Annotated in this window: 63 protein-coding genes and 1 riboswitch; of the genes, 13 read left to right on the top strand and 50 right to left on the bottom strand. The window is 46.0% G+C overall.

From position 1 onward, the window contains the following. Positions 1-118: 118 nt before the first annotated feature. From ABUA31_RS13500 to hisA, 8 genes are all read right to left on the bottom strand, one after another. A complete protein-coding gene (locus tag ABUA31_RS13500; RefSeq protein ID WP_349818696.1) occupies positions 119-1,375 on the bottom strand; it encodes a TadA family conjugal transfer-associated ATPase in 1,257 nt (418 codons plus the stop codon). After that, positions 1,372-2,271: a P-loop NTPase family protein gene (locus tag ABUA31_RS13495; RefSeq protein ID WP_055280326.1), complete on the bottom strand. Its 900-nt coding sequence runs from the start codon at positions 2,269-2,271 to the stop codon at positions 1,372-1,374. Before ABUA31_RS13495 ends, ABUA31_RS13500 begins: the two co-directional genes overlap by 4 nt. Before the next feature lie 49 nt (positions 2,272-2,320). Beyond that, positions 2,321-2,836 carry an A24 family peptidase gene (locus ABUA31_RS13490; protein ID WP_022217516.1) on the bottom strand — a complete coding sequence of 172 codons (516 nt, stop codon included), beginning with the start codon at positions 2,834-2,836 and terminating at the stop codon, positions 2,321-2,323. Between the two features lie 164 nt (positions 2,837-3,000). After that, positions 3,001-3,384 carry a hypothetical protein gene (locus tag ABUA31_RS13485; protein WP_022217515.1) on the bottom strand — a complete coding sequence of 128 codons (384 nt, stop codon included), beginning with the start codon at positions 3,382-3,384 and terminating at the stop codon, positions 3,001-3,003. Positions 3,385-3,541: 157 nt separating this feature from the next. Continuing rightward, positions 3,542-5,287 (bottom strand): ATP-binding protein, encoded by a 1,746-nt coding sequence (locus ABUA31_RS13480; protein WP_015534296.1) that lies wholly within the window; start codon positions 5,285-5,287, stop codon positions 3,542-3,544. A gap of 232 nt (positions 5,288-5,519) precedes the next feature. Next, positions 5,520-8,567, bottom strand: a complete 3,048-nt coding sequence (locus ABUA31_RS13475; RefSeq protein WP_015534297.1) for a YfhO family protein — start codon at positions 8,565-8,567, stop codon at positions 5,520-5,522. Positions 8,568-8,652: 85 nt separating this feature from the next. Further along, positions 8,653-10,926, bottom strand: a complete 2,274-nt coding sequence (locus ABUA31_RS13470; protein ID WP_349818695.1) for a glycoside hydrolase family 9 protein — start codon at positions 10,924-10,926, stop codon at positions 8,653-8,655. Position 10,927: 1 nt separating this feature from the next. Continuing rightward, positions 10,928-11,704, bottom strand: a complete 777-nt coding sequence (hisA, locus tag ABUA31_RS13465) for a phosphoribosylformimino-5-aminoimidazole carboxamide ribotide isomerase (RefSeq protein ID WP_015534299.1) — start codon at positions 11,702-11,704, stop codon at positions 10,928-10,930. Positions 11,705-11,895: 191 nt separating this feature from the next. Here hisA and ABUA31_RS13460 point away from each other — a divergent pair, with 191 nt between their 5' ends. Both ABUA31_RS13460 and ABUA31_RS13455 read left to right on the top strand, forming a co-directional pair. Next, positions 11,896-13,308: an AAA family ATPase gene (locus ABUA31_RS13460; RefSeq protein WP_015534300.1), complete on the top strand. Its 1,413-nt coding sequence runs from the start codon at positions 11,896-11,898 to the stop codon at positions 13,306-13,308. A gap of 42 nt (positions 13,309-13,350) precedes the next feature. Then, on the top strand, positions 13,351-14,010 hold the full coding sequence (locus tag ABUA31_RS13455; RefSeq protein ID WP_022217511.1) for a YesL family protein: 660 nt from the start codon (positions 13,351-13,353) through the stop codon (positions 14,008-14,010). On the opposite strand, the gene ABUA31_RS13450 is transcribed toward ABUA31_RS13455, so the two are convergent. The 5 genes from ABUA31_RS13450 to ABUA31_RS13430 form a co-directional block, all read right to left on the bottom strand. Then, the gene (locus tag ABUA31_RS13450) at positions 14,007-14,738 is read right to left on the bottom strand and encodes a ComF family protein (RefSeq protein ID WP_022217510.1); all 732 of its coding nucleotides are present in this window, start codon (positions 14,736-14,738) and stop codon (positions 14,007-14,009) included. The two genes, ABUA31_RS13455 and ABUA31_RS13450, sit on opposite strands and share 4 nt — an antisense overlap. After that, entirely contained in the window at positions 14,735-17,077 is a 2,343-nt protein-coding gene (gene recD2, locus ABUA31_RS13445; protein ID WP_173795517.1) for an SF1B family DNA helicase RecD2, read from the bottom strand. The genes ABUA31_RS13450 and recD2 overlap by 4 nt, the downstream gene beginning before the upstream one ends. 39 nt (positions 17,078-17,116) lie before the next feature. Continuing rightward, entirely contained in the window at positions 17,117-18,109 is a 993-nt protein-coding gene (locus ABUA31_RS13440) for a rod shape-determining protein (RefSeq protein ID WP_015534302.1), read from the bottom strand. A 14-nt stretch (positions 18,110-18,123) separates the two neighbouring features. Beyond that, positions 18,124-20,631, bottom strand: coding sequence for a PAS domain-containing protein (locus ABUA31_RS13435; RefSeq protein WP_055222445.1), 2,508 nt, complete (start codon positions 20,629-20,631; stop codon positions 18,124-18,126). 145 nt (positions 20,632-20,776) lie between these two features. Continuing rightward, positions 20,777-21,670, bottom strand: coding sequence for a coiled-coil domain-containing protein (locus ABUA31_RS13430; protein ID WP_015534304.1), 894 nt, complete (start codon positions 21,668-21,670; stop codon positions 20,777-20,779). Between the two features lie 161 nt (positions 21,671-21,831). On the opposite strand from ABUA31_RS13430, the gene ABUA31_RS13425 reads away from it, so the two are divergent. Continuing rightward, the gene (locus ABUA31_RS13425) at positions 21,832-22,596 is read left to right on the top strand and encodes a hypothetical protein (protein WP_173795518.1); all 765 of its coding nucleotides are present in this window, start codon (positions 21,832-21,834) and stop codon (positions 22,594-22,596) included. A 111-nt stretch (positions 22,597-22,707) separates the two neighbouring features. Here the strand turns inward: ABUA31_RS13425 and ABUA31_RS13420 are convergent, their stop codons facing one another. The 8 genes from ABUA31_RS13420 to ABUA31_RS13385 all read right to left on the bottom strand — a co-directional run bounded on the left by ABUA31_RS13420 (position 22,708) and on the right by ABUA31_RS13385 (position 34,226). Further along, positions 22,708-26,688: a hypothetical protein gene (locus ABUA31_RS13420; RefSeq protein ID WP_349818694.1), complete on the bottom strand. Its 3,981-nt coding sequence runs from the start codon at positions 26,686-26,688 to the stop codon at positions 22,708-22,710. A gap of 151 nt (positions 26,689-26,839) precedes the next feature. Further along, entirely contained in the window at positions 26,840-27,898 is a 1,059-nt protein-coding gene (locus ABUA31_RS13415) for a DUF6382 and FHA domain-containing protein (protein ID WP_015534306.1), read from the bottom strand. A 52-nt stretch (positions 27,899-27,950) separates the two neighbouring features. Then, positions 27,951-29,774 (bottom strand): glutamine--fructose-6-phosphate transaminase (isomerizing), encoded by a 1,824-nt coding sequence (gene glmS, locus ABUA31_RS13410; protein WP_022217506.1) that lies wholly within the window; start codon positions 29,772-29,774, stop codon positions 27,951-27,953. 64 nt (positions 29,775-29,838) lie between these two features. Beyond that, a complete protein-coding gene (locus tag ABUA31_RS13405) occupies positions 29,839-30,045 on the bottom strand; it encodes a hypothetical protein (RefSeq protein WP_349818693.1) in 207 nt (68 codons plus the stop codon). 200 nt (positions 30,046-30,245) lie between these two features. Then, the gene (gene metG, locus ABUA31_RS13400; protein WP_055222442.1) at positions 30,246-32,282 is read right to left on the bottom strand and encodes a methionine--tRNA ligase; all 2,037 of its coding nucleotides are present in this window, start codon (positions 32,280-32,282) and stop codon (positions 30,246-30,248) included. Between the two features lie 190 nt (positions 32,283-32,472). Beyond that, entirely contained in the window at positions 32,473-32,862 is a 390-nt protein-coding gene (locus tag ABUA31_RS13395; protein ID WP_015534309.1) for a DUF2752 domain-containing protein, read from the bottom strand. A 26-nt stretch (positions 32,863-32,888) separates the two neighbouring features. Then, positions 32,889-33,659: a DUF4234 domain-containing protein gene (locus ABUA31_RS13390; protein WP_117875068.1), complete on the bottom strand. Its 771-nt coding sequence runs from the start codon at positions 33,657-33,659 to the stop codon at positions 32,889-32,891. 225 nt (positions 33,660-33,884) lie between these two features. After that, positions 33,885-34,226 (bottom strand): DUF4234 domain-containing protein, encoded by a 342-nt coding sequence (locus tag ABUA31_RS13385; protein ID WP_004852487.1) that lies wholly within the window; start codon positions 34,224-34,226, stop codon positions 33,885-33,887. 341 nt (positions 34,227-34,567) lie between these two features. Here ABUA31_RS13385 and ABUA31_RS13380 point away from each other — a divergent pair, with 341 nt between their 5' ends. From ABUA31_RS13380 to ABUA31_RS13355, 6 genes are all read left to right on the top strand, one after another. Further along, positions 34,568-35,500 (top strand): ornithine carbamoyltransferase, encoded by a 933-nt coding sequence (locus tag ABUA31_RS13380; protein WP_022217503.1) that lies wholly within the window; start codon positions 34,568-34,570, stop codon positions 35,498-35,500. 37 nt (positions 35,501-35,537) lie between these two features. Further along, complete coding sequence (pyrB, locus tag ABUA31_RS13375) at positions 35,538-36,467, top strand: aspartate carbamoyltransferase (RefSeq protein ID WP_022217502.1); 930 nt, start codon at positions 35,538-35,540, stop codon at positions 36,465-36,467. An 11-nt stretch (positions 36,468-36,478) separates the two neighbouring features. Next, the gene (locus ABUA31_RS13370; RefSeq protein WP_015534312.1) at positions 36,479-36,892 is read left to right on the top strand and encodes an aspartate carbamoyltransferase regulatory subunit; all 414 of its coding nucleotides are present in this window, start codon (positions 36,479-36,481) and stop codon (positions 36,890-36,892) included. A 74-nt stretch (positions 36,893-36,966) separates the two neighbouring features. After that, positions 36,967-38,268: a UDP-N-acetylglucosamine 1-carboxyvinyltransferase gene (gene murA, locus ABUA31_RS13365; RefSeq protein ID WP_015534313.1), complete on the top strand. Its 1,302-nt coding sequence runs from the start codon at positions 36,967-36,969 to the stop codon at positions 38,266-38,268. A 208-nt stretch (positions 38,269-38,476) separates the two neighbouring features. After that, entirely contained in the window at positions 38,477-40,597 is a 2,121-nt protein-coding gene (locus ABUA31_RS13360) for a cadherin-like beta sandwich domain-containing protein (protein WP_349818692.1), read from the top strand. Between the two features lie 24 nt (positions 40,598-40,621). Next, positions 40,622-42,049 carry a cohesin domain-containing protein gene (locus ABUA31_RS13355; RefSeq protein ID WP_349818691.1) on the top strand — a complete coding sequence of 476 codons (1,428 nt, stop codon included), beginning with the start codon at positions 40,622-40,624 and terminating at the stop codon, positions 42,047-42,049. Positions 42,050-42,142: 93 nt separating this feature from the next. Here the strand turns inward: ABUA31_RS13355 and metK are convergent, their stop codons facing one another. From metK to ABUA31_RS13335, 4 genes are all read right to left on the bottom strand, one after another. Further along, a complete protein-coding gene (metK, locus tag ABUA31_RS13350) occupies positions 42,143-43,330 on the bottom strand; it encodes a methionine adenosyltransferase (RefSeq protein ID WP_055146176.1) in 1,188 nt (395 codons plus the stop codon). 70 nt (positions 43,331-43,400) lie between these two features. After that, positions 43,401-43,527: riboswitch (SAM riboswitch) on the bottom strand. Between the two features lie 83 nt (positions 43,528-43,610). Then, positions 43,611-44,342: a TraX family protein gene (locus tag ABUA31_RS13345; protein ID WP_117875339.1), complete on the bottom strand. Its 732-nt coding sequence runs from the start codon at positions 44,340-44,342 to the stop codon at positions 43,611-43,613. Positions 44,343-44,466: 124 nt separating this feature from the next. After that, positions 44,467-44,883 carry an HIT family protein gene (locus ABUA31_RS13340; protein WP_015534318.1) on the bottom strand — a complete coding sequence of 139 codons (417 nt, stop codon included), beginning with the start codon at positions 44,881-44,883 and terminating at the stop codon, positions 44,467-44,469. A 101-nt stretch (positions 44,884-44,984) separates the two neighbouring features. Next, complete coding sequence (locus tag ABUA31_RS13335) at positions 44,985-45,809, bottom strand: nitrilase-related carbon-nitrogen hydrolase (RefSeq protein ID WP_349818690.1); 825 nt, start codon at positions 45,807-45,809, stop codon at positions 44,985-44,987. Between the two features lie 264 nt (positions 45,810-46,073). Here ABUA31_RS13335 and ABUA31_RS13330 point away from each other — a divergent pair, with 264 nt between their 5' ends. Next, positions 46,074-46,649 (top strand): biotin transporter BioY, encoded by a 576-nt coding sequence (locus tag ABUA31_RS13330; RefSeq protein ID WP_015534320.1) that lies wholly within the window; start codon positions 46,074-46,076, stop codon positions 46,647-46,649. 151 nt (positions 46,650-46,800) lie between these two features. Beyond that, positions 46,801-47,118, top strand: coding sequence for a helix-turn-helix domain-containing protein (locus tag ABUA31_RS13325; RefSeq protein ID WP_117875344.1), 318 nt, complete (start codon positions 46,801-46,803; stop codon positions 47,116-47,118). Here ABUA31_RS13325 and ABUA31_RS13320 read toward each other — a convergent pair. The 9 genes from ABUA31_RS13320 to recJ all read right to left on the bottom strand — a co-directional run bounded on the left by ABUA31_RS13320 (position 47,115) and on the right by recJ (position 58,983). Beyond that, complete coding sequence (locus ABUA31_RS13320) at positions 47,115-48,680, bottom strand: DUF3794 and LysM peptidoglycan-binding domain-containing protein (RefSeq protein ID WP_349818689.1); 1,566 nt, start codon at positions 48,678-48,680, stop codon at positions 47,115-47,117. The genes ABUA31_RS13325 and ABUA31_RS13320 overlap by 4 nt on opposite strands. A 34-nt stretch (positions 48,681-48,714) precedes the next feature. Further along, the gene (locus tag ABUA31_RS13315; protein WP_238051193.1) at positions 48,715-49,164 is read right to left on the bottom strand and encodes a protease complex subunit PrcB family protein; all 450 of its coding nucleotides are present in this window, start codon (positions 49,162-49,164) and stop codon (positions 48,715-48,717) included. Between the two features lie 189 nt (positions 49,165-49,353). Then, the gene (gene aspS / locus ABUA31_RS13310; protein WP_055146156.1) at positions 49,354-51,186 is read right to left on the bottom strand and encodes an aspartate--tRNA ligase; all 1,833 of its coding nucleotides are present in this window, start codon (positions 51,184-51,186) and stop codon (positions 49,354-49,356) included. Positions 51,187-51,240: 54 nt separating this feature from the next. After that, a complete protein-coding gene (locus ABUA31_RS13305) occupies positions 51,241-51,855 on the bottom strand; it encodes an HD-GYP domain-containing protein (protein ID WP_055146154.1) in 615 nt (204 codons plus the stop codon). Beyond that, on the bottom strand, positions 51,846-53,351 hold the full coding sequence (gene hemZ / locus ABUA31_RS13300) for a coproporphyrinogen dehydrogenase HemZ (RefSeq protein ID WP_055146151.1): 1,506 nt from the start codon (positions 53,349-53,351) through the stop codon (positions 51,846-51,848). Before hemZ ends, ABUA31_RS13305 begins: the two co-directional genes overlap by 10 nt. Before the next feature lie 21 nt (positions 53,352-53,372). Then, positions 53,373-54,014 carry an MBL fold metallo-hydrolase gene (locus tag ABUA31_RS13295; protein WP_055146399.1) on the bottom strand — a complete coding sequence of 214 codons (642 nt, stop codon included), beginning with the start codon at positions 54,012-54,014 and terminating at the stop codon, positions 53,373-53,375. Between the two features lie 17 nt (positions 54,015-54,031). Further along, positions 54,032-56,476 (bottom strand): RelA/SpoT family protein, encoded by a 2,445-nt coding sequence (locus ABUA31_RS13290; protein WP_015534327.1) that lies wholly within the window; start codon positions 56,474-56,476, stop codon positions 54,032-54,034. A 35-nt stretch (positions 56,477-56,511) separates the two neighbouring features. Beyond that, a complete protein-coding gene (locus ABUA31_RS13285; RefSeq protein ID WP_015534328.1) occupies positions 56,512-57,036 on the bottom strand; it encodes an adenine phosphoribosyltransferase in 525 nt (174 codons plus the stop codon). Between the two features lie 63 nt (positions 57,037-57,099). Further along, positions 57,100-58,983 carry a single-stranded-DNA-specific exonuclease RecJ gene (gene recJ / locus ABUA31_RS13280; RefSeq protein ID WP_055146148.1) on the bottom strand — a complete coding sequence of 628 codons (1,884 nt, stop codon included), beginning with the start codon at positions 58,981-58,983 and terminating at the stop codon, positions 57,100-57,102. A gap of 269 nt (positions 58,984-59,252) precedes the next feature. Here recJ and fucO point away from each other — a divergent pair, with 269 nt between their 5' ends. Further along, positions 59,253-60,401, top strand: a complete 1,149-nt coding sequence (gene fucO, locus ABUA31_RS13275; protein ID WP_015534330.1) for a lactaldehyde reductase — start codon at positions 59,253-59,255, stop codon at positions 60,399-60,401. Between the two features lie 168 nt (positions 60,402-60,569). Here the strand turns inward: fucO and ABUA31_RS13270 are convergent, their stop codons facing one another. The 13 genes from ABUA31_RS13270 to mltG form a co-directional block, all read right to left on the bottom strand. After that, positions 60,570-61,262, bottom strand: coding sequence for an HAD family hydrolase (locus ABUA31_RS13270; protein WP_071849498.1), 693 nt, complete (start codon positions 61,260-61,262; stop codon positions 60,570-60,572). Between the two features lie 102 nt (positions 61,263-61,364). Further along, positions 61,365-63,557 (bottom strand): protein translocase subunit SecDF, encoded by a 2,193-nt coding sequence (locus tag ABUA31_RS13265; protein WP_055146145.1) that lies wholly within the window; start codon positions 63,555-63,557, stop codon positions 61,365-61,367. 21 nt (positions 63,558-63,578) lie between these two features. Then, entirely contained in the window at positions 63,579-64,943 is a 1,365-nt protein-coding gene (gene scfB / locus ABUA31_RS13260) for a thioether cross-link-forming SCIFF peptide maturase (RefSeq protein ID WP_055146142.1), read from the bottom strand. A gap of 146 nt (positions 64,944-65,089) precedes the next feature. Then, complete coding sequence (scfA, locus tag ABUA31_RS13255) at positions 65,090-65,239, bottom strand: six-cysteine ranthipeptide SCIFF (RefSeq protein WP_015534334.1); 150 nt, start codon at positions 65,237-65,239, stop codon at positions 65,090-65,092. Positions 65,240-65,311: 72 nt separating this feature from the next. Then, complete coding sequence (locus ABUA31_RS13250; protein ID WP_015534335.1) at positions 65,312-65,674, bottom strand: TIGR04086 family membrane protein; 363 nt, start codon at positions 65,672-65,674, stop codon at positions 65,312-65,314. A gap of 74 nt (positions 65,675-65,748) precedes the next feature. Beyond that, on the bottom strand, positions 65,749-66,399 hold the full coding sequence (locus ABUA31_RS13245; RefSeq protein WP_055146139.1) for an HAD family hydrolase: 651 nt from the start codon (positions 66,397-66,399) through the stop codon (positions 65,749-65,751). Positions 66,400-66,415: 16 nt separating this feature from the next. Beyond that, positions 66,416-71,596, bottom strand: coding sequence for an Ig-like domain-containing protein (locus ABUA31_RS13240; RefSeq protein ID WP_055146136.1), 5,181 nt, complete (start codon positions 71,594-71,596; stop codon positions 66,416-66,418). A gap of 12 nt (positions 71,597-71,608) precedes the next feature. After that, complete coding sequence (locus ABUA31_RS13235; RefSeq protein ID WP_015534338.1) at positions 71,609-72,370, bottom strand: hypothetical protein; 762 nt, start codon at positions 72,368-72,370, stop codon at positions 71,609-71,611. 17 nt (positions 72,371-72,387) lie between these two features. Continuing rightward, on the bottom strand, positions 72,388-74,523 hold the full coding sequence (locus tag ABUA31_RS13230) for a serine/threonine protein kinase (RefSeq protein WP_015534339.1): 2,136 nt from the start codon (positions 74,521-74,523) through the stop codon (positions 72,388-72,390). Positions 74,524-74,536: 13 nt separating this feature from the next. Then, positions 74,537-75,307, bottom strand: a complete 771-nt coding sequence (locus ABUA31_RS13225) for a PP2C family protein-serine/threonine phosphatase (RefSeq protein WP_055146133.1) — start codon at positions 75,305-75,307, stop codon at positions 74,537-74,539. A 46-nt stretch (positions 75,308-75,353) separates the two neighbouring features. After that, on the bottom strand, positions 75,354-77,261 hold the full coding sequence (locus ABUA31_RS13220) for an FHA domain-containing protein (protein ID WP_349818688.1): 1,908 nt from the start codon (positions 77,259-77,261) through the stop codon (positions 75,354-75,356). Positions 77,262-77,377: 116 nt separating this feature from the next. Next, positions 77,378-79,018, bottom strand: coding sequence for a DUF6382 and FHA domain-containing protein (locus ABUA31_RS13215; protein ID WP_015534341.1), 1,641 nt, complete (start codon positions 79,016-79,018; stop codon positions 77,378-77,380). Positions 79,019-79,175: 157 nt separating this feature from the next. Then, a complete protein-coding gene (gene mltG, locus ABUA31_RS13210; protein WP_055146128.1) occupies positions 79,176-80,309 on the bottom strand; it encodes an endolytic transglycosylase MltG in 1,134 nt (377 codons plus the stop codon). Between the two features lie 94 nt (positions 80,310-80,403). Here mltG and ABUA31_RS13205 point away from each other — a divergent pair, with 94 nt between their 5' ends. Next, positions 80,404-80,922, top strand: coding sequence for a peptidylprolyl isomerase (locus ABUA31_RS13205; protein ID WP_015534342.1), 519 nt, complete (start codon positions 80,404-80,406; stop codon positions 80,920-80,922). A 126-nt stretch (positions 80,923-81,048) separates the two neighbouring features. Here the strand turns inward: ABUA31_RS13205 and ABUA31_RS13200 are convergent, their stop codons facing one another. The 3 genes from ABUA31_RS13200 to ABUA31_RS13190 all read right to left on the bottom strand — a co-directional run. Further along, complete coding sequence (locus ABUA31_RS13200; RefSeq protein ID WP_055146125.1) at positions 81,049-81,681, bottom strand: ABC transporter ATP-binding protein; 633 nt, start codon at positions 81,679-81,681, stop codon at positions 81,049-81,051. Between the two features lie 18 nt (positions 81,682-81,699). Continuing rightward, on the bottom strand, positions 81,700-82,512 hold the full coding sequence (locus tag ABUA31_RS13195; protein WP_156332999.1) for a hypothetical protein: 813 nt from the start codon (positions 82,510-82,512) through the stop codon (positions 81,700-81,702). Between the two features lie 50 nt (positions 82,513-82,562). After that, a partial coding sequence (locus ABUA31_RS13190) for a hypothetical protein (RefSeq protein ID WP_349824060.1) occupies positions 82,563-82,871 on the bottom strand: 309 nt, incomplete at its 5' end.

Genomic DNA, 82,871 nt, shown 5'->3' with positions numbered 1-82,871 from the left:
GGTATAAGACTGTCAAAGAAGAGCACCGACACCATCACCGCTATGACTGAATACACAGCGATACCGGTTACGTTTTCCCTGACACTTAGTTTATAAGAATCATAATCTATACCCTGTCTCAGCACACATCCCTCCTTGAATCACTGCTCTCATTAACGCTTATAAGTCCAGCCGCCACGAGCTTTGATGTGTTGTGAAGATCATTTATCTTTCTAAGCATTCCTTCCACTCGCCCCCTGTCCTTTCCCATATTGCTCTCATGAAATTCATACAATTTATTCATGACAAATTCACCTCCTTCCAGCCCTGTGACCTCGCTTATCTCTATACATCTTCGGGATCTGTCCCTCAGTCTTCCAAGCTGGACAACTATGTCCACCGCCGACGCTATCTGCTGCCTTATCGCCAGAACAGGCATATCCGCACCCATCAGAACCATGGTCTCAAGCCTCGTCAGCATGTCCCGGGCAGAGTTTGCATGTCCTGTTGACAGGCTTCCATCGTGTCCTGTGTTCATGGCAGTAAGCATATCTATCGCCGCCGCATCCCTGACCTCACCCACTATTATCCGTGAAGGTCTCATTCTGAGGCTCGTCTTGATAAGATCCCTTATGCTCACCGCATTTTCGCCCTCGACATTTGCACTTCTCGCCTCAAGGCTCACCAGATTGTCGATGCCCGCAAGCTGAAGCTCCGCCGAATCCTCTATCGTGACAATTCTCTCATCCGCCGGTATATACCCTGACAGGGCATTCAGAAATGTCGTCTTGCCCGCGCCGGTTCCTCCCGAGATGATTATGTTGTAGCCCGCCACGACCAGATTCTTCAGGAAATCGGCAACCTCCATGGTGACTGATCCGATCTCCACCAGCTTGTCCATGGTCATCTTGTCCTTCGGAAACTTTCTTATGGTCATCACGCTGCCGCTCAGGCTCACCGGCGGCAGCACCACATTCACTCTCGAACCATCCTTAAGCCTTGCATCCACTATCGGCGACGCCTCATTTACTATCCTGTTGCACTCCGCTACGATGCTCTGGATTATGGTTTTGAGCCGTTCCTCGCTCTCAAATGCCTTGTCATACCTGTACATCCTTCCTGCCCGCTCGACAAATATATTGCTGTAGCCATTTATCATTATCTCAGTCACCGCTTCATCGTCGAGAAGCTCTGACAATATATCAAGCCTCCTCAGACTGTTGAACAGTTCCTTCTTCAGCGCAAGCTTATCCCTCACGCTCAGCACATTCCCGGACTCAGATTCGAGAATACACCTGTCGATCATATCGCTGACCTGCTCATCTCCTATGTCACCCGACATATCTATACTCTGCATGACCTTGCTTCGTATCAACTGTCTGTCATCCTGTTTCATCTTCTGCTTCCTATTTCACTTTCTATAAATCTCAGCATCTCCGCACTTCCCGGAACCGCCAGCGGCACGTTCAACCTGTGCAGCCTCCGAGCAATCTTGCCGAGCTCCCTTCTCTCCAGAACCCTCTCGAACATCCCAAGCTTGTCCTGGGACAATTCATCCTTAAGCTCCGGAACCATTATCTCGTCAAATGCCCCAAGTATCGCCAGATCCTTGAGAACCGCCTGTCCCATATCAAACACAACCGTTGTATATCTGCCCCATCTGCGGAACTCGTCTATGAGCCACACCATATCCTCCGTGTCCAGCTCCAGTGCATCTATGTACGATCCCAGATATCCAAGCACGCTGTATTCCTCAAGCTCCACGATTTTTTGCTCCATATATCCGGTCAGATCCGGTGACCTCTGTTTCACCAGATATATCACATTCGCCAGAACGTCCTCATGGTCGTGAAATGCACTGTACTCCTCCATGCCCACATACAGGCCGCCCCGCACCTCATCATTCATGCACAGGCTTACCGCAAGGTTTGTCTTACCACACCTCCCTATGGGTGATATAACTGCATACGACCTGAACAGCTTTCTTCTGCGGTCCGTATCGTCTATATTCATATATCTGAGGATCTCTGAAGAAATGTTTCGTACCCTGGAATATTTGAATATCCTGTTATGGCTGATCTCTTCTGATCCATCGACTCTATCCCTCGTCATAAATATCATCCGGCAGGCCACCGGCACTTTGCTCTCATCCAGAGGAATATTCTCATCCATCAGCAGAACATCCAGAGTCTTAGTCTCAAGATACCCATACAGTTCTCCCTCCGATGAAAATGCAAGCGCAAACAGCGGATTGTCCCTGTCCGAATTGATATGGTTCATAAGACTTATCATGTAAGCCCTGTCACCATCCAGTATTCCAATCTTGTACTGCTGAATTTTGTCACCTCCACTCTGTAGTGCACACGTAATACATGACTCCGCCCATTATGGCAGCAGAGAAATGTACCCTGGACTTCATCAGATTCCTATAAAATTGTTTTGTTGAAATTTCTTTACGATTCGTAACTGACATTAAAACTTCTTTTAAAAGAAAAAATAAAGATATAACTCCTCCGGCCAAAAAGGAGTAAACAATCACCCGGATCACATCGGTTCCTACAAATGTGCCAGCCGTCGCCAGCAGCTTGATATCACCTGCCCCCAAGGCTTTTTTATGAAATAATACAAACAAGATCACCACAGGAATAACACAGCCTGCCACACTGCTCAGAAGTCCATCACACGGTCCTCTGACAACTGCCGACATCAGGAATCCCTGTATCATGCCAACTGCGATAAGCCTGTTCGGAATCCTCCAGTCTCTGAAGTCCGATACCACCGCCATGCTCACAGTTGCGATCAATGGTATTACATAATATATGATCTCTGTCCTCCCTTCTCTCTGAGTTGTAAGCACACCTTACACCCTCTCTCAGCCTTTGTAAAGGGGGGATTTCATAAAGAAAATTTTATAAATTGCGGCAATATACAGGCTGTATATTGCCCAATTTCAATATACAAAAAGCCCGTCCTGTTACGAACGGGCTTCTGATTTTACAGCATGTATATATAATTTTTTTACTAAAATTGTCCATTTCCCATGTTCTGATTGTTATTTGGGTTCTGGTTATAGTTCTGGTTAGGACTCTGATTAGGATTCATATCAGTCTGCTTCCTTGCCGCCATGGCATTATCAATGTTCTGTATCTCGCTCCTGCTTATGGCTATACTGTCCTGAAGAACCTTTACATTGTTGAAATACTGGAGCAGCTCCTGAGGTGGATTCTTCTTGTTCTGCTCGTAGAAATACTTGCCGATCTCGACCATGTTCCTGTCGATCATCTGCACCTCATTTGATATCTTGTTGTTGAGCTTTGCCTTCTGCGCTGCGTCCTTCGTCTCATCCACCGCATTATTTGCAAACTTCTTGGTCTTGTTGAACACATCCTGGAAAAAATCTGACATATCATATACCTCCATGTAATATAGATCTTTCTTTATCTGCCTTAATATATCCATGTAAAACTAAAAAAACCGGGAATATGGGTGTTGATTCCATAATCCCCGATTTTTTATTTGACTTTGTTTCTCACTATGTCATGTATACTTATGACCTTTCACATCAGTCGTCTATGTACTTATTCAGTGTATCAACCACATCATTGAGATTATAAGGCTTTGCGATATAATCATCAAGCTGGTTCTCAAGAATCCTCTCCTTGTCACCGAACATGGCTCTCGCCGTAACCGCAATGATCGGAAGTCTCTTTCTCTTCTCCTTGCGCTCTATCTCCCTGATCTCCTGTGTAGCTGCTATACCGTCCATAACTGGCATCTGTACGTCAAACAGTGCCGCATCATATATCTTGGTCTTGAACAGTTCAACAGCCTTCTGGCCATTCTCAGCTATATCGTATGAGAATCCTGCCATACCGAGAAGCTTACCGATAACCTGCTGGTTGACCGGCTCATCCTCTGCAACAAGTATCCTTGCCTTGCTGTGTGCATTGATGGAGAATACTGCAGGCTCCTCCTTCTCTTTGAGGAACTCATCTGCTGCATCTGCCGCTTTGATAACCTTGAGTGGTATCTCGACGATGAATGTTGAACCTATATCTTCCTTACTCTGAACTGTTATGTTACCACCCATCAGCTCAACGATCTGCTTGGTGATGACAAGTCCCAGACCTGAACCACCGTACTTTCTTGTATCTGATGCATCTACCTGGCTGAATCTTATGAACAGCTTGCTCATATTAGCCTCTGAGATACCTATACCAGTATCTGCAACTGCCATTCTGATCTTAATCTTGTTGTCCCCATCATCCATGGATGCTATCTTGACTCTTACGCTTCCCTCGGATGTAAACTTGATAGCATTTGAAAGCAGGCAGTTGAGAACCTGCTGGATTCTCTGTCCATCACCGCGGACAAGCTTTGGAATATTGCTTCCAAATGAACAGTCGAGCTGCAGTCCCTTGTTGGTTGCGATCGGAACCTGTGCAGCAACTGTGTCCTCAATGGCAGTCCTGATGTCAAATGTCTCTTCCTTGATCTTGTACTTACCAGCCTCAAGCTTGCTTATATCAAGAATATCATTGATAAGTCTGAGCAGTGTGTCTGCACAGTTCTTAGCTGTGATAAGGTTATCTCTGTAATCAGCCTGAAGATCCTCAGCCATAAGTGTGAGCTGGAGCATACCGAGAATACCGTTTATAGGTGTTCTTATCTCGTGGCTCATGTTTGCAAGGAACTCGGCCTGTGTCTTGTATGCTGCATTCGCATCCACGATGGCCTTGCTGAGCTTCTCCTCAGTCTCCTTCTGCTTGGTCACATCTATGACTACCATGTTGATGTAATCAGCCTCAGACTTATACATAACCGTGTTGAACACCTTCTGAAGTGACTCCATGGTGATCTCAACATCCATCAGATCTCCCTCTTTGGTGCCGGAGTTGTTATAAGCTGTGAACCATGCATTGATATCCTGAAGTACCTCTATCTTGCTCTCCTTCAGTATCTTGTCCTTGTAGTCAGACACATCGAGCTTGAAATACTCCCCAAATATCTCATTGGCGTCTACTATCTCGTAGTTTGTTCCGTTGACAGGATCATTAACGATCCTCGCCTGTGCAAATCCTATAGGAAGGTTCATGAAAAGCTTCTTATACTTATCAGACTTTCCTGCTGATCCCATGTTGCCATCTCCGAATACCAGTAATACCAGAACAGCAACGACCGCTGCCAGGACGCCACATATAATAGCTCCCACACCTATACCGGCGACTCCCAGCACTCCCGCCAGCAAAGCCAGAACAGCCATGGCCAGTGCAAGCGGCTTAATCCCAATTTCCTTAATTTTGTCCATTAATGCACCTCTGTTTCTATAAATATTGCGTTTGCCACATAGACACTCCTATGCATATCCACATGGATACATTATATTATAAATAATTATTAAGGTCAACGCTCATATAGTTTTTTATGCTGAATAATGTACAAATTTTCTCTGTTATTTTGTACATATTGGACTACTTTTTATGGTCTCCCAGCCATTCTACCTCGTTATTATGCATATTTTATCTATCAACAGATCTGCATTACTCTATCGCTGCTTCATCATCTGTCCGATCCTCATCCTCTGGCTTCCCCTTTTTGCTGCCGCGCTTCTCCTTGATGGTCTTCGCATTCATAAGCAGTGCAAACACAAGCCATCCGGCAAATGTGAATATCAGGCCGCTCTTGAGTCCTCTAGGGAAATACTTGAACTCTATCACATGGTCTCCCTTCTCGAGATCCAGTGCGATAAATGCTCCCGCAACAGTCTGTATATCGGTCTTTCTGCCATCAACATAGGCAGTCCAGCCCGAATCATATGGTATGGATGTGAACATCAGGCCAGCCTCATCGACTGATATATGTCCCTTCACATATCCATCCTCAAATTTGTTGATATTTAACTGATTGTCAGCCCAGCTCTCATACGCCTGGTCAAATGCAGCACCGTTGAGAGTGGCTATAGTAAGTCTTGCAGATGTATTGTCAGGTACACCCGCAGAGAAATAATACTCGACCTCCACGTTGGTTCCCTTTGTCAGATGTCCCACATGGTATGTCTGGTACTGAAGTCTCTCGTAATTCTGCTCCTCACCGTTCACATATATCCTTATCTTGGTGATTCCATTGCAGTTCGCTATGATGTACAGATCATTCTGTTCCTCTGTTATGTCAAAGCTGAGTCCAAAGCTCACGATACCCGGTGTGATATTGGAAAGTCCAAAGTATTCACTGTACGGATTGTCATGTGTTATCGTGATGTCATTTGAAGAGCCAGTTACCTCCGGATATATCTGGCTGAACGTACCAGCCACCCCAGTCGACTTTTCCACGAAATTATTTATACTGTCAAACATATTCGATGCATCAGAAGTCCAGTCTTTCAGCTCGTTATTCACCATGAAGCCCAGCTTGAGCGCCCGGCTGTTCTGGTATACATCAACGCCATCCACTGTATCCACATAGTCCATATCGTAGGACATATGCTCATCCTGTCTCCTGAACAAATATCTTATGCCCAGAACCGAACTTGACACCGGATTTGCTCCGTCAAACAGAAACTCATTGGCACCTGTGTAGAAACCAAGTCCGTGCATGGCATTCACAAGGTCATTTGAAACCGTCGAACCAAACAGGCTGACTCCCTGCATATTGTAATAGGTAGATTCATCCACCACCTTGGTGTTGTTGAGCTCCGTTCTATATGGAAAATGGCCTGTCTTAACAGAATCTATAGCGGCCTGCACACTAGCAGCATCGCCATAGTAATCCGGTATGTTCACCGTTCCGTTGCTCTCGTATCCCTTTGCCGCGCTGAACACGATCTCAGTCAGACACAACACTGAAAGTATAGCTGCCACTGCGAATCTGCCTTTGCCGCGGACAAGTCCCAGCACCAGGATTCCCACCGAGTACACAACAAACAGCACCCATGTGAGAATAATTACCGTCCTGTCCATATCAATATTCTTGTCTGCATAAACCAGTAAACCGAACGCCACGATGATTCCCAGGGCTATTCCCGGTATCTGCTTCTTGTCTGTATTTGCAATGGCCTCGTATCCCATGCTCAGCAGAATGAAGATGAACAGGAATGAAAATCTGTTCGGGATTCCGTACTGATCATGGAAGCCGTGCCATATATAGTTGAGCAGCGTATTGTTGAAGCTCATCATGAGAAATACGATCAGTATCACATTCTTAAGCTTCTCGTACCATTTGATCTTTGTATTGAAAATATATATTCCTATCAGCAGTATGGCAAATGTACCGCAGTACAGGTTCACACCGCCGTCAAACTGCTGGCTCTTTATCGGCTCAGTCAAGACAAACATCTGCTTTATCATATCCCATATGCTTCCGTACCACTCCCATTTAGGGAAATGTCTGGTGGCAGACGCCGTGGTGTTAATCCCGATATAAGCCGGGATCAGCAGAAACGCAGACATAGCCGCAGCCATGACAGATGTTCCCGCAAATCTCAAAGTGTCCTCTGCGCCCTTGTATATGTTCTTGTGATTGGTGAGTATAAACTGGAGAACCAGGAACACACATATCATGAAACATATATAGTAGTTACACAGAAGTCCGTAGAACAGACTGAGTGTGTACAGTCTGTAGTTGCTGCCGTCCTCCATCATCTGCTCGAAGCCCTGCATGATAAGCGGAAGTATCAGTATACAGTCCATCCACATGAGATTCCATGAATATCCTATGACATAGTTGCTGAGTGCATATGCCACAGCAAATGGAATGATGAGCAGGTTGTTCTTGTTCCTGCACTTGTATCCAAGATAGCTCGCCATGGTCATACCGGACAGAGCTATCTTGATACTTATGAGCACGCACATCGCTATGTACAGATGCTCCCTACTGAACAGCACGATTATAAAGTTCAGAGGACAAGCCATATAGTAGGCGATTATGTCAAGCAGATTGCTTCCCATGCCTATGTCCCACGTATAGAACAGGCTTCCCTCGTTCACCAGTTTGTCATGATAATCAGAGAAGAATGGCAGATACTGGTGAAGACTGTCCACCATGGTAAGGCTGTGTCCGCCAAATGGTCCTATCTCCGCCACCACCCACAGCACGAACATAAATATCGCCGGGATGATAAAAGCGATTATCATGATATAGTTGTCAGCAAATATATCCTTTACAGGCTTTTTATCCTTCTTAAATACGAAGCATTTGCTGAATATATAGTTTATTACAAGTACAACTACCTGAATTATTATCTTTGATATAAACTCATTGTATCTGAAGGAGTCGCACAGCAGGTTGGTTCCAACGACCTCCACCACCATGGCAAACAGACGCATGCCCACAAATGATATGAACTCCCTTATGATCCGGCCTACGCTCTTCCTCTGCTCCGACCTGAACACGTAAAATCCATTTGCAAAGTAAGCAAATAATATGGCAAGCATTATCGCTATGATATTCGCCGCACTTCGCGACAGATCCGTCACAAGTCTCAACACAAAGAATGATACAAGATTCACAGCCGTGGTCATTCCTCCGGCTATAACATATCTGACCATCTCTTTCTCCATAAGCTTTTTTATTTTGTCTACATATTCATTCATATTTCCATACCGATTCCTTACATGATATTCAATAGTTATATCAAATATGATGTACTAATTATAGTTACATATTCTTAAATATTTGCTACTTGAAGTTCGCAAGAAGATATACAAGAGGTGAATTCCAGTAGATCGTTACCTCATTACATGAATAACTCTGTGCGTTGTCGACATAGCATCTCTCCTTTGGAATCTTTGCAAGAACAGCCTTCGCATATGGATCCTCAAGGTTTCCATCGGCACCGCCCACAAGCATTCCAGGCATTGCCTTGCCCAGTGCCTCTGAAGGTCTGTGGTGTGGATTCTCAGGAGTCTGTGAACCATATCCTGTCACATAACAGTAGCTGACTGCATTTCTTCCAAGTATATAGTTGAGCTGGTCTGCCGCATAGTCCACATATGAATCGTCGCCCAGAACCTTTGATGCCATGAGCAGAAGGATTCCGTTATCCGCAACGACCATGTTGCTTCCCCATACATAAGAGCCGCCTGTTGTTGAACCGAAGCCGCTGCCGGCATAGTTATCTACAAGCTTGTCAGCACCCTTCTTAAGTATCTCCTTCTCTGCTGCGCAGTCCTTTACATTTACACAGTAGTCATATATTCCATAATATCCGACATCCGCCCATCCAAGGCCGTACTTAACGCTTCCCTCGATGGCTGTCTTCACATAATCATTGTAGCTCTCATCACCTGTTGCGATATACAGCTCCGCTGCTGCCCACAGGTACTCATCGCTGTCATTGCTGTCAGGATACTCACCTGTAACTATGCTTCCAACGTTCTTAAAGCCTGCATCTCCCTGATGCTGCTCAAGATACTTCCATGCCTTCTGAGCTGCAGCAAGACATGAATCTGCAAATGCTGCATCGTACTTTCTGTATACAACTGAAACCTTTGCCATAACAGCCGCAAAATCGCCTGTTGCTGTGTTGGATATAGGTGAGAGTATCATCTGTGCAGTCTCCTCAACAGCAGCCACCATCTCAGGGAACACCTCTCCGGTAACCTTGTGATAAACTCCGCCGCTGGTCTCATCCTGCATCTTGAGCATCCAGTCAAGCTCGTATCTGACCTCATCCAGAACGTCAGGAACACCGTTGCCGCTCTCAGGTATTCCGATAGCGTCGTCCTTTGCCGCATACTCTGAATCCTCATATGTAAGGAGCAGATCCTGTACCGCCTTTGCGCCCGGAACAACATATCTTCCGTAGTCTCCGGCATCATGCCATCCGCCGGTCACATCCTTTGCAACATCTGAGCCGTACACTATGGCAGTTCCCGTGTGACATGCAGCGTGTGCAAAATCACCGGCTATGGCTGAATCAAGCTCTGTTCCACATCTCTGGTCATAGAACATGAGCACTGACGCCTTGTATATATCGTCATACACGCCATCCCCAACAGGGAACTCGTATGATTCTGCTCCGGTGTCGAGAACTATCTTGTATGTACCCTGATCCTTGACATCAGAGAAATCTATAACCGCACATTTGTCGCCCACAGCAGGATCGTAATCCCAGCCAGATACGTCACCCTTGCTGACTACCTTGTCATCAGCGACGCTCTTTACCTCGTAGCTCTTGGCGTCTCTGTCAGTCACTGTGGCAAGCTTCTTCGCATCCTTGCCGTAACCCATCTGGTTGATGCCAACCAGCTTTGGATCAGGAATACCCTCAACGCTCTGTGCGCTTGAGGCGTCAACTACAGTGAGCTTGATATTGTCAAAGTATACCTTGTGAGGCACGCTGTCATCACCAACGCCCTCGAAATGTCCCAGATTCATACACATTCTAGGTGCCGGATCCGATGCCTCGCTCATGGTGAACTGGTTGGATATGTGCTGTGTCTCAGTGCCTATCGTTATGTCATCCATCACATAAGCGTGGTAATCACCGCCATTTATCTGAAGTCTGTACTGAATTCCTCTCTCAATGGTGCTGTGCACGTCAAATGACAGCTCATACACACAGTCCTGGTTGAGCTCAAATCCGTCATAGTATATCTGGTTCGCATAATCTAGGCTTCCTGTTCCGGTTATATCCAGACACAGTTCTCCGTTCTCTGCTCCGAGTACGGCCTGTCCGCCATTTGAATATGTATGGCACTCGTCCGTGTCATTGTCATCAAAGTTCAGGTCTATCAGGACATCCCCTGCCTTGACCTCTGTCTTCTCCTGTTCAGCCTCCTCCGAAGCAGCCTCCTCTGTCTTCTCCTCCGAGGTCGCAGCCTCGCTGGTCTCCGCCTGGCTTGTCGCCTCTGTCACATCGTCCTTGCCCTGACCTCCGCAGCCAGCCAGCATGGACATACCCATAGCCGCAGCCATCGCAATGGCCAGTACCTTCTTCATCTTTGCCATGTTAACCCTCCATAAACCTTATAATCTTCTGAAACGCCATATGTCCCCCAAAGATATCCAGTGCACTCCCTATGGTCACGTCTATCCTGTTCCTTCCGAGACTTCTGAGCTGTTCCAGATCGTCAAATGATGCCACACCTCCGGCATATGTCATCGGCAGCTTTCCCCATCTTCCAAGCATGTCCGCAACATGGGTCTCTATGCCTGACGCCTTGCCCTCCACATCCACCGCATGAACGAGATACTCGTCGCAGTATTCTGAGAGCCGGTCAAGCGTTGCCTCCTCCACCTTTACATTTGTAAATTTCTGCCATCTGTCAGTGACAATATAATACTCTCCGTCCCTCTTCCGGCAGGACAGATCCAACACTAGATGCTCTCTGCCCACAGCCTTCTCAAGTGCCTTCAGGTTGTCGTAGTTGATCTCTCCATCCCTGAACACAAATGATGTGGCTATGACATGTGACGCACCCATATCTATGAACCGCTGTGCATTGTCAGCATTTATTCCCCCGCCTATCTGCAGTCCTCCCGGATATGCAGCCAGAGCGAGCTGTGCCTGTCTTACATCGGCGTCATAGTATTCGCTGGACGCAGGATTGAGAAGTATGATATGACCACCCTTAAGTCCATAGCTTTTGTACAGTTCAGCAAAGAAGTCTCCGTCCTTCTGTGATACAAAGTTTTCATCTGCTCTGTCACCCTCATCACAGAGACTGCCTCCAACTATCTGCTTTACCTGTCCATTGTGTATGTCTATGCATGGTCTGAATCTCATATCGTCTGTCTCCTGTCGCTTTTGTCACCTTTTGGTGTAAATTTTGCTCATATAACTGCTATTTTATCATACAAAATACAAATATGACACAATAAATGGATTAACCAGGCAAAACTTTATTTGATTACATGGGCCAAAGGCTTTACAATAGATACAATTATGTGCTTTATGGAAAGGATGGGGAACAACTTATGAATTACTCACTAAAAGCCGAACTGGACAACTGCTATTCCTATGCCGATTCGCTGGACAACGACGGCTACGGTGCGCGCCAGAAGACAGGACTCAAGACAAGAGAGATGCTTCAGTTTGACCTGCTTCAGTTTCTTGCATATCTGTCCAGCTCCGACCAGGCAGAACTTACCCTGGAGATAAAATTTGTCCGCGAATACCTGAACCAGCACTTTACAACAGACAAATTCCGCACATTCAAATATGAGAGAACAACCGGGGATTTTGCCGTGACACCACCTAGATCCCTTACATATTTTGTACAGGGCGATCTGGCCCGGGCAAAGGTAAATCCCAGATCAGTATACCGTTCCAGAGATTACGTCAGAATGTTCAAGCTCATGGGTCAGGAATTCATCGCCTGCAACAACATGACTGACGACAACGAGATAGCAAGGCTCACAGGCTACTGCCTCATGCTCGACAAATATCTCAAGTCCATGAACCTGTACGCCATAGATCCAAGCCCACTGCTCGACAAGTACAACGCACTCCCAAAGAGTGCTTCCCCAGTCTCACAGACTCCGGCTAAGTCGACAGCTTCCGAAAGGGCTGAACCCGTCAAGGATGTGGACACTCTTCTCGAGGAACTGAATTCCATGACCGGACTCGAGAGCGTGAAGAAGGACATCACCAACCTCGTAAACCTTCTGAAGATCAAGAAGCTCCGCGAGGAAAACGGCATGAAACAACCGTCCGTATCTCTCCACCTTGTATTCTCCGGCAATCCGGGAACAGGAAAGACCACGGTGGCAAGACTTCTTGCAAATATCTATAAGGGTCTGGGCATACTGTCAAGAGGACAGCTTGTCGAGGTCGACAGAGGCGGACTTGTTGTGGGATATATTGGTCAGACAGCCGTCAAGACAACCGAGGTCATAGAATCAGCCCTCGGCGGGATCTTATTTATAGATGAGGCTTATACTCTCACCGCAGGCAAAGGTGAGAATGATTTCGGCCAGGAGGCAGTGGACACGCTGCTCAAAGCTATGGAGGATCACAGAGATGATCTCATAGTCATAGTTGCCGGCTACCCGGATCTCATGGAACGGTTCCTGAGCTCCAACCCGGGACTTCGTTCCAGATTCAACAAATTCATCACATTTGAGGATTACACCGGGGACGAGCTTATGTCCATCTTCGAGAGCATGTGTTCCAAGCAGGAATACAAGCTGGACGATGATGCCCGCGCATACGCCTCAGAATACTGGCACGACAAAGCCGCACATCACGACGATACATTTGCCAACGCCCGTGAAGTCCGTAACTTTATGGAATCCGCCATATCCAGGCAGGCCACCAGAATAGTTTCCATGGACAACATTGACGTAGCCACACTTGAGACCCTTACAAAGGAAGATCTGATGGCTTAGGCTTGTAATATTTTTTGGATAAAGAAAGAGAGGTATTTTATTTTGAACAGATCATTATCGACAGATAATCCTATCATGAATTTTCTAACCATAGTGTGCGATATAGTAATATTGCATTTTCTGTGGCTGCTGACTTCCTTGCCAATCCTCACGATAGGTGCATCGACCACAGCACTCTACTACACCACCATGAAATGCATCAGAAACGGTCAGGGCGGCGTGGTCAAGCTGTTCTTCAAGAGCTTCAGGGAGAATTTCAAACAGGCTACAGGGATAGGAGTTCTGGCTCTGCTTGCCGGTGTCCTGTGTGCATTTGACATGTGGTTCGCCGTGAGCAGGAACATCAAGAGTATGCTGGTCATATTCACCATCATGTCACTTATCTACCTGTTCACTGTCCTGTATGTATTCCCACTTCAGGCGCAGTTTGAGAACACAGTCAAAGCGACCATCAAGAACGCATTCCTCATGTCCATCAAGAATCTTCCATGGACACTTCTCATGGTTGCGATAACGGCAGCGATCGCAGCGGGATGCTATTTCAGCTCCACCGTGCTCGGTCTTATGCTCATATGTGTCGCAGGACTTCACGCTTATCTGTGCTCACTGGTATTTGTACACATCTTCAACGAGTACATGCCGGAGGAGGAAGAGAAGAGCGACGAGGACTTCCATATAGTTGACGATACAGACGAGGACTAACACCCCTTGCCAACACATACAGATGAATAATATACATGGCGTGCGCCGGCTTTCTTCAGAAGGCCGGCGCACACGTCTATGGTGACACCGGTTGTATATATGTCATCCACAAGCAGGATATTTCTGTACTCTGGGTACACTCTGCCTATGTCCATGGATGTCTTTATGTTGTTTGCCCTCTCCAGGTTGTCCAATTTCTTCTGCGGTGTGGTGTACTTTCTTCTCACCAGCATATCCTCACAGAATGGAAGCCCCAGTTCATCAGCGACAACCTTCGCCAGTACAGCCGCCTGATTGTAGCCGCGCTGTCTCTGCTTTCTCCTGTGCAAAGGTACACAGGTGACCGCATCTATTCCATACCTTCTGACATACGGGCGCACCTTCTCCGCCATCTGAGCTCCGTAAAAATCACAATATTCTTTTTTGTTATGGTATTTTATCGCCAGAACACTGGCTTTGACGGGTTCCACGTAATTAAATACGGGGAAACCTCTTTCGAAATTTCTTGAATGTTTTTCACAGTCCAGACAGAGCTCCCGCTCTTCACTGTCGACCTCCTTGCCGCACACCATACATGACGGAGCCTTCACATAGGGAAGGCTGTTATGCCCTCTGCATATCAGCCCTTCTCCCATCGGAAGCACCTCGTCACATATCGCACACCGGCGGGGATACAGGAGATCCGTGAGCAGTCGTCCGAACCCGAACTTATCTGCGCATCGTTTCATCTTCTCTCCATCTCCCTGAGTCTCAGTGCAAATGAGGTGTATCTCTTCTGTTCATCCTCATTGTCTATCATCGTATTTACCAGTCCTATATTGCCCACTATGACCACGCTTCTTCTGGCTCTCGTCACCGCCGTATACAGCAGGTTTCTGTTCAAAAGCTTAGGTGGGCATCTGAGAAGCGGGATCACAACCACGGGATACTCACTTCCCTGCGACTTATGTATGGTTATCGCAAATGCATGCTCTAGCTCCTCAAGCTGGTTGTATGGATACTCAGTCTGTCTTCCATCGTCAAATTCCACCACAATCCTCTGCTCGTAGTCGTCAACAGCCTTTACAAATCCAATATCGCCGTTGAACACTCCGACTCCTTCCTCCTTGGCAAATCTGCCCGACGGATCCAATATCTTCCACTCCTGCTTGTAATTGTTCTTGACCTGCATGACCTTATCGCCCTGTCTGAACACCACATCGCCCCGGTCATGCTCAGGCTTTCCGTGTCCCTCCGGATTGAGGACATCCTGAAGCTGCTTGTTGAGGTTCTCAACACCCATATCATACTTACGCATAGGTGTCAGCACCTGTATATCCGATTTATCCACACCAAAATATGATGGAAGCTGCTTTGTCAGAAGCACCTTGAGCTCTGCCACGATCTCATTGTAGCCATTCCTTGGAACAAAGAAGAAATCCCTGCTCTTGTTCTTGATCTCCACATGCTCTCCATCCTTTATCCTGTGGGCATTGCCTATGATATCGCTGTCCTCGCCCTGTCTGTATATCCTGTCCAGCACCGACACGCTGAACACACCGGACGCTATGATATCCTTGAGCACATTTCCCGGGCCAACTGACGGAAGCTGATCCGAATCACCCACAAGCACAAGTCTTGTGCCCGGAGCCACAGCCTTGAGCAGACTGTAGAAAATGCTGCTGTCAACCATGGACATCTCATCTATTATGATAACATCGGCCTCAAGTGGATTGCTCTCATTCCGCATAAATGTATACGCAGAAGTCTCTTCTCCTTCCACTCCGCCCGTAAGCTCGAGCATTCTGTGTATGGTCTGTGCTCCGTATCCTGTGGCCTCTGTTATCCTCTTGGCTGCACGTCCTGTAGGCGCAGCGAGAACTATCTTCATCCTGAAGCTCTCGTATATCTTGATAAGTACATTTATGATCGTTGTCTTTCCGGTTCCGGGGCCTCCGGTTATGACCGCAATGCCGTGATCCACGGTATTTCTTATGGCAAGTCTCTGGGCATCAGCCAGCTTCATATTCTCTGACTTTTCTACCGTCTCAACAACCTTGTCTATCTTGAGCTTTGCCTTTGAGAAATCTATGTTGAGCTCACACAGAAGTCTTGCCGAATTGAGCTCCATATAATAATTAGGTGCTGCATACACGGCATTTGTCACGTTTGACTCTGACTCCGTATCCAGCAAATCCATGTCTATGTCAGCCACCGGATCATCAAGGCTCACATCTGGGAGCTCCCCTGAATCTGGATCGTCCTTCAACTCCTTTATGATTATCTTGCCGGCAACGCTGAGCTCAAGTATCTGATTGCATATAGACATCTCAAGCTCCGGATCATATGGCATGTACTCATTCATCAGCAATGAATATGTCTTGTCTACCAGCATCTTCTGGGGAATATACATATGGCCAAGTCCATTTGCACCGGATAGGGCATACATAATAGCGGCTCTTACCCTGAAATCCGAATCTCTTCCGATACCAAGTCTGTCCGCAATCTCGTCCGCTGTCCTGAATCCAACGCCCGTTATATCCTCTGCTATCTTATAGGGATTTGTCCTCACTATGTCGTACACTTCGTCACCGTATTCATTGTAGATCTTTACAGCGAGGTTCACCGGGATATTGAGACCGGTCAGGAACATGAGCGCATCCTGCATCTCTTTCTTCTCGTTGTATGACACGGCAATGTCTCTGGCCTTCCTCTCTGATATTCCACGTATCTCCGCAAGGCGCTCCGGCTCTTCCTCGATTATCCTGAGTGAGTCCATGCGGAACTTCTTCACTATACGTTTTGCCAGAGCCTCTCCGACACCCTTTATGATGCCCGAACCGAGGTACTTCTCAATACTGAGCACATCATCCGGCATCTTGATCTCACATGAGGTGAATTTGAACTGCAAATCATAAGTTGGATGCTCTACATAATCCCCCTCCGCCGATACATAGATCCCCTCTGCAACGCCGTGAAGATTCCCCACAAAAATATCTTCGCCGTCCTCGCCCTCAACGGCGAAGACGGCGTACCCATTGTCTTCATTCTTATATATAACTTTCTCTACGTAACCTTCTCTTACCAAGTTTTCTCTCCTCTGAAGACTGAGTCCTCAGCTCCTGTCTTAATTGTTCTTCTCGCTGAGAAGCTCGATGTACTTTCCTGTACCAATGGCCACCGCTCTGAGTGGATCCTCCGCTGTCATGGTGGTTATTCCTGTCTTCTCCTCAAGCAGCTCCTCAAGTCCGTGGAGCAGCGCACCACCACCGGTCAGAACTATCCCACGATCTGCAATATCAGCAGCAAGCTCAGGAGGAGTTCTCTCCAGAACTGAATGAACAGCTTCACATATCTGGGACGCAGGCTCACGAAGTGCCTCCTCCGTCTCATCCGATGTGACCGTAACAGTCTTCGGAAGACCGGTTACAAGGTTTCTGCCTCGTATATCCAACGTTATATTCTCAGGTCTTCTGTAACATGTACCTATCTTGATCTTGATCTCCTCGGCGGTTCTCTCTCCTATGAGAAGGTTATGCTTCTTTCTCATGAATCTGACAACTGCCTCATCAAAATCATCTCCGGCCACCTTAATGGATGCACTGACAACAGGACCTCCGAGAGAGATGACTGCTATATCGGCAGTTCCACCACCTATATCAACTATCATGTTACCACATGGTCTGTATATATCTATTCCTGCGCCAATGGCTGCTGCCACAGGCTCCTCAATTATGGACACATCCCTGGCACCGGCCGCATAAGTTGCATCCTCAACTGCCTTCTTCTCAACCTCTGTAACCTGAGAAGGTACACATACGCTGATCCTAGGTCGTCTTCCAAAATAACTCCTTCCGACAGCCTTCTGTATGAAATACTTGAGCATCTTCTCTGTTATCGTATAATCAGAGATTACGCCCTGCCTGAGAGGTCTGATGGCCACTATATTACCCGGAGTTCTTCCAAGCATAAGTCTCGCCTCTTCACCAATAGCCACTATCTTATTAGTATCCCTGTCGTATGCAACTACTGAAGGCTCCTTGAGTACGACTCCTTTGCCTTTCACATACACCAGTATACTGGCTGTACCTAAATCTATACCAATATCTGCGCTTGCCATCACAAGTCTCCCTTCTATTCGTTCACGTCCCTTAATATTACAAGAGATGCATTGCTGCCGTCAAGCCATTTCATGCTAACTTCAGTCAAATCCATGATCTTGTCGAGACTTCTTATATAGCTTCTCCAGTTGACCTCCTTGCTGTCCGTAGCCAGATGCTGATCCGGACCTCCCATGAGCTTGTACTTATCTCTGAGATTCTCTATAAGGAGCTTACTGTCCTTGTCTGTAAAATCATATCCAAGCATATCGTTCAGAGTCCTGTTCGAGAACAGCACTCTTCCAGTATCAACTTCTCTAATAAATATACCCTCATCAATATAGTTATATGTATCGAGGAGAACACTGTTTATGCGTTTAACACTGTCATCGCTCTCTATCTTCTCAAGGGCACTTCTGAGTACATCACCTGTCTGCTTTACAAATTCAATCTCCTCTGTGGTCCACAATTTGTTGATAGAGGTATTCGCCAGCACAAATACCGCTCCATAATTGCCATTGACATACACAGGAACTGCGGTAAAGCTCTTAACAGGACCCCCTGACATGATCTTCTTAGCTGCTTCATCCATATGCTTTGCATCTATCACAAGGTATCCCTTGTCCACCAGCTTGCCCGAGCCCTGACCATTCTGCCATGATCTGAACTTCATGTTGGCGCGCTGCCACTCTGTCACATACTCCTCTGCAGACATGCTCTGATTCTTGGACCAGATATACTGGCAATCCAGATCTCCCTGCTTGTCCTTCACATACAGGGCTGCCACGTCAGCATTTAAGACCTCGCCCACCTGTGCTATTACGTCATTGATAACCTGCTGGGAGCTCTTATCTGAAGTGTTCAGGGCATCAAGCAGAATCTTCTGCCACTGCAGCTTGTTCTCCATTATGACCTCCTCTGACTTGGCACGGATCGCCTCCTTTGCCAGGATCTGAGAGCTGAATGCGTATTCGGAGAAAATGCGTCCAAGCTGCCACTGCACCTTGTATACACTCTCCATTTTCTTCGCATCCTCGTCATCATATGAGCAGCATATCCATGTTGCCACATGCTTGCCATCTATCATGATCGGTGCACCACATATCATACTTCCCGTGATGTCATCGTCCATCTCCATCATAACCGGAACATTGTTCCTGAGAACTACCTCATTGAGCTTCATATATATCTGCTTATACTGAGGCTTCTCAAACATATCATAGAAATAACCCATATGCTTCTGAGGGCCGGCCGGCTCAACCATCTTCTTGCCCACAGGATCTATGATAGTTGTATAAAGTCCTGTGAGTGCAGAGAACGCCTTCGTTATCAGAGTCCACTTCTCGGTATCTATCTGATTCCTTTCCTCATCCGACTGGGTATTTGTCTTCATAATGTATGAGAGCTTGTCATCGAACTCCTTCTTAGCGCGCTCAACACTGTTCTCAAGAGCCTTCTTGTCCGTAATATCAGATATAAAATACTCAACCGTGTATGTGTTATCAGCCGCCTGTGTCACAGAGCTCTGGGACTTCACCCAGATAACCTCGCCTCTGTCGTTGACTATCCTGAACTCTTCCTCGTAGTCCTTGTCCTCGCGCTTCGTGGCGTTTCTGACATTCGCCATAACCCTGCTTCTGTCCTTCGGATGGATATAATCCTCTATGAGTCTGTCACCAAGCTTGATGGCATCCACATTTATTCCCATCTGCTTGGCGTTCGGGGTTATATACTTGAAGATCGGTCTGCCATTCTCGTACTGCTGTACCATGACAAAGCTCTTGATCTTAGACATGGCAGATAATATATACGCCGCCTGATCCTCATTGTATCCTGTCTCCTTGTCCTTTATGAACAGGAGCTCTATTCCATCCATGTCGCCATCTGTGGTTCTCACGATGTGACACTTAAGTCTCATCTTATTTATATCTCTGTGAGCTGATACGATCCTAGTCTCCATCTCAAAATCATCCACTCCGGTATTCTGAACCTTGTAGAGCTGTCCGATCAGAAGGTCATAATCACTCTTAGGGAGCAGGTCGCTGAGTCCCACCAGCCCACTGTAGAAATTGCCATCTGTATATCCATACTCAGATATGTTCTTAGATACGTATCTCGTTCTCCATACACCCTCCGGCTTATACAGATACAGAGCTATAACGCCTATATGGTTTATGATCCTCTCAAGACTCACGCTTCCTATCGTAACGTCTGATCGAAGCTCAAACAATACCATATACGCCTTCTTGTCACCATATTCAAACTGGTTGACAAATCCACTGACTACATATCTGTCCTTGTCGTTAACTATAAGTCCAAGTCTGTGCCATATGATAGCCTTCTTGTCGTCAAGTGTCGGCCAGAACTCATCGCTGACCATAAACTTATCCGGCTCCATGGCAATGGATTCAACATCCGAACCCACGATCTTAACTGCGGCATTGTTTATGCTGAGGACTTCACCATCCTCGCAGAACACAACCGCAGGATATTCAACTATTCCCAGAAAATCTGAATAACCACTAAGTCTGTTTATCTCCATAAATATCTCTCCATATATCCACTGCACAAGTGCAGTTTTATCCCATTATTATACACCCCGTATATTATTTACCCCTTAATGCACATAAAACTTTCCTATGTCCCATCACATAGAAAAGTTTCATGTTACCATATATCATATATTACTACTGTGCATCCTCAGCATCACTAACCATAGCAGTTGCCTCGCTCTTCAGTCCGGTAAATGCCTTGTCGGCAACATCCTTTGTTGAAGCACATGCAGAAATAACATTGTCCAGTGATGACAGAAGATCTGACATATATCTGCTTACGCTCTCGCACTCCTTCTTCACATTGTTGCGAAGTCTGGTTGCATCATCTGTGGCTGCATTTCTTGTATTGGCAGCATCCTTCTGAGCTTCCTCTCTCATAACCTTGCACTCGTAATCTGTCTTTGCCGACAGAGCCTCTGCATCTGCGTGAGATTTATTTCTTGTCTTCTCTGCCTCTGAGTATGCCTCATCCTTCATGCTGTTGCACTTTGCCTCGGTCTGATCATACATCTGCTGGCACTGTATCTCTGTATCTGTCTGGAGCTTTGTGCATCTCTCCTTGACATCTGTCTCGTATGCCTCGAGCTCTGCAGTTATAGTATTCTTCTTGTCTGTGCACTCCTTCTCAGTCTGTGCGATCAGTGCGTCTGCGCTCTCACGGGCCTCAAGAAGTGTTCTTGATATTGACTCGTATCTTCCTGCATTCTCAAGCTCTCTCTGCTTGTATGCATTGATCTGCTCCTTGAGTGACTCTATCTCGCTCTCCTGCTCTGAATTGGTCTTCTTGAGAGTCTCTATGGTCTTGGAAGACTCTGTCATATTGACCTCTCTCATGGTCTTGAGACTCAGAACAGCCTCGCTGAGCTTGTTGACGTTCGCCTTAAGCTCCTCTACTTCTTTATTGTGCTTTTCCTTAAGTTCATCAATATAGTAATCAACGGATGCCTTATCATATCCACCAAACTTCACTGTCTTCAGTGATTCTACTCTATCGTCAGTTACAACATCTTCTACCTGTTTTGCCATGACCTTACCTCCGAAAAACTAATCCTATTGTAGATACTCCGTAATTATAGCACACATAATTCTGTAAGCAAAGTATTTTTACCTTTTATGATTACAAACCACTTTTTTTATGCTATATTGTAACTGCTCATTGAATTTAAATTTTACGGAGGATCATATAGATGAAACACCATTCAAAACTTGTCATATTAGGTCTCGCGGCAACCCTCGTGATGACATCACTCACAGGCTGTCTTCACCGCAAGAAGACCACCTATCAGACATACATGCAGAACATTCTCGACGTCAACTACAAAGGAAGCTTTGACGGATACGTGAAGGACAACGACGGCTCCGAGGAGGACGCCTCAGCCATGTACAGCGACAGCATAGATTATCTGGCCGGCCAGCTCATCAATCATTACTCACTGAACAACGCAGAGACAGACGAGGTGGATGCTATATTTGACGAGACCGCAAAGGTCATCTACTCCAAGGCCAAATACGAGGTGTCAAGAGCCTATAAGAGCGGAAGCGACTACTATGTGGACGTGACCGTGTATCCTATGGACATTCTCAATCAGGCATTTGACGATGTGTTCGCATATATCGACGACTATAACAAGAAGATCAGCGCCGGCGATTTCAACAACACCACAAAGGAAGATTACGAGAAAGAATTTGCCCAGGGCGTGTCGGATATCCTTCAGAATAAAGCCGCAGACATGGATTACCGCAGTCCTGTTGTGGTCTCTGTGAAGATAACCGATGACGGCGACTATTACTGTGCTGACCCGGCGGGGCTGTCCCAGGTTGATGCATCCATGCTTGCAATAGAGGGTTCCCAGCAGAGCTCAGGCTCTGACAGCTCTGACAGCTCTGACAGCTCAAGCGAGGACAGTTCAGACGAAGGCGATATCTCCTCGGGTGGCGAGACCGCCGAGTAACTATATACATTAAGAATGTGTCTTAAGAATATACATTAAGAAAAGCTCAGCCTGTGTGATTTCTACTGAATCCATCACACAGGCTGAGCTTTATATATATGTTATCTCCGGCTACTTTCTCACCCTGACTGACTTTGTCTTGCTCCATGCTGAGTAGCATCTTGTGCCAAACTTGTTTGAAAAGCTTCTAACCCTTACATAATATGTTTTTCCGCCTTTAATCCGCTGCTTTGCTCCAAGACTCGCAGTCGTCTTGCTTCCACCGCTTAACACCGTGAATGCATATGTACCCTTTTTAAAGTTTGATGTTGTTGAATACTGGATCTGATAGCCATCTGCGCAGCTTATCTTTCCCCACTTTAATCTTACAGACTTAGCCGATGGGCTCTTTATCTGGCTTATACCTGGTATCTTCGGGCTGACAGTAACAGGTATTATCTTCTTCACCTTCACATGATTCGAATCTCCAGCATATACGGTGATGTTTGCCTTGCCTATATACCGGGCTGCGATCGTTATTGTTCCAGCAGAGTCTACCTTTACAGCTTTGTTATCCGAGCTGTAGCTGAGCTTTCCGGCACGTGCGCTCACGCTCTGTGAAATAGATATTCTCTTCGAGCTGGTTGACATCTCTATTCTGTAGCTGCGCTTTTTCAGCGTTATGCTGTTTGGCGCCTTTTTGATCGTAAAATTGATCGTCTTCTGTCCCTGATATGTGCCAGCGCCTATAATTACAGCCTCTGCTGTTCCGGCTGCTTTGTTATTATTGTATGAAACCGTATAATCTGTATCCTTCTCCAGCGTTTTGTCGCCAAGCTTTACTGTTACAGCCGGCTTCTTCGAATTACCATCATATGTATATTCTGTCTTGTTAAGTGTAACCTTTGCTGACGATATGCTCTTACGCGTGAGCTTTGAGCCATACGCATAGCTAGTCTCACCCTTTTCTCCACAGTATACACATGCATAGTAATACTCTGCCGGAGAATCATAATCTGCTGCCTTCTTCAGATATCGTGCAGTTGTTTTCTTTGCTGTGTAGCTGTGATCGACTGGGTCTGTTGCTGTACCGGTTTCAAAAATCTCACCACACATGTTGCAGACAACATCTCCTGTATATCCGCCGCCCATACAGGTAGCTTTCTTCTCTCCTACAAGCGTTCTATCATGGTCTGTCTTTGGAAGAATCTCAGTAGTCCTGCTGAGTTCTGCCTTGCACATGGTGCAGTATATAACCTTGTCTCGGCTGCCTTCAGCCTGACATGTAGCCAGATTTACATTCTCATACACAGCCTTTCCCTGGGTATGTCCGAGTGGCTCTGTCTTCTCATCCTTTGTCTTTTGGCATCGCTCACATGTGTATCTGATCAGACCTTCTGCTGCACACAAAGCTTTTTTCTTAACCACGCCTGAATCCCATCTATGTCCCAATGCACCAATGGCTATCTTCTTGGTACTCTGATAACTCTTGCCATTCAGCGTGCATTTTGCTGTACACACCTTTGCACCATCGTTCTCGCAGGATGCCTGCGTTATCTTGCTTGTTACAGTCATCGGTTCACTGATCACATGACTCGAATCTCTGGTACAGGTGAGAACCAGCTTGCAAGTGTTGCCATTTGCTGACCACTCATACTTTGGGGCGTAATCATGTCCCAGGCTATCCCCGTGTGTAAATGTCTTTTTGCGATTCACTCTTCCACAGTTATCACAGGAATAATAATATTTCGCAGCAGTTGTACAGGTCGCAGCCTGTGCAAGAGTTTCATCATTTACTATTTCCGCAGTGTATGAATGTCCGCCTATCTCTGTTATATCAAGTTCATACTCAGCCTTCACCCACGGATTATATTTACTGGCAACCGTAATCGTTACAACGCCGTTGCCGATTGCCGAAAGTGATGCCGCAGTCCTAGACACTTCATTCACCTTTACAACAGTCTCATCCGACGATGTAACCGCATACTCATGTATGTCCGCTCTCGTTGGCCAATCCATTATATTTATACTCAGTTCCGCTCCAATTTCATACTCACTTGGTGAAGTAGTCCTGTTATCGCTGTCCTTCTCCTGCCAATACACATATCTGATACTGGTAGGAAGTGACACGATCTTCTCATATCCGCACTTTGAACACGTCTCTACTGTCTGGCTTTCACCCTCATCTGCCTCTGATATGACATACTCATGTCCCCCCTGATCTGCCACATTGAACGTGTATTCCTGACAAATTGAGCTGTCATATTTATGAACTATTCTTATGGTTACATCACCTGTTCCGACCGCCGTAAGCTTAGCATCATATCTTCTATAAGAAGATTCCGGATCACTCACTTTTACAATACCTTCATCCGATGATGTAACTATAAACTCAGAGTTGTCGACCTTCGTTGGTGCATAATCTACTTCCAGATTGATCTCATCACCTACTTCCACATCAGCAGGCTTGTAATATCCATTACTATCACTCCACCATACAGTACGTGTTATTGCCGTCGGGATTGTCACCGTTTTTGTCGTCCCGCACTTTGAACAAATTTTTTCTGTCTCTCCAGATCCCGGTTCTGCCTGACTTATTACATAGTCATGACCACCCACATCTGTTACCGACACAGTGATTACCCTCTTCATATCCGGATTCACGACCGGATATACAGTAACCGTCGTCTCACCTATCTTATTCATATGGAATGTTCCAGCATAGTTAGACGAAGGGGTATACGAAATAATAGACGGGTCTGCTATATCAAACACGAATTTGTCATCGGATTTGCTATCTGATGCCGTCGAGAAAGATATGTATGTCTCTATATCCTTTCCTACTTCGAACTCCTGATCATATGTGGCTGATGAAGCAGTTTCCGATAATCTCCAGTACACGTACATCGTCTTTGGTCCTGTTACTTTACATCTCGTACATACGCCATCTGTAAAGCTATGCCCAAGAGCCGGAACCTCATCCTCTATCTTTTTGTAGCCACATTTAGCGCATGTGTATACTGTTCCACCTGTCTCTGTACATGTGGCCTCTTTTTTCACACCTTCACCATACACATGCTCCGTGCATGCATCATACCGCTGTCCAAGCAGCTTATCCAGCTTGGCCTGCGCTGCATCCACCTTTTTCTGCCACTTCTCCGGATCTACAGTCTCATAATATTCATCAAACAGCTTCTCAAATTCAGCTATTGTGTACACCTCATATTTGCTAGTATAGTTTGAAAGCTTGCTTGCATTGAAGCATGAAGTATTGCCATACCTGCCATAGAGTGTGAATCCGACTCCCATCACCTGATCTGCTGCCCAGAACATATTGGTATAATGTCCAACCGTGACTCCCTCCGAATCCGCCTTTTGTTCAACAGCTGTAAGCTGACTCTGCGAAGTTATGGATGAATATCCCAGCTCATCCCTTATCTTGTTAAAAGATGCCTTCTCACTGTTCCATCCTGCCGCCGGATCAGTATATCCAAACGCCAGATTCTCACATGACACCTGAAGAAGTGAATGATTTGTGAGTCCTGCACCTCTGTCCGCGCCTGACTGTGCCACCGCCATGAAATAGAAATTAGTCTTAGCCGCATTCCTCTTCATTGCCCCGACATAGTTTTCGTCTGTGTCCCTTAACGAATTAATTTTATTCAATACCGCAAATGTCGCCTTTGTGTTTTCAAGCGATATGGCGTCTTTCTTATCTCCGGTAACAACAACCTTGTTATTTCTCGATTCCGGAAGGCCTGTATTATTTCCACCAGCCCACTTGGAGAAATCTTCCTCACATGCATTCTGCAGGACATTCTTAGCCCAATCCAGATCATTTTTCTGTTTTGTTGTCAAGTCGTTCTTCGCAAGCATCCAGTCTACAAAGCCTATAGAGCCCTGATCATATACAGCCTGCACTTCACTCTGATCTTTCTTCACCTGTTCCAGCTCACTCTGAGCCTCTTCTATCTGCTGGTCAAGGGTACTGGCCTTAACAGTCTGAATACCTGTCGTCTGAATACCTGCCGTCAGCATCAGCACTGCACACATTACCACTGTTGCTGCTTTTTTACACAGTGTCCTTCCCGATAAGCTTCCTTTTCTTTTCATAATCTTTGATACTCCCCCTTTTTTCACATTCTATTTATATTACCCCTTTACCCACATGTACTCCGGCGCGCCCATGCAGGGGATTTATTATAAAATAAGGAGACTCATTATAATAATAAACAAGTCTCCTTATCCAGTATAATATACTATTTTATTTCTCCTTGAAGGTGAACTCTTCATTCGCAAGCTTGAATCTGATACCATCTATAAGCATCATATCCGTTCCGCTGCTTATGATCTTGCCACCAAGGTAAGTGTGGTTGGTCGACTTGTTATCTCTCAGATAGTACACGCCGTTGACATTGATAATGTAAGCATGGCGGCGGCTGACTGAATTGTTGTCAGTTACCTGATAGTCAACTCCCTGTGTAGACTTACCGATACAGAATATCGGCTTGTCGATCCTTATCCTCTCACCTGTTCTGGTTCTTATGATGACCGGGCCGCTCTTGCCACGGTTGTTGGCCGTGAGAACTGTTGTCGAACCGTCATCGTTGTCATCAAATCCAATATCATTTGATGAGAAATCCTTAACTTCCTTTGCAAGCTTGAATGAAGAAGTTGTAACATGAGGAGTCTCAGGAACCTCTACCTTAGCCACATTGACCGGGCTGACTCCCGCTGACTTCATAAGCTCCTGCTCATCCTCAGGATGTGCTATATTGTCATTCTTCAGGTCTGTTATAAACTTATAAAATTCTGACAGATAAAATGTAGGATTGTGATCAAAGTATTTGATAAGCTCATATCCGGCATCGGATGCCTTCTTATTCGCAAACTTCATATTGCCCATAAGATCCCTTATAAACTTCTCCATATTACATCTGTCCATAGGCTTATCTATAGGCAGGAATATGAGCTGAACAGCCATATTCTGGAAGTCTATATACATATATCCCTTATTCAGTATAACCTTTCCAATGGACAGATCATTCGCCTTGAGATACATGAGCTGATCTGCAATACTGAATATCAGATCAACCAGCTCATCCTTGTGTATCTTCTTCTCAAGGAACTGATTCATGGTAGTCATGGCTGGAATAGAATATGTCAGAGCTCTCTGACCATCTATATATTCCTCATGGCAGAACGCATTATTGCCCACAAACTGAGCATTGTACAGCTCTACCTCATTGTGAAGAACCTCTACATCGTCTTCAATCTTAAAGTACAATTTGTACTCATCACACAAATACATCTTATCACTCATATAAAACCCTCCGATATTTATCGCACGATATCCATGTAAGTCCCGGAGTCAATTATTCTACTGTAACTGACTTTGCCAGATTACGTGGCTTATCTACGTCCAACCCCTTTGCATCGGACGTGTAATACGCTATAAGCTGCAGGATGACAGCAGCCGAAAATACCGTGAACAATCCATCCTGCTTTGGTATGGATATGTGTTTGTCACATACATCTTTATCATTGTACTCTTCATCCATGCTGACAAGAATGACGTATGCGCCTCTTGCCTTAACCTCGCGTATATTGGAAATCATCTTTCCGTATACAGATTCCTGTGTAGCCAAAGCTATGACCGGAACGTTCTCAGTTATGAGTGCTATCGTTCCATGTTTTAACTCCCCTGCCGCATAAGCCTCAGCGTGAACATAAGAAATCTCTTTCAGCTTCAGTGCACCTTCCAGTGACAGTGTATAATCCAGTCCTCTTCCTATGAAGAATGCATCCGGAGCCATCTTTATATAGTTTGCAACTGTCTTTACTTCATCTGCCTGCTTGAGTGTCTCCTCTATCACCGGGATAACGCCCTGAAGCTGTCTGATGAATGCCTTTGCCCTGTCCTCAGAGTATATACCCTTGACATAGCCAAGTCTGCATCCAATGAGATACATTGCAGCCATCTGTACCGAATATGCCTTGGTACTTGCAACTGCGATCTCAGGACCGGCATGTGTATAAAGGACGTAATCGCTCTCTCTGGCGATGGTCGATCCCTTTACATTGACTATGGACAGAACCTTTGATCCACATCTCTTGGCAAGTCTGAGTGCCTCGAGTGTGTCAATAGTCTCTCCTGACTGTGATGTAACTATTACGAGAGTCTTTTCATTTATGAGTGGTTCCTTGTATCTGAATTCTGATGCTATCTCAACATTAACAGGAATCTTTAACTCCTTCTCAATCATGGCCTTGCCGACTATTCCGGCGTGCATAGCTGTTCCGCATGCAACCACTGTGATGTTCTCAAGATTCTTAAACACCTCATCATCGATGCCGTCCTCAGTGAAATCAGGAAGCTCATTCACTATACGAGGAGTTATCGTGTTTCTCAGTGCCTCTGGCTGCTCATAGATCTCCTTCAGCATAAAGTGCGGATATCCACCCTTCTGAGCTGCCGTTATGTCCCATGTTATCTTGAGCATCTCCGGCTCTACCATGTTCCCCTTCATGTCTTCTACTTTGATGCCTGTGCTTGAGAGTGTCAGTATATGATACTCCGGCACAACAAAGTATTCCTTTGAAAATGATATTATCGCTGTGAGGTCTGATGCAATGATCGATCCCTCATCTGTGTATGAAGCGATCATCGGACTTACATTTCTCACTGCGTATATCTTGCCCGGTCTGTCTGCAAACATAATGCAGAGTGCAAATGAACCGGCTATAGCCTTAACAGCCTTTCTGATAGTCTCGATGGGATTGCCATCGTACAGTGTGTCCAGAAGTGCTGCTACTACCTCTGTGTCCGTCTCGGATACCAACCTGTCGGCCAGTCCGTATTCTCTCACAATGTCGTTATAGTTCTCTATAATTCCATTATGTATAAGTGCCACATCTCCGCACCTATGTGGATGTGCATTCACATCCGTAACTCCGCCGTGAGTAGCCCATCTCGTATGGCCTATTCCACAGGTTGATCTGTACACAGGACTGTCGTCGCTGCACATCTCCCTGAGGTCTTCCACTCTGCCGGCTTTCTTCTTGATCGTCAGTGTATCATCATCATTAAGCAGTGCTATTCCCGCACTGTCATATCCCCTGTACTCGAGCTTTGCCAGTCCGTCAATAAGAATGTCCTTGGCTGGTTTCTTTCCTACATATCCTATGATTCCACACATATTAAATTAATCTCCTTTCGGCTTATAACCACGCTGTATACTGATAATATTATAATATGGCGCACTAAAAAAAGGTGAAGCCACCATACATAACAGCTATGGGTGTCTGGTCATGATTCTTTGTTTTGGAGTTACCCCCATATTTGGATATCATGTGCGCATCCAGACTCTGCGTGAAGGCATCCGCCGAATATTCGATAACCTTCAACCTCGTTATCCCTGAAAGCCAAAGCCCAGGGGTCATGGCGCTAAGATTTCTAAATCTTTCCAAAGGCACACTCCTCCTGTCCGTGCACCTAACAAAATTCTATCATGAAACATCTAATAAATCAATGCAGAAAGGCCTCTGCGTATAATCTTTGTAACATAAAATTTACTTCAGCTTTATAAATAAAAACAGGGAAACACCACGGATCCCGGCCGTGTGCCCGGCCTGTGATGCTTCCCTCATTATATCCACTATTTTATATCTTAGCTTATAAAGCATCCACCTGGGAAGTCCTTCTCGGTGGTCAGGAGTGACAGATTACCCTCAGGATCCTCTGCGCACAGAAGCATACCCTCTGATACGACTCCGGCAAGCTTGCATGGCTTGAGGTTTACTATAGCCACAACCTTCTTGCCAACCATATCCTCAGCGGAATATGTACCCTTGATTCCGGACACAATCTGCTTCACATTGTTCTTGCCAAAGCTTACCTGTGAACAGAGAAGCTTTCTGGAGTTTGGAACCTCCTCACAGGAAACGATCTCGCCGATCATGAGCTGCATCTTCTGGAACTCCTCAATGCTTATCTCCTGCTTGTCAACTACATCAGGATTGGCCTTGAGTGCCTGAACCTTTGCCTCTGCGATCTTGATCTTCTTGGTCTCAGCAGAATTCTCCTTCTCTTCCTTCTGCTTCTTGGCCTGCTCGTACATGGACTCCTTCTCCACTGGAGCGAACTCGGCAACCTTAGCCATAACTTCCTTCACGTCAAGACGTGCGAATAGGATCTCAGGCTGCTCTGTTACCTTTGTTCCTGACTTGTACAGACCAAACTTTCCAAGCTCTGTGACCTTTCTCTTCTCGGTATTGAGCTGTGCCATGATCTTCTCAGTTGTCTCAGGCATATATGGCTCAAGGAGTGTTGCACCTATAACGATGCTCTCGACAAGGTTGTACAGAACTGTGTTCAGTCTGTCCTTCTTGTCCTCCTCCTTTGCGAGTGCCCAAGGCATTGTCTCATCTATGTACTTGTTGCATCTCTTGAACAGTGCAAATATCTCTGTGATCGCATCTGCAACCTTGAGCTTATCCATGCACTCTGCAACCTTGTATCTGCAGTCCATAACGACCTTCTTAAGATCCTCATCGACAGGCTCTGTGACGTTGGTATTTGTCACAATGCCACCGAAATACTTGTTTGACATCGATATGGTTCTATTGACCAGATTTCCAAGTGTATTTGCAAGCTCTGAGTTGAGTCTCTCAACCATGAGCTCCCATGAGATAACTCCATCATTCTCAAATGGCATCTCGTGAAGAACAAAGAATCTGACAGCATCCACGCCAAATATATTGACCATATCGTCAGCGTACATTACGTTGCCCTTCGACTTACTCATCTTGCCATCACTCTGGAGGAGCCAAGGATGACCGAATACCTGCTTTGGAAGCGGAAGTCCGAGTGCCATCAGCATGATAGGCCAGTAAATGGTATGGAATCTCAGGATATCCTTGCCAATCAAGTGAAGATCTGCCGGCCAGTATTTATAAAACTTCTCATCGCTCTTTCCATCTACGTCATATCCAAGTCCAGTTATGTAGTTTGAAAGTGCGTCAACCCACACATATACAACGTGCTTTGGATCAAAGTCCACTGGGATTCCCCACTTGAATGATGTTCTTGATACACACAGGTCCTGAAGTCCCGGCTTAAGGAAGTTGTTAACCATCTCGTTACGTCTTGACTCAGGCTGTATAAACTCAGGATGCTGCTCTATATGCTTCATGAGCTTGTCCTGATACTTGCTCATCTTGAAGAAGTATGCCTCCTCCTTGGCCTCCTGAACAGGTCTTCCACAGTCCGGACACTTGCCATCTATGAGCTGTCCATCTGTGAAGAACGACTCACATGGTGTACAGTATTTTCCTACATAATGTCCCTTATATATATCACCCTGATCGTACAGCTTCTTAAATATCTTCTGTACCTGCTTCTCATGGTAATCATCTGTTGTACGGATAAACTTGTCATATGAAGTATTCATGAGATCCCATATTCTCTTGATCTCACCTGATGTCTCATCAACGAATTCCTTTGGGGTCTGCATGTTCTCAAAAGCCTTGTTCTCGATCTTCTGTCCATGCTCATCTGTTCCTGTCATGAATCTTACATCATAACCTGCGAATCTCTTGTACCTTGCAATGCTGTCAGCCAACACGATCTCGTAGGTGTTGCCTATATGAGGTTTACCTGATGCATATGCAATGGCGGTTGTAATATAATACGGTTTTTTTGCCATTTCAAAAACCCTCCCTGAAAAAATACTACAAGCACAAATGAAATGCTTGTGCAACTTTACCGAAAAACTCCTCGGTAATTGTAAATTATATGCCTTTTTATTATTTATTGTCAAGAAGATGGGATATTAAATAAGTCTGTTACGATGGTCATTCTATAACACTGCCAATAAACTTGTCATCGTCTCTCTCTCAAAAGCGCATCACATTCCTGAGAACGGCAAACATCACCGCCCCGGCAATACATATAAATATAAGTATATTGTCAAATCGCGATAACTTTCTGTTTCCATATCTTACGAATACATAATCGTTTTTTACAATTATGTATGCCAACGCCGGAAGAGCTATAAACATAAATTGATTATAAGCAAATGCCTTTGCAAGATCCAGCCTTACGGCCGCAAGGATAGCCCGTGTTATCCCGCATCCTGGGCATAAAAATCCGGTTATCTTTCTGAATATACATGGTATGGCAAGTCCTGTCACTCTTATGAATATATAATAGAGGATGCCTATCCCCACGAGGATGGCATCCCTTTTAATTATCGCATTTCTTCTTGATTTCTGTATCTGATCCATGCTCTGTATTTCTTTGTCTCCGCCGACTACTGCTGGCTGTTATCACTGCCTGAAGCATCTGCTGATGTGTTAATATTCTGATCTGACTGCTGGCCAAATGTATTCTGGTCTAAACCGGCCTGCTGACCATATCCCTGCTGATTGTATGCATTCTGATCATATCCCTGCTGGCTGTATGGCTGCTGTCCGTATGCCTGCTGGTTATATGCATTCTGGTTATATGCATTCTGGTCATATCCCTGCTGACCATATGGCTGCTGTCCGTATGCCTGCTGGTTATATGCGTTCTGATCATATCCCTGCTGGCTGTATGGCTGCTGACCATATCCCTGCTGATTGTATGTATTCTGACCATATCCCTGCTGGTTGTATGCATTCTGATCATATCCCTGCTGACCATATGGCTGCTGACTGTAGGTCTGCTGACCATATCCTGTATTCATCTGAGGTATAGCCTCTGCATATTTGTTTGCAGTGTCCTGCATAAGCGCATATGCAATAATTCCAAGTCCAAATACCTGAAGAAGGACGTATAATATGCCTGAGTTGCTTGATGGTACACCGTTCTTATTCTTTATGATATCAACTTTCTCGCCCATCTTATATGCCCAGAACCATCCATAGATGTTACATGTAACGATAGTGAGCAAAAGCGACATTCCACCACTTGTTGCATCTGTCTCTCCTGACTCCTGATTGATATCGTCTGTCAGCACAACAAACCAATACAATCCATATATTCCGCATGTCACAATTGAAAGCAGAATACATATTCCAATATTCCTCTGTTTGATCATAATTGATAATCCTCCTTAAACTTAAATCCTTAATTGAATTATGTAGGACTTGTGTATGACTGCAATTATTCCACTCATATGTAAACCACTGCATAACTGCAATAAAAATAACAGAATAGCCCCGCAGACACAACTCAGTCTACGGGACTATTTTCTCATACATTTTGTCTGTACGCAACTGCATCTATACATTTTTCAATGTATATTTGTATGCAATTTGATTCATTACGCATTTTTATTGATGGTATCCTGCATAATAGCATATGATACAATTCCAAGTCCGCATAACTGGAGCAGAAGGAAAAGTATGCTTGAATTTCCTGCTGACTGACCATTCTTTGTCTTTATTGCGTCAATCTTCTCGCCCATCTTGTATGCCCAGAACCATCCATAGATATTACATGTAACGATAGTAAGCAACAATGCTACCCCACCGCTTGTTGCATCTGTCTGTCCGGATTCCTGATTAGCATCGTTTGTAAGGCAAACGAACCAATACAGTGCATAAATTCCAAATGTAATGATTGAAAATACTATGCACAAAGCAATGTTCCTCTGTTTGATCATAAAATGTCCTCCCTTGATTTAATTATAAATTTTTTATAAAAATTTTATAAAATATATAAAACCATATATATACATCTTTGTCAATAAAAATCAAAAAATTAAGCTGTTTTTTGCTTTATTATCTATATTTTTTTATAATCAGGCATAAATCTTCAAATATTTACATTCATAATTTATGTGATGTCGTAAACTGTTTTACTTTTGAAACCATGTGCTATATAATAAAATTTCAGGCAGACATATCTCAACACCCGTATCCTAAATATATTGCCAGGATCCACAGATTATGTTTGTCCGTATTGCAAACAATTTATAATTCTAGAGAAAAGAGGACATTTGTTATGAAAAACATGCTTAACTTCAAGAATTTCACAGCTGATGAGCTGATGGATATTCTCAATCTGGCACTTGACATGAAGAAGAACCCTGATAAGTACGCTCACGCTCTTGAGGGCAAGAAACTCTACACTCTTTTTGAGAAGACTTCCACAAGAACATTTCTTTCATTTACAACAGGTATAACTGAGCTCGGCGGTACATATTACAACCAGCTCTGGAAGGATTCCAACTTTACACTCGGTGAGCCTGTATCAGAGATTAAGTATGTATGCAGGAATGTAGATATCATCATGGCACGTCTTGTAAAGAATGAGACAGTCGAGCTGTTCGGCAACAATGTTACTGTTCCATTTATCAACGGATGTGACAGTTCTTATCATCCATGCCAGATCCTGGCAGATGCCCTCACTATTATAGAAAAGTTTGGCAGTCTCGATGTAAAGCTTATGTACATCGGTGCCAAGAATAATGTATTCAACTCTCTTGTTGAGTTCTTTGCAAAGATGAAGAAGGGAACTATCTACGGACTCACGCCACTTGTGAACAACACCGTATGCGGCGATGACTTCTTTGAGGCAGCAAAGGCTACAGGCCACTATGTTGAACTCGATCCTACCATGAGCATGGAGGAGGCAAAGAAGTACGCAAAGGATATGGATATCCTCTACACAGATACATGGGTTGACATGGAGTTCTTCAACAACCCTGCATACAAGCAGCAGAAGGAAGAGACTCTCGCCAAGATGATGCCTTACCAGCTCAACGAGGAATTTACAGAGGGCAGCAAGGCTATAGTATTCCACGACATGCCTATGCACCAGGGATTTGAGATCTCACAGGGCGTTATCGACAAGAACCTCAACCACATTTTGGATGAGGCTGAGAACAGACGTCACGCTGAGAAGGCTGTTATGTATACCCTTCTTAATTCTTAAAATATTCATTCTGATAACCTAAGGAGGATCATGTCAAATGAGACATTTAATAGACCCAATGGACCTGTCAGTTGAGGAGGTTGACCACCTTCTCGTGCTGGCACAGGACATCATCGACAATAAAGAGAAATACAGCGAAGTCTGTAAGGGCAAAAAGCTTGCAACTCTGTTCTTTGAACCAAGCACACGCACAAGACTTAGCTTCGAGGCTGCCATGATGGAACTTGGCGGAAACGTTCTCGGATTTTCATCTGCGAGCTCCTCATCTTCAACAAAAGGTGAGAGTGTGGGCGATACCGTCAAGATCGTCAGCTGTTATGCCGATATTATAGCTATGAGACATTATAAAGAGGGTGCCCCGATGCTGGCTTCCATGAAATCAGATGTTCCTATTATTAATGCTGGTGACGGCGGTCACAATCACCCTACGCAGACATTGGCCGATCTTCTCACAATAAAGAGAGAGAAGGGCAGACTAAACAATATGACCATAGGTTTCTGCGGAGATCTTATGTTTGGTCGTACGGTTCATTCACTTATAAAGGCCATGTCACGATACAAAGGCATAAAATTTATTCTCATATCACCGGATGAATTAAAATTACCTGATTATATAAGAACAGAAGTCATCGAAAAGAATAATATACCATATGAGGAGATTTCCTCTCTTGAGGATGCTATCGGATCTCTGGACGTTCTCTATATGACAAGAGTCCAGAAAGAACGTTTCTTCAACGAGGCGGACTACATAAGACTGAAAGATACCTATATTCTTGACAAGTCAAAGCTGGCTCTCGCTAGGCCTGACCTGTCGATCCTTCACCCGCTTCCTCGTGTAAATGAGATATCTGTTGAGGTGGATGACGATCCGAGAGCATGTTATTTCCGACAAGCACTCAACGGCAAATATGTCCGAATGGCACTCATCATGGACCTTCTCGGACTCGACAAGGATTTTAAGGCATAGGAGGAATGATCATGAATATTGACAGTATTCAGAATGGTATTGTACTTGACCATATAACAGCAGGCAAAGCCCTGCAGATATACAACGATCTTCATCTTGATAAGCTGGATTGCTCCGTTGCTATAATCAAGAATGTTAAAAGCGAGAAGATGGGAAGAAAGGACATTCTTAAGATAGATCAGGATATCGACATAAACCTTGATGTTCTGGGGTATATCGACCCGGATATATCCGTCAACATCATCAAGGACGGCAAGCTCGTTGAAAAACGTAAGATTGAACTGCCTGAGAGACTAGTTGGAATAAAGAAATGTACCAATCCAAGATGCATTACGACCACAGAGCAGGGAATAACCCATATATTCAAACTCACAGACAGAGAAAAGCGAATTTACAGATGTATATACTGTGAAGCAGACAAGTAACTGTTTACTTTTCAGTTTTATGTGCTATAATCTATAAAGTTGCGATAATCCGAGAATTATCTAAGAGGTGAAATATGGAACAGTATGTTATCAAGGGAGGTCGTCCTCTGGAGGGCGAAGTTACCATTGCGGGTGCTAAGAATGCCGCACTTGGAATACTTGCCGCTGCAGTCATGACCGACCAGGAAGTCACAATAGAAAACGTACCGAACGTCAGAGATACAAGAGTCCTTCTTCAGGCCATTCAGGGTATCGGCGCAAGGGTCCGTTACATAGACGAGCACACGGTTGCTATATGTGGTGGAACCATCAATCCGAATACCGATCTCTGTGTCGACGACGAATATATCAGAAAGATCAGAGCATCCTACTATCTGCTCGGCGCACTGCTTGGCAAATATAACCATTCACAGGTCGCTCTTCCAGGCGGATGCGACATCGGAGCCCGTCCGATAGATCTGCACATAAAAGGTTTTGAAGCACTTGGAGCCCACGTTGATATAGCAAACGGTATGATATCCGTTGAGGCTGATGAGCTGATCGGAAGCCACATTTACATGGATGTGATCTCAGTAGGTGCCACCATCAATGTCATGATGGCCGCCGTAATGGCAAACGGCAAGACTACCATAGAGAACGCAGCCAAGGAGCCACATATCGTTGATGTTGCCAATTTCCTCAACAGTATGGGTGCTAACATCAAGGGTGCCGGAACTGATGTCATCCGTATCCGTGGCGTAAAGTCACTTCACGGAACTACATATTCCATCATTCCGGATCAGATCGAGGCAGGAACCTTCATGGTTGCAGCAGCAGCCACCAGAGGCAACGTCCTCATCAAGAACGTAATTCCTAAGCATCTTGAGGCTATAACCTCAAAGCTTACAGATATAGGTGCCACTGTCATCGAGTACGATGATTCAGTGAGAGTAATGTGCAACAAGAGACTCAAAGCTACCAACATCAAGACTCTGCCATATCCGGGATTCCCGACAGATATGCAGCCACAGATGGCGGTTACACTTGCACTGTCCAACGGAACAAGCATCGTCACCGAGAGCATATTTGAGAACAGATTCAAGTATGTCGCAGAGCTTTCAAGAATGGGCGCACACATCAGAGTCGAGGGCAACACCGCTATTCTCGATGGTGTGGAGACATTCACCGGTGCAAATGTTGCAGCACCTGACCTGAGAGCAGGCGCAGCACTTGTAATTGCGGCACTTGTGGCCAACGACTTCTCTACTGTATGTGATATCAAGTATATCCAGAGAGGCTACGAGAAGTTCGACGAAAAGCTTCGCGGACTTGGTGCTCTCATCGAGAAGGTAGAGACGGACAAAGAGATCCAGAAATTCAAGCTCAAAGTAGGTTAATATATACGACATAAGGCGAAAAGCTTTTGCCGGTCAGCACTTGTCTGACCGGCAAAAGCTTTTTTATTGCAATTTTATTACTTTTTTATAACTTTTTTCACAAAAATGGTGCTCATTTGCAATAATTATGGTAAACTTAGACTGATGTAATTTTGTCATAAATACTATTTTATATATAGATTTGTTTTATGAAAAAATGGAGGTTACTATGGATATCAATACTAAACGAACCCGAACTACTATTTCTATCGTAATGCTTATTTGGGCGGTCGTCTGCATCGCGGTGACCGGACTGTATGTGGGAAACAATCACGCAGAAGCCGCGACCACGGGAACTCTCACGTCTGACTACGTGTATTTCCGCAAATCACCAAACGGCACGCCTATAAAATATAACGGCTCGGCCATACTCCTCAGGAAGGGTCAGAAGATGACCGTACTGAGCACTTCCAACAAGACATGGTACAAGGTCAAGCTTACATACAAGAAGAAGAGCTACACCGGTTATGTGTACTCCGCATTTATCAAGGTAACAAGGACAACCTCCAAGAAGGCTCACCTTCGAAAAAATGAAAACTATGTATATTTCCGAAAAACGCCAAACGGCACGCCGCTGAAGTATAACGGATCGCCGATCATGCTCATGGGCGGTCAGAGCATGACCGTACTGAGCACTTCCAACAAGACATGGTACAAGGTCAAGCTTACATATAAGAAGAAGCGCTACACCGGTTATGTATATTCCAAGTTCATCGTGATCGACTCCACTTCAGCCACAACAAAGGCCACGACCAAGGCTACTACACAGCAGCCTACCACAGCGGCTCAGGCAGCCAAGAGCGGTTATGTGAATGAAGACTATGTATACTTCCGCCAGACGGCAGCGGGTACACCTATAACCTACAACGGAAGCGCGATCATGCTCATGAAGGGACAGGCACTCTCCGTGACTGATACATCCAACAAGTCATGGTACAAGGTCAACCTCACATACAGCAGCAAGAAGTATACAGGATTTATCTCCTCATCGCTCATCACAATGGGAACATACAAGGAACCTGACGGTAACCAGACATCGGATGCAGCATTTGAAAAGCAGTTATCCGCCCAGAACTTCCCTGAGAGCTACAAGGTGCTTCTCAGAAAGCTCCATGCGGAGCACCCAAACTGGATATTCAAGGCGGTACACACCAACCTTAACTGGAACGACGTGGTCAAGAACGAGGTCAACGTACAGGGACGTGTCAACAACCTTGTAAACTGTACATCTTACAGTCCTAACTACGGCTGGAGATCACAGACCGTTGGATACAACTACAAGACAGACTCCTACTCATCATATGATGGTTCAACATGGTTTGCAGCCTCGGACGATCTTGTAAAGTATTACCTCGATCCGAGAACATATATGTCATCCGCAAGCTCCATGTTCGCATTTGAAAAGCTGTCATACGACTCATCACAGACAAAGTCAGGAGTTGAGGCTATATTATCTGGTTCGTTTATGCACAATGCGCACCCAACCGGTTCGACCACCACATATTCGTCCATGATAATCACCGCAGCACAGAAATCCGGCGTCAGCCCTTACCACATTGCTTCACGTATCAAGCAGGAGGTCGGAGGCTCGATAACCTCGGGAACAAACGGTAAGAATGCCACATATCCCGGCATATATAACTTCTACAATATCGGTGCATTTGAGAGTGCATCAGGCAACGCTATAACAAACGGTCTGAGATGGGCTTCATCGGGCACATCGTACAACAGGCCATGGACAACACCTGCCAAATCAATAATCGGCGGTGCGATGTATATCGGAGAGTCCTACATCAACAAGGGTCAGAACACTCTGTATACTCAGAAGTTCAACGTAACCTACACAGACTGCCTGTACTGGCATCAGTACATGGGAAATGTACAGGCCCCTACAACAGAGGCATGGAAGGTATATGATGCCTACAAGTCTTCAGGAGCACTCAACAAGGCCATAACATTTGCCATACCTGTTTACAAGAATATGCCAAGCACAGCAATGAAGATGCCTGCGGCTAATCCGGGCAACCAGAACAACTACCTGAAAACACTCTCTGTAAGCGGCCAGAAGCTGTCACCTACATTTGCAATAAACAGCACTACACAGTACACGGTAAATGTGCGCTCATCTGTATCAAGTGTGACAATAAACGCTTCACCTGTAAGCAGCTACTCCACAGTGAGCGGAAAGGGAACAAAAACCCTGAAATCAGGAAAGAATACATTTAAGATAGTATGTAAATCCCAGAGTAAAGCTACACGTACTTACACCATAATAATTAACAGAGGATAAGGAGGACTCGGTGGATAACCGTATATGAATATTATGAGGACTACAAGATTTAGCTTTAGAACGTTTATGACAGAAGTTGCATGTGTGTTGACTATGATGCTTTTCATGCTTCATACCACTTATGCCGCTACAGTCGCATTTAGTGTTGAGGTTCCATCCACCACGGTCGTTGTTGGCGATACCGTGGAGATCAAGGTAAGTATAAACGCAGCCGATCAGGCTTTATCAAGCTACAGCTACAATATCACATATGATTCCACATTGCTCAAGGCTGTGAGCGGCGGCACCGTGGAATCTGAGGGCACCGTAAGCTACTCCCAGGCAAATGTAAAGCCTGGAGATGCAATGACAGCAACATTTACATTTACCGCCATTGCAAGCGGAACTGCCAGCATAGAGACATCAGCAGTTGAGGTCATCTCCGACACAGAAGAGTCGATAGACATGACACCGTCATACAACTCGGTAACCATCAGCGACAAGTCAGCCGCCGCTTCCACCGAAGCAGCTTCATCTACTGTCAGCGATACCGGTTCAGAAGCCGAGCCTGCAACACCTCTTGCATTGATCGACAGCGAGACCAAGCCTGTTGTTACTGAGGATGAGGTAGGAACACTCACAGAGGCAGATCAGAACGCATCCGCACCTGCAGATACCCTTGTAAGCGTTCACTCAAACAACAACACTTATAACATCATTCCAAAGCCTAATTCAGTCTCAGTGCCAACCGGATATCTTCCAGTGAAGATCAACCTGAACGACACGGACATCAGAGCTTATATGAAGGGAAGCAGTTCCAACACCGTTCTCCTCTACGCAGCAACAAACGACGGACACCAGGGCTGGTATTTCTTCAATCCAAATGAAGGAACTTTCCTTGACGCAACGGATCTCATCGAGGAGACGGATTCGCTGTCCAGCTTCATAGACAAGCACAAGTTCGTAATAATGCTCATAGCCATCATAGTTCTTGTGATACTGGTCGTTGTCATCATCATCCTTGCTGTCTCACTCAAGGGTCTCATCGCTGATTACGAGGCTCAGATAGACAAGCTGAAGAAGGACAACGAGGAGAGGGAAAGCACAGCAAATGAAACATCAGAAGCTGCCGAGCCTTCCGCAAAAGCCGCTGAACACGTCAGAATGCCTCACCACGACAATAGCGAGGTGCCCACCATCAACAACAAGGCGCTCTTCCCTGGGGACAACGAGGTTATCCACGAGAGTTACGCAGACTCCGATTACGACAATCAGGTATCTCCTGATGAGGACGATGTCATCCACACTGACGACTATGACGACACTGCATTTGAGGATGTCGCCGATGACAGCGAGCCTATAGATTCAGCATTTGACGTCAAAGAGGATACGGAGAGTACGGAGAGCAAGATCCAGGCATCCCTCGACGAGATAGATGCGGCACTTGAATCCGCAAAGAAATACAAAGATTAATACTCACGGAATAACGTGATATACAAAAAGCACATGTATCAGTTTCAATCTGATACATGTGCTTTTATATTTGTCTGAATTTTTTTAATCTGCTTATAAGTATGCTTTCAGCACATCCACCTTGTCCAGCTTCTCCCATGGGAGATCAAGATCTGTTCTTCCGAAGTGTCCGTAAGCTGCTGTCTGCTTGTAGATAGGTCTTCTGAGGTCAAGCATCTTGATGATACCTGCTGGTCTTAAGTCAAAGTGCTCTCTAATGATCTCGACAAGCTTATCATCTGAAAGCTTTCCTGTGCCAAATGTGTCTACCATGATGGATGTAGGTCTTGCAACACCGATAGCGTATGAGAGCTGTATCTCACACTTGTCAGCCAGACCTGCTGCAACTATGTTTTTAGCCACGTAGCGGGCCGCATAAGCCGCTGAACGGTCTACCTTGGTACAATCCTTGCCTGAGAAGGCTCCGCCGCCGTGACGGGCATATCCGCCGTATGTGTCAACGATGATCTTACGTCCTGTGAGACCACTGTCACCATTTGGTCCACCTATTACGAATCTTCCTGTTGGATTGATGAAGAACTTGGTCTTCTCATCGATGAGCTCCTGTGGAAGAACCTCGTCGAATATATACTTCTTAACGTCAGCGTGGATCTGCTCCTGGCTGACTTCCTCTCCGTGCTGTGTTGAGAGAACGACTGCATCAAGTCTTACAGGCTTGTCATTCTCATCGTACTCAACTGTTACCTGTGTCTTACCGTCCGGTCTTAAGTATGGGAGTGTTCCGTTCTTTCTTACCTCTGTGAGCTTTCTTGCAAGCTTGTGGGCAAGTGCTATTGGATATGGCATGTACTCAGGTGTCTCATTTGTTGCAAATCCGAACATCATACCCTGATCTCCGGCACCGATCGCCTCGATATCATCCTCGCTCATGAGATGCTCCTTTGCCTCGAGTGCCTTGTCAACTCCCATGGCAATATCTGATGACTGCTCGTCTATGGCTGTGATAACGCCGCATGTATCGCAGTCAAATCCGTACTTTGCTCTGTCGTATCCGATCTCTCTGATCGTCTCACGAACGATCTTCTGAATATCCACATAAGCGTTGGTTGTGATCTCTCCCATGACAAGCACAAGACCTGTCGTGATGGATGTCTCACATGCCACACGGCTCATTGGATCCTGCTCCATCAGCGCGTCAAGCACTGCATCTGATATCTGGTCACAGATTTTGTCAGGATGTCCTTCTGTTACTGATTCCGATGTAAATAATCTTCTTTCCATACTACTTCCTTTCCTTTTTGTACATAAGAAAAACCGCTTCGTATGAGCGGTTTGATCGTGTCTGTCAAGCCTCTCATTGTTCGAGCACAGATCTTGTATCACCTACATATCTGCGTCGCTCAGGTCGGCACCTTCCGAACACATCGGGGTTGCCATGGCTTCTTCGTCCCTTCTGACTCCACCATTCTGAATAAGAGCGTCTTTCTAATATCTATAAATGCAATCATTACTCTATATCATTGAGAGTTATTAGTCAACATATTTTTGGGGGAAATGATGCTTAATGAATTATTTTCCATATAAACCATATAAGCAGCAAATGCAGGGGATAAAACAGGTAGAAAAAATACTTGAGCTTCATCCTTCCTCTCTCTCCGCTGTACATATTCACAGGTATCATCGCCAGCAGAGCGTATAGCTGATTCATGCCCAGGCAGAGAATGTATACCAGCGAACTGAGCACTACGATCTCAATGTTCTGCTTCTTATTGAAATATGCCAGAGTATAAGCATCCGCTCCACTCCGCTCCTTCTCGATCAGATAGAACATGACTATGATTCCCACTCCCGCCATGCCGTAGTCGAATCTCAGGAACTCCGCCAGAAGTGCTGCGGCCAGTACGATCTCGACCTTCCATCTTCCGATTGGCCCCCGGCTATCCATGGCGTATATGGCAAACAGTCCGGCTGTCAGGGTGAAGAATATGTTCTGAGCCCCCGGATACCAGATCGTATCGTGCATTGCCAGATCAAATGGTATCTCTGACACCACCGCAAATATTCCAAGTCTCAGAAGATACCTCCTCACGTCGGATGTACGCAGAAGCCCCTGTACAAGCAGGAATGCAAATACAGGAAATGCCAGACGCCCCACAGCGCGCATTATGTAGTTGTTATCCATGAATACTATGCCTATGTGATCTACGGCCATACACACACAGGCTGTCAGCTTGAGCGCATTTGACGACAGCCGCCTCAGCCCTCTTTCCTCAGTTTCTTCATTATACTCCATATACAGTCCTTTCCTACCGCCTGCTCTTTCTATCAGTAACACCGTAACAGAAAAAACAGCACATGACTTATGTTCATCATGTGCTGCTCTTCTCACAAAACCTTATATATCTATCTTCAATCGTCTAGATTCTCTTTCTGAGAGCCTTAGACAATGCTGACAGCTCCTCTGTATCAGCCTTACCCGGTATCCAGGTCATAGTCACGTTGTCCTTGATGTATCTTGGAACAAGGTGCATATGGAAGTGGAATACAGTCTGACCTGCTGCCTCGCCGTTGTTCTGAAGGATATTCAGTCCGTCCGGATTCAGCTCAGCCTTCTGTGCCTTTGCCACCTCTGTAGCTATAGTAAATATCTTGGCTGCTGTCTCAGCATCCATGCTGTATATATTGTCAAAATGTTCTTTCGGGATAATAAGCGCATGGCCCTTGTTAGCAGGATTCACATCAAGTATTACTCTGCAGATACTATCCTCATAAACTGTCGCTGATGGAATCTCACCGTTGGCTATCTTACAAAAAATGCAATCGTCCTTATTCATATAAGTTTTACCTCCTCATTGCCTCTATCCATTGTAAACCATCTGACAAAATATTACAAGCACCAAAGAGAACACCAGTTTTATACACCAGTCAAATAATTCTATAATATTGACATGTAAAATTCATTTTTCCTGTCCCTGCCCTGCGGAAATGTCTTTCTGGCACCGGCTATGACCGCAGGATCCAGCTCCGCAACGAGCAGTCTGTCGCTCACCCTCTCCGCCATCTCGTTGCCGTAGACATCATATATATGTGAGCTCGGGACATATCTCTCCCTTTTACCCATGCCCACTCTGTTCACGCCTATCACATATGCCTGATTCTCAATGGCCCTCGCCCTGAGCAGCGCTTCCCACTGGGCAACTCTCTCCTCAGGCCAGTTGGCTATCACAAGTATGGCATCGTAAGAATCCCTCGCCGCCGAAAATATCTCCGGGAATCTGAGATCATAGCATATGTATCCGCCCAACCTCAGATCCTTGACATTCGCCTGACAAATGCGGCTGCCTGCCCGGTACACCCTGTCCTCACCGCTGAACGAAAAAGGATGTATCTTTGCGTAATCCATGATCACCTCATCACCGCTGACAATCGCCAGCTTATTTTCAAATACCTTCCTTCTGCTCTCATCAAACTCACCGCTTCCATCTGCCATGAAAGCTTCTATATAACCAAATGCCATGGCCATATCGTATTTCCTGCTGTTCTCCATGAAAAACGAAACGCTCTCCGGTATCTCACCATCCCTGTACGCCTCCCACATGTGAGCGGGCATCATGGTAAATCCCGTCAGCGTCATCTCAGGAAACACCAAGAGCTCAACGCCATTCTCATATGCCTCCTGCATGACCTCAAGACAGTGCTCCCTGGCATACTCCTTATCCTCGTATCCAATATCGATCTCCGTGATTCCGACCTTTATCATATCCCGCCTCCTGTGTATACACTCTGTATATCGTTCGAATTCTATATTAAGTATTTTACACAATAACGTGTGTTTTGCAAATGTTAACCTGTGTTTAAAATTTATGGTTGACATTCCTCCCATGTGTATATATAATGTCAACCATAGCCCTTGTGTATAGGTTAACAAATCCAGGCAGTATTCGTCATCAGCCCGTCGAAACTACCTGGATTTGTTGTGAATAAGCTGTACACAGGCATTACAATCATTGGAGGATTATTACAAATGAAAAAAGCATTTACCACTGTAGAGCTGGTCATGATGGCCATGTTCACTGCAATTCTGTGTGCATCCGCTTACCTGAGCATTCCAACACCGCTCCCTAACGCAGCACACATCACATTACTCAACTTTATGATAATTCTGATAGCTCTCGTATTTGAGCTCAGAGACTCAACGATCATAATAGCACTTTGGATGATCATGGGTGCCATCGGCGTTCCTGTATTCATCGGCGGAGGCGCAGGCCTTGGATATCTGTTCGGAGTATTCGGTGGATACACCTTCTCATTCATCATTGCATCAATCGTAGTCGGTCTCATCAAAGGCAAAAAGTACAAGAGACTTAAGTATACCATCGTTGCGATCATAGGTGTCGTGATCATTGATATCGTGGGAATGATCTGGTGGAAGTTCAACGGTAACCTCACATGGAAGGTTGCATTCTTATCAGGTTTCGTGGCATTCATTCCACTCGACCTCGTTAAGGCTGTCATCGCCGCACAGCTCGTTCCACTGTTCAAGAGACTTCTCCCTGAGAAGGACGACAAAGAGGCCAATGAACAGGCAAAAGAAGCCTGATTAATGGAAATACACAAACTTAAGTGCAATTATAGCTGTCGGCTATGATTGCACTTTTTTGTTACCATCTCGTTTAGTAAACATATTTACTAAAATTAAAAGGGTCACAAACCCGTATGTTATCATTTTTGCGGGTGATCGAATGCAGTATATGGAATTTAGCAAGGATAAAAAGTATATAGAAAGAATCCGGGGACTGCGGGAAGATCATGACTTTACACAACAATATGTTGCCCGCTATCTGAACACCTCACAGACCATGTACGCACGTTATGAAAGGGGCGCAAGCGCGCTGCCAATCCATCACCTTATATATCTCACCGAGTTATATAACGTGTCATCCGATTACATTCTTGGAATCACCAACAACCCTGTTCCATACGAAGAATATTACAGAGAAGCCGCTGTCACCGACCAGGATCCCAGATCACCGGGAAAATACAATATACACTGGAAGGGCAACAGCTAATTCTTTCCCGCACATTTGACCACTATCAACCTGTCACCGGCTTTCACGTCATCCCCCTCAAGGCTGTTGAGCTTTCTTATGGAATCAAGACTGGAATAATACTGTTTTGCGATCGACCATATGCTGTCACCGTCACGCACAACATAGCCCACTATACCTGGCGCCACCGCTTTCTTCTTCATATCGACCGGAGCCACCGTCATGTCATCGATAAGCTCTATCTCTTTCCGGGTAAATATGGTCATTCCCATATCCACTATGGCTTTTATCTCCACCTCGTCATTGCCCGGCAGCGCCGCCGTGATCTGATTGAGTGCAGGGGTAATCCTGATGGAATCCTGAGTTCTGAGCGGAACAGTCTCCACCCTGTATGAAAATGGAGCTACCACCTCCATCTGACACAGAGGTCTGCTGTCATCCGATGACACATAAAGAACTGCCGCCTTCACAGCACCCTCGACGACCACGGCGTCATCCGCCGGCCTGACATCGTCTATATCCACACTGCCCGTCACATTTACGATCTGGAGAATGGACGGCTGGCTGCTCTTGAGCCTCTCCTTCTTCACGACCCTCGTCTTTGCATTGTTTCTCATGAGAAGGTTCTCGTAACTGAATCTGCTCCTGACGGGATCGACCTGCGCAGAATATGAGAACATATCCTTGAGAAGGTCTGCCTCCACGTCCTCGTACACCTTGATGTCCACATTGAGACTGCTCTCCACCTGGAGTATCCTGTCCTCACCGCCGTCATTTGCACGCACGGACACCGAACCGCGGGATGCGGTTATCATGTCGTCCAGTATCATATCCTCGTCTATTCCATCGCAGTTCACAGTGTCCTGGAACTCCCTCGTGGCGCCGACATACTGCACCGGAGCCACCTCGTCATCCGGCTTGTATATGACAAATATGTCCATCTTGCCGCTTATATGTACCCCCACGTCCGTGGCACGGCTCTCTATCTCCGAGAAGTTCACCTGATCCCACAGCACACGTCCGATATTCGGCTTATTTGCCGGGATCTCTATGTCCTCCTTTATCTTCATTATGTCTCTGGAAGACGCCGCAAGATTTGTAAAGCTTACCTTCTCCGTCATGCACTCTATACCAGAGCCGTTTGCTATGCCCACGGCGCCCTCTGCGGTGATCTGCTGGCACGCCCAGAGCTTCACGCCCACAAGCCCTCTCACCTCGTATTTTCTGGAATTTATCACGGTCACGTACAGATCCTCCAGCACACCCTGTACGGAAACCTTATCTCCCAGCGACAGTTCATCCGCATTTATCGTCTCCTCAAATGGCAGCTCTCCGTCATGGCTCTCAAATGAATACCCCTCCCGGTCCGTCTGGTATAGGATGGCGTAGCTCACAGTTCCTGTGATGCGCGCCTTGCCCTCCATGACGTCTATGTTTTCTATCGTCACCTGTCCTTTGCTGGCTATCTGTCTGTCTATATCCCCCTTCACATCAGGGACATTGAAATCGTCATCCACGGTAAACTCAACGTATTTTGCCGCCTTAAGATTCGTCGTTGTGATCCTGTTCTTAGTAAGCTCCATATTTTCCCCACCTTATTTTTTATGATATACCGTTCTACTTGAATACAACCGGAAGATCCATCTTCACTATCCTGACCACCATATAAGGAAATGATACATTGTCTCCCTTCACGCCATCCGTCGGAGTCGCCACCTGCCTTAAAACTCCCTTGATGTAAATGGCATTGTCGTCCTTGTACATCTCCTCCAGAGTCACCCCAACGTCATCCCTCTCCTGCATGCCCGCAGCGATGACTATATATGTATATGTGCTGTTTGAATATACGAGATTAAATGGGTTTTCCTTCTTTTTGTCTATGATGGTAACCAGTTCATCCGGCAGCATGGTCTCATCGCACACGTCATAGAGCAGCGGCTCACCACTGTCTGACACCTCAAACCTTGCACATCCAACGCAGAATATCATGAGCTCCAGTGCAACCACCAGCAGGAAGGTAAGTCTGCCCCACATTCTCCCTCTTAGAAACTCTTTTTCATTTTCCACATGTATCACCTCCGCCATTTGCTTTTTAAGGTGTCTGGCTGCCATTTTAAGCCACTTAACACACTTTGGTATAATATATGTACCCCATTTGCTCTTTATGTCTGTAAACGCAAAAAAGAGGCGGGATATCCTGTTTGATATCCCGCCTCCGTATCAGAAGCTCGTCCTTCTGTATATTATTCTGTCATTCTACTCTGCGTCTGCAGGTGCGCTCTTCTCAGCCTCGATCTCGGCCTCAGCCTCTGGTGTGACCTCGATTCCAAGCTCAGCGAGCTGTTTGTCATCTACATAGTCAGGCGCATTTGTCATGAGACATGATGCATCCTTTACCTTAGGGAATGCGATTACGTCACGGATAGAATCCTGCTTTGCCATGAGCATGACCAGACGGTCAAGACCATAGGCAAGTCCTGCGTGAGGTGGTACTCCGTACTTGAACGCATCCAGAAGGAATCCGAATCTCTCGTGAGCCTCGGCCTTTGTAAAGCCAAGGCACTCGAACATCTTCTCCTGAATGTCATCCTGATGGATTCTGACTGAACCTCCACCGATCTCATTTCCGTTTAATACTATATCATAAGCCTTTGCACGAACCCTGCCCGGATCAGAATCGATGTACTGAAGATCCTCCTCCATAGGCATGGTAAATGGATGGTGCATAGCTGTGAATCTGTTCTCCTCGTCTGACCACTCAAGAAGTGGGAACTCTGTGATCCACACGAATCTGTATACATTCTTGTCCACAAGTCCCATGAGCTCTGCCAGATGGCATCTCAGTGCGCCGAGGACTGTCCATACGATCTTTGTCTTGTCCGCTGCGAACAGAAGCAGGTCGCCAGGCTTTCCATCCATGGCTGCCACAAGGGCGTTCATCTGCTCCTCTGTCATGAACTTGGCAAATGATGACTTGTAGCTTCCATCCTCGTTGATAACTATATATGCAAGCCCCTTTGCGCCGTATGTCTTTGCATACTCGATAAGGGCATCTATCTTCTTTCTAGGCATGCTTCCCTGTCCCTCGGCATTGATACCGCGGACTGTTCCGCCATTTGCAAGGGCACCTGTGAATACTCCGAACTCACAGTCCTTGACAACATCGCTGACATCCTTGAGCTCGAGTCCAAATCTGAGGTCAGGCTTATCTGAACCAAATCTGTCCATTGCCTCCTGCCATGTCATTCTCTGAATTGGAAGCTGGATGTCGAGATCAAGTATCTCCTTGAAGAGCTTTGCAAGAAGACGCTCATTTACATCGATTACATCGTCAACGTCAACAAATGAGAGCTCCATATCCATCTGGGTGAACTCCGGCTGTCTGTCTGCACGGAGATCCTCGTCACGGAAGCATCTTGCGATCTGGAAATATCTGTCGTAACCAGAGCACATAAGAAGCTGCTTGAAGAGCTGTGGTGACTGTGGCAGAGCGTAGAATGTACCAGGGTGTACACGGCTTGGCACAAGGTAATCTCTTGCTCCCTCTGGTGTTGACTTGGTCAGCATAGGTGTCTCTATCTCAAGGAATCCCTCATCTGCCATGAACTGTCTGGCGATGGTGGCTACCTTACTCTTCATGATAAGATTTCTCTGGAGGTCAGGACGTCTGAGGTCGAGATATCTGTACTTGAGCCTTATCTCCTCCTTGGTCTTGCTGTTCTCCTCTATAGGGAATGGAGGTGTCTCTGCCTCTGACAGTATACGGAGGCTGCTTGCAACGACCTCGATGTCTCCTGTTGCAAGGTTCTCATTCACTGCACCCGCACGCTTGCACACTGTTCCCTCGATGGCTGCAACGAACTCTGAACGGAGCTTTCCTGCCTTCTCGAAGCACTCTGCGCCACACTGTGACTCCTCAAATATAACCTGTAATATTCCACTTCTATCTCGAAGATCTACAAAGATTATTCCACCTTTATTTCTGCTCTTCTGAACCCAGCCCATCACGGTAACTTTCTCACCTATGTTGGCACTGCTAACCTCTGTACATCTGTGGCTTCTCTTAAGCCCCTGCATAGATTCTGCCATCTTACGCTATCCTCCTAAAATTAAAAACTTTCCTTATGTCACTATACACTTTTTTCATTTTTCGTCAAGACCTGGAATATCGCCGTGAAGCACCTGATCCACCCTGCTCATGATGTCTGTGGTGTTGATCAGCCGCTGGAACGCCAGGAACGCCCTCATGTCGAAGTGTCTCACCTCATCTATCACCATTCCAAATGCCGTATCCGCGTCAAATGCCTTCCTGTATGGTCTGTCGCTGACCAGTGCACTGAACACATCGCACACTCTGATAAGTCTTGCGCCGAGTGGTATCTCCTCGCCCCGCATCCTGTACGGATATCCCGAGCCGTCATAGTTCTCATGGTGATAGTGCACCATATCCACTATGTCCTGATCGTAGCCCTCACGCTTAAGTATCTCCGCGCCAAGCTTGGCATGCAGCCTGACGTATCTCATCTCCTCGATCTTCATCGCACCCTGCCGCCGTCCATATATGTAAGGACTCACCTGCAGCTTGCCCACATCGTGCAGCATTCCCGCCACGGCAACCTTGTGTATGAATTCCTCATCACAGCCCAGCTCCCTCGCCAGCTCAGATGCCAGTACACTCACACACATTCCATGGCGCACCGCATCATTCATATCAACTGAATAGCATTCTTCTGCATCCTTCTCCAATGCTAATCCCATATAAATCCCGCTTTCTTACGCTCGATCATCTCATCTATTCGAGCTATATAATCATCTACACTCTTACAATTCTCTATTCTGTCTATACGTGTCCCCTCTGTCACTCCGTCATGTCCTGGTCTCACCACAAGCTTCGATGAACTTCCGGCACCGAGACCGATGATGTCAGTCCTCTCCTCCATGATGAGTATATTGTACAGGCACTCAAGCCCCGGTTTCGAGTAACCCACGTTCTCCAGATTGCCGGTCATGTTCTTCTGTCTGTACAGATAGTATGGATCAAGCCCCATCTCAGCCGCCGCCCTCGTAACAGCACCGAGCTGGCTGTCTATATCCGACTTCAGGGTGTCACGGTATTTGTCCATCTCTATGTTCAGATTCGCCGCCCTCTTGATGGCAAGGGTGTGAACCGTCAGACTTTCAGGGGAAAGCTCCTTCACCTGTCTCAGCGTGTTCTCCACACTGTCCGTGTCCTCTCCCGGAAGTCCCACTATCAGATCCATGTTGATGTTGTCAAAGCCCGCTCTCCGGGCATTCTCCATGGCTATGACCGTCTGCTCCGGCGTATGTGCCCTGCCTATGGTCCTTAATGTCTCCTCGTTCATGGTCTGTGGATTTATGCTTATACGCGTCACTCCGTGGCGCTTCATGACCTCAAGCTTGTCAAATGTGGTACTGTCCGGTCTGCCCGCTTCTATGGTGAACTCCCTCACCTGTGACAGGTCAAATGACTTCTCTATCATGCTGCAGAGTCTGTCCATATGCTCCGCAGATATGGATGACGGCGTTCCGCCTCCCACATATATTGATATGAGCCGTTTTCCGGAATATGCCTCCGCAACGTATGCCATCTCTTTCTCGACTGCGTCCAGATATGCATCCACCTTATTCTTATATACCGCAATCGGATATGAGGTAAATGAACAGTACAAACATCTTGTCGGACAGAACGGTATGCCTATATACAGACAGTATTCGTCCTCCTCCGCCACAGAGTCTATGATTTTCTTCTCCCTGTCAGCCACCGCCACTGCCAGCTCGGCTTTCTCACGGGAGGTTCCATATATCTCCTGGTAGTTTCCTATTATATCCTCTGAGGTCATCCCGGCTTCCATATAAGACACAGCTATCTTCGTAGGTCTGATACCCGTCAGGGAGCCCCACGGAAGTCTGCGGTCTGTATACTCCGAAAGCATATTGTATATCGCCAGCTTTAACGGATTCCTCACGGCACTCTTATCCCGGCAGTCGCCATCCACAGGGATCTGTGTGCTGCACGCCAAAGTCCGCTCTCCTCCGTCTGCTACAGAATACAGCTCTATATTTATTCTATTGTCATCTATATCCGCCACAAGCTCCTTGTCTATCTCCGCCTTAAGCTCCGGCTTTTTGTCAAATATCTCCGGGACCACTATTCTTTCACCGCCATAGAAGGCCTGGAGACTCACCCGGAGATCATTGTTGTAATCTTCTATATTCTGTATCAGTAATATCATATTTCCACCATGATCCGCCCATCAGAAGAACGGATTCATCTTCTTCTCTTTTCTTATAAGTGTTGTCTCCCCGTGTCCAGGGTACACCATGGTATCATCAGGAAGCACAAACAGCTTCTCTCTTATGTTCTCGAGCAGCGCATGCTCATCACCTGTAGGGAAATCCGATCTTCCCACACTGTATTTGAACAGCGTATCCCCTGAGAACAGTATATTCTCTGACTCGAAGTAATAGCACATTCCGCCTCTGGTATGTCCCGACACACTGATGCATCTCATCTCAGTGCCAAGCAGTTTCTTCACACTGCCGTCGCTCAGATAGTGATCCGTCTCAGTCTCTATCACCTTTTCAAATACACTGGTCATCATCGCCGACAGGTTCACCCTGCTGTTGCCGAGAACTTCCTTCTCGTCCTCCGAAGCATATGTATCCGCGCCTGTGAGCTTCTTCAGATCTCCCATCGCCGCCATGTGATCCACATGACCGTGGGTGAGATAAATGCCAACGCAGGTATACTCATTCTTCTTCAGTGTGTTGTATATATAATTCGCATTCCATGAAGGATCAATGACTATCGCCTCCCCGGTCTGCTCATTTGCCACTATATAACAATTCGTCTGGAATCCTCCCAGCTCACTTCTGATAACTTTTAATTCCGCCATATAAACCTTTCCGGCCATCAGCCCGTAGTTCTCTCTATATCAATTATATTATCAACATTCCTTATCTTGGCAATTATCGTATTCAACTGTTCCTTCGACTTGATCGCAAATGAGATCGTGATCGTAGCCTTGCCCTGCTTGCTTGTACGGCTGTTGATACTGTTTACGTTTATATTTGCCTCGCTGAGGATCTTGGTTATGTCAAATAATATGCCGTTTCTGTCATCTGCATATATATTTATCTCGGTCATGTATGTGTTCGATGCAACAGCGTCATCCTTCCACTCAGCCTCGATGACTCTGGCTCTGTCCGCCTCGCTCATGCACAACACATTTACACAGTCGGTACGGTGTATGGACACACCTCGTCCTCTGGTGATAAATCCTATGATCTCATCCCCCGGAACAGGTGAACAGCACTTGGAGAATCTCACGGCAACGTCATCTATGCCGTTTACGATTATTCCACCCTTGCCGGTATGGTTGCCATGGTTCTTCTTCACCGAATACTCGTCCAGAACCTCAGCGTTCGTGGCAGTCTGTGGCTTGTGCTCCTTGTTGTACTCATCAATCAGACGGTTTACTATCTGACCTTCCTTGATTCCGCCATGTCCAACGGCGGCAACTATGGAATCCCAATCCTGGAAATTGTACTTCTTGTATATCTTCTCCTGATACTCAGGCTTTGAGTACATGGAGTAGTCTATTCCCTTTGATTTGCAGTAGTTCAGTATGAGCTCTCTTCCGCGGCTGATATTCTCATCCTTGAGCTGATGCTTAAACCACTGGTTGATCTTTGTCCTCGCCTGTGTACTCTTGACTATATTCAGCCAGTCACGGCTTGGTCCTGTGGAGTTCTGTGAGGTTATGATCTCCACACGATCTCCGTTGTTAAGCTTGGTATCTATAGGAACCTGTCGTCCGTTGATCCTTGCACCGACCATCTTGTTGCCCACCGCCGTGTGAATGGCATAGGCAAAATCTATAGGTGTGGATCCGCTAGGAAGGTTCTTAACATCTCCGGCAGGAGTAAAGCAGTATACCTGTTCAGCAAAGAGATCAAGGTCAGTCTTGACAAAGCTCATGAACTCCTTGTTGTCATCGGTATCCCTCTGCCACTCAAGGATCTGACGGAGCCAGGAGAGCTTTTCCTCCTCCTTCTGCATGACCGTACCGGTTATGTTCTCCTTGTACTTCCAGTGCGCAGCGATACCATACTCAGCCGTTCTGTGCATCTCGTAGGTTCTTATCTGTATCTCAAATGGCTGTCCCTCAGGTCCGATCAGTGTGGTGTGAAGGGACTGGTACATGTTGGACTTAGGCATGGCTATGTAGTCCTTGAATCTTCCCGGAATAGGCTTGTACATCTCATGAATGATACCCAGTGCTGAGTAACAGTCCCTGACCGTATTCACCTTGATACGTACCGCAAATATATCGTATATCTGATCCAGAGTCTTGTTCTGGTTCTTCATCTTCTTATATATACTGAAGAAATGCTTTACTCTTCCGTCTATCTCAGCCTCAAGTCCGGCATTATCGATATGCTTCTTGACATCGGCAACGACCCTCTTGATATAAGCATCCCTCTCGGTAAGCTTCTCATCTATCTGCGCCTTGAGATCCTTGTACACATCCGGCATGAGGTACATCATGGACAGGTCATCCAGCTCGACCTTGATCTTGCTGATACCAAGTCTGTGTGCGATAGGCGCATATATATCCATGGTCTCTCTGGCCTTCTCTATCTGCTTCTCCGGTGACTGATACTGGAGGGTTCTCAGATTGTGGAGTCTGTCCGCCAGCTTTATCAGTATGACTCTGATATCCTTCGCCATGGAGAGGAACATCTTACGCAGATTCTCCGCCTGAACCTCTATCTTGTCCGTGGTCATCTTGAGCTGTGTCAGCTTCGTAACTCCATCCACAAGGAAAGCAACCTCCTCGGAGAACTCCGCTGCTATCTCCTCAGATGTCATGACTGTATCCTCAACGACATCGTGAAGTATTCCAGCCACTATCGTCTCCTTGTCAAGCTCGAGCTCTGCCAGGATTATGGCCACATTCAGAGGGTGCATGATATAAGGCTCCCCGGACTTTCTGAGCTGTCCCTTGTGGGCAGCGTCCGCCACCTTATATGCCTTCTCTATCATAGTGATGTCGGCAGATGGGTGATATGTGAGTATCCTTGAGATAAGCTCCTTATACAATTCCTCCGGCGGTGTAAAATCTGCCGGTGTGGACAGATCTATCTCTCTCTTCGCCTTCATCTGCTTATTCGCCTGCTCCTCCAGCTTTATAAGTTCATTCTGAGGAACATTCTTGCCAGACGCAAGAGCCTTCTCGATGGCTGCTATTCCATCCTTCGTGGCCTGCTCCGAGGTGATAACACCTGCTTCCGCAGCTCTCTTCGTCTCCTGAGCTATTATATTGTCCTGTGTCTTATCCAATGTCTCTCCCATATGCTCACCACACTTCCTGTTTTATTCTGCCCTGATCATTCTCCCTCAAACTGTACTACTGAAGCCACGTCATATTTGGAAAGTCTCTCTCTTCCCTTCAGGTCTGTCAGCTCTATGAGGAATACCATCTTGACTACTATTCCGCCAAGGCTCTCTATAAGCTTAGCCGCAGCCTCTATGGTTCCACCTGTTGCAATAAGATCATCCACCAGCACAACCTTCTCACCCGGCTTGATGGAATCCTTATGTATCTCTATAGTAGCCTGTCCATACTCAAGATCGTAAGACATCTCCACGGTCTCTCTCGGAAGCTTGCCCTTCTTTCTCACGAGAACAAGTCCCTTGCCGTTCTTGTATGCCAGCGGTGCTCCAAATATAAATCCTCTGGACTCTGCTCCGGCGATGACATCGTAATCTACTCCCTCCAGCAGCTTGTCCATCTCATCGATGGCCAGCTTCATGCCCTCAGGATCCTCTGTTACACTTGTCACATCCCTGAATATGATTCCCGGCTGTGGAAAATCAGGAATACTCTTGATATACTTTTCTACCTCACTCATCTTACGTCCTCCTGTATGATATATATTACAAATGTACTTAATAGTATTCTCATCAAAGTCAGCTTATATTCCCTTGTTATAGGCCTCCATCTTCATCTGGAGTGAACGTCTTCCCATATATTCATTGATGGTCGGATAGTATGCGACATCTATCACTACGGCGTTCGGCTGACCATTTAACATTTTAACACATTCATCCTCTCCAAACCACTGTTTTATGTTATTCACAAATGTATCCGGATCAAAATCTATGGCATCCACGCACCTTCCGTACCCGGTATCAAACTGAAGCTTCAGAAGATTTTTGTTTCTTCCAAGTATCTGCGCCCTTCGCACCGGTACTGCCGCCTGTGCAAACAGCGGTTTCCTGTTACCCTTTCCGTATGGTTCAAGCCTCTCGATCTGTTCCGTCAGCTCTATGCTGTTGTACGCCAGCGGCATGGCCACATCTATCATCAGCTTAGGTGTTATATCTTCATCCGTCAGCACCGCCGCTTCATTGAGCTTCCGCCTCAGCTCGTCAAGCCTCTCCTTCTCTATGGAAAATCCCGCCGCCATGGCATGTCCGCCAAATGCAGTGAACATCTCCCGGAACCGGTTCAGCTCCTCGAACATGTTGTAGCTGTCTATGGATCTTCCCGATCCTTTCAGTATCCCCGGCGTCTCTGCGTCCGTGAACACCATCGCAGGTCTTGTGTATGCCTCCTTGAGCCTGCTGGCGATTATTCCCACAACGCTCTCATGTACAGCCGGTATATACACCACAAGCACCTTGTCAGCAAGGGTAGCCGCCTGTCCGAACTCTCCGTTCACAGTGGCTGTCTCAAGCATATCTGTGATATGCCGGGCTCCGGCCTCCGTCATGCTCTTTCTCTCATTGTTGACAGCCAGCAGTTCCCTAGCCCTTGCCTCGGCGACATTTGGATCTCTCTCAAGCAAGAACTCAAGGCTCTGTTTCGCATCCCCCAGTCTTCCCGCCGCATTGATGCACGGCCCTATCAGAAATCCCAGATCATACGTTGATATCTTCTTCTCATTTCTGCCGCTGAGCCTCATGAGGGCATTCAGACCCGGATTGCGGCTGTCCTTCAGACTTTCAAGGGCATATTTTACATAGATTCTGTTCTCATCCACCAGATCCATCATGTCACAGTTGGTAGCCAGCCCCAGGATCTCCATGAATTCATTTACCTCGCTCTCGGCTATCCCGCATATCCTGTACATGTACTGGATGAGCTTGAACGCAACGCCGGCCCCGCACAGCCCCTTGAATGGATATTCACAGTCCTGCCTCTGATTGTCTATGACCGCATCCGCCTGGGGCAGCATATATACCCGCTCGCCGCCATCACTCTCCTCAAATGGGATCTGATGGTGATCCGTGACGATGACCGTAAGCCCGCGCTCCTTCGCATATCTCACCTGTTCTATCGCCGCTATTCCATTGTCGCAGGTTATGATAGTATCAACACCATCCGCTATGGCGGCATCTATAAGTCTTTTATTTATTCCGTATCCATCATGCACTCGATGTGGAATGTCGTAATCCACCACGTTGCAGTCATCAGCGCAGCTTCCGTGAAGCGCCGCCCATGTTCTCCGAAGACCGAGAAGCAATATATAATTGGAGGTAACTCCGTCCACGTCGTAGTCCGAGATTATCCTTATCCTCCTGTTATCGCTGAGCTTTTCCTTTATTATCTCACCGGCTTCCACCATATCCTTCATCAGTGTCGGATCGTGCATGGAATCCCAGTCGCCATCAAGGTACATAGCTATGGCTTTCTCCCCGGTGACTCCTCTGTTCGTGATAACCCTCGCCACAACAGGACTCACGCCGAACCTCTCGCCTATGGCATTAAAGTCCGCTCTTTTGCCCGCCACTCTCCACTCTGGCTTCTTCACATATTTATCTATTATATCCTTCTGCTCCGGTGTCAATGTCATCTTCTGTTCTCCGTATCATTTTATCCCTGGGACATATCCGCATCCCTGCTGTATCCATCCACATATTTTAGCAGACGCATTATGGTATTACCAGTGTAAATGCCACCATTTTGCCTGTAAATGTTGACATTTCACCTGTTATGTCTATTTGCTTTTTATTGTACAAATGTTATAATAAATATACATTTTGAATATATCTTTTGTGCATTTTGATGGCAGTATCTGGAAGTTCTATCACAAATGCGCAGTGCAAAGGAGGAGATATTTTTATGGCAAACAGATTCGTACTCAATGAAACCTCTTACCACGGAGCGGGTGCCATCGCTGAGATCGCCACAGAGGCAGTCGGCAGAGGCTTCGCCAAGGCTCTTGTGTGCTCAGATCCTGATCTGATCAAGTTCGGTGTGACCAAGAAGGTCACCGATGTTCTGGACGGTGCAGGACTTGCATACGAGATCTATTCCAACATCAAGCCAAACCCTACTATAGAGAACGTGCAGCAGGGTGTGGCCGCATTTAAGGCTGCTGAGGCAGATTACATCATCGCCATAGGCGGCGGATCATCCATGGACACTGCCAAGGGTATCGGCATAGTTATTGCCAACCCTGATTTTGCAGACATCAGAAGTCTGGAGGGTGTTGCACCTACAAAGAATAAATCAGTTCCTATATTTGCAGTTCCAACTACAGCCGGAACCGCAGCAGAGGTAACTATCAACTACGTCATCACAGATGTTGAGAAGAACCGCAAGATGGTATGTGTTGATCCTAAGGACATTCCTGTTGTGGCATTTGTCGATCCTGAGATGATGAGCTCCATGCCAAAGGGACTCACAGCAGCCACAGGTATGGATGCACTGACACACGCAATCGAGGGTTACATCACCGCAGCCGCATGGGAGCTGTCAGACATGTTCCACCTCAAGGCAATCGAGATCATCAGCCGTTCGCTCAGAGGGGCTGTTGCCAATACACCTGAGGGCCGTGCAGATATGGCTCTTGGCCAGTATGTTGCAGGCATGGGCTTCTCAAATGTAGGTCTTGGAATCGTTCATTCCATGGCTCATCCACTGGGAGCTCTGTATGACACACCTCACGGTGTTGCCAACGCGATTATCCTGCCTACTGTAATGGAATACAATGCAGAAGCAACAGGAGAAAAGTATCGTGAGATAGCAAGAGCCATGGGCGTCAAGGGCGTAGACGACATGACCCAGGAAGAATACAGAAAAGCTGCAGTTGACGCAGTACGCCAGTTGTCCATCGATGTAGGCATTCCTACAGACCTTAAAGACATTGTAAAGCCAGAGGATATTCCATTCCTGGCACAGTCAGCCTACGATGACGCATGTCGTCCGGGCAATCCAAAGGAGACTAGCGTGGAGGATATCACCAAGCTCTACGAGTCATTGATCTAACTGACCCATTAGATCAAAATATGTCAGTCCTTTGCCGGGACTTACATATTATATATGGGACCTCACCAGTCCCCTTAAACCCCTAAAAACTAACTAAAAGAACTCCTGTTACAGAGATTTTGCTCTCTCTGCATCAGGAGTTCTTTTTTTGTTCGTCGGATCCATCTGTCATGCTCTGATGGACTCAAGAATATACTCTTGAAACTCATTCATATTCTTAAATATAAAATCTGCCTTATCCCTCATCTCATCATCCGGCTGCACGAGGTCCGGGATCATGGCAATCTTCATCCCTGCCGCATATGCTGCTCTGACTCCGTTGTATGAGTCCTCCACCGCCCATGCACTCTCCGACTCAACTCCAAGCTCTTCACAGGCCTTCAGGAATATATCCGGTGCGGGTTTGCTCCGATCTACCATGTCTCCACATACAAGCTTGTCGAAGTAATCTATCACCCCGAGGTTGATGAGCTCCATGGTGACTACCTCTTTTCTGGTGGATGTGGCAAGGGCACATGGTATGCAATTATCCCTGAGCATCTTCAGCATGTCCGTAACTCCCGGCTTCAGCACAAGTTCTCCCTCTGCCGCTGCCCGGTGGAATTCCGCCGCCATCTCAACCTTGAGGCTCTCATATCTCTCCTCATCCAATGTATCCTGTCCTTCACCACATCTTCCTTTGTACATCTGCACGAACAGCTTCTTCGCCGCCTCACGGTTGAGTCCAAGGGCAGCCATACAGAAGCTCTCTATGTCCTCTATGCCATATTTGTCCGCTGTCTTCTGCCAGCTCTTGACAACCAATTGTTCTGAATCGAGGATGACTCCATCCATATCAAACACCACTGCTTTACAATTCATATCTCTTCCATCTCCCAATAATACAACAGGCTTCCACAGCATCTCTGCCATGGAAGCCTGTTATCATCTGTCATCTGACATCCGTCCGATAACTTTATTCTATTAAGCATCTTTTTCTGTCTTGCCAAGCTTTGTCTTCATAGTGTACCAGAGTGGACCTGTGATACATACTGAAGAGTAAGCACCGATGATTATACCAGCCATAAGTGTAAGAGCGAACTCCTTGATGGATGCCACTCCCATGATATACAGAACGAATATTGTAACAAATGTTGTGAGTGATGTATAAATAGTTCTGCTGAAGGTCTGGTTGATACTCAGGTTGACTATATCCTTGTATGTGGCCTTCTTAGGCTTCATAACACCTATATTCTCTCTTACACGGTCGAATATGATGATCGTCGCATTGATCGAGTAACCAACTATGGTGAGCAGACACGCGATACATGTGTTACCAACTGTAAGTCTCAGTATAATATACAGACAGAATACCATCGCAACATCGTGGAGAAGTGCGATAACTGCACTTGCACCAAACTTCACATCATGGAATCTGATAGCAATGTATATAAGCATCAGGATAGCTGCAAGGATAACTGAGAATATAGCGTTCTTTGACATCTCGCTGCTGACCGATCCACTTATTACATTTGCCTCCTTGACATCTGCGCCAAGCTTGTCTGTGAGTGCGCTGCGCACCTTGGACATCTGTGAGTCATCTGTTCCGTCATCTGAAAGCTCAGGCATCTTGAACACGATCTCATTTGTACCTGATACTGTCTGTACTGATATTCCCGCCTCACCGATACCGGCTGCCTCTGCAATGACAGGAACTATATCTTTCTCAGCCTCGCTAAGTGAGTACTCTTTGTCAAAACCTACTGTAAGGCTTGTACCGCCTGCAAACTCAACACTGAAGTTAAGTGGTGAACCCTTTGACTTATTATTAACAGGCATCATACAGAAGCATGCGATGATCACAATGAGTGATCCGAGCATACAGAACTTACCTGCCTTCACGAAGTTTGTCTTCTTTGGCTCTCTTGCAACGCCGAAATACTTGGCATCTGTAACGCCGAGATTTACAAGCGCTGTGAGCAGTGACTGGCTGACTGCCAGAGCTGTAAATACTGAGAGAACAACACCGATAGCCAGTGTGATCGCAAATCCCTTGATAGTACCTGTTCCAAATATTCCAAGTACAAGAGCTGCGATAAGCGTTGTAACGTTACCATCTATGATTGCTGACAGGGCATTGTGGAAACCACCCTTTACCGCCTGTTTTACGGACTTGCCATCCGCCAGCTCCTCTTTGATACGTGTGAATATGATTACATTGGCATCAACCGCCATACCTACTGACAGGATAACACCGGCTATACCAGGAAGTGTCAATGTTACGTTGAACAGGTTGATAACCAGCAGATCAAGTATTGTATAGAATGCCAGGGCAAATGAAGCCACAAGACCCGGGATCCTGAATACTATGATCATGATAAGGAACACAAGTGCAATACCGATCGCACCTGCCTTAAGGCTTGTGCTGATGGCATCTGATCCAAGTGTAGCACCTACTATATTGGAACGAACCTGCTTAAGTGTAAGAGGAAGTGCACCGATACGGATAGTAGTAGCAAGCTGCTCGGCCTCCTCGTAGCTTCCGATCTTGTTGATTTCTGCGCTTCCGCCTGTTATGGCTGACTGTACTGTTGGTGCACTTACGACCTTGTTGTCATATATAATGTATACTATTTTCCCAACATTTGCCGCGGTAACATCAGCGAACTTCTGAGCTCCCTCATCGGTGAATGCAAGCTGTACCACATTGTCATTGCCGTTATCTGAGTCAATTCCGGCTGTGGCATTCTTGATGTCATCTCCTGTAAGAGCAGCCTCATACTCCTGTCCCTGTGACCACTTTGTATAATTGTCCGGATCAAGAAACTCAAGCTTTCCCTCAATATTCAGAGCATTAAGTATCTCATCTGCATTTGTTACACCCGGGATCTCTGCTGTGATCTTCTTGTCTCCATCTTCATAGACTGAGTACTCATTGGTGTAGGCCTCTACACGCTGCTCAATCTTATACTTGGTATCCTCGAGATCCTTGTCGCTGTAATCATCCTCCTGAATCTCGTAAGTTACACTCAGACCACCCTTAAGGTCAAGTCCAAGCTTGATGTACTCGACTTTACCTCTGTCTGCAACACCGAATATTGCTGTATATATAGCAACACCCAGTATAAGCAGAAAGGCAATGATGACGAGCACAGCGTTTCTCTTTGTCTTCTTCATCGTCTTCTCCTTTTACCCTTTTTATTCCTCTTCTGCCTCATCGGCCATAGCCGCCTTCAGCATGATTGCACATTCTATACGCTTCTTCTGAAGCTCACAACCTATGTCATATGCATCAAGTATATTGCCGTGGAACTTGTATGAGTTGGCCGCACAGCCACCGCTGCAATAGAATCTTGCAAAGCAGTCCTTACACTTATCCTTGGCATATACATTGCACAGCTTGAATTCATTGACTATATCCTGATTCTTGATTCCATCGAATACATTTCCTATACAGAAATCATCCTCACCAACAAACTGATGGCAAGGATAAAGGTCTCCCCAAGGAGTGACCGCCATGTACTCTGTACCTGAACCACAACCGGAAAGTCTCTTGGCTACGCAAGGTCCACCCTCAAGATCTATCATGAAGTGGAAGAAATTGAAGCCTCTTCCCTCCTTATGTCTCTTGATCATCTCCTTAGCCAGGATATCGTACTGCTCAAGCAGTACCGGTATATCCTCTTCCTTTATAGCATATGGCTCGTCCGGAAGTGATACAACAGGCTCAACGGATATCTGGTCAAATCCCAGATCCGCCATATGAAGCACGTCCTGTGAGAAATCAAGATTGTTATGAGTGTAAGTTCCTCTTACGTAGTAGCTCTTGCCTGCTCTCTTCTTGGCAAATTCCTGGAACTTGGATAGTATCACATCATAACTTCCCTTGCCATTCCTGGTAGGTCTCATGTAGTCGTGGACTTCCTTCCTTCCATCTATGCTGAGCACCACGTTCGCCATCTCTCTGTTGGCAAATTCCATGATCTCGTCATTCAGAAGCACTCCGTTGGTAGTAAGTGTGAATCTGAACTTCTTGTCATACTTCTCCTCAAGGCTTCTTCCGTATTCCACGGTCTTCCTGACTACATCCCAGTTCATAAGCGGCTCACCGCCGAAGAAATCCACCTCGAGATTTCTTCTTAAACCGGAATTCGCAACCAGAAAATCCAGGGATTTCTTTGCCACCTCAAGTGACATAAGCGCCCTGTCTCCCTTATATTCTCCCTCACCGGCAAAGCAGTATCTGCAGGCAAGGTTACAGTCATGGGCGATATGCAGACACAACGCCTTGACAACTGTCTTTCTCTTCTTGAAATCTATAATATAATCTTTGTATACGTCATCTGTAAATAATGTTCCGTCCTCTACCAGTTGGGCTACCTCGTCATAAGCCTCGGAAACATCTGCGCTGTCATACTGTGACAGTGCCTTTATAATCTGCTCTTTATCATTCTCCTCATATAAAGAAATAATATCATAGACAAGATCGTCTACGACATGTACAGAACCACTACAGACATCAAGCACTATATTATAACCATTGTTCTTGTACTGATGAACCATAATTCTCCTTCAATATATTCCATCGGATCTATCCGTGAAATTCTAATTCAAGGCGCCACACACGGCACCCTTATACACGCACTAAAGAGGACTGTCATCATAAACGACGGTCCCCTTTAGCTGATCAAATACAAACCTGTTACAAATTACTTGTTGTTAACATTCTCACAGCTCTGATTACCAACTGTGCATGATGTCTTACAAGCTGACTGGCATGATGTCTGGCACTCGCCACATCCACCCTTGACCATTGTATTCTTCATAGTCCTGTTTGTGAGTGTTTTAATTCTCTTCATTCTGGATACACCTCTCTTTTTATGTCATATATCGGGATTATAACACAAAGATATATAAAGTAAAAGTTTTTTTTAACTGAGCATAGCCCCCAGCATCCCGCCTGCAACGCACATAATACACTTGGTTATAACTGCTATTCCCTCTCTGTCGCCTGAACCTGTAAACAGCACCGACACGGTCAATGCGACCGATATGTAAGTCAGGCCATACACCATCCCCCACAGGAAACGCTTCTCCCTGACTTTTCTACCCGTAACAAAGCCCCCGGCAAATGTGGCCACTATGTATATCACAACAACCAGTATACCGAGCACCTTATCGCTTATCCCCACTTTGTATACGACCACCGCCGTTATAAACAGCATGATTATCGTGAGCAGATAGGACAGGATCAGTCCCTTTACAACTCCCATAAATTTCTGACTTGCAGACATACTACCACCATATTCTTTACTCTTTACATTATTATGATGTTCCTCCTCATTTTATTAATAAAAATACAGCCTGTTTACTCAAACAGGCTGCATATATCTTCTATATCATAAAAGGTTTTGTATGCACGCTCGCGCGTGATACCATTTGGTTTTATCAGATCCACCACCATGACCGTACATAGCCCTGCCCGGCTGGCAGATATGATACCATTCACAGAGTCCTCAACGGCCACCGCTTCGTCCGGGTTTACGCCCAGCTTCCCGCAGGCCTTAAGATATATATCAGGCTCCGGCTTTCCGTGGGTGATCTCATCTCCGCATACCTTTTCATCGAAGTATCCGGCTATTCCAACGCTATCAAGTCTCTGCTGCGCCCTCGTCCTCGCAGTGGAGGTTGCAAGTGCCATCTTCACGCCGTGTTCTTTTAAGAATCTCAGCGTGTCCTCGACATGTGGCTTTATGTCTATTCCATACTTTTCCACATGTTCATCGAACAGATCCATTGTTCTCTGTCTGAACGCAAGATAATCAAAATCTTCGCCCATTATTTCCTTAAATACCCGGGCGTTGGAGGTCTTGTTGCCTCCAGCCACCCGGTCACATACATTTTCCATCTGTGCCTCAGGAATCCCTATGCTCATGCCGTTTTCCTTCCAGCACTTCCTGTATATCTTCTCCGTGTCTACCAACACGCCGTCCATATCAAATACAACTGCCCTGTACATAGCACTTTCTCCTACATTAAGCAGCGGCGTTTTTCTTTCTTCTTCTGCCAGCTATGATGATGAATGCAAGCAATGCAAGAAGCAGGATCGCTGCGATTATTATTATGATCAGCACAACCGGTGACATCTTTTCGCTGAGCTTGAAGGTGAATACCTCTCCGGTCTCTCTGTCATATGTTGTCGCTATATTACCGGCCTTATCCTGGGCTGTTACCTCAACCGTGTATGTATCATACTGATCTACCTGCATCTCATACTTGTTATCTGCCTGATAGCTTGCAGGATCTATGGTATTGCCATTTATAACGATGGATGTGATCTCGTCTTCCTCATTCTCAAGACCTATCGTCATGTTGAATGGCTCTCTGAGAGTCTCTCCATCCTCAACACCTGTTATGATGATTCGTGGTGCAGTACCATCATACGTATAATCAAATTCCTGTGTTGCCGTGTGTCCAACCTTGTCAGTTACTGTAAGTGTTATCTTGTGATATCCGTCTGTCATATCTGAGAAATCGATAAGATTTACTCCGTCTATCTTGGCGTCAACCGAGAAGTCTGAAGTATCACTTACATCCCACAGTGCTTCGTAGCCCTTGTCTCGTATATCAGCAAAATCTGATGCATTGAGAAGCAGTGTTCCGTCATCGCTTGCAATGCTCTTGCTCATGAATCCGGCAAGTGTCGATGTAGCCTTGAGCTCAGGTGGTGTGTTATCGACTGTGAATACCAGGCTGTAATCATCAGCCTTATTTCCCAGTTCATCCTGCGCTGTTATTGACACCTCGTATACACCATCCTCAGAGAATCTCTGGCTTCCTGTGCTGAGCTCTGAAGAATTGCTGTAATTTGTAAAGTATGATGATGACACATCCTTGCTGTCCTTCTTCACGGTTATCTTCACATCATCTGTCGAGAAGAATGACTCCTGAACGCTCAGTGACATATCAACATAGTTCGGTGCGGAAGAATCCATACTTCCTATTGGGTCGTAATTCTTTACTTCCTTGTTGTCCTTATCCACTGCGCTCACCTTTACAACAGGTGCCTTTGAGTCAACCTTGAAGGTCTTGGTCTGGCTGGCTGCCACATTTCCTGCAAGATCTCTTGCATTTGCTGTGATCGTGTACTCGCCATCCTCTGTAAAGTTGTAAGTTGCGGTATGTGGATTGCTTCCTGAGAAGCTGCTTGTTCCCAGCGTAGCGATATTCGATGCCGCTGTTCCGTCCGTCTTTCTGGTTATTGTCACGTTAAATGCATCTGCGGCAAGATTGTTGTTCTCATATGCAAATGAGAATGCCTCATCTATGCTGATGGTTGCATTTACCGCCGTTGTCTGTCTGTCGTTCATTCCTGAAATCGATATAACCGGTGCAGTCTTATCGATTCTGAACTTCACTGTTCTGGTCACAGCCTTGTTGCCCGCCTTATCCTCTGCGGACACGGTGACTGTGTAATCACCCTGGGCGTCAAATGTCACACCGCTGAGTACCTCTCTGACTGTGCTGACTCCATCGCCCTTTGTTCCCCAGGTAACATTCTTTCTGATATCTCTGTTCTCTACAACAGATCCACCCTCATTTGCTCTGACTACATGAATGGTGTACTTTCCACCTCTCATGTTATCTGTAAGTGTTACAGGGACTGTCACATCGCTGTTGTTTATAGTGTTGACATTTCCAAGCTGTATCTCAGGCTTGTGCTTGTCTATGTAGAAATGGGTTCCTGTTGTTCCTTCATTTCCACACTTGTCGGTAACGGTCATGGTGAGATCATACTCACCTTCCTTATCATATGTGTACTTCTTGCCCCATGTTCCGCCGTTACTCTTTATATAGAAGTATTGCGGATTCTCATCCACTGCTACATTTCCATCATTCTCTGTGATAATAGTGTTCTGAAGCGACTTGAACTGTTCCTCCACACCAACTCTGAATGATATTGAAGTCTTGAAGTAATTGTTATTATCCAGTCTGTACTCAGGATCATCGTCCACATACACAAGTGGCTCTGTGGTGTCGACGTAATAATTCTTTGTCTTGAGAGCACTTGTGCCCTCCTGAACACCGAACGCCTCGTCTGCTGCCGGCTTCAGTGCATTGCCGGAATTATCGGCTCCCTCAACTGTGAAATAATATACAGTTGCCTTGCCGCCCTTGGCTGTCATCTTATATGCTGCAGTGGTCTTGCCATCTGCTGTCTGGAACGGAACTGTGGTCTCTGACCAGTTTGAATCACTGTAGGTCTTGTAGTACACCTTAAGCGTCGCATTCTGTGTATCCATTCCATAATCGTCTTCTATGCCAAATGTAATAGTTCTGCTCCTGTTAAGGAATCTGCTGCTTCCACCGGACACAACTGATATCTCAGGGCTCTTCTTATCTATTACAAATGAAGTTGTTGCCTTACCCGACTCATTGCCAACCTCATCGACAGCAACGATCGTGATATTATAAAGTCCAGGCTCTCTGAATATTGTGGTCTTTTCTGCATTTGCAGTGTAATCCGCATCCAGCTCATACTTGCTTATGCTCTTGCCATCGCGTGTTCCTGTCACAACGAACTTCTCCACGAAGTAATTGTCAGTTCCCCTTGCTGTTATGGTCACATTGCTGTTATTCCAGTAATTTATCAGCTTTCCGCCGGCAGTTCCATCTATTGACACTGATGGCTTGACGGTATCAACTATCAGGTGTATCTCCTGACTGGCCTTGCTCTCGTTTCCTGCTCTGTCCTTCAGCTTAACAGTCATCGTGTACTCTGTATTTTCATCTGTTATGCCAAGGGCCTTTGCATCCAGTGTCTTTTCTATATCATTTCCTGATACATTAATGCTTCCTGTAATGTCCTGTGATCCAGCTGTGCTGCTTCTGCCTACTGTATATGTAACCTTGCCATTGCTGTCATCGTTATCGGAACCAGAGACCTTGATCTTCACGTCACTCTTTGATCTGTAATAGAATGTCGATCCTGATTTGTATTTCTGGTTTGCACACTCCAGCTTCACATTTGCCGGTGCAGTCTTATCATAGTAAACCTTTATGCTCTGTACTTCTTTGAACTTCGTGTCAGCATTGTTCGGATCGTGTATTCTCGCCATGAGTGAGATCTCGTACACACCCTCATCTGGAAGCTCGTAGGATATGTTGACCGTATTCTTGTCATATGCAGCGGCAACTGTACCCTTTACCTCAACTGCCTTATCCTTCTTTCCTGCAAATGATGTTCTGGTGATCACCAGCTTTGCGTCATCTGCTGCAAGCTGGAAGCCTGATACTGCACCCTCTACAGTCAGAGTATCATCATTTCTCCAGAATATAGCGCCGTTGTCAGCATCTGTACCGTTCACAGATAACTTCTCTCCTGAAAGGCCATCCACATTGACATACACATATGTGTTCGTCTCTGTCTTATTTCCAGCCTCGTCAGTTACCACAACTGTCAGGACATAACTTCCTGAACCATCTATGCTTATCTCTTTTCCGCTCTGCAGGCCATTGTCACCTGTAGATGTTGAATACCAGTTCTTGACCGATGTATATGATCCATTTGCATCTGCCTTCTTGAGTGAAGCGACCGCCGATGCAACACCTGATGTGGCATCGCTGTACTTTATATTAAGAACAGCTTCCTTTGCGTCTGTGACCGTGTACTGCTGATCATTGTTTGTCCTGTCTGTTCCGGCGTTGTCCGTAACCTTTACAACAGGTGCTGTATTATCCACCTTGACTACAGTCTCTATCCTGCCATCTATTCCGGCGAAGTCCTTTGCCGCAAATGTGATGGTATGCTCTCCATCAGCCAGATATATGTCTGACTTTGTTGAATCCTGTACATCTCCACCGCTCACACGGACATCGCTGCTGTATGTGAACTTGTTTCCTTTTTCAAGGATCGTTTCCTTCTTGCCATCCACGCTGTATGACACGGTGTCTATGTAAGAATACTCTCCAGTTGCCTTCACTGTCAGCTTTGTGGATTTCACATAGCTTGTGGAACCGCCTGTAACTGTGAGTTCAGGCTTTCCTTCCTTTACAAATACAATGTCGCCATCCTCATCTGCGCCGACTGAGTTATTGCCAAACTCGTTCTCCTTGGCGTAAATGACAAGCTTCTTTGCATTGTCTGCATTGTCCTTCTTGAACCACTGTGCACTTATCTCGAATTCATATTCATATCCGCCGGACACAGCCTTTTTGCCTGTGCACTCCACTGCTGAAGCTGCACCCGTAAGCTTGTAGTACAGGCTCACGTCATCTATCTCAGTGTTATCACTGCCGGCTGTAACCTTCTTCACCTGTACAGTGAACTTATAAGCATCATCTACCTTGAGCTGAGGGAATCTGTAATCCACTCCGTTCTTCTGTATGATCTCAGGGGTAACACTTGTTATGACAGGAGCTTCGTTGAGCTTCTTGACGATAACACTGGTCTCCTCTGACTTGTTTCCTGCAACATCGACCGCTCTGAACTTGTATGTTCCACTCTTATCAGGTGCAACAAACTGGGATGTGCTCTCAGTCTTGCTCCAGGTCTTTCCATTGTCTGATGAATACTCCACATAGTCTATTCCTGTGGCATTTTCCTCTGCTGCATCTGTGGTATCCTTGGCGTCTATCACAAATGTTCTGTCGGCATCACTGCTTGTGAGGTTCAGGAGATAATAGCCATCGCTCACCTTGTTGTGAAGATTGTAGTTATCATCAGCCTCAACCGATATTGTAGGTGCCTGCTTATCCACGGCAACCTTTATGGTTCCAAGCAGCTCGAAATCACCGCTCTCATCAGTACCTGTATAATAGTAAATAGCTATCTTCTGTACTGCTGTGTCATTCTTCAGCTCATACACATTATCAAATGTGACAAGCTTTCCTGCTGCATCTGTGGCTGTAGCGATCTTATCGTCCGCTGTAGCTCCTTTGTAAACAGCCACTCCCAACTTGCTGCTGTCGATTCCGTCAACTTTGTCGGACTTAATCTTGAACTTTATTGCCTTGTCAAAATCCTTGAAGCCATACACCATATCCGCCTTATCGCCCTTTACAATGGCCGTTACATCTATGGTCTGTATATCTTCCTCCTCCGCAAACAAATGAAAATGTGAATCGATCGCCACAAGAGTGAGTGTCATAACTACCGCCATCGTAAGCGCGATCAGTCGATGCAAAAGTGATTTATTCTGCATAACCTTTTTCATATCCCTCTCCTCCTATATCTCTTCATCGGAATGTACTATAATTACATTCTTTATCATTCTTACCGAGCTCGCTGCGCGTCCTCCCTGAAGAACGGCTGTGGAATCATCTGCGTCATCGCTTCTAAGTACGTCCGTTGCTTCCTCGTCTGCGTCATCGCTTCTGAGTATGTCCGTTGCTTCCTCGTCCGCCTCATCACTTCTGAGTATGTCCGTTGCTTCCTCGTCCGCCTCATCACTTCTGAGTATGTCCGTTGCTTCCTCGTCTGCCTCGTCATTTCTGAGTACATCCGTTGCTTCCTCATCCGCATCTTCTCTGAGGATGTCTGTCGCCTCCTCAAAGCTGCTGCCATTGATGTCAAGATTCTCTTCGTCTTCCCTCAGAATATCTGTTGCCTCCTCGGCATCATCGCGGAGAATATCAGTTGCAGTCTCGCCTTCATCCTCCAGTCTCTTTTTCCCGAGATCAGCTATCGCTTTCTCGTAATTTGCCATTCCCTTCTCAGAATGTTTTTCGGCTGCAGTTGACTTTACATCCCTTACCGAAATTCTGGATGTATGGTTCTTGATCGCCTCCTGTTTGGAGGCACCGCCTCCCTGTACACTCTCATAGCCCTTCTCCTTGATCTCATCGATCTTCTTACGGGCTGTTGAGCCTGTGGCAATTCCCACCGCCTTCGGTATCTTTAACACGAAGAACAGTACCACCGCCACAATAGCGAATACGATCGCAAGTGCCAGGCCGCCATATAACATTACATTATAAACTGTTGCCATAACCTTTCACTCCTCCCTTACTCGCTCGTTGACCTTGAACTGCCATTTACTATGCTCTTAACTGTCAGGTCATTGGATAACGACTGCCATCCCTGCTTAAGACCATTTGCAAGTGCCGGAACTTTGTTACCGTTCTCGTACACTTTCCTCACAGCCCTTGTGGCACTGGCATTCCATGCTGCCGAATCGCTTCCAAATTTATTCGAATATCTATCGACCAGATAACTCAGATGGCTTACGTACACGACCGCTGCGTTGTCATCGGTTCCAAGTGTCGTCTCAGCGTTGCCATATATTCTCTCTGCCTCATCATAGTAGCTGTCATCGCCGCTGTTCTCTGCCATCTTGATATAAGTCTCAGCCTCGTTCACCGAGTATTCTGAATATGCTTTCTTGGATGTCTCTGTCGCATTCTCGCCCTCTATATCCAGACTGTTCAGATAAAGCGCTGCACTGTTCGCCGCAGAGTTGTAATAATGTAACTGCTGGCCCGCATCATCCGCATTCTCGGCAAGTTCTGTATATACTGAGTACATAACTCCTGAATACTGGCCATTGTAGTATTTTACGCCTCTGTCCGCCGGGAACTGGCTGTTCAGCACCTCTGCGTTGTCGTCCAGGTTCTTCATCGCCTCATCCATCAGCACCTCTATTCTGTTCGCAAGCTCCGGATCATTGGATATCTCGCCAAGATATATGTAAGCTATGTTGAGGTAATTGGTGTATTTGTCAGGATTGGTGTCATCTATGTTGTCACTGTTGTAATCCTGGAATGCAAATATATTTTCCTTGTTCGTATCAAAGCTTGCAGACTTGTTTATCTTGCTGTCACATATCGCAGCGTAATACTTTGCCTGCTTTGCCTGATCCGGGAAGTCCTTGCTCTCATCAACCATATTGAAATATTTCTTGGCCGCACTGTAGTCCTTGACCTCGTCGTAATACAACATGGCTATCTTGAACTTTACGTCGTCCTTTATCTCGTCCTTGTTCTTAAGTGCAAGTCTTATTCCCTTTTCTGCCGCCGTCTCGGTGTTGGCCGAAGTGTTTCCATCGTCCTCTGTATAATAGTAAGCATATGTCTCCATATAGCCTATATAGGCATCCGATGCTGTTGGGTCTATGTCGACAGCCGCCTTATAGCACTCAAATGCCTTGTTGTAATCGCCCTCATCGACTGCATCCCTCGCCTCGTTGACCTTGTTGTTGTAATCAAGATCCTTGAGCTGGCCTTTCTTTACTCCGCCTATCACAGCACAGCACGCTGAGAGTATCGATAATCCCGCAACCACTGAGAACGCTGCTATCTTATGCTTTGCCTTTGCCTTGTATGCATCGTCGAGCTCGTTGTAGTGATCCAGCGCATACAGTAGTTCTGAACAAGACTGATATCTGTCCTCAGGACTCGGCTGACAGCACGTCTGTATAATTCTCTCAAATCCTGATGAGAGCATCGGATTCCACTGTCTGATAGGCTTTATCTCGTAAGGAGGCTCACATGGATTCTTGCCGGTAACAAGGTGATAGAGCGTTGCTCCCAGATTGTAAATATCTGTTCTTGCATCCGTGTTGTAGATTCCATGTCCCTGCGCATCACCGAACTGCTCCGGTGCCGCATAGCCTCTTGTTCCAAGAGCCGTGGTATCCGCATTGTTCTCCACTATGTACTCCTTAGCCGTTCCAAAGTCGATAAGCTTTACCGAGCCATCCGGCTTCAGCATGACATTTGAAGGCTTCATATCTCTGTATATGATCGGCGGATTCATGGAATGCAGGTAGTCAAGTGCACTGGCAAGCGCCCTGCCCCATTCGATTACCTTTTCCTGTGGCTGTGCTCCCTCCGCCTTGAGCACATCGCTGAGTGGACGTCCTTCTACGAAGTCCATGACAACGTAGATCGTGCCATTCTCATTGATGATATCAACGATTCGTGGCAGTACCGGATGATCCACATCCTTGAGGATATTTGCTTCTCGCTCCAATCCCTTTAAGAGTGTGGCTGTACTCTTGGAGCCATCATTCTTGATCTCCTTTACAGCCCACTGTTTATTAAGTCGGTTATCCATGGCAAGATAAACTATTGACATACCACCCTGGCCGACTTTTTTAAGTATTTCGTATTTTCCGTCTAATACCGTTCCTAACTCTGTCATATATCGATCCCCATTACTCCGATTTAATAAGCACTACTGTTACATTATCCGTTTCTTTTCTGTACTTCACAAGCTCTGTGAGGAACTCACAGCCCTCCTTCATCTTCGCCTCGTCGACGCATGTTCCCGGGCCAAGTCTCTCTATCATCTCCTGAGTCGTTATCTTATGTCTGAATCCATCAGAACACAGCATGTAATGCGCTCCGGGAGCTGCCTGCCCAACTACGAAATCCGGTTCCACCACAGGTGAAGCTCCGATACACTGGAGAAGCACGCTTCGTCTGCTGTCCGTCTCCGCCTGCTCCGGTGTAAGTCTTCCCGCTGCGATCTCTCTTGCAACAAGCGTCTGATCTGCGGTGAGCTGCCTTATCCCTGAAGTGATCTCATACACTCGGCTGTCTCCAACATGGAGAATGTAGTACATTTCTCTGTATATGAGGATCGCAGAAATGGTCGTACCAAGCATAAATCCATTCTGCTCGCCATACGCCTTGATCTTCTCATTCTGCTCCACGGCAAGTCTTATCCACTGGTATCTCAGCAGCTCTTCACTAAAGCTGTTGTTGTCAACCATCTCAACAAACTGTGTGTCAAACCAATTGCAGAAAGCTGTTATGACTTCCTTGCTGGCAACCTCTCCCTTTGCCAGACCTCCCATGCCATCACATACGAGGGAGAACACGACCTGTCCATTTGGAGTATCCGCTATCTTGATCGCCAGCGAATCCTGATTTGTCTTTTTCTTTATTCCTACGTCTGTATTGTATACTGCGCTAAACCCCATATACATTCCTCCCAATATTTATGTCTCAACTCTCGTTGAGGATATTCTATCTAATGTGATAGACAAGCTCCTCGTCCCCGAGTATAACGATCGCATTGTTCGTCAGGAACTTTTCTTCGCCCGCCTTCAATTCCTCTCCGTTCACAAATGTACCATTTGTAGACTTGTTATCGCTGATGAAGCACACGCCATTTCTCTTGGTGATAACACAATGAACTCTGCTTATAGCTGAATTGTCAGTAATCGCATAGTCCACAAGTCTTGCCTTATGTCCGATCTTGAACTCTGCCTTGTCCAAGCTTATTCTCTCGCCCGTCTTCACCCTAAGGAAATATGGTGCCGGTGCTCCATCAAATGGATTGCCCTGCACTGGCTGTGCCTGTGGCATCGGCGGTGTCTGTGGCATTGGTGGTACCGGCTGCATCTGTGGCATTGGTGGTACCGGCTGTCCCTGTGGGTTCTGCGGTATCTCTGGCATTGGCGGTACCGGCTGTCCCTGTGGGTTCTGCGGCATCTCTGGCATCTGGTGTGCCTGTGGCATTGGTGGCATTGGCGGAATCGGTCTTCCTCCAAAAGGGTTGCCCTGCATTGGAGGTATTGGCTTTATCTCCTGTGGCTGTGTTTCAACCGGCTCTGCTGGCTCAGGCTTGACATCCTGTGCTTCTGTCTCAGCCGGCTCTACTGCCTCTGGCTTGACATCCTGCGCTTCTGCTTCAACCGCCTCATCATTCTCCGTTTTATCACTCTGCGGCTGTGCTCCAGCCACCTCAGGCTTAATTGGCTCCTCCATCGGTGGCACGTCTACCGGTGGCATTCCATTTGATCCCATTGGACCGTTTGGTATTGGGCCATTCGGTCCCATTGGCGGCATGCCCATCGGTGGCATTCCGTTTGGTGCCTGGCCATTCGGTCCCATTGGCGGCATGCCCATCGGTGGCATTCCGTTTGGCACCTGGCCATTCGGTCCCATTGGTGACATGCCCATCGGTGGCATTCCGTTCGGTGCCTGGCCATTCGGTCCCATTGGCGGCATGCCCATCGGTGGCATTCCGTTCGGAACCTGGCCATTCGGCATCTGACCATTTGATCCCATCGGGCCGTTCGGTCCCATCGGTGGCATTCCCATCGGTGGCATTCCATTCGGCATCTGACCATTTGATCCCATCGGGCCGTTCGGTCCCATCGGTGGCATTCCCATCGGTGGCATTCCGTTTGGTATCTGGCCATTTGGCCCCATCGGCTGTGCATATCCATTCATTCTCGCATTATTTCTCATAACCTCGAGTCTGCTCACCTTAGGTGACTCACCCCGAAGTATGTGGCTGTTGCCACCCTTTGGAGCATTTGTGGAAAGCTCCTTCATTCTGTCTATCTCAGCAGCGTCTATGCCTGCTTCTGCAAGCATCGCCTTAACCTCGTTCTTCATGTCCGAGTTTGAAAATGTACCTCTCATATTCGCACAATTTATAAGGCGTGCTACGTAATTGTCATTGTCATTCTCTGAGTATCTCGCATCAACTATCACCGACTTCACAAATGCTCTGACCTCGTTGAGATCTGTCACTTCCTTCTGTACCGGAGCGACAATAAAGCAGACATCGTATGTCTCAGGCGATACAAATACACACTGCTCGTCCCTTGCAACATAGCTGAGCGAAACCATATTCTTACCAAACATCTCCAGTGCATGCAGAATGTTGTACAGAAGTGTGAGTATCTCCTTCTTGTTCATCTCCTGTCTCAGTATCTCCGCAAGAGGCTTCTTGTCATCGATCTGATAATTGAACACCCTGACTCCGGCATTCTCCTGCATGTCACACGGTGCCATCTCAGGCATAGATCCGCTTCTGCTCATATCATACACTTTAGCATCTATCACATCACTGATATCCAGACTGTAACTCACTCTGTAAGTTTCCCCCGCCGGAACTACAACAACCTTTTCTCTGTTCATTTTTTCAATCCCTTTCGTCTAAATCCGCATATTTTCCGTCAAAAATTATTCCTTCATTCAAACACCAAAAGCAGGTATTGCTACCTGCTCTTGTCCCACATCGTGGGTGGTGTATATTAACTTAATTTGAAGATAAAGTCCTCTCCACCGATGCTTATCATGGCATCGTTTGAAAGCTTCTGCTCTGCATTCTCATCCAGGCGCGCTCCGTTGAGATATGTGCCATTTGTCGCCTTGTTATCCTTCAGATAACATCCATCCTCTCTCTGGTAGATGATGACATGTACCTTGCTGATGGCCCCATTACCACCGACATGGTAATCAACACCTCTTGCCGCCTTTCCTATCTTGAACACAGCCTTGTTTACCATAACTCGCTCGCCTGTGTTGACACGGACTATATATGGCATAGCCTTTGGAGCGTTCCTGTTAACCGCTGCCTTCTCAGGTTCGGTATCCTTAACTACGTTCATTCCTCCGGTCAGCTCAACAGTGCTTCCTGTGCCCTTCTGCTCAGGCTCCTCTGCCTTCTCCTTCACCGGATCCATATTCGTCTCAGGCTCCGGCTGGTCACCGTCCATGAACTGTGGTGCAACTATCTGTTCTGTAGGGTTATCTATCTGAGCTTCCTCTGTCTCAGCAACCGCCTTCTGTATGATCTTCGCACGGTTGATCTTGATATTCTTAACAACAGGTGGATTATCCATAAGCTCGTCCGTAGATATCAGAACCGGCTTCTGCTCATCCTTCTTGTCAAGCTCAACCTCCGTAACTCCATCGGCAGCCTTTGCAACCTCTGTAAGTCCTGATGGCTCATGTACTGCCATATCTGATGTGAGAGCCTCTGTCATGCCCTCCTCGTCATCCTCTTCTTCCTCATCAAGGCTCTCATCTAACTCGAGCTCCTCAAGAACGCTGTCATCAAATACCGACATATCTATCTCGCTTGATACATTCTCTTTCTTCGTCTCATCCGAATCAAGATCAAGATCCTTGAATATCGCATTCGCTGCGGCCGCCTCGTCACTGATCTCCTCTACCTCATCAAGCTCGTCTTCCTCATCATCGCCAAATGACACGTCCTCAAACTCAGGCAGATCATCCATACTTGTATCAGATGCCGCCGTGTCAACTGAAGACTGTGAAACCGACATATCTGAGCCTATATCAACGAAGTTCTCCTCCACCTGCATTCCTGCAGACTCCATAAGCTCTGTGAGCTGTGCATAGAAGTTTCTCACTGTGAACTTATCCGCATTCAACAGATTGAGAAGCTTTGCCACATAGTTGCAATCCTCACTGTCATCATAAATAACGCTCGTCAGCAAGTCCTTTGCGAACATCCTGAATTCGGCATTGATATTGGCTTCTGACTCAACTGGAACACATAACATTCCAACATCGTATGTAACCGGATTAACATATGTAAACTCCTTGTGAAGAACCACATATGATGCCGGTATTCCAAGATCACGTAAATTAACTATACCAGAAGCTACCCCTCTGATTATCCCCAATATCTTCTCAGCATTTACCGTATTCGAAAGGAGTGCGTCAACCGTTGTCCTGCCTGTAACGTTATATGTAAGATAATCGTTCTCATCATCCTCTTCATAAATGATATCAATGAGCTCAGGAATCCGGTTCTCCTCCAGATAATCCAATAACTCCTCGTCAAACTCACAATCATCATTCAGAATATATGACAAATATTTCTCAGAGCCGATATTTCTTACCTTGAAACTTATTTTCCTCATCAAATATTCCTCCTATCGCACCTCCATAAGCGCATAACTAGATGCATAAAAACCCAAAAGGGTACATACTCCTTTATTATATATAAAAAGTCTATATATCGCAAGCAGTTTATACCCTTTTAGATAATTTTCGCTATATAATTTTGTCTATATTTTTTTACTCTGAATCAGTGCTTTCATCGGAGCCATCTTCTGATCCATCACCCTCTGCAGCTTCCTTTTCCGCCTTGGCTGCATCAGCCTTTTCTATGTCAGCAAGATGTCCCTCGTATGTCTTATTAAAGATACATGCTCCCTGGCTCTCATCTGATGTCAGGTAGTAGTAGTAATCATGCTTAACCGCATTCAGGACACCCTCTATGGATGCCTCGCCCGGATTACATATAGGGCCGACAGGAAGTCCTGTGTACTTGTAGGTATTGTACGGTGAATCAACCTCCAGATCATCATATGACAGTTCTGCCTGATTGTACTGACCGTCAGTCACAACATAGAGAACAGATGGATCTACCTGAAGAGGCATGTCATCATTCAATCTGTTGATAAATACTCCCGCAACCATCGCTCTGTCTGAATCCAGCTTACACTCCTTCTCAACTATGGAAGCCATGGTGAGAACCTCAAAATCTGTATATCCAAGCTCCTCTGCCTTCTTCCTGAAGTCATCTGTGTAAATGCTGTTAAACTTGTCTATCATGTCCTGTATGAGCTCCTTTGGAGTCATATCTGCATATATGTCGTAAGTAGCAGGGAACAGGAAGCCCTGTAATGCGTACTTGACTTCCGATGAAGGTATCTCAAACGGATACTCAAACTCTCCCGACTTGCACGCTTCAAGGAACTCCTTTGCAGAGCAGAAGCCCAGCTCCTCGCATCTGTCAGCGATCTGTTCAACCGTAAATCCCTCAGGAACTGTCAGTGTATATTTTACCTCTCTGGTCGACTCCACGTAACACAGAGTCTTTATCATATCCAATGTCGACATACCTGTTGTGAGTGTGTAAGTACCCGGCTGAAGACTGTGGCTGTACTGCGAGCCGGTCATTCTGAGCTGGAATGCAAGCTTATACTTTATAAGCCCCGCATCTTTAAGTATAGATGCTGCCTCCTTGACAGATGTATCCTCAGGTATGGTAACCTCGATCTTCTCTCCGCCGCCGGCACTGTAGGTGCCCTCGTATTCCTGCATAAATCCGGTATACGTCTCCTTAACCTTGTATACCCCGAACAGCACCAGACATACCGCCAGCGCTATTATAATAACGGGTCTTGCTATGTTTCTCCAATCCATCTCTTTCTCCTTCTGTATCTGCAAATTTCATTTGCCTGTTCTGTTAACTGATGTTATCATTACCCTATCTTATACCAAGAAAGGAATGATATACATGGCAAATCCAATAGTTACTATCACTATGGAAAATGGCGATGTCATGAAAGCAGAACTCTATCCTGACATTGCTCCAAACACTGTAAACAACTTCATCTCACTGATCAAGAAAGGCTTCTATGACGGAATAATCTTCCATCGTGTAATAAAAGGCTTCATGATACAGGGTGGAGACCCTCAGGGAATCGGCATCGGCGGTCCTGGATACTCAATCAAAGGTGAATTCTCACAGAACGGATTCAAGAACGATCTGGCCCACACTCCCGGAGTGCTGTCAATGGCCCGTTCCATGATGCCTGACTCAGCAGGTTCACAGTTCTTTATCATGCATAAGACATCTCCTCATCTGGACGGTGCTTACGCTGCCTTCGGTAAGGTTATCGAGGGACTTGACATCGTAGACAAGATCGCAAATGTGCCAACTGATTACAATGACAAGCCTCGTCAGGAACAGAAGATGAAGACTGTAACAGTCGAGACCTTCGGTGTTGATTATCCTGAACCTGTAAAGGCTTAATCGAAAGTATTATAACCCATATAGCAGTTTTTGAAAACACTTATAATTCTTCTTACAAAAAAATAAACATCTGCCCTGCGATCCCAGGTATACAGGAGTTCGCAGCAGATGTTTTTTTATGTTCATTTATTGTACTATCCTTCCATCCTTCATCTCATATATCTCATCGCACAGATATTCCAGCTCCTCCCTGTCGTGGCAGGCAGTGATTATAAGACTTCCTCCATCACGCAGCTTCAGCAGCTCCTTCTTTATGTTATCTACAGACTCTTCATCAAGTGCGTTGATAGGTTCATCCAGCACTATGACATCCGGCTCTCCCATGATTGCATTTGCTATGCCAAGCTTCTGCTTCATTCCAAGGGAATACTTTCTGTATACCCTCTTATCATCCGGATCAAGACCTGTCCTCTCTATGGCATATCTGACATCGTCATCACTGATCCCTCCCATGAGCTTTGCCAGAAGCCTGAGGTTCCTGAAGCCTGTGTACTGAGGCAGAAATGACGGATTCTCTATCAGAGCACCTATACTCCGTGGAAACTTTATGTCCCTGTGGAGCTCCTCATCATCTATATATATGTGTCCTCCATCAGGTATGAGCAGACCACATATAGCTCTCATAAGCATTGTCTTGCCACAGCCATTCTTTCCACGGAGTCCATATATCCTGCCCGGAGTCATGGTCAGACTGATATCATTAAGTATAACTGAACCCTTTATCTTCTTATTCAGATTTTCTATCCTTATCTCGCTCATATGTATTCTCCTTTTTTCTCAAATGATATCTCGTCCATCAAAATAGATTCTGCCCATTATATATGATATTGCAATTATAGTAATAGAAAATATAATACCTCCAACAGGATACACCCCGTTTTCATCTACATACGAGCTTCGTATCCACATCGTATAGCTTCCACACAAATACCACACTGTATAATAAGCTGATATAACATATACCGAACACGTAACTGCGAAACTTATCACAGGATCGATCAAAAAACTCAGCATCATCTGCATTGCTGCCGATGCTAATGTCACAATAAATGGCAGTATAAATAACACCAATATAATATCCGCATGTGTCATACTAAAAACATTAGGACTGAACTGTGTTGTTACGAATTCCTGAGTAACCGCAAACATCATACTTGCACCTTTCAGCCACGCCATCACCGCCACACTTATATAAGCCACCACAAAATAAAAAAGTACCATGATGTTACACCATAAACACTTGGCCAGCCACCATGATTTTCTTTCTCCTAGCGCAACAAATACAGCCCTACCATTTTTCTTAAAATCATCAAATGCATAATATGCAACAATATAAAATGCACCCATCTGAAATATAAACCAATATATTGGAATAGAGAAATACTCTGTCGGATTAAATTTATACACGCTCATTCCCTGCATAGCAAACATAATATAATCAATCACAGTTCCGTATGTGTACATTTGCCCATCATCTATCATGCTGTCTATAATCGTATCACATTGAATGCCACGGCACACACCAAAAGCAATTGGCAAAAATATTAAATACCATTTTGTCAATGAGCCTGATCTTATATCTCTTATCAACAGTCTCCCAATTTTCACTATTAACTCCTCCGGTCTTCACCACTATAAGCTTATAATATATCTCTCTTTTTTGAGTACATTATGGTTATTATTACGCTCACCATTATAACTGTCATAAATACCAGGATCGGCTGATACCATAACACCAAAGCATTCTGTATGGGATTGACAATTCCATATAGAGACCAACCACCTAAATCCTGCTCAGAAAGCACGACGCCAACCACCACATACAATACGAAAGGTACCATAATTGCTGAAAATCTGCTGTCCACCCATCTTGATATACATACCGCCACCATCCCCAACAGTCCGCCCATAATTCCATCTATCAATATGTAAATCAGACAATATATAAC

Source organism: Coprococcus sp. RTP31081st1_H1_RTP31081_211007 (assembly GCF_040227275.1).
Taxonomy (GTDB): domain Bacteria; phylum Bacillota; class Clostridia; order Lachnospirales; family Lachnospiraceae; genus Coprococcus; species Coprococcus aceti.
This window is presented reverse-complemented; position numbering and strand designations above follow the sequence as displayed.

Bases quoted from the DNA above. Each gene is read 5' to 3' on its own strand.
- ABUA31_RS13500 (WP_349818696.1), bottom strand. From the start codon at position 1,375: ATGAAACAGGATGACAGACAGTTGATACGAAGCAAGGTCATGCAGAGT.
- ABUA31_RS13495 (WP_055280326.1), bottom strand. From the start codon at position 2,271: ATGATAAGTCTTATGAACCATATCAATTCGGACAGGGACAATCCGCTG.
- ABUA31_RS13485 (WP_022217515.1), bottom strand. From the start codon at position 3,384: ATGTCAGATTTTTTCCAGGATGTGTTCAACAAGACCAAGAAGTTTGCA.
- ABUA31_RS13480 (WP_015534296.1), bottom strand. From the start codon at position 5,287: ATGGACAAAATTAAGGAAATTGGGATTAAGCCGCTTGCACTGGCCATG.
- ABUA31_RS13475 (WP_015534297.1), bottom strand. From the start codon at position 8,567: ATGAATGAATATGTAGACAAAATAAAAAAGCTTATGGAGAAAGAGATG.
- ABUA31_RS13470 (WP_349818695.1), bottom strand. From the start codon at position 10,926: ATGGCAAAGATGAAGAAGGTACTGGCCATTGCGATGGCTGCGGCTATG.
- hisA (WP_015534299.1), bottom strand. From the start codon at position 11,704: ATGAGATTCAGACCATGCATAGACATACACAATGGACAGGTAAAGCAG.
- ABUA31_RS13460 (WP_015534300.1), top strand. From the start codon at position 11,896: ATGAATTACTCACTAAAAGCCGAACTGGACAACTGCTATTCCTATGCC.
- ABUA31_RS13450 (WP_022217510.1), bottom strand. From the start codon at position 14,738: ATGAAACGATGCGCAGATAAGTTCGGGTTCGGACGACTGCTCACGGAT.
- ABUA31_RS13440 (WP_015534302.1), bottom strand. From the start codon at position 18,109: ATGGCAAGCGCAGATATTGGTATAGATTTAGGTACAGCCAGTATACTG.
- ABUA31_RS13435 (WP_055222445.1), bottom strand. From the start codon at position 20,631: ATGGAGATAAACAGACTTAGTGGTTATTCAGATTTTCTGGGAATAGTT.
- ABUA31_RS13430 (WP_015534304.1), bottom strand. From the start codon at position 21,670: ATGGCAAAACAGGTAGAAGATGTTGTAACTGACGATAGAGTAGAATCA.
- ABUA31_RS13425 (WP_173795518.1), top strand. From the start codon at position 21,832: ATGAAACACCATTCAAAACTTGTCATATTAGGTCTCGCGGCAACCCTC.
- ABUA31_RS13420 (WP_349818694.1), bottom strand. From the start codon at position 26,688: ATGAAAAGAAAAGGAAGCTTATCGGGAAGGACACTGTGTAAAAAAGCA.
- ABUA31_RS13415 (WP_015534306.1), bottom strand. From the start codon at position 27,898: ATGAGTGATAAGATGTATTTGTGTGATGAGTACAAATTGTACTTTAAG.
- glmS (WP_022217506.1), bottom strand. From the start codon at position 29,774: ATGTGTGGAATCATAGGATATGTAGGAAAGAAACCAGCCAAGGACATT.
- metG (WP_055222442.1), bottom strand. From the start codon at position 32,282: ATGGCAAAAAAACCGTATTATATTACAACCGCCATTGCATATGCATCA.
- ABUA31_RS13395 (WP_015534309.1), bottom strand. From the start codon at position 32,862: ATGGATCAGATACAGAAATCAAGAAGAAATGCGATAATTAAAAGGGAT.
- ABUA31_RS13390 (WP_117875068.1), bottom strand. From the start codon at position 33,659: ATGATCAAACAGAGGAATATTGGAATATGTATTCTGCTTTCAATTGTG.
- ABUA31_RS13385 (WP_004852487.1), bottom strand. From the start codon at position 34,226: ATGATCAAACAGAGGAACATTGCTTTGTGCATAGTATTTTCAATCATT.
- ABUA31_RS13380 (WP_022217503.1), top strand. From the start codon at position 34,568: ATGAAAAACATGCTTAACTTCAAGAATTTCACAGCTGATGAGCTGATG.
- pyrB (WP_022217502.1), top strand. From the start codon at position 35,538: ATGAGACATTTAATAGACCCAATGGACCTGTCAGTTGAGGAGGTTGAC.
- ABUA31_RS13370 (WP_015534312.1), top strand. From the start codon at position 36,479: ATGAATATTGACAGTATTCAGAATGGTATTGTACTTGACCATATAACA.
- murA (WP_015534313.1), top strand. From the start codon at position 36,967: ATGGAACAGTATGTTATCAAGGGAGGTCGTCCTCTGGAGGGCGAAGTT.
- ABUA31_RS13360 (WP_349818692.1), top strand. From the start codon at position 38,477: ATGGATATCAATACTAAACGAACCCGAACTACTATTTCTATCGTAATG.
- ABUA31_RS13355 (WP_349818691.1), top strand. From the start codon at position 40,622: ATGAATATTATGAGGACTACAAGATTTAGCTTTAGAACGTTTATGACA.
- metK (WP_055146176.1), bottom strand. From the start codon at position 43,330: ATGGAAAGAAGATTATTTACATCGGAATCAGTAACAGAAGGACATCCT.
- ABUA31_RS13345 (WP_117875339.1), bottom strand. From the start codon at position 44,342: ATGGAGTATAATGAAGAAACTGAGGAAAGAGGGCTGAGGCGGCTGTCG.
- ABUA31_RS13340 (WP_015534318.1), bottom strand. From the start codon at position 44,883: ATGAATAAGGACGATTGCATTTTTTGTAAGATAGCCAACGGTGAGATT.
- ABUA31_RS13335 (WP_349818690.1), bottom strand. From the start codon at position 45,809: ATGATAAAGGTCGGAATCACGGAGATCGATATTGGATACGAGGATAAG.
- ABUA31_RS13330 (WP_015534320.1), top strand. From the start codon at position 46,074: ATGAAAAAAGCATTTACCACTGTAGAGCTGGTCATGATGGCCATGTTC.
- ABUA31_RS13325 (WP_117875344.1), top strand. From the start codon at position 46,801: ATGGAATTTAGCAAGGATAAAAAGTATATAGAAAGAATCCGGGGACTG.
- ABUA31_RS13320 (WP_349818689.1), bottom strand. From the start codon at position 48,680: ATGGAGCTTACTAAGAACAGGATCACAACGACGAATCTTAAGGCGGCA.
- aspS (WP_055146156.1), bottom strand. From the start codon at position 51,186: ATGGCAGAATCTATGCAGGGGCTTAAGAGAAGCCACAGATGTACAGAG.
- ABUA31_RS13305 (WP_055146154.1), bottom strand. From the start codon at position 51,855: ATGGGATTAGCATTGGAGAAGGATGCAGAAGAATGCTATTCAGTTGAT.
- hemZ (WP_055146151.1), bottom strand. From the start codon at position 53,351: ATGATATTACTGATACAGAATATAGAAGATTACAACAATGATCTCCGG.
- ABUA31_RS13295 (WP_055146399.1), bottom strand. From the start codon at position 54,014: ATGGCGGAATTAAAAGTTATCAGAAGTGAGCTGGGAGGATTCCAGACG.
- ABUA31_RS13290 (WP_015534327.1), bottom strand. From the start codon at position 56,476: ATGGGAGAGACATTGGATAAGACACAGGACAATATAATAGCTCAGGAG.
- ABUA31_RS13285 (WP_015534328.1), bottom strand. From the start codon at position 57,036: ATGAGTGAGGTAGAAAAGTATATCAAGAGTATTCCTGATTTTCCACAG.
- recJ (WP_055146148.1), bottom strand. From the start codon at position 58,983: ATGACATTGACACCGGAGCAGAAGGATATAATAGATAAATATGTGAAG.
- fucO (WP_015534330.1), top strand. From the start codon at position 59,253: ATGGCAAACAGATTCGTACTCAATGAAACCTCTTACCACGGAGCGGGT.
- ABUA31_RS13270 (WP_071849498.1), bottom strand. From the start codon at position 61,262: ATGAATTGTAAAGCAGTGGTGTTTGATATGGATGGAGTCATCCTCGAT.
- ABUA31_RS13265 (WP_055146145.1), bottom strand. From the start codon at position 63,557: ATGAAGAAGACAAAGAGAAACGCTGTGCTCGTCATCATTGCCTTTCTG.
- scfB (WP_055146142.1), bottom strand. From the start codon at position 64,943: ATGGTTCATCAGTACAAGAACAATGGTTATAATATAGTGCTTGATGTC.
- scfA (WP_015534334.1), bottom strand. From the start codon at position 65,239: ATGAAGAGAATTAAAACACTCACAAACAGGACTATGAAGAATACAATG.
- ABUA31_RS13250 (WP_015534335.1), bottom strand. From the start codon at position 65,674: ATGTCTGCAAGTCAGAAATTTATGGGAGTTGTAAAGGGACTGATCCTG.
- ABUA31_RS13245 (WP_055146139.1), bottom strand. From the start codon at position 66,399: ATGTACAGGGCAGTTGTATTTGATATGGACGGCGTGTTGGTAGACACG.
- ABUA31_RS13240 (WP_055146136.1), bottom strand. From the start codon at position 71,596: ATGAAAAAGGTTATGCAGAATAAATCACTTTTGCATCGACTGATCGCG.
- ABUA31_RS13235 (WP_015534338.1), bottom strand. From the start codon at position 72,370: ATGGCAACAGTTTATAATGTAATGTTATATGGCGGCCTGGCACTTGCG.
- ABUA31_RS13230 (WP_015534339.1), bottom strand. From the start codon at position 74,523: ATGACAGAGTTAGGAACGGTATTAGACGGAAAATACGAAATACTTAAA.
- ABUA31_RS13225 (WP_055146133.1), bottom strand. From the start codon at position 75,307: ATGGGGTTTAGCGCAGTATACAATACAGACGTAGGAATAAAGAAAAAG.
- ABUA31_RS13220 (WP_349818688.1), bottom strand. From the start codon at position 77,261: ATGAACAGAGAAAAGGTTGTTGTAGTTCCGGCGGGGGAAACTTACAGA.
- ABUA31_RS13215 (WP_015534341.1), bottom strand. From the start codon at position 79,018: ATGAGGAAAATAAGTTTCAAGGTAAGAAATATCGGCTCTGAGAAATAT.
- mltG (WP_055146128.1), bottom strand. From the start codon at position 80,309: ATGGATTGGAGAAACATAGCAAGACCCGTTATTATAATAGCGCTGGCG.
- ABUA31_RS13205 (WP_015534342.1), top strand. From the start codon at position 80,404: ATGGCAAATCCAATAGTTACTATCACTATGGAAAATGGCGATGTCATG.
- ABUA31_RS13200 (WP_055146125.1), bottom strand. From the start codon at position 81,681: ATGAGCGAGATAAGGATAGAAAATCTGAATAAGAAGATAAAGGGTTCA.